105 protein-coding genes, 2 tRNA genes, 2 pseudogenes and 1 riboswitch (1 of these 110 cut by a window edge) are annotated in these 114125 nt (G+C 60.2%); of the genes and pseudogenes, 59 read left to right on the forward strand and 50 right to left on the reverse strand.

The features are described from left to right. Together EM6_RS04390 and EM6_RS04395 are read right to left on the reverse strand one after the other, a co-directional pair. Positions 1 to 311 carry the 5' portion of a prolyl oligopeptidase family serine peptidase gene (locus EM6_RS04390; protein WP_126420501.1) on the reverse strand. 2005 nt of this gene lie to the left of the window's left edge, so 311 of the gene's 2316 nt are visible here — the first part of the coding sequence; its start codon is at positions 309 to 311; its stop codon lies off the left edge, out of view. Between the two features lie 24 nt (positions 312 to 335). Next, complete coding sequence (locus EM6_RS04395; RefSeq protein ID WP_172961133.1) at positions 336 to 878, reverse strand: hypothetical protein; 543 nt, start codon at positions 876 to 878, stop codon at positions 336 to 338. Between the two features lie 168 nt (positions 879 to 1046). On the opposite strand from EM6_RS04395, the gene EM6_RS04400 reads away from it, so the two are divergent. Next, the gene (locus EM6_RS04400; protein ID WP_126420505.1) at positions 1047 to 2564 is read left to right on the forward strand and encodes a tryptophan halogenase family protein; all 1518 of its coding nucleotides are present in this window, start codon (positions 1047 to 1049) and stop codon (positions 2562 to 2564) included. A 78-nt stretch (positions 2565 to 2642) separates the two neighbouring features. Here EM6_RS04400 and EM6_RS04405 read toward each other — a convergent pair whose 3' ends face one another. After that, positions 2643 to 5507 (reverse strand): TonB-dependent receptor, encoded by a 2865-nt coding sequence (locus EM6_RS04405; RefSeq protein WP_232037096.1) that lies wholly within the window; start codon positions 5505 to 5507, stop codon positions 2643 to 2645. Between the two features lie 416 nt (positions 5508 to 5923). On the opposite strand from EM6_RS04405, the gene EM6_RS04410 reads away from it, so the two are divergent. Both EM6_RS04410 and EM6_RS04415 read left to right on the forward strand, forming a co-directional pair. Further along, the gene (locus EM6_RS04410) at positions 5924 to 8299 is read left to right on the forward strand and encodes a glycoside hydrolase family 127 protein (RefSeq protein WP_126420507.1); all 2376 of its coding nucleotides are present in this window, start codon (positions 5924 to 5926) and stop codon (positions 8297 to 8299) included. Between the two features lie 8 nt (positions 8300 to 8307). Then, a complete protein-coding gene (locus tag EM6_RS04415; protein WP_126420509.1) occupies positions 8308 to 10122 on the forward strand; it encodes an Svx/AvrXca family virulence/avirulence protein in 1815 nt (604 codons plus the stop codon). A 79-nt stretch (positions 10123 to 10201) separates the two neighbouring features. Here the strand turns inward: EM6_RS04415 and EM6_RS04420 are convergent, their stop codons facing one another. Then, positions 10202 to 10978 (reverse strand): response regulator, encoded by a 777-nt coding sequence (locus EM6_RS04420; RefSeq protein ID WP_126420510.1) that lies wholly within the window; start codon positions 10976 to 10978, stop codon positions 10202 to 10204. Positions 10979 to 11580: 602 nt separating this feature from the next. Between EM6_RS04420 and EM6_RS04425 the strand changes: the two genes are divergently transcribed. The 3 genes from EM6_RS04425 (at position 11581) to EM6_RS04435 (ending at position 15126) form a co-directional block, all read left to right on the forward strand. Continuing rightward, positions 11581 to 12939, forward strand: a complete 1359-nt coding sequence (locus tag EM6_RS04425; protein ID WP_126420512.1) for a globin-coupled sensor protein — start codon at positions 11581 to 11583, stop codon at positions 12937 to 12939. 138 nt (positions 12940 to 13077) lie between these two features. Continuing rightward, the gene (locus tag EM6_RS04430; RefSeq protein ID WP_126420514.1) at positions 13078 to 14085 is read left to right on the forward strand and encodes an AraC family transcriptional regulator; all 1008 of its coding nucleotides are present in this window, start codon (positions 13078 to 13080) and stop codon (positions 14083 to 14085) included. A 24-nt stretch (positions 14086 to 14109) separates the two neighbouring features. Then, complete coding sequence (locus tag EM6_RS04435) at positions 14110 to 15126, forward strand: helix-turn-helix domain-containing protein (protein WP_126420516.1); 1017 nt, start codon at positions 14110 to 14112, stop codon at positions 15124 to 15126. A gap of 83 nt (positions 15127 to 15209) precedes the next feature. On the opposite strand, the gene EM6_RS04440 is transcribed toward EM6_RS04435, so the two are convergent. Together EM6_RS04440 and EM6_RS04445 are read right to left on the reverse strand one after the other, a co-directional pair. Next, positions 15210 to 15539, reverse strand: coding sequence for a cell division protein ZapA (locus tag EM6_RS04440; protein ID WP_013479138.1), 330 nt, complete (start codon positions 15537 to 15539; stop codon positions 15210 to 15212). Continuing rightward, positions 15539 to 15838, reverse strand: coding sequence for a hypothetical protein (locus EM6_RS04445; RefSeq protein ID WP_126420518.1), 300 nt, complete (start codon positions 15836 to 15838; stop codon positions 15539 to 15541). The genes EM6_RS04440 and EM6_RS04445 overlap by 1 nt, the downstream gene beginning before the upstream one ends. Before the next feature lie 172 nt (positions 15839 to 16010). Here EM6_RS04445 and tkt point away from each other — a divergent pair, with 172 nt between their 5' ends. The 4 genes from tkt to EM6_RS04465 all read left to right on the forward strand — a co-directional run bounded on the left by tkt (position 16011) and on the right by EM6_RS04465 (position 20282). Then, positions 16011 to 18023, forward strand: a complete 2013-nt coding sequence (gene tkt, locus EM6_RS04450) for a transketolase (RefSeq protein ID WP_420000735.1) — start codon at positions 16011 to 16013, stop codon at positions 18021 to 18023. 258 nt (positions 18024 to 18281) lie between these two features. Then, positions 18282 to 18491, forward strand: a complete 210-nt coding sequence (locus tag EM6_RS04455) for a cold-shock protein (RefSeq protein ID WP_013479141.1) — start codon at positions 18282 to 18284, stop codon at positions 18489 to 18491. An 88-nt stretch (positions 18492 to 18579) separates the two neighbouring features. Then, positions 18580 to 19584 carry a class I SAM-dependent methyltransferase gene (locus tag EM6_RS04460; protein ID WP_126420520.1) on the forward strand — a complete coding sequence of 335 codons (1005 nt, stop codon included), beginning with the start codon at positions 18580 to 18582 and terminating at the stop codon, positions 19582 to 19584. After that, complete coding sequence (locus EM6_RS04465) at positions 19581 to 20282, forward strand: pseudouridine synthase (protein ID WP_126420522.1); 702 nt, start codon at positions 19581 to 19583, stop codon at positions 20280 to 20282. The genes EM6_RS04460 and EM6_RS04465 overlap by 4 nt, the downstream gene beginning before the upstream one ends. Positions 20283 to 20323: 41 nt before the next feature. Here the strand turns inward: EM6_RS04465 and EM6_RS04470 are convergent, their stop codons facing one another. Further along, positions 20324 to 20791, reverse strand: coding sequence for an EF-hand domain-containing protein (locus EM6_RS04470; RefSeq protein ID WP_126420524.1), 468 nt, complete (start codon positions 20789 to 20791; stop codon positions 20324 to 20326). Positions 20792 to 20964: 173 nt separating this feature from the next. Between EM6_RS04470 and EM6_RS04475 the strand changes: the two genes are divergently transcribed. The 7 genes from EM6_RS04475 to EM6_RS04505 all read left to right on the forward strand — a co-directional run bounded on the left by EM6_RS04475 (position 20965) and on the right by EM6_RS04505 (position 27941). Continuing rightward, entirely contained in the window at positions 20965 to 21690 is a 726-nt protein-coding gene (locus EM6_RS04475; RefSeq protein WP_126420526.1) for a response regulator, read from the forward strand. Between the two features lie 12 nt (positions 21691 to 21702). Next, positions 21703 to 23238, forward strand: a complete 1536-nt coding sequence (locus EM6_RS04480) for a HAMP domain-containing sensor histidine kinase (RefSeq protein WP_232037097.1) — start codon at positions 21703 to 21705, stop codon at positions 23236 to 23238. A gap of 180 nt (positions 23239 to 23418) precedes the next feature. Then, positions 23419 to 24441: a type I glyceraldehyde-3-phosphate dehydrogenase gene (gene gap, locus EM6_RS04485; RefSeq protein ID WP_126420528.1), complete on the forward strand. Its 1023-nt coding sequence runs from the start codon at positions 23419 to 23421 to the stop codon at positions 24439 to 24441. A gap of 54 nt (positions 24442 to 24495) precedes the next feature. Continuing rightward, a complete protein-coding gene (locus EM6_RS04490) occupies positions 24496 to 24795 on the forward strand; it encodes a hypothetical protein (protein ID WP_126420530.1) in 300 nt (99 codons plus the stop codon). A gap of 34 nt (positions 24796 to 24829) precedes the next feature. Beyond that, complete coding sequence (locus tag EM6_RS04495) at positions 24830 to 26023, forward strand: phosphoglycerate kinase (RefSeq protein ID WP_126420532.1); 1194 nt, start codon at positions 24830 to 24832, stop codon at positions 26021 to 26023. Between the two features lie 136 nt (positions 26024 to 26159). Then, a complete protein-coding gene (fba, locus tag EM6_RS04500) occupies positions 26160 to 27200 on the forward strand; it encodes a class II fructose-bisphosphate aldolase (protein WP_126420534.1) in 1041 nt (346 codons plus the stop codon). A 264-nt stretch (positions 27201 to 27464) separates the two neighbouring features. Then, a complete protein-coding gene (locus EM6_RS04505; protein WP_126420536.1) occupies positions 27465 to 27941 on the forward strand; it encodes an Hsp20 family protein in 477 nt (158 codons plus the stop codon). Positions 27942 to 28106: 165 nt separating this feature from the next. On the opposite strand, the gene EM6_RS04510 is transcribed toward EM6_RS04505, so the two are convergent. Continuing rightward, on the reverse strand, positions 28107 to 28838 hold the full coding sequence (locus EM6_RS04510) for a helix-turn-helix transcriptional regulator (protein WP_126420538.1): 732 nt from the start codon (positions 28836 to 28838) through the stop codon (positions 28107 to 28109). 193 nt (positions 28839 to 29031) lie between these two features. Further along, entirely contained in the window at positions 29032 to 30204 is a 1173-nt protein-coding gene (gene metC, locus EM6_RS04515) for a cystathionine beta-lyase (protein ID WP_126420540.1), read from the reverse strand. 242 nt (positions 30205 to 30446) lie between these two features. Between metC and EM6_RS04520 the strand changes: the two genes are divergently transcribed. Genes EM6_RS04520 through EM6_RS04535 form a run of 4 tightly spaced genes read left to right on the forward strand, consistent with a single transcriptional unit; the run spans position 30447 to position 34276 of the window. After that, on the forward strand, positions 30447 to 31475 hold the full coding sequence (locus tag EM6_RS04520; RefSeq protein WP_126420542.1) for a sulfate ABC transporter substrate-binding protein: 1029 nt from the start codon (positions 30447 to 30449) through the stop codon (positions 31473 to 31475). Between the two features lie 13 nt (positions 31476 to 31488). Beyond that, positions 31489 to 32382 (forward strand): sulfate ABC transporter permease subunit CysT, encoded by an 894-nt coding sequence (cysT, locus tag EM6_RS04525; RefSeq protein WP_126420544.1) that lies wholly within the window; start codon positions 31489 to 31491, stop codon positions 32380 to 32382. A gap of 2 nt (positions 32383 to 32384) precedes the next feature. Beyond that, on the forward strand, positions 32385 to 33230 hold the full coding sequence (gene cysW / locus EM6_RS04530) for a sulfate ABC transporter permease subunit CysW (RefSeq protein WP_126420546.1): 846 nt from the start codon (positions 32385 to 32387) through the stop codon (positions 33228 to 33230). A gap of 11 nt (positions 33231 to 33241) precedes the next feature. Then, positions 33242 to 34276, forward strand: a complete 1035-nt coding sequence (locus EM6_RS04535; protein WP_126420548.1) for a sulfate/molybdate ABC transporter ATP-binding protein — start codon at positions 33242 to 33244, stop codon at positions 34274 to 34276. 66 nt (positions 34277 to 34342) lie between these two features. Here EM6_RS04535 and EM6_RS04540 read toward each other — a convergent pair whose 3' ends face one another. After that, on the reverse strand, positions 34343 to 34996 hold the full coding sequence (locus EM6_RS04540) for a hypothetical protein (protein ID WP_126420550.1): 654 nt from the start codon (positions 34994 to 34996) through the stop codon (positions 34343 to 34345). A 177-nt stretch (positions 34997 to 35173) separates the two neighbouring features. Continuing rightward, positions 35174 to 35363: riboswitch (cobalamin riboswitch) on the forward strand. A gap of 122 nt (positions 35364 to 35485) precedes the next feature. Between EM6_RS04540 and EM6_RS04545 the strand changes: the two genes are divergently transcribed. The 3 genes from EM6_RS04545 (at position 35486) to EM6_RS04555 (ending at position 39567) form a co-directional block, all read left to right on the forward strand. Further along, positions 35486 to 37315, forward strand: a complete 1830-nt coding sequence (locus EM6_RS04545) for a TonB-dependent receptor plug domain-containing protein (RefSeq protein WP_172961134.1) — start codon at positions 35486 to 35488, stop codon at positions 37313 to 37315. Positions 37316 to 37387: 72 nt separating this feature from the next. Continuing rightward, positions 37388 to 39220, forward strand: coding sequence for an aminopeptidase P family protein (locus tag EM6_RS04550; protein WP_126420554.1), 1833 nt, complete (start codon positions 37388 to 37390; stop codon positions 39218 to 39220). A 92-nt stretch (positions 39221 to 39312) separates the two neighbouring features. After that, positions 39313 to 39567 carry a hypothetical protein gene (locus EM6_RS04555; protein ID WP_126420556.1) on the forward strand — a complete coding sequence of 85 codons (255 nt, stop codon included), beginning with the start codon at positions 39313 to 39315 and terminating at the stop codon, positions 39565 to 39567. A gap of 2 nt (positions 39568 to 39569) precedes the next feature. On the opposite strand, the gene ligA is transcribed toward EM6_RS04555, so the two are convergent. The 7 genes from ligA to EM6_RS04590 form a co-directional block, all read right to left on the reverse strand. Continuing rightward, positions 39570 to 41663, reverse strand: a complete 2094-nt coding sequence (gene ligA, locus EM6_RS04560; protein ID WP_126420558.1) for an NAD-dependent DNA ligase LigA — start codon at positions 41661 to 41663, stop codon at positions 39570 to 39572. A 46-nt stretch (positions 41664 to 41709) separates the two neighbouring features. Beyond that, a complete protein-coding gene (gene recN / locus EM6_RS04565) occupies positions 41710 to 43419 on the reverse strand; it encodes a DNA repair protein RecN (RefSeq protein WP_126420560.1) in 1710 nt (569 codons plus the stop codon). A 51-nt stretch (positions 43420 to 43470) separates the two neighbouring features. After that, positions 43471 to 44379, reverse strand: coding sequence for an outer membrane protein assembly factor BamD (locus EM6_RS04570; RefSeq protein WP_126420562.1), 909 nt, complete (start codon positions 44377 to 44379; stop codon positions 43471 to 43473). Between the two features lie 93 nt (positions 44380 to 44472). Then, positions 44473 to 45366 carry a UDP-3-O-acyl-N-acetylglucosamine deacetylase gene (gene lpxC, locus EM6_RS04575; RefSeq protein ID WP_126420564.1) on the reverse strand — a complete coding sequence of 298 codons (894 nt, stop codon included), beginning with the start codon at positions 45364 to 45366 and terminating at the stop codon, positions 44473 to 44475. A 205-nt stretch (positions 45367 to 45571) separates the two neighbouring features. Further along, positions 45572 to 47230, reverse strand: coding sequence for a cell division protein FtsZ (gene ftsZ / locus EM6_RS04580; RefSeq protein WP_126420566.1), 1659 nt, complete (start codon positions 47228 to 47230; stop codon positions 45572 to 45574). A gap of 420 nt (positions 47231 to 47650) precedes the next feature. Continuing rightward, positions 47651 to 49009, reverse strand: a complete 1359-nt coding sequence (ftsA, locus tag EM6_RS04585) for a cell division protein FtsA (protein ID WP_126420568.1) — start codon at positions 49007 to 49009, stop codon at positions 47651 to 47653. A 12-nt stretch (positions 49010 to 49021) separates the two neighbouring features. Next, positions 49022 to 49906, reverse strand: a complete 885-nt coding sequence (locus tag EM6_RS04590) for a cell division protein FtsQ/DivIB (RefSeq protein WP_126420570.1) — start codon at positions 49904 to 49906, stop codon at positions 49022 to 49024. Between the two features lie 434 nt (positions 49907 to 50340). Here EM6_RS04590 and EM6_RS04595 point away from each other — a divergent pair, with 434 nt between their 5' ends. After that, on the forward strand, positions 50341 to 50556 hold the full coding sequence (locus EM6_RS04595) for an AbrB/MazE/SpoVT family DNA-binding domain-containing protein (RefSeq protein ID WP_126420572.1): 216 nt from the start codon (positions 50341 to 50343) through the stop codon (positions 50554 to 50556). A 37-nt stretch (positions 50557 to 50593) separates the two neighbouring features. Here the strand turns inward: EM6_RS04595 and EM6_RS04600 are convergent, their stop codons facing one another. Next, a complete protein-coding gene (locus tag EM6_RS04600) occupies positions 50594 to 52204 on the reverse strand; it encodes an AAA family ATPase (RefSeq protein WP_126420574.1) in 1611 nt (536 codons plus the stop codon). Between the two features lie 352 nt (positions 52205 to 52556). On the opposite strand from EM6_RS04600, the gene EM6_RS04605 reads away from it, so the two are divergent. After that, positions 52557 to 52772 (forward strand): hypothetical protein, encoded by a 216-nt coding sequence (locus EM6_RS04605; RefSeq protein WP_126420577.1) that lies wholly within the window; start codon positions 52557 to 52559, stop codon positions 52770 to 52772. Here the strand turns inward: EM6_RS04605 and EM6_RS04610 are convergent. Then, positions 52767 to 52843, reverse strand: a tRNA-Arg gene (locus EM6_RS04610). The two genes, EM6_RS04605 and EM6_RS04610, sit on opposite strands and share 6 nt — an antisense overlap. A 324-nt stretch (positions 52844 to 53167) precedes the next feature. Here EM6_RS04610 and EM6_RS04615 point away from each other — a divergent pair. Continuing rightward, a complete protein-coding gene (locus tag EM6_RS04615; protein ID WP_126420579.1) occupies positions 53168 to 55603 on the forward strand; it encodes a helicase-related protein in 2436 nt (811 codons plus the stop codon). On the opposite strand, the gene EM6_RS04620 is transcribed toward EM6_RS04615, so the two are convergent. Further along, a complete protein-coding gene (locus EM6_RS04620) occupies positions 55604 to 56680 on the reverse strand; it encodes a calcium:proton antiporter (RefSeq protein WP_126420581.1) in 1077 nt (358 codons plus the stop codon). It lies immediately after the preceding gene. A gap of 101 nt (positions 56681 to 56781) precedes the next feature. Here EM6_RS04620 and EM6_RS04625 point away from each other — a divergent pair, with 101 nt between their 5' ends. The 8 genes from EM6_RS04625 to rpmB all read left to right on the forward strand — a co-directional run bounded on the left by EM6_RS04625 (position 56782) and on the right by rpmB (position 61527). Next, positions 56782 to 57063, forward strand: coding sequence for an RNA-binding S4 domain-containing protein (locus EM6_RS04625; RefSeq protein ID WP_126420583.1), 282 nt, complete (start codon positions 56782 to 56784; stop codon positions 57061 to 57063). Between the two features lie 177 nt (positions 57064 to 57240). Next, complete coding sequence (gene fdxA, locus EM6_RS04630; RefSeq protein ID WP_013478606.1) at positions 57241 to 57582, forward strand: ferredoxin FdxA; 342 nt, start codon at positions 57241 to 57243, stop codon at positions 57580 to 57582. 97 nt (positions 57583 to 57679) lie between these two features. Beyond that, positions 57680 to 58012, forward strand: a complete 333-nt coding sequence (locus EM6_RS04635) for an ArsR/SmtB family transcription factor (RefSeq protein WP_126420585.1) — start codon at positions 57680 to 57682, stop codon at positions 58010 to 58012. Between the two features lie 16 nt (positions 58013 to 58028). Next, a complete protein-coding gene (locus tag EM6_RS04640; protein WP_232037098.1) occupies positions 58029 to 58733 on the forward strand; it encodes an aquaporin in 705 nt (234 codons plus the stop codon). Then, positions 58730 to 59155 (forward strand): arsenate reductase (glutaredoxin), encoded by a 426-nt coding sequence (arsC, locus tag EM6_RS04645; RefSeq protein WP_126420589.1) that lies wholly within the window; start codon positions 58730 to 58732, stop codon positions 59153 to 59155. The genes EM6_RS04640 and arsC overlap by 4 nt, the downstream gene beginning before the upstream one ends. 19 nt (positions 59156 to 59174) lie before the next feature. Further along, positions 59175 to 59867 (forward strand): trimeric intracellular cation channel family protein, encoded by a 693-nt coding sequence (locus tag EM6_RS04650; protein WP_126420591.1) that lies wholly within the window; start codon positions 59175 to 59177, stop codon positions 59865 to 59867. Positions 59868 to 60516: 649 nt separating this feature from the next. Further along, positions 60517 to 61026, forward strand: a complete 510-nt coding sequence (locus tag EM6_RS04655) for a CarD family transcriptional regulator (protein WP_126420593.1) — start codon at positions 60517 to 60519, stop codon at positions 61024 to 61026. 204 nt (positions 61027 to 61230) lie between these two features. Continuing rightward, positions 61231 to 61527, forward strand: coding sequence for a 50S ribosomal protein L28 (gene rpmB, locus EM6_RS04660; protein WP_013478599.1), 297 nt, complete (start codon positions 61231 to 61233; stop codon positions 61525 to 61527). A gap of 830 nt (positions 61528 to 62357) precedes the next feature. Here the strand turns inward: rpmB and EM6_RS04665 are convergent. From EM6_RS04665 to EM6_RS04690, 6 genes are all read right to left on the reverse strand, one after another. Next, positions 62358 to 63335 (reverse strand): helix-turn-helix transcriptional regulator, encoded by a 978-nt coding sequence (locus tag EM6_RS04665; protein ID WP_126420595.1) that lies wholly within the window; start codon positions 63333 to 63335, stop codon positions 62358 to 62360. Further along, complete coding sequence (locus EM6_RS04670; RefSeq protein WP_126420598.1) at positions 63335 to 64282, reverse strand: esterase-like activity of phytase family protein; 948 nt, start codon at positions 64280 to 64282, stop codon at positions 63335 to 63337. Before EM6_RS04670 ends, EM6_RS04665 begins: the two co-directional genes overlap by 1 nt. 47 nt (positions 64283 to 64329) lie before the next feature. After that, positions 64330 to 66192 carry a cobaltochelatase subunit CobT gene (gene cobT / locus EM6_RS04675; RefSeq protein WP_126420600.1) on the reverse strand — a complete coding sequence of 621 codons (1863 nt, stop codon included), beginning with the start codon at positions 66190 to 66192 and terminating at the stop codon, positions 64330 to 64332. Positions 66193 to 66349: 157 nt separating this feature from the next. Next, positions 66350 to 67357: a cobaltochelatase subunit CobS gene (gene cobS / locus EM6_RS04680; RefSeq protein ID WP_126420602.1), complete on the reverse strand. Its 1008-nt coding sequence runs from the start codon at positions 67355 to 67357 to the stop codon at positions 66350 to 66352. Positions 67358 to 67465: 108 nt separating this feature from the next. Continuing rightward, positions 67466 to 67915, reverse strand: coding sequence for a GFA family protein (locus EM6_RS04685; RefSeq protein WP_126420604.1), 450 nt, complete (start codon positions 67913 to 67915; stop codon positions 67466 to 67468). A gap of 156 nt (positions 67916 to 68071) precedes the next feature. After that, positions 68072 to 68740, reverse strand: coding sequence for a J domain-containing protein (locus EM6_RS04690; RefSeq protein ID WP_126420606.1), 669 nt, complete (start codon positions 68738 to 68740; stop codon positions 68072 to 68074). 87 nt (positions 68741 to 68827) lie between these two features. Here EM6_RS04690 and EM6_RS04695 point away from each other — a divergent pair, with 87 nt between their 5' ends. Further along, positions 68828 to 69100, forward strand: coding sequence for a BolA family protein (locus tag EM6_RS04695; RefSeq protein WP_126420608.1), 273 nt, complete (start codon positions 68828 to 68830; stop codon positions 69098 to 69100). Between the two features lie 9 nt (positions 69101 to 69109). Here EM6_RS04695 and EM6_RS04700 read toward each other — a convergent pair whose 3' ends face one another. The 4 genes from EM6_RS04700 to EM6_RS04715 all read right to left on the reverse strand — a co-directional run bounded on the left by EM6_RS04700 (position 69110) and on the right by EM6_RS04715 (position 74090). Beyond that, positions 69110 to 69700, reverse strand: coding sequence for an alpha/beta hydrolase (locus tag EM6_RS04700; protein ID WP_197723591.1), 591 nt, complete (start codon positions 69698 to 69700; stop codon positions 69110 to 69112). A 63-nt stretch (positions 69701 to 69763) separates the two neighbouring features. Next, positions 69764 to 70552, reverse strand: a complete 789-nt coding sequence (locus EM6_RS04705; protein WP_126420610.1) for a site-2 protease family protein — start codon at positions 70550 to 70552, stop codon at positions 69764 to 69766. 74 nt (positions 70553 to 70626) lie between these two features. Then, on the reverse strand, positions 70627 to 72849 hold the full coding sequence (locus EM6_RS04710) for a 3-hydroxyacyl-CoA dehydrogenase NAD-binding domain-containing protein (RefSeq protein WP_126420612.1): 2223 nt from the start codon (positions 72847 to 72849) through the stop codon (positions 70627 to 70629). 23 nt (positions 72850 to 72872) lie between these two features. Then, positions 72873 to 74090 (reverse strand): acetyl-CoA C-acetyltransferase, encoded by a 1218-nt coding sequence (locus EM6_RS04715; protein ID WP_126420613.1) that lies wholly within the window; start codon positions 74088 to 74090, stop codon positions 72873 to 72875. 301 nt (positions 74091 to 74391) lie between these two features. On the opposite strand from EM6_RS04715, the gene EM6_RS04720 reads away from it, so the two are divergent. Genes EM6_RS04720 through EM6_RS04730 form a run of 3 tightly spaced genes read left to right on the forward strand, consistent with a single transcriptional unit; the run spans position 74392 to position 76859 of the window. Then, positions 74392 to 75258 carry an SMP-30/gluconolactonase/LRE family protein gene (locus EM6_RS04720; RefSeq protein WP_126420615.1) on the forward strand — a complete coding sequence of 289 codons (867 nt, stop codon included), beginning with the start codon at positions 74392 to 74394 and terminating at the stop codon, positions 75256 to 75258. 57 nt (positions 75259 to 75315) lie between these two features. Beyond that, positions 75316 to 76224: a 2-dehydro-3-deoxygalactonokinase gene (locus EM6_RS04725; protein WP_126420617.1), complete on the forward strand. Its 909-nt coding sequence runs from the start codon at positions 75316 to 75318 to the stop codon at positions 76222 to 76224. Next, a complete protein-coding gene (locus tag EM6_RS04730; protein ID WP_126420619.1) occupies positions 76221 to 76859 on the forward strand; it encodes a 2-dehydro-3-deoxy-6-phosphogalactonate aldolase in 639 nt (212 codons plus the stop codon). The genes EM6_RS04725 and EM6_RS04730 overlap by 4 nt, the downstream gene beginning before the upstream one ends. A 38-nt stretch (positions 76860 to 76897) precedes the next feature. Here the strand turns inward: EM6_RS04730 and EM6_RS04735 are convergent, their stop codons facing one another. Continuing rightward, entirely contained in the window at positions 76898 to 77287 is a 390-nt protein-coding gene (locus tag EM6_RS04735) for a winged helix-turn-helix transcriptional regulator (RefSeq protein WP_232037099.1), read from the reverse strand. Positions 77288 to 77472: 185 nt separating this feature from the next. Here EM6_RS04735 and EM6_RS04740 point away from each other — a divergent pair, with 185 nt between their 5' ends. Then, positions 77473 to 78321 (forward strand): SDR family oxidoreductase, encoded by an 849-nt coding sequence (locus EM6_RS04740; RefSeq protein ID WP_126420621.1) that lies wholly within the window; start codon positions 77473 to 77475, stop codon positions 78319 to 78321. 175 nt (positions 78322 to 78496) lie between these two features. Beyond that, positions 78497 to 79009, forward strand: coding sequence for a GNAT family N-acetyltransferase (locus tag EM6_RS04745; RefSeq protein WP_126420623.1), 513 nt, complete (start codon positions 78497 to 78499; stop codon positions 79007 to 79009). Here the strand turns inward: EM6_RS04745 and EM6_RS04750 are convergent. From EM6_RS04750 to EM6_RS04765, 4 genes are all read right to left on the reverse strand, one after another. Beyond that, positions 78993 to 79451, reverse strand: coding sequence for an NUDIX domain-containing protein (locus tag EM6_RS04750; protein ID WP_126420625.1), 459 nt, complete (start codon positions 79449 to 79451; stop codon positions 78993 to 78995). The two genes, EM6_RS04745 and EM6_RS04750, sit on opposite strands and share 17 nt — an antisense overlap. Further along, positions 79451 to 80470 carry a hypothetical protein gene (locus EM6_RS04755; RefSeq protein ID WP_126420626.1) on the reverse strand — a complete coding sequence of 340 codons (1020 nt, stop codon included), beginning with the start codon at positions 80468 to 80470 and terminating at the stop codon, positions 79451 to 79453. The genes EM6_RS04750 and EM6_RS04755 overlap by 1 nt, the downstream gene beginning before the upstream one ends. A gap of 87 nt (positions 80471 to 80557) precedes the next feature. Continuing rightward, positions 80558 to 80881 carry a 2Fe-2S iron-sulfur cluster-binding protein gene (locus tag EM6_RS04760; protein ID WP_126420629.1) on the reverse strand — a complete coding sequence of 108 codons (324 nt, stop codon included), beginning with the start codon at positions 80879 to 80881 and terminating at the stop codon, positions 80558 to 80560. Between the two features lie 64 nt (positions 80882 to 80945). Next, complete coding sequence (locus EM6_RS04765; protein ID WP_126420631.1) at positions 80946 to 81299, reverse strand: Hpt domain-containing protein; 354 nt, start codon at positions 81297 to 81299, stop codon at positions 80946 to 80948. Positions 81300 to 81937: 638 nt separating this feature from the next. On the opposite strand from EM6_RS04765, the gene EM6_RS04770 reads away from it, so the two are divergent. The 4 genes and pseudogenes from EM6_RS04770 to EM6_RS17735 form a co-directional block, all read left to right on the forward strand. Continuing rightward, entirely contained in the window at positions 81938 to 82318 is a 381-nt protein-coding gene (locus EM6_RS04770) for a hypothetical protein (protein ID WP_126420633.1), read from the forward strand. A gap of 2 nt (positions 82319 to 82320) precedes the next feature. After that, positions 82321 to 82836, forward strand: a complete 516-nt coding sequence (locus EM6_RS04775) for an RNA polymerase sigma factor (RefSeq protein ID WP_126420635.1) — start codon at positions 82321 to 82323, stop codon at positions 82834 to 82836. After that, positions 82833 to 83117, forward strand: a complete 285-nt coding sequence (locus tag EM6_RS04780) for a hypothetical protein (protein WP_126420637.1) — start codon at positions 82833 to 82835, stop codon at positions 83115 to 83117. Before EM6_RS04775 ends, EM6_RS04780 begins: the two co-directional genes overlap by 4 nt. Positions 83118 to 83141: 24 nt before the next feature. After that, positions 83142 to 83438: pseudogene (locus EM6_RS17735) on the forward strand (transposase); the annotation flags it as partial. A gap of 106 nt (positions 83439 to 83544) precedes the next feature. Here the strand turns inward: EM6_RS17735 and EM6_RS04790 are convergent. Together EM6_RS04790 and EM6_RS04795 are read right to left on the reverse strand one after the other, a co-directional pair. Next, a complete protein-coding gene (locus EM6_RS04790; protein WP_126420639.1) occupies positions 83545 to 84999 on the reverse strand; it encodes a M20/M25/M40 family metallo-hydrolase in 1455 nt (484 codons plus the stop codon). A gap of 2 nt (positions 85000 to 85001) precedes the next feature. Continuing rightward, a complete protein-coding gene (locus EM6_RS04795) occupies positions 85002 to 85805 on the reverse strand; it encodes a competence/damage-inducible protein A (protein ID WP_126420641.1) in 804 nt (267 codons plus the stop codon). Between the two features lie 151 nt (positions 85806 to 85956). Between EM6_RS04795 and sfsA the strand changes: the two genes are divergently transcribed. Then, positions 85957 to 86661, forward strand: a complete 705-nt coding sequence (sfsA, locus tag EM6_RS04800; RefSeq protein WP_126420643.1) for a DNA/RNA nuclease SfsA — start codon at positions 85957 to 85959, stop codon at positions 86659 to 86661. On the opposite strand, the gene EM6_RS04805 is transcribed toward sfsA, so the two are convergent. Both EM6_RS04805 and EM6_RS04810 read right to left on the reverse strand, forming a co-directional pair. After that, positions 86658 to 88292, reverse strand: a complete 1635-nt coding sequence (locus EM6_RS04805; RefSeq protein ID WP_126420645.1) for a phosphatidylglycerol lysyltransferase domain-containing protein — start codon at positions 88290 to 88292, stop codon at positions 86658 to 86660. The genes sfsA and EM6_RS04805 overlap by 4 nt on opposite strands. A 61-nt stretch (positions 88293 to 88353) precedes the next feature. Then, the gene (locus EM6_RS04810) at positions 88354 to 89097 is read right to left on the reverse strand and encodes an SPOR domain-containing protein (protein WP_126420647.1); all 744 of its coding nucleotides are present in this window, start codon (positions 89095 to 89097) and stop codon (positions 88354 to 88356) included. Between the two features lie 57 nt (positions 89098 to 89154). On the opposite strand from EM6_RS04810, the gene panC reads away from it, so the two are divergent. Then, positions 89155 to 90015: a pantoate--beta-alanine ligase gene (gene panC / locus EM6_RS04815; protein ID WP_126420649.1), complete on the forward strand. Its 861-nt coding sequence runs from the start codon at positions 89155 to 89157 to the stop codon at positions 90013 to 90015. 4 nt (positions 90016 to 90019) lie between these two features. Here the strand turns inward: panC and EM6_RS04820 are convergent, their stop codons facing one another. Together EM6_RS04820 and EM6_RS04825 are read right to left on the reverse strand one after the other, a co-directional pair. Beyond that, positions 90020 to 91168, reverse strand: coding sequence for an FkbM family methyltransferase (locus EM6_RS04820; protein WP_126420652.1), 1149 nt, complete (start codon positions 91166 to 91168; stop codon positions 90020 to 90022). A 74-nt stretch (positions 91169 to 91242) separates the two neighbouring features. Next, on the reverse strand, positions 91243 to 91641 hold the full coding sequence (locus EM6_RS04825) for a DUF1489 domain-containing protein (RefSeq protein WP_126420654.1): 399 nt from the start codon (positions 91639 to 91641) through the stop codon (positions 91243 to 91245). Between the two features lie 145 nt (positions 91642 to 91786). On the opposite strand from EM6_RS04825, the gene EM6_RS04830 reads away from it, so the two are divergent. The 6 genes from EM6_RS04830 (at position 91787) to EM6_RS04855 (ending at position 97231) form a co-directional block, all read left to right on the forward strand. Continuing rightward, on the forward strand, positions 91787 to 93724 hold the full coding sequence (locus tag EM6_RS04830; RefSeq protein ID WP_126420656.1) for a patatin-like phospholipase family protein: 1938 nt from the start codon (positions 91787 to 91789) through the stop codon (positions 93722 to 93724). A gap of 179 nt (positions 93725 to 93903) precedes the next feature. Beyond that, complete coding sequence (xth, locus tag EM6_RS04835; RefSeq protein WP_126420658.1) at positions 93904 to 94695, forward strand: exodeoxyribonuclease III; 792 nt, start codon at positions 93904 to 93906, stop codon at positions 94693 to 94695. A 74-nt stretch (positions 94696 to 94769) separates the two neighbouring features. Further along, positions 94770 to 95360, forward strand: a complete 591-nt coding sequence (locus tag EM6_RS04840) for a hypothetical protein (protein ID WP_126420660.1) — start codon at positions 94770 to 94772, stop codon at positions 95358 to 95360. 94 nt (positions 95361 to 95454) lie between these two features. Next, a complete protein-coding gene (locus tag EM6_RS04845) occupies positions 95455 to 96174 on the forward strand; it encodes a hypothetical protein (protein ID WP_126420662.1) in 720 nt (239 codons plus the stop codon). A 12-nt stretch (positions 96175 to 96186) separates the two neighbouring features. Continuing rightward, positions 96187 to 96873: an NnrU family protein gene (locus tag EM6_RS04850; RefSeq protein WP_126420664.1), complete on the forward strand. Its 687-nt coding sequence runs from the start codon at positions 96187 to 96189 to the stop codon at positions 96871 to 96873. Positions 96874 to 97045: 172 nt separating this feature from the next. Next, positions 97046 to 97231 carry a hypothetical protein gene (locus EM6_RS04855; protein ID WP_126420665.1) on the forward strand — a complete coding sequence of 62 codons (186 nt, stop codon included), beginning with the start codon at positions 97046 to 97048 and terminating at the stop codon, positions 97229 to 97231. Between the two features lie 143 nt (positions 97232 to 97374). On the opposite strand, the gene EM6_RS04860 is transcribed toward EM6_RS04855, so the two are convergent. Further along, positions 97375 to 98331, reverse strand: coding sequence for a Gfo/Idh/MocA family protein (locus tag EM6_RS04860; RefSeq protein WP_126420667.1), 957 nt, complete (start codon positions 98329 to 98331; stop codon positions 97375 to 97377). A gap of 172 nt (positions 98332 to 98503) precedes the next feature. Between EM6_RS04860 and EM6_RS04865 the strand changes: the two genes are divergently transcribed. After that, the gene (locus tag EM6_RS04865) at positions 98504 to 99403 is read left to right on the forward strand and encodes a cobalamin biosynthesis protein CbiG (RefSeq protein WP_126420669.1); all 900 of its coding nucleotides are present in this window, start codon (positions 98504 to 98506) and stop codon (positions 99401 to 99403) included. Positions 99404 to 99415: 12 nt separating this feature from the next. Here the strand turns inward: EM6_RS04865 and EM6_RS04870 are convergent, their stop codons facing one another. The 6 genes from EM6_RS04870 to glmU all read right to left on the reverse strand — a co-directional run bounded on the left by EM6_RS04870 (position 99416) and on the right by glmU (position 107242). Further along, entirely contained in the window at positions 99416 to 100786 is a 1371-nt protein-coding gene (locus EM6_RS04870) for an MATE family efflux transporter (protein ID WP_126420671.1), read from the reverse strand. Positions 100787 to 100919: 133 nt separating this feature from the next. After that, positions 100920 to 102293 (reverse strand): class II 3-deoxy-7-phosphoheptulonate synthase, encoded by a 1374-nt coding sequence (locus EM6_RS04875; protein WP_126420673.1) that lies wholly within the window; start codon positions 102291 to 102293, stop codon positions 100920 to 100922. A gap of 114 nt (positions 102294 to 102407) precedes the next feature. Then, positions 102408 to 103688: an O-antigen ligase family protein gene (locus EM6_RS04880; RefSeq protein WP_126420675.1), complete on the reverse strand. Its 1281-nt coding sequence runs from the start codon at positions 103686 to 103688 to the stop codon at positions 102408 to 102410. Positions 103689 to 103793: 105 nt separating this feature from the next. Beyond that, a complete protein-coding gene (gene gor / locus EM6_RS04885; RefSeq protein WP_126420677.1) occupies positions 103794 to 105170 on the reverse strand; it encodes a glutathione-disulfide reductase in 1377 nt (458 codons plus the stop codon). Positions 105171 to 105181: 11 nt separating this feature from the next. Then, entirely contained in the window at positions 105182 to 105874 is a 693-nt protein-coding gene (gene rpiA, locus EM6_RS04890) for a ribose-5-phosphate isomerase RpiA (RefSeq protein WP_126420679.1), read from the reverse strand. 3 nt (positions 105875 to 105877) lie between these two features. Then, positions 105878 to 107242: a bifunctional UDP-N-acetylglucosamine diphosphorylase/glucosamine-1-phosphate N-acetyltransferase GlmU gene (glmU, locus tag EM6_RS04895; protein ID WP_126420681.1), complete on the reverse strand. Its 1365-nt coding sequence runs from the start codon at positions 107240 to 107242 to the stop codon at positions 105878 to 105880. Between the two features lie 91 nt (positions 107243 to 107333). Here glmU and EM6_RS04900 point away from each other — a divergent pair, with 91 nt between their 5' ends. Further along, positions 107334 to 108020: an HAD-IA family hydrolase gene (locus EM6_RS04900; RefSeq protein ID WP_126420683.1), complete on the forward strand. Its 687-nt coding sequence runs from the start codon at positions 107334 to 107336 to the stop codon at positions 108018 to 108020. A 55-nt stretch (positions 108021 to 108075) separates the two neighbouring features. Then, positions 108076 to 108150: transfer RNA gene (locus EM6_RS04905), tRNA-Val, on the forward strand. A gap of 288 nt (positions 108151 to 108438) precedes the next feature. Here the strand turns inward: EM6_RS04905 and EM6_RS04910 are convergent. Continuing rightward, entirely contained in the window at positions 108439 to 108888 is a 450-nt protein-coding gene (locus EM6_RS04910; RefSeq protein ID WP_126420685.1) for a hypothetical protein, read from the reverse strand. A gap of 222 nt (positions 108889 to 109110) precedes the next feature. After that, positions 109111 to 110955, reverse strand: coding sequence for a monovalent cation:proton antiporter-2 (CPA2) family protein (locus EM6_RS04915; protein ID WP_126420687.1), 1845 nt, complete (start codon positions 110953 to 110955; stop codon positions 109111 to 109113). Between the two features lie 129 nt (positions 110956 to 111084). Between EM6_RS04915 and EM6_RS04920 the strand changes: the two genes are divergently transcribed. From EM6_RS04920 to EM6_RS04930, 3 genes and pseudogenes are all read left to right on the forward strand, one after another. After that, positions 111085 to 111900 (forward strand): N-formylglutamate amidohydrolase, encoded by an 816-nt coding sequence (locus EM6_RS04920; RefSeq protein WP_126420689.1) that lies wholly within the window; start codon positions 111085 to 111087, stop codon positions 111898 to 111900. Between the two features lie 34 nt (positions 111901 to 111934). Continuing rightward, positions 111935 to 112840 (forward strand): bifunctional methylenetetrahydrofolate dehydrogenase/methenyltetrahydrofolate cyclohydrolase FolD, encoded by a 906-nt coding sequence (gene folD / locus EM6_RS04925; RefSeq protein ID WP_126420691.1) that lies wholly within the window; start codon positions 111935 to 111937, stop codon positions 112838 to 112840. Between the two features lie 3 nt (positions 112841 to 112843). Further along, positions 112844 to 114072, forward strand: a pseudogene (locus EM6_RS04930) (NAD(P)/FAD-dependent oxidoreductase). The last annotated feature ends 53 nt before the right edge of the window (positions 114073 to 114125 follow it).

Consider the following 114125-nt stretch of genomic DNA (forward strand, 5'->3'; position numbering starts at 1 on the left):
ACCCCCGACGTTTTCAAATCCACACGCCAGATGCGCCCGGCCCCTTTTGCGCCGGTGCGATAAATCACGCCCTGACCGTCGGCCGTAAATTTGGCGCGCAGATCGAGGTCCGTGATCAGCGCGCGGACATTGGCCGCTGAAAACCGCTCCGCCTGAACGCGCACACGGGTGGGGACACCAAAGACCTCACTGACGGCAGTTGGACCTGAAGGGGTGGGCACCGTCTGAGCAGGGGCCGCAACCGGCGAGGCAAGAGCGCAAAGCGCCGCAACCGACGCAACGGCGGTCAGGCGCGAAGAACGCAAAGACATGAGTAATTCCTTAGACCATAAAAGTCATTCGACGATCGAAACGGTAACGGTTAGTTCGCCGGCATTATCGGCAAAGATATCGTCGTTCAGACCAAACTGCAGCTTTTCAGCGTTGGCAGGCACGGTGACCTCGAAGGCCTCACCTACAGCGAACGGGCGTGCGATCAGATGGCCCTTAGAATCGGTAAACACGCCGATTAGCTCATTCAGGTGGACGGGATAGGCAGAGGGATCAATGAACCGCGCCGGGAAGATGGACCCCGAACCGCCTACCTGATCGGTGGCAATAAAGGAGTCCTGACCGGCTGGGCCGAATTGCGGGCCACCGGGAATGGTCGACGTGCCGCCTTCGGCTTTAATCCTGAGGGTTTGCCCGGGGGCAAATTTAAGCCCCTTTGCTTCGACCGGCTTCGTACCGTCATTGCGACCGAAGGGGATGTTTGGATTTGCCTTCTGGCTCCAGGGCATTGACGTACCCGGCACCTTAACAGTGACCGGCTCAGCCGCCTCAGCGACCGGACATCCGAGAAGTGCGAAACCCGTGATCAGACCTGCCAACCGCTTCATTATTACCCGTTCCCCTTCCTTACCCGTAAGACGGCCAAGCAAATGCCAACGAGAGGAGGCCATGAAATATCACGAAAGTCAAATACGTTATACGATATACAGAACGATTGACAACGATGTATTCGGAGGCTCATAGTAGGCAGGTTCGATTGCGTCGGAAATAAACCCATGAACGTCAAAGGCATATACAGGCTGGTTATTGTGGGCGGCGGAACAGCCGGCTGGATGGCCGCGGCGGCGTTGCGTCGCAGTTTTCCCGCCCTGCCCTATACGGTGACGCTGATCGAGTCGGACGAAATCGGAACGGTTGGCGTGGGCGAAGCCACGATCCCGCCCATGATCCAGTTCAATGACATGTTGGGCCTTGACGAAAACGCCTTCATGAAGGCAGTCAACGGCACATTCAAACTGGGCATTCGCTTCAAGGACTGGTCGGCCCCCGGCAGTGACTATTTCCACCCGTTTGGCGTCTATGGCGTCGATATGGGTGGGCTGAACTTCAACCACTACTGGATGCGCTATCATAAGGCCGGAGGCTCTGCGGATTTTGGCTTCTTCAATCCTCAGACTCTGGCGGCGCGCGCCAACCGCTTCGGGCGCATGAAGGAGATCAATCCCAACGTCCCGGCGGTTAACTACGCCTTCCACTTCGACGCTTCGCTCTATGCGCGCTATCTGCGTGATGTCTGCGTGCAACGGGGGGTGGTACGCAAAGAAGGCCGCATTACCGAGGTGCAGCAAAACCCGGACAATGGCGATGTCACCGCCGTTGTTCTGGCCAGCGGTGAGCGTATTGAGGGCGACCTGTTTATCGACTGCTCGGGCTTTCGCGGCCTGTTGATCGAGCAGACACTCAAAAGCGGTTATGAAGACTGGTCCAAATGGCTGCCGTGTAACCGAGCCGTGGCCGTTCCGTGCGATAAGGTCGATCCGCTGACGCCTTATACCACATCCACGGCGCGCGAAGCCGGCTGGCAGTGGCGCATCCCCCTGCAACATCGCACCGGCAACGGCTATGTCTTCTGCGACAGCTATCTGAGCGAAGAGACGGCCTCGGACCTGCTCATGCAGCGCCTTGATGGCAAGGCACAGGCAGAGCCCCGCGTGATCCGCTTCCAGACAGGCCACCGAAAGCAGATGTGGAACCGCAACGTTATCGCCATGGGACTGGCCTCAGGCTTTCTTGAGCCGCTGGAATCGACCTCCATCTGGCTGGTTCAGGAAGCCATCGCGACACTCCAGCTTTATTTCCCCAGAGGCGGCATCACCGATACGGCCCGCGCCTCTTTCAATCGGGCCATGCTGGACGCCTATACCAATGTGAAGGACTTCCTGATCGCTCACTATAAGGTCACAACGCGCGAAGACACGCCCTTCTGGGCCTATTGCAAGCATATGGACATTCCCGACAGCCTGCAATTTCGCCTCGATAGCTTCCGCGAACACAATCAGCCGCTTGTCCGCCCGCAGGACCTGTTCAAGGAGGCAAGCTGGTTTGCCGTGCTCGCCGGGCAGGGCCTGATGCCGAAGTCCTATCACCCCGGCGCCGATCTGATGCCCGAGGACGAATTCCGCTGGCGGATGCAGAAGGTCCGCGAAGGCACAACGGGTCTGGTCAATATGATGCCGGGCCACGAAGCCTATATTGCAAAGACCTGCGCATCCCCTCACTTCATCAGCGCGTAAAGCTGTTAACCCCAACTGTCGCTCAAAAGAAAACCCCCGCTGGAAACAGCGGGGGTTTTGTTACGCGAGACTTTGAGATCAGTAGCGGAAACGTGCACTAAGTTGGACAGTGCGGGCCGGCACCCGTACGCCCTGAGGCAGAAGCTTATCCGCACCATAGAAAACCTGGGTCTTGTCTTCGGTCAGGTTTGTCCCTTCAAGCGACAGCGTCATGAACTTGACGGGAGTCCAGTTTAGAGCCGCGTCCAGGCGCTCAGTGGGTTCGATATACTGGCTATAGCCTTTCAGGGCATAGCCATCCAGGTATCCGCGATAGCGATCCCGATGGTTATAGGTCACGCGCGCACTCAGCTTTGGCGTTTCATAATAAGCCGTCAGGTTGTAGGTGTACTTCGAGTTATTGGGCGCATCATAGAGCCCCGGGATTGTTGCCAGATCGGTGGGGGTTATCTCTTCGCCATTGTAGTACCTGTAACGAATCTCAGCTTTTTGATTGTAGGTCATATTCGCTTCGGCACCAAAGTCGCTCCACGGCTTTGGCAGGAAGTCGAAGAAGCTGCGCGCTGTGAGTTCGATTCCCCGATATTCACCGGGGCCACCGTTATCCGGGCTATCAATGTAGTAGATGCCGGGGAATTGAGCGTCATCAATGTAGCGCGGACTACGGTTGCGCCATACGGTGAAGTTATCAGGCTTCTTAACATATGTAGCCGCCGACAAGAGCCCACCGCGCCCAAAGTAATATTCCAGTGAAGCGTCGTAGCTGGTCTCTTTATTGACATTTAGCTCGGGATTGCCACCCCATCCGCATTTGCAGCTCCCGGTATCATACATGACAAACGGGCTCGTATCCTGAAAATTCGGCCTCTGAATATTAACGGTGTAGGCCAAACGCAGCTGAAGCTTGGGCGTGAAATGGATGACCGCATTCGCATTGGGCATCACATCGGTCCCCCCCTTATTGGGGAAGGTATAGGGTTGTGGCTCGCCATTCACATACCGAACGGCCGAACCTTCCCCTGCATAGGTTACCGAGCGAACACCGATTAGGCCATCGATAGGCGCGCCCCAAGCGTTAAAGCCATAAGCGAGCTGAGCATAGATGGCGGCGGTTTTTTCGTTTGAATTAAAAGAACTAGACAGCTGTTCCGTTGAAACGATCTCGTCGTTCCAGTCACCGGACCCACCAAAGGCAGAGCGCTTGGATACATCTGCCGCATAGGCGCGAATAGCAGCATAATTATCGACAAGGCCCTTGCGGGAGATGCGATACCAGGTGGGTGATGCGAACCCATCAATATCAGCAGTGACAGCTTCATAGGCGGACCCGCCAGGGAAGCTCAGCAAAGACACGTGCTTGTCCACCCGCGTACCGTAGTCATAGCCAAAGCGAGCAAAGCGGTAACCGTAGGCGCGCTCAACATCGCGATCGGATTTGCGCACGCCGGCTTTGAACTCGCGGAAGAACTTGTCATCGCTCAGGCGGTAGGTGAAATCAGCTTGCCATACGAACTCCGAGCTTTTTTCAAAGCCCTTTCCATCCTCAAGCTCAAACATCTGATAGTTATTGATGTCCGCCGTGTTGATCTTCTGGCCGTTGACATCAAAATATTCAACCCAAGGCCCTGTTCCCGGCACCTTGTCCGAAGCCATATCAATGGTGAGGTATTTCAGATTTTTGAATCGCTGAGACTGGGTGATCCACTGGTTGTTAAAGCTGTTTTCGTCTTTGTAAACAACGAAGTCGATACGAGCACGTTCGTTGTGCCAGTGAGTCTCAAAGTTGATCCGCTGATTATCAGCGACATTGCTATCAAACCGGCTCGTTGGCCCGACATTCAGACCATCGCCTGCACCGGTAAGCGTATCCGTAAGCCTCATGCTGCGGATCGTTTTGCCATCGGGCTGGAAGGTCAGGTTAGAAATCACGCCCGTCGGATTGTCCTTAATGCGCGTGTTCAACGCACTGTACATATTGCTGCCGCGCGATTTAAATGATGACGCTTCGAGCACAAAATCCAGGTTTTCGTTCACCCGCCACTGGTACGAGAAATTGACCGACGGCCGCCGTACCTTGCCCGCTTCCACGCCATACTGCGCTCGATATATAGAAACCAGAGTGCCAGGCTCCCCAGCGGGGTTTGCCGCAACAACCGCTGCCCCCAGATTTTCCGGCTTCAACATGCTGGTCCACCAACGGAAATCCATTGGGGTTTCACTTTGAACATACTGTTCGTTGTAGTTGTTTTCCTGGTAGGACAGGTTCAGCAGGAAACCCATTTCACCGTAGGGAGTGTCGAAGCGCTTAGCCACCAGAGCACTGGCGTAAGGGCTTTCCGTGCTTCCGATGCTGGAATAGACGTTACGAACGCTGCCAGCGACGGTCCAGCCCTTTTTAAGGTCCAAAGGCCGACGCAATTCAACGTTAACTGTACCGGCGATCCCACCTTCCACCTGATCTGCTGTGCGGGTCTTGTAAACCTGAACGGATTTCAACAATTCAGCCGGAATATCATTTAGCGATGCGGCCCGGCCAACGCCCTGGTTGTTTGGGCTGCCGTTGAGGGTTGTCTGAACATCGCTCTGCCCCCGGATCATCAGGCTCTCGCCTTCGCCGCGCGCGCGGGTAATCTGGACACCCGTCACATGGGCCAAGGCTTCGACCACATTGTTATCGGGTAACTTGCCCACATCTTCGGCTTCAATCGATTCAACGATCTGCTTGGCCTTGCGCTTTTTCTCTGTAGCCGATTGCAAGCTCTTGCGCAGGCCCTTCACGATAATGACGGTTTCCTTGTCATCCTCCGCCTGGGGCGTAGCCGCTTTCTCTGAGGTGGTCTGCGCCAGAGCTGGCGTGCAGTACATAACCACGGCCAGCCCGGTCGCGGCCAGCATCCACTTTTTTGTGTTGAACGGGTGCATTTTCTTAAATCCTAACCACACGACGCGGTCCCCTGACAGCGCGTCTCGGTAGAGAGAATTGGGCACGAAAAATCACATCCGTCAAAAATATTTTATACGATATACCTTCGTTCGATGACGATTTTATAAAAACAGACAATTCCTGTGCCTTTTCGGCCACAACTCCTCCCTTGGGTCAACTCGAAGACAAGCCGCATCAAGCGGACATTTTATTATTACAAAACATATATTTGAGATTTCAGCTTTCGGTCCAAAGGATGTGAAATCAAATCCGCGGCTCCGTACTTGCCGTCCAAAGTCTTGCCTTATGTCTGATTATTCGGTATTTTGTATACCATATACCCGAACGAGCTGGTCCGGCAGATACCGCTTCACAGCTCTCATATTCAACGCTCGCGGCATTTGGAAGTGAAACCACCTGCCCCCAGGACGCAGACATGACCTTAAAGATCGCCTTTACCCGTCGCGACACGCTTACAAGCACAGCGGCCTTGTTTGCGGGCACATCCTTGTCCGGCCCGGTGGCGGCCAGCGGCACACACGACAGGGTGACGTCCTTACCCTTGACCGATGTCCGACTGCTGCCCTCCCCTTTTAAAACAGCGGTAGACGTCAATGAAGCTTATCTGCTGAGCGTCAATCCCGACCGACTTTTGCATAATTATCGCAAATTTGCAGGCCTGACGCCCAAGGGAGAGCTTTACGGCGGGTGGGAGCGCGACACCATAGCCGGCCACAGCCTCGGGCATTACCTCTCAGCCATCTCCCTTATGCACGCGCAGACAGGCAATGCCGCACTGAAGCTTCGTGCCGCCTATATTATTGACGAATTGGCCGTCGTTCAGGGCGCGCACGGCGACGGCTATGTCGCGGGGTTCACCCGCAAGCGCAAGGACGGCAGCGTTGTTGATGGCAAGGAGATATTTCCGGAACTCATGGCCGGCGACATTCGCTCCGCCGGCTTTGATCTGAACGGCTGCTGGGTGCCTCTCTATAACTGGCACAAGCTCTATGGTGGGCTGTTCGACGCTCAGACCTTCTGCGGACATGACAAGGCGCTGACGGTGGCGGTCGGGCTTGGGGGCTACATAGACAAGGTCTTCCGGGCGCTGAACGATGATCAGGTGCAGACCGTGCTTAACTGTGAATTTGGCGGTTTGAACGACTCGTTCGCCGAACTTTACCGGCGCACGAAGAACCCGCGCTGGCTGGCCCTGGCTCAGCGCCTTCACCATAGGCGCATCATCGATCCGCTCACCGCCGGTGAAGACAAACTGGCCAATAACCACGCCAATACGCAGGTGCCCAAGCTGCTGGGCGAAGCGACCCTCTTCGAGGTTACTGGCAATGAAGACAACCGCAAGGCGGCCAGCTTTTTCTGGGAACGGGTCGTCAATCACCACTCCTATGTGATCGGCGGCAATGCCGATCGGGAGTACTTTTTCGAACCCGATACCATCTCAAAGCACATAACCGAAGCGACCTGCGAGCATTGCAACACTTACAACATGCTCAAGCTGACGCGCCATCTTTACGGCTGGGAGCCGGATGCGCGCTATTTCGACTATTTTGAACGCGCGCACTTCAACCATGTGCTGGCCCAACAGAATCCGAAGACGGGCATGTTCAGCTACATGACGCCTCTGTTCACAGGTGCGGCGCGCGGTTTTTCTGATCCGGTCGATAACTGGACCTGCTGCCACGGTTCAGGGATGGAAAGCCACGCCAAACACGGTGAGTCTATATTCTGGCAATCAAGCGATACCCTCTTCGTCAATCTTTACATCCCCGCCACCGCCCGCTGGGCCGCCAAGGGTGCGCAAATTCGACTCGACACCGGCTATCCTTATGACGGGAACATCGTTTTCAGCCTTCCGAGCCTTCGCCGACCGACGAGGTTCAAACTGGCCCTGCGTGTCCCTGGTTGGGCGAAAAGTGCCGATCTGACCCTCAATGGCAAAGCGGTTCGCTCTGCAAAGGAGGGCGGTTATCTGGTCGTTGATCGCGTCTGGGCAGCGGGGGATACGGTCAGGCTGCGCCTGCCGCTGGACTTACGGTTCGAGGCGACCCGCGACGATGAAAAGGTGGTGGCCGTGCTGCGTGGGCCGCTGGTGCTGGCGGCCGATCTGGGCAGTGTCGAAGAGGAATACAAGGCGGTGGAGCCCGCTCTGGTGGGTGACGACCTGCTGGCGAGCTTTAAGCCCGTCGCCCTCGAAAACGCACAGTTTCGCACCGAGGGTATTGGCCGCCCCGCAGACATGACGTTTGTACCCTTTTATGCTCAGTATGAGCGTCGCAGCGGTGTCTATTTCAAACGCTTTACTGAGGCGCAATGGAAGGTGGAAGAGGCGGCTTTTGTCACCGAACAGGAACGCCAGCGTGACTTGGCCGCCCGCTCTGTAGACGTCATGCACCTCGGCGAAATGCAGCCGGAACGCGACCACAATCTCGAGTCGGACGTCTCATGGCCTGGCACCTATCGCGGGCGCAATGGACGCGATGCGCGGCAAGGCGGATTCATGCAGTTCACAATGAAGGTGCGCAAAACACCGGGCATAGATGCCGGTCCGCTGCAATTGCAAGCGACCTACTGGGGGAGCGACAAGCGCGCTTTCGACGTCCTGATCGACGGGCAAAAAGCGGTGAGCGTCGCTCACACAGAGGCCCCCCGACCCGGGGCGTTCTTTGACGAAGCCTACGACATTCCCGAAACCCTCACCAAGGGCAAGGAGACCGTCACTGTTCGTCTTCAGCCCACAAATGGCCGTTCGACCGGAATGATTTTCGGCCTTCGCCTGTTCACAGCCCGATAGAGATTCCCATGCGCGCCTTGATATCTGCAACCGCTCTGCTGGCCGTTTCTGCCATTGTCTCCGTTGCCGAAGCCAAAGACACTTGCGTCTCTGGTTCCTTCGCCGTTGTCTCCGGCACGCCTGAGGAAGCGCCTGTACAGTATGAGACCGAGCATTACGCCTTCAGATGGAAAGAGGGCGCGGTCAACAAGACGGATGCCGTGTCCGCCGGAGAGACGCTCGAATATATCTGGAAGTTCTATATGGACGGAACGAAGTTTGCCGTCCCGTACTGTGACACAGACAAAAAGCACAAGGCCAATATTAACCTCGATCCGAGCTTTGCGCTGTCCGGTGGGCCTACCGGAGAGCGCGATATGGGCATGTGGATCCATCCACTGTCTCTGAAAGACAACTGGGGCCTCGCTCACGAATTTGCCCACGGGCTTCAGGGATCATCCCGCGGCTTCCGGGATTCTGTCTATTCGGGCTGGTTGTGGGAAAACCATGCCAACTGGATGACGCATCAGCTCCCCATCTTCCGGGATAACGTCCATTGCTCCGAGATGCTGGTTAACTTCCCCCACCTCTATTACGGATCGACCCGCGATCGCTACTGTAGCTGGCAGTTTCTTGAATACCTGAAGAATGAGTTCGGTTATGAAGCCGTCAATCGCCTCTGGTCCGACTCGCTGAAGCCTGGTCAGGCAGGATACGAACTGGAAGACCCTTTCATCGTATTGATGCGTACTCAGGGCTGGAGCCTTAGCCAACTGAATGATGTGTTTGGCAACTGGGCGCTGCATAATGTCAACTGGGACTACATCAATCCGGACGGCAGCGATCAAGGCCAAATCTATCGTAAGGCCTACGGTTCCTACGACCAGCGCGACGGCCAACGCTTCCTGCGAGTGACCCAGCTTGACGCCATCGATACGCAGAAGCGGCAATTTGCGGTGCCTTTCGATTGGGCACCACAGCGCTGGGGCTATAACATTGTCAGGTTGTTCCCCGATAGCGGCGCAAAGTCAGTAACGGTTACGTTTCGGGGTGTGGTGCAGACAAAGCCGGCAAACCCGCTTCCCGGCCTTGAAAATGAACCTTCGACCCTGGCTGATCCGGGGTCAAACTGGCGTTGGGGGGTAGTTGCTATCGGCCAGAATGGCCAATCGAGGATTAGCCCCATTGTCGATGGGGCCGATGGTGACATGATCTTCCCCGTCAAGCCGACAGATAAGGCTTTATATCTCGTCGTAATGGGAGCCCCCGATATCTATCAGAAGATTCAATGGGACCAGCCCTGGCACTCCATTTACCGCTATCCCTGGATGGCAAGCTTTGAAGGGGCCATGCCAGAGGGATTTGAGCCAGGCGCTCCGACACCTACTGCCAAAGGACACCGACACCCGAATGGCGGCGGTTGGGTGGCAGATGGCGCGCAGGTCGCCGCGAGTGCCTATGTGGGTCCGCAGGCACGTGTATTAAGTGGCAAGGTGCTGGATCAGGCACGCATCGAAGACCATGCCGTAGTGAATGGAGGCGAGGTATCTGGTGAAGCCATCGTCGGCGCGCTTAGCCTTATCTCGAATGGCGTTAAGGTCACCGACAAGGCCGTCGTTCGAACCAGCTTTATGGGCATCGGACAGTTTGAACCGGGGGCGGTGATCAAGGGAACGGCAAAGCTATATGGCGACGTCGAACTCCGGGGAGGCCCCACCCTTACACACGGTGCCTATAGCGGGTTCGTGGAAGCCGACAGCCAGCAGTCCCCTCAAAAAGGTGGAACTCTCGACGAGATTCCCCAAGAGATAACCCAAAAAAGCGAGTTTAAGTGGCGCCCCTAGATCATTATGATTTCTGGTAGAAATATAATGACCTAGCCACCTTTAAGACGGCCCGACAATGGGAGGTGGATGCCACATCCTATATCTCGACAATCCGGTCATCGCTAAGCGCCCTTTTCAATTCACTGACGAGGACCTCTTTCGTAAACGGCTTTGTCAATGCCGTTACGGCGCCCCGCGAAATAGCTTTCTCAAGGTTCTCTGGATTTTGAGCATAACCGGTCATCGCGATGATAGGCACATTGGGCCAGGTGGCCGCAATGACCTTGATCCCCGTCATTCCACCCACCCCCGGCATGATCAGATCAATGAGTATGGCGTCAACGCGTGTAATCTCCAGCCTAACCAGTGCGTCTTCCACAGACGTACTCTCAGCCACATAGAACCCCTCCTCTTCGAGGTAGCTTCGATAGATGATCCGGGTATAGGCGTCGTCATCGATCACAAGAATCCGTTTGGTTGGACCTTTACGCCGGCGAATGCGCTCCGCTTCTGCACAAATCTGATGTATATCATTGAGGTCAAACGGTTTGGGGAGCAGGAAATCGACGTGGGCGCGTCGCGCCTTATTCAACGCCTGACTTCCTGCCAGAGGCATATCTCGTCTGCCCGCGGTCATGATCGCTAAGGGGGTGTCACCCGCCGCGCTTCGGTATAGGTCAAGATGGTCGAGTGTGTTCTCCTCTCCGATAAAGACGTCGAGGACAAGAAGGGCATACCCGCGAGTACCTAGCTTGTGCAGCGCATCGTCGCGCGTATGGCTAAAATCCGCCTTGAAACCGTTTTTCTCAAAAAGGCCCGCAATAATAAGCGCTTGAGTCTTTGAATCCTCAAGGATCAAAACGGTATTCGGCATATCAAGATCACGCTCCGTAACGCTATGTAACGAAGCGTAAAGCCGATTGATGAGACGTTGCAAGGCGCAAATGCCAGTGGCGTTTCCTTTCGCGCGGCAGTCAAACGCAATGAGCCAAATTCCATTAGCGAAATTTCACTTGTTATTATGACACCGCCTCAACCTATTCAGGTTCAGGGTCTCAGTCTTTGACGCATCAACTTTATTCCCACCCTATGACGGCTCTAGAGCGCGCGGAGAATTTTTCATTCCGTCTCATTTTTAAACCATATTTTCCCTTACGACACTCAAAGAAGGGCGAATCCGGAGTTAAAGAAATTTTACCATCTCGGTTTTGAAATTAAAAAATTTCTAATTTAAATATATTTAAAATGCGAGATGCAACATATTGAAATTATATTTGGTATTTTACAGTTAATAATGTGGTCGTTTGATTTTATATGATTAATAATGTAATTCTACCGGTTAAAAATATTCAACCACCCGCACTCGGTTGAGGTTTACGTTGGGGAAATCCCGGTAAGGACGGATCGGCATTTATCGGCAGATTCTCTCCCAAGCGACCTGTGCGGGTAAGTTACCGCGTCATAGCAGGACCCCTTATGACTCACTCTGTGAACACTCAACGCCTGAACTTTCATGGTCTGGATAGCAATAGCCGAAATACGCTACGGGCGAACAAGGCGTTTATTCTGGCCGAACTGCCTTCAGGTCTTGATGCTTTCTACGATCATGTTTCACGGTTTGAGGAAACGGCACGATTCTTCAAAAACCGCCAACACATGATGCACGCCAAGGCGATGCAAATTAAACACTGGGAGCTCATAACAAATGGAGATTTCGGTGCGGAGTACCTCACCTCTGTGACAAAAATCGGTGAGGTGCACAACCGGATTGGCTTAGAGCCCCACTGGTATATCGGCGCCTATAACTTCCTCCTCTGCACATTAATTGATGCCGTTACACGTAAGCATTCGCGGGGCATGCCCTTGTTCTTGGGCGGCACGCAACGCGCCGGGAGTGCGCTTCAATTGCAGAAGGCATTGATAAAGGCGGTTATGCTGGACACGGATTACGCCATCTCGGTTTACCTTGATGCCGGCAAACGAGAGCGATCAGAAACGCTCGCCGCACTGGCAAACACTTTTGAAGCTTCTGTCGGCGGAATTGTTACCAATGTTGGCGAAAGCGCCTCCGGCCTGAGCGGCACCGCGGCCGAGCTATCTGAGCGCTCCCAGCAGGTTTTACGGCAGTCGGCTTCGGTAAGCGCCGTTTCGGAACGCGCATCGAATGACGTGCAAACCGTTGCCGCTGCGTCAGAGGAACTGGTTGCCTCAATTAGCGAAATTTCCCGTCAGGTCAGTGATGCGGCGGTCATCGCTTCACAGGCCATGGCGGATGCGGCCGCAACAGCCACACAGATTGAAACTCTATCACGTGCCGCCGACAGTATCGGCGAGATTGTTGAGATCATCAGTGGAATCGCTAGCCAAACCAATCTTCTCGCGCTCAACGCGACCATTGAAGCTGCAAGAGCTGGTGAGGCAGGAAAGGGGTTCGCCGTTGTTGCGACAGAGGTGAAGTCGCTCGCGAGCGAAACCGCGCGCGCCACTCAGTCGATCGAGCGACAGATATCGGAAATTCAGACCTCAACATCCCAGTCTGTAAGCGCCATACGAAATATTACGGTTGTTATCGATCAGCTCAATCAGGTTGCTTCGGCCATTGCGTCCTCCGTGGCTCAGCAACGGGCAGCCACAGACGAGATCTCCAACAATATCCTGCGCGTTTCGAATGGCACCCAGGAGGTCGCCATGAACATTAGTGTTGTGAATCAGGCAGCCACTAACACGTCCGAGGCCTCAGACTATGTGTTCAGGTCCGCAACAGATCTGGCACAACAGGCGAGCAAGCTTCGGACTGAGGTTGAGTTATTCCTTAAACAGGCTCGATCCGCCTAAAATGAACGAAGGTCCCCTCTTACATTTTTCTAAATAAAAACGGACGGCGGGGACCTTGAATTCGCCACTGCAGACACCATTTGCGCGCAACTGAAATCAACAGATTAAGAAAATTACGACTTTCGGGGGACGTGTATTTTGTCGAACACCAGCGATTGCTCAGATACTATTTTACCGCATTCACTTATGTCGCGATACTTCGGCGGTAATATTCTGGTTGAGCAGGTGGAGATGCCTGACGATGACAATACCCTTGTAAAGGATGTCGTCAGTTTCGGGAGTTGCGTGCTCGTCGAAGAACAGTTGCCCGCCATGATCTACAGGCGATCACGGCGCCAAGCTGAGTTTTCGCCTCTGGATCACTACGTCCTGGTGTTTAACCATAGCGTCAACGCAACATTGAAATGCCCGGTTGCGGACGGCGTGTACAAAGCGATCGAAACAGGCCCGCACTCCGTTCACCTTCTTTCACTATCCCATCCCTACTGGGCAACGTCTTCAGGCGGCGCGCGATCCGTACTGTATATTCGCAGAGATTTCTTTACCGCTTCGAACGGCTCTCTAGACAGTCTTTTAGGGCACCCGATCCGCTCTCCGTATCGCGATCTACTTTTTGATGTTCTCAAATCACTCATGGACGCCTCCAGAGTCCCGAGCACATCAGACCTAAAGCACTTCTTCTTTTTAATCAGAGACATCTTGTCAGCGTATGCGGAAGAAAATCGATATATGGGCGACAACAAGCCGTTGAGCCCCATATCCGTCAAGGCCAACATACGTGATTATCTGGTCAAGAATATATCGGATAGTCATCTGAGTTTCGGGACGTTGGTTTCCGAATTCAACTTGTCGAAAACAACTCTATACCGCCTGTTTGACCCGGAGGGCGGCGTTACTAAATACATCAATCAATTGCGCGGTGTTATGGCAGCGCGCCGGATCCGAGACATGAGCCATCACGCCCACCTTCATGCAGAGGCACGAAAAATAGGGCTACGTGACTCGAAGCAATTCTTGGAGGCAGGAAACAGATACTGCGAATCCCTGCTCGTTGAACACGCATCTTTTCAACCAGATCGTAAAGACATACAAGAAATTACGTTTCACTCTCTGATTGAGAAGTCTCTAGACTTTCCGATCATTTAGTCAAATGATTGGGAATTACTTAAAATGACGAGAAAGTACACGGACAAGGCGGTGAGACCGGTTATCGTCGTGAAAGGCGCAAGTACCCCGGTGTCCCCTGCCGGGAAAATGAGCCGTGACACATCTAACACCTTTACAGAACATGTCCCTCATCTGGCCGAAGCCCAGGATCGAACCTTCACGCTTACAGCGTGGGAGATTGGCGACCTTGTGTTCTGCCGCGGACAAAATCTCGGCGGGAAGTTCCAGCGTCACGTAAAGAGTCAAACGACAGATCACTATTACCTCTATATGCCCCTACCGCCACAGGATCTCCTTCAATCCCGCGCTGAAGCGGCAAGGGAAAATTCGGCCGATGTAACGCCCGGCACGGTGTCTCTGCACAGCCTCAATCACCCGATGGTTCATGAAACGGCGACTTCTGATGTCATAATCGTCTACATCCCTCGCCAGCGCTTTGGCGGGATAGCGGGGCAAATGGATGGGTTCGTCGATGGCGAGATCGCCGCCGCCGGATCTGCCCTGTCGGCTTATCTCGGCATGATCGACCGTATCCTACCTATTCTGACAATGTCGGCCAGCCATCATATGGCTACCGCTCTTGTCAACCTGGTTAGCCGAGTCGTTGGGGAGAAAATTGCCCAAGGTTCCTTCGCACGGTTCTCTAACCTCGCGCTCAAACAGCGTGCCTACCAATTCATAGAAGACAATCTCTCGAACCCTGCCTTAGGGCCAGACCACATTGCCAGACAGATGGGACTGTCTCGAGCGGCTCTTTATCGATTGTTCGATTTAGAGGCGGGTGTCTCGGCAACGATTGAAGACCATAGGGTAAAGGCGGCCGTGAGGTTGATCCAGGACGGTCGAAAGGAGCTTTCCATCGCTGAGATTGCCAAGCACGTCGGCTACAAGAACGTAACCTCGTTTTCACGCGCTTTTTCGCGCAGGATGGGGATTACGGCCTGCACATTGAAGAAAAAATACGACGATGAAACCGAGGTTTCCGAGTCATTCGGGCCTAAGGACACATCGCACCAATAGAGACAGGCCCCACTACCCGCCTCGCCGGCACGGGCGGCCTCAATGGTCGCGTTGAGCGGAATGATTTTAGAAATCATTCCGCCCTAAACTTCACCGACCAGCTTTTCCAGCCGTTCGGCGGCGTCGGAAATCGCAAAGGCCGCCTTGCGTTCGATCTCGAAGGCCCCGGCGGACATGCGCGCCTGCGCCGACTGCGCTTCTTCCAATTGGGCGCGCAGTTCTTCCATCTCATCGACCAGCAGCAGCGACGCCATCAGGAACAGGCGCACCTCACCGATCGCCCCGACATCGGAGACCACCATTTCCACGTGGTCGTTAAAGACGCGCGCCAGTTCCTGCACGCGCGCTTCCTGACCGTCGGCACAACCGACCGTATAGGGCTTGTTATTGACCTTAACCGTAACCTCAGCCATCAGGCGGCCTGCTCATTGAGAAGTTGACGGATATCCTTGGCGGCGACGCCCAGCGCCTCAAAAGCCTCCGAAGCCGCGGCTTCCAGCGCCTTTTCACGGGCCTTCAGCGCGCCGATTTCGTCCTGAAGACGACGAGCCTCTGCGGGAAACGAATCGCCGTTGTGATCGGCGCTGCGACCTTGCAAATCGCGGATACGGGTTTCGAGCGCATTGAGCGCGCTGTCCAGACGCTCGACCGCCGCTGTCAGGCTGGCGCCCGCGACCGGAGAAAGCTGAGCCGTGTTCTGAGCATTTTCCATGGGTTGACTGTACTTCCTAAAGGGCTGCTTCACAAGTCATGCAGCCTGAAAGGCGAAAATTAGCCCCGTACACCCCTGCGGTGCCAAATTCCTAAAACTCGAATATGGCCATTCTCCGGCATATGGGCTAAAGGACCGCGCAACCTCACCCCCCGTATTTGTTGAGATTGCCATGTCCCTGCCGCCGATCCCTGGTCTCCCCGCTGCCAAGCCATCTCCGACCGTGATGGCGGATGCGATTCGCGTCCTGTCGATGGAAGCGGTGCACCGCGCCAAGTCCGGCCACCAGGGGATGCCGATGGGCATGGCCGATGTGGCGACCGTGCTCTGGACGAAGTTCCTCAAATACGATCCAAAAAAGCCTGACTGGGCTGACCGCGACCGCTTTGTGCTGTCGGCGGGTCACGGCTCGATGCTGATCTATTCGCTGCTGCACCTGACGGGTTTCAAGTCGGTGTCGATGGACGACATCAAAAACTTCCGTCAGTGGGGCTCGACCACCGCCGGCCACCCGGAATACGGCCATACGGCGGGCGTTGAATGCACCACCGGTCCGCTGGGTCAGGGACTGGCGACCGCCGTGGGCATGGCCATGGCTGAACGCCACCTCAATGCGCGCTTTGGCGATGAGATCGTCGATCACCGCACCTGGGTTATCGCGGGTGACGGCTGCCTGATGGAAGGCGTGTCGCACGAAGCCATCTCGCTGGCCGGGCGCCTGAAACTCAACAAGCTGATCGTGCTGTGGGACGACAATAACGTCACCATCGACGGCGTGGCAACCATTGCCGAAACCGGCGACCAACTGGCGCGCTTCAAGGCGGCAGGCTGGGCCGTGAAGGCCGTCGATGGCCACGACCATGCGAAGATCGCCGCCGCCATGCGCTGGGCCACGCAGCAGTCGAAGCCGGTCCTCCTAGCCTATAAGACGCTGATTTCGAAGGGCGCAGGCCCGAAGGAAGGTGATCCGCACTCTCACGGCTACACCCTGTTTGATGACGGCATCGTGGCGGCGCGTGAGGCCATGGGCTGGACTGCCGAGGCCTTTAGCGTCCCGGCCGAGATCAAGAAGGCCTGGGAAGCCGCCGGTCGCAAGGCCGCGCGTCCGCGCAAGGCGTGGGAAGCGGCCCTCAAGGTGCATCCGAAACGCGACGCCTTTGAGCGCGCCATGACCGGCGACCTGCCCGCCAATGCGTTTGAGGCGCTGGACGCCCACATCGAAAAGCAACTGGAGTTGAAGGCGGGCGATGCCACACGCTCCGCGTCCGGGGCCGCTCTGGCGCAACTGGTGCCGCATATCGACGAAATGATCGGCGGCTCGGCCGACCTGACCGGTTCGAATAACACGCTGGTCAAGGGCATGACCGCCTTTGACGCCCCGACCTATGACGGTCGCTATGTGCACTATGGCATCCGCGAATTCGGCATGTCGGCGGCGCTGAACGGCATGGCGCTGCATGGCGGCATCATCCCCTATTCGGGCACCTTCTTTGTCTTCTCCGACTATTCGCGCCCGGCCATCCGTCTGGCAGCTCTGATGGGCATTCGCGTTATCAACGTCCTGACGCATGACTCGATCGGCGTCGGCGAAGACGGCCCGACGCACCAGCCGGTCGAACATCTGGCCAGTTTCCGCGCTATGCCGAACATCCTGACCTTCCGTCCGGCGGATATTGTCGAAGCGGCAGAATGCTGGAAGGCAGCCCTTCTTGAGCGTAAGTCGCCGTCGCTGATGGTGCTGTCGCGTCAGAAGGTCCCGGCGGTGCGCCATCAGGGCGGCAACCTGTCAGCCAAAGGCGCCTATGAGCTGAAAGCCGCTTCCAGCGAAGCCAAGGTGTCGATCTTCTCATCGGGCACCGAAGTCTCGGTCGCCGTGGCAGCCGCTGAGGCGCTCGAAGCGCAAGGCATCCCGACCCGCGTCGTTTCGACGCCGTGCTGGGCGCTGTTCGACCGTCAGCCCGCCAAATATCAGGCCGAAGTCATCGGCTCAGCGCCGGTCAATGTCGCCATCGAAGCGGCGGTGTCACTGGGCTGGGAACGCTTTATCGGTCAGGGCGGTATCTTCGTCGGCATGAACGGCTTCGGTGCCTCGGCCCCGCAGGACGTGCTGTACAAGCAGTTCGGCATCACCAAGGAGGCCGTGGTCGAGAAGGTGACGGCGAAACTGGCGGCCAAGGCGGGTTAATACCAGCTTTTCGAGCCCCTCTTTATCGGGCGCGGGCTTCGGTCCGCGCCTTTTGCGTAGGTCAAAAGGTCACAGAAACCGATTGCACAGGTCAAAGCCGCGTGATCGGCCCTTTGGTATTTGACGCGCCGTCCCTATACCTGTACGGTCTTACGCATCGACTTTTGAACTGCGACTTTCTACTGCGGCCCCGGCCGTATCTGCGAACTTCCTTTCATAGATCGACGACTACCACGCTGCCTTTGAAAGGAATTTATCATGAGCACAGGTACGGTTAAGTGGTTCAACGGAACCAAGGGTTATGGCTTCATTCAGCCGGACGACGGTGGCAACGACGTGTTCGTGCACATCTCGGCCGTTGAGCGTTCGGGCCTGCGCGGCCTCAACGAAGGCCAGAAGGTCACCTTCGAACTGGCCCGCGACAAGCGTTCGGGCAAGATGTCGGCTGAAAACCTTCAGGTCGCCTAAGCCTTTTTCAGCTTTTGCTGAATGAAAAAGCCGCTCCAACCGGGGCGGCTTTTTTGCATTTGTGCCGCGGCTGTGCCAAAAGCCCCCGATGCAAGACCCTGTACTCGATACCCTGTTCCGCCCGTTCGAGGATGGCCTGATCGACTGGCCCGCCTCCCCCGCCCTCTTCCTGCGCGCCCGCTATGGCGCGGCGTTGAGCGGTGTGGACCGCACGCGCCTGATCTGCGACCAAAGCTTTAAACCCGAACACGACCGGCTGAAACAGGCGGGCTTCACCCTGCGCACGGCAACAGACACGGCGCGCTATCCGCTGGTGATCGTTCTGCCGCCAAGGCAGCGCGAGGAATACCGCGCCCTTTTGGCTCGTGCCGTCGAAAGCGCCGAACCGGGCGGCATCGTGCTGGCCTGCGTCTCCAATCTCGAAGGGGCCAAGACGGTCGAAAACGACCTGAAAGCTCTGTGCGGTACGGTGGTCTCGCTGTCGAAGAACAAGTGCCGCGCCTTCTGGGCCACCACCGATGCGATCAACGTGGATCAGGTGGCGCAGTGGCGGACGCTCGATGCACCGCGCCCGATTCTGGATGGGCGTTTCCAAAGCCGCCCCGGCCTGTTCGCTTGGGACCGCATTGATGCGGGGTCCGAGCGGCTGGTGGCGCATTTGCCCGCCTTGAGCGGTCACGGGGCCGATCTGGGCGGCGGTTACGGCTATCTGAGCGATGAGGTGCTGCGCCGCCATCCGGAGGTGCGCCTCGACCTCTATGAGGCCGAGCAGCGGGCGGTTGAGTTGGCCGAACTCAATCTCAAAGCCTATGGCGAACGGGTTCGTTTCCGCTGGCACGACGTGACCAAGGGCATCGACGGCCCCTACGACTTTATCGTCTCCAATCCGCCCTTTCATGCCGGGCGCGCTGATCAGCCGGAACTGGGGCAGGCCTTTATCCGCAGCGCCTCCTCCGCGCTGAAACCCAGCGGCAGCCTGTATATGGTCGCCAACCGCCACCTGCCCTATGAGGCCGGGCTGAAAGCCGCCTTCAAGAGTGTCAGCCTGCTGCACGAAGACCGCGACTACAAGGTCTATCGGGGGATTAAATGAGGCTGATCAAACTTCTGGCCAATCTCGGCTACGGGTCGCGCAAAGAGGTGCAGAAATACATCCGCATGGGGATCGTCACCGACGCCGAAGGCAACGTCCTGAAAGACGACGCCAAAACCGCCCATGAGGATATCCGCTTCAATGAGCGCCCGCTCGATCCGGCGCATGGCGTGGTGCTGATGCTCAACAAGCCGACCGGCTATGTCTGTTCGCTAAAGGACACGGGCAAGCTGGTCTATGAACTGCTGCCGCACCGTTTCAGCGAGCGTAAGCCCGTCCTGTCCACCGTCGGACGGCTCGATTCGGAGACGTCGGGCCTGCTGCTGTTTACAGATGATGGTGACTATCTGCACCGCATCATCTCGCCCAAAAACCACATCGCCAAAATCTATGAGGTGACATTGGCCCGCCCGCTCGAAGGGCACGAAGCGGCGATTTTCGCTTCCGGTGAACTGATGCTGGAGTCGGAAAAGACACCGCTCAAGCCCGCCACCATGGAACAGACGGGCGAAAAGACTGCGCGCCTGACCCTCTATGAAGGGCGTTACCATCAGGTGCGCCGCATGTTCGCCGCTGTCGGCAACCACGTCGAAGCCCTGCACCGCGCCCAGATGGGTGATCTGACGCTGGGGGATCTGCGGCCGGGAAAATGGCGGCTTCTGACGGCCTCCGAACGCGACGGTCTGCTGCAAAGCTGAGAAGAGCGACCTAAGACAACCTCAGGGCGCTTTTTCGTCACCTACTTCTTTTGTGGCCCGCATGCGCCGGGATGAAACCTCAGGACGTCACCTTTGAGCCCCTTGCCGTCAGGACCGTGCGGCGGTTTGGGCAGGGCCAGACGTTCATCGGCGTCGATAAAACCGTTTTTATTGCTATCGGCAGCATCGAAATGCGCTTTCAGAGGGGCCGAAACCTCCGCCCACGACAACTTGCCATCATGGTCCGTGTCCAGCATCTCCAGTCGGGGCGGCCCCATCGGCGGACCTTTGGCATCGGGACCTTCCGTGCCAACGGGCGCGCAGTGCGGGGGCCGGAAAGCTTCAAACTCGGACTTGCTGATCTGACCATCCTTGTTGCTGTCCATCGCCTCAAAAACCGGCGGCGGAGGTGGTGGGGTCGCCTTGTCTTCAGCCCATACGGGCAGGCTTGCGACGATTAGGGCGCTGCCGACCACAAGGCCGGACAGGAACAGGCGATTACGTGTCATGGGGTGTCTCCCAACATCTGGAGGCCCCAGAATGCACGGGCGAAATGTCCTCAGAATTTCAGTGCTGGTTGAAATTTGACCAAAATGTGTCTTGGTGTGTCCGGCGCGACATTCTGCGACCCAGATGTCGCGTCATAAGTCACGCCTGTTCCCGATTACACGTAAGATATCTCATGACGCCCGACACCGCCACCAGCCCCCATCGCCCGCACATCCTCGTCGTCGATGACGATTTCGACCTCCGCGAACTGATTTCGGGCTTCCTCAGCCAGAACGGTTTCGAGGTCCACACCGCCGCCAGCGGGCGCGAGATGGACAAGGTGCTGCAACGCGGCGATATCGGTCTGGTCGTGCTCGACTACATGATGCCGGGCGAGGACGGCCTGTCGATCTGCAAGCGCCTGAACCAGAAGGGCGGACCGCCGGTGATCATGCTGTCGGCCAAGGGTGAGGAGATCGACCGCATAGTGGGCCTTGAACTGGGGGCCGATGACTATCTGGCCAAGCCCTTCCACCCGCGTGAGCTTCTGGCGCGTATCCGGGCGGTGATGCGGCGCGGCGACGGCCGTGGTCAAGGTGAAAAATCCCCGCTGACGACCTTTTTCGGCTGGACGCTCGACAATATCAAACGCACGCTGCAACGCCCCGACGGCGTGCAGGTGGCTTTGTCCAATGCTGAATTCGAGTTGCTGCGCGTGTTTCTGGAACGACCGGGCCGCGCCCTCACCCGCGATCAGATCCTCGATCACCTGCACGGACCCAACAGCGACAATTTCGACCGCGCGATTGATGTGCAGATTTCCCGCCTGCGCCGCAAGCTGAACGATGAGGCGAACGATGGTGAAGAAATCATCCGCACCATTCGCGGCATCGGCTATATGTTCCGCCCTCTAAAGTAAGCATACCCTGCCGTGCCCCTGCCCCCCCTGCCGCGATACTTGACCCGCCTGCCCATCTTTACGCAGGTCATGGGCCTGTGTGTCTTCGTGCTGATCATCTCTATCCTGATCAATATTGCGCTGGTGGTGCTGATGCCGCCGCCCAAACCCTCAGGCTACACGCTGAACGAGGCGGCCAGGGCGCTGAGCGAGGGGCAGGTCAAACTGCGCAATGGCCGTACGCTCAAAACCGAAACCCTCAGCACTCCACCCGCCTTTATCCGTGAAAAGCCGCCGCATCCTTTCGGTGAGAATAGCTTTGAACAACTGATGCGCCAGAGGCTGGCCCAATCCCTCAGGGTGCCCGAAAGCCGTGTCTTTATCGATGGTCGCCCGGACTTTCGCCGCAACCGTTTCGGCCCGGACCGCATGGTTTTTCGCCTGCCCGATCAGGGGCCGCGAGGTCCCGGTTTTCAGGGCGCGTTTGCCGAGCGCGACGGACGCCCGAATATGGGGCCTCTGTCTGCCCCGCCACCGGGTGAGACCCCGGACGGGGCCACCCTGCATCGGATGCGTGAGGCCTTTCTGATCAATAACCTGCCACCCGGATTCAATGAGCAGATCACCTTCCCCGCCTTCCGGGCGGCGCTTCAGTTGCCGGACGGGCACTACCGCAGCCTGATCCCACCGCGGCAGTTCCCGGAACCGTGGCAGGTCAGTCTGCTGCTGGGTTTTCTGCTGAGTGCCGCCCTGATTGCGCCCTTGGCCTGGCTATTGTCGCGCCGCCTGACCCAACCGATCGCAGCCCTGGCCGAAGGGGCTGCCAAGCTCGAATTCGACCGCGACGCCGAACCGCTGAAAGAAAGCGGGCCGGCGGAGGTGCGCCGGGCGACGCAGGTGCTGAACGCCATGCAGGTGCGTATCCGTCAGCACGTCGAAAGCCGCACTGCCGTCATTGCTGCCATCGCCCATGATCTGAAAACTCCGCTGGCGCGTCTGCGGTTGCGCATCGAAAGCCTGCCCGCTAAAGAGCGCGACAAGATCGCTCAGGACATCGCCCATATGGACAGCCTGATCCGCTCAGCTATGACCTTTGCTTCGGCGGACAAGATGGCGCAGAACGTGGTGCGGCTTGATCTGAGCGCTTTGGCCGAAAGTCTGGCCGAGGACATGGCCGATCTGCACAATGTGCAGATGGGGCCGATAGAACCGGGCCTGACCGTCATGGCCGACAGCATCGCCATGAAGCGCATCCTGTGCAACCTGTTCGAAAACGCCCACCGCTATGCGGGCGGTTCGCGTCTCAGCGTGCAGCGTGACGGCGATCAGGTGGTGGTCACCCTCAGTGACGATGGCCCCGGCGTGCCCGAAGAGGCGCTAGAGGCGGTGTTTGAGCCCTTCCACCGGCTGGAATCCTCGCGCAACCGCGACACCGGCGGGGCGGGACTGGGGCTCAGCGTCGCCCGCGCTCTGGCCGAGGCGCATCAGGGCGCCCTGACCTTGCGCAATCGCGTCACAGACGGTCGTGTCGAAGGGCTGGACGCCCACCTGATCCTGCCGCTGGCCTAAGAGGCATTACCCAAACACAGCCTGTTACCTTGCGAAACAAGGCGTGCACCGGGTAGCGCTACCACGTGCCGCATGATGGTATTTTGCACTTGACTTGGCGAGACTTAGGGACAAAACCAAGGTCGCAAAAACATGGATTTGCCGCCGGTTTCGACGGCCCTGAGCACAAGGGATGTGACAATGACTTTACGTGTGGCGATTAACGGATTTGGTCGTATTGGCCGTCTGGTTCTGCGTTCGATCATCGAGAACAACCGTACCGACATCGAAGTGGTGTCGATCAACGATCTCGGCCCGGTCGAAACCAACGCCCACCTGCTGCGTTACGACTCTGTGCATGGCAAGTTCCCGGCCGAAGTGAAGGTCGAAGGCGACAGCCTGATCATCACCGCCAATGGCAAGACCTATGCCCCGATCAAGGTGACGGCGATCAAGAACCCGGCCGAGCTGCCGCACGCGGCACTCAAGGTCGATATCGCCATGGAATGCACCGGTATCTTCACCTCTAAGGAAAAGGCCTCGGCCCACCTCGAAGCGGGCGCGAAGAAGGTCATCATCTCGGCCCCCGGCGACAATGCCGACAAGACCATTGTCTATGGCGTCAACCACGACACCCTGACCGCCGAAGACACGGTCATTTCCAACGCCTCGTGCACCACCAACTGCCTGTCGCCGGTGGCCAAGGTCCTGTCGGACCTGTGCGGCATCGAGCGCGGCTACATGACGACCATCCACTCCTATACGGGTGATCAGCCGACGCTCGACACCATGCACAAGGACCTGTATCGCGCTCGCGCCGCGGCGCTGAGCATGATCCCGACCTCGACCGGTGCTGCCAAGGCCGTGGGCCTCGTCCTGCCGCACCTGAAGGGAAAGCTCGACGGTTCGTCGATCCGCGTGCCGACCCCGAACGTCTCGGTGGTGGACCTGAAGATCGTGCCGTCGCGCCCCGTCACGGTCGAAGAAGTCAACGCCGCCATCATCGCCGCCGCCGACGGCCCGATGAAGGGCATTCTCGCCTATACCGACGAGCCGCTGGTGTCTTCAGACTTCAACCACAATCCGGCCTCCTCGACCTTCGCGCTCAAGCAGACGCAGGTCATCGACGGTCAGTTCGTGCGCATCCTGACCTGGTACGACAATGAGTGGGGCTTCTCGACCCGCATGTCGGACACCGCCGTCGCGCTGGGCAAGTTCCTGTAATAAGATACACCCCGCCGGAGCGATCCGGCGGGGTTTTTATTGCGAGGGAGCGGGATGAAAAAGAAGGTCGCATTAGGTTTATGGCTCACAGGAAGCCTCATATCTGGATTTATTCATTTTATGAGCTTGGCCGTTTTGGCGTTGAATTATTATGTGAATAGTATTGATTTTATATGGACCGCACCAGTAGTCCTTAGTTTTCTGATTGCCGCATACATAATCGCCAAAACTACTCCTAGACCATCTTTAAGAACCATTATTATTGATATTCTTAGCCTAACAGCCGTATTCGCATTCGGCTGGTTTTTAGGCAGCTTATTCTTAAACTGGACCTACCCCCCAAATTACAACTAGGCTGTTTCCTTAAAAGCCTAAGGACGATGAAGATATGACCTTTAAAACCCTTGATGATGTTTCCGACCTTCACGGCAAGACCGCGCTGGTGCGCGTCGATTTCAACGTGCCGGTCGAAGACGGTCGCATCACCGACGACACGCGCCTGAAGGTGGCCTTACCGACCATCGAAAAGCTGCAAAAATCAGGCGCGAAAGTCGCCCTTCTGGCGCACTTCGACCGCCCGAAGGGCAAGGTCGTGCCGGAAATGTCGCTGCGGTTCGTTGCTCCGGCCCTGTCGGCGCTGCTGGGGACCACCGTCGCCTTTGCCGATGACTGCGTGGGTGCAGACGCCGCCGATGTGCTGAAACTGTTGCCCGCCGGGGGCGTGGCCCTGCTCGAAAACGTGCGCTTCCACGCGGGCGAAGAAAAGAACGATCCCGACTTTGCGGCGCAACTGGCCGCACTTGGCGATATCTACGTCAATGACGCCTTCTCCGCCGCCCACCGCGCCCATGCTTCGACCGAAGGCGTTGCGAAACTTTTGCCCGCCTATGCCGGGGAGTCGATGCGCCGCGAACTGGACGCGCTGAACGCCGCGCTGGGCACACCCGTGCGCCCGACCATCGGCATTGTCGGCGGTTCCAAAGTGTCCACGAAGCTCGACCTGCTGAAAAATCTGGTGGGTAAGCTCGATGCGCTGGCCATCGGCGGCGGCATGGCCAACACCTTCCTCTATGCCCAGGGACACGAAGTCGGCGGTTCCCTCTGCGAAAAAGACCTGAAGGACACGGCCCTCGAAATCCTGAAAGAGGCCGAAACCAAAGGCTGCCGCATCCTGCTGCCGCTTGATGTCGTTGTGGCGCAGGACTTCAAGGCGCACGCGGCTAATCGCACGCTTGATCTGGGGTCGGAACTGAGCGCCGACGACAAGATTTTCGACGCGGGCCCCAAGACGGTGGCGCAACTGAAAGACGTCATCGCCAATTCCAAAACCCTGATCTGGAATGGCCCTCTGGGTGTGTTCGAACTGCCACCGTTTGACGCCGCGACCGTCGAAGCCGCGAAATTTGCGGCAGAACAAACGCAATCGGGTAAGCTGGTCGCTGTGGCCGGTGGCGGCGATACGGTTGCCGCGCTGAACCACGCCGGTGTGGTGCAGGACATGACCTTTGTGTCCACGGCGGGCGGCGCGTTTCTGGAATGGATGGAAGGCAAGGACTTGCCGGGCGTCTCCGCACTCGGTTAAATGAAAAGGCTATAGCTCTGGTGTCAGGGAGCCAGACCGACTAATATTTAAATGATTTTCAGACCTTGCGGCCTGAGACCGGAAACCGGCCAGTCCGCAGGGTCCTCACTGAGCATATGAAAGAGGGAAATTTATCATGGCTCGTATCAGTCTGCGCCAGCTTCTCGACCACGCGGCCGAGAACGATTACGGCGTACCGGCCTTCAATATCAACAATATGGAACAGGGGCTGGCCGTCATGGACGCCGCCCGCAAGGCCGAAAGCCCGGTCATTATTCAGGCGTCGCGCGGCGCGCGCAACTATGCGCACGACATCATGCTGACCAAGATGATCGACGCTCTGGTCGAAATCTATCCGGAACTGCCGATCGTCATGCACCAGGACCACGGCAATTCGCCGGCGACCTGCGCCACGGCCATTCAGAACGGCTTTACCTCAGTGATGATGGACGGCTCGCTGATGGCCGACGCCAAGACGCCCGCCGACTTTGAGTACAATGTCAATGTGACCAAGACCGTCGTCGATTTCGCCCATGCCTGCGGCGTATCGGTCGAAGGCGAACTGGGTGTGCTGGGTTCGCTGGAAACCGGCATGGGCGAAGCCGAAGACGGCCACGGGGCCGAAGGCGTGCTCGACCATTCACAACTGCTGACCGACCCGGATCAGGCCGTTGATTTTGTGGCCAAAACCAATGTCGATGCCCTGGCGATCGCGATGGGCACCTCGCACGGCGCCTACAAGTTCTCGCGCAAGCCCGATGGCGAAGTTCTGGCCATGCACGTCATCGCCGAAATCCACAAGCGCCTGCCCAATACCCACCTCGTCATGCACGGTTCGTCCTCGGTGCCGCAGGAGCTTCAGGACCTGATCAACGCCTATGGCGGGGAAATGCCGCAAACCTACGGCGTGCCGGTCGAAGAACTGCAAAAGGCCATCAAGATCGGCGTGCGCAAGATCAATATCGACACCGACTGCCGCATGGCCATCACCGGCACGATCCGCAAATACTTTATCGAAAACCCGGCGGGCTTCGATCCCCGCTCGTACCTGAAACCCGCCAAGGAAGCGATGCAGCAGGTCTGCTATGACCGCTTTGTGCAGTTCGGCACCGCAGGCAACGCCTCGAAGATCAAGGCCAAGCCTTTGTCGAGCATGGCGAAATACTATCTGGCGTAATAAAAACTATACCTCTCTGGCTTACCGGAGAAGAATACCAATCGAAAAAGCGCAGGCCCCACGCCTGCGCTTTTTTTGTTTATAAAATTTTGCGGCACCTCTTGAAGCCGTCTAAACCCTCACCAAATCCATAGACGTAAGACGCCGACACCGGGTCTTTCTGGACCGCTTCATCGCCCGTTTCGGGGATGCGCAAGCGTTCCAACCGACAACCGAAGACAGCTCTACGCCGCTGTCGATCTCGCTTTGGATAAGGAGACTTTCATGCGTACTCAAATCGACTTTTCCCCCCTGTACCGCAGCGCCGTTGGCTTTGACCGTCTGGTCAGCCTGCTCGATTCCGCCGCGCGCACCGATACTGCGCCGGGCTGGCCGCCGTACAATATCGAACGCATTGCCACCGGCACCGATGGGGATGGTGACGCCTACCGCATCGAAATCGCCGTCGCTGGCTTCCGCCCCGACCAACTGAATATCGAGGTCAAGGAAAACGTCCTGACCGTCACCGGCAAGAAGGACGCCGAAGACGGATCGCGCACCTTCCTGCATCGCGGTCTGGCCGAACGCAGCTTTGAGCGCCGCTTCCAACTTGCCGACCATATCCGCGTCACCGAAGCCGAACTGGCCAACGGGCTGCTGACCCTCAACCTGATGGTCGAAATCCCGGAAGCCAAGAAGCCGAAGCAGATTGCCATCAAGACCTCCGGCAACACCCCGCAGGCACTGGAAGCCGCAGAGTAAGCCTTGCGTATGCACTGAATGCCGCTTCGGTCGGCGCGTATCGGTGCCCCTTATCCCCGACCGAATGGGTCGCGTCTCTCGTATCTCTCTGATGAGGGATGCGACCCGCCCCTTCTCTCTCCCCCTCCGAAACTCCGCCGGAAGCGCCCCCTCGCTTCCGGTTTTTTATGCCGTCTCGGCCTGACGCGCCTCATAGGCCCGGTACATGGCGTCTTCCTGCTCGCGCCATTGTCTGAGCAGCGTCGTGCGCCGCGTCGGATAGCGCTCATCCGCAACGCTCAGATTACGAATACGGTCAGAGCGGAAATGCCGGAAATCCTGCCGCAATTCACACCAGCCGACCAGCAGCCGCGCCCGCTCATAAAAGCCCAGCGCCACAGGCCAGACGACACGCGCCGTCGTCGCCTCTTTCACGTCGCTGTAGTCCATAATCAGTTTGCGTTCGGACTTCAGCGCCTGACGGATCATTTTGAGGTAGCGGTCTTCAAACTCCGTCACCGCGGCATCCTTCCACGGCGGCGGCACCATCAGGCCGGTCGTTTGCAGACTGTCGCGCATATCGTCAGGCAGGACGGCATTGATCTTGGCCAGCGCATTGACCGCCGCCGCCGAAATGGCCTTGTCCGTGCGCCCGGCCACCCATTTGACCCCCAGCGCAATGGCCTCGATCTCATCGTGCGACAGCATCAGTGGCGGCAGCATGAAACCGGGGCGCAGCAGAAAGCCCACCCCGGCCTCGGCCTCGATATCGGCCCCCTGCGCGCGCAGGGCATCAACGTCCCGATAGAGGGTGCGCAGCGAGACGTTCAGCTCCTGCGCCAGACAGTCACCGGTTACCGGATAGCGGTGCCGGCGCAAAATCTGTAGCAAATTCAAAAGCCGGGCGGCGCGCGACATATCCCTTCCCCTGCGTCAGTCCACTTTTGACATAGCGCAAAGGCCGGAACAAATCAAAAACAAAATCTATAACACCGCCAAAGCGGAATGATCTCTGATCATTCCGCTTAAGCCGCCATTGAGGCGGCGGCCAAGGTGGCGGAGCCGCCGCCCGGCGAGGGGCTAAAAGACAAAAATCTGGATCATTATGTTTCTATAAAGAAACATAATGATCCAGAGCCTGTTCAATATCGGCGATCAGGTCGTCGGGGTCTTCGAGGCCGACATAAAGACGCACATAGCTGCCTTCCAGCGGCGCATGGTCTTCGGGCGTTAGTTTGTGACGGCCGATAAATTGCGGTTCACAATTGACGGCGAGGCTCTCATAGCCGCCCCACGAAAAGCCCAGCCCGAACAGTTTGAGCGCATTCAGAAAGCGCTGTGAGGCCGGTTCACCATCGCCTTTGAGCACCACCAGAAACAGGCCATTGGGCGCGCTGAAATCCCGGCGGAAGACGTCGCTTCCCGGATGGCTGTCCAGCCACGGATGGACCACGCGGATCACTTCGGGGCGGGTGGTGAGCCATTGCGCCACCTTCAGACCCGCCTCGCCTGACTGTTTGAGGCGCAGGTGCAGGGTGCGCAGACCGCGCAGGGCCAGATAGGATTCGTCGGCCGAGGTGAAGAAGCCCCACGCCTTGATGGCATCATAAATCGCCTTGGCCAGCGCCGGATCATTGACCGCTACCGACCCGATCAGCACATCGGAATGGCCGCCCACATATTTGGTCAGGGCCTGCATGGACATATCGACCCCGTGCGCCAGCGGCTTGAACAGCACACCCGCCCCATAGGTATTGTCGCAGAAGGTCAGGATGCCACGCGCCTTAGCGGCCTGCGCAATGGCCGGGATATCCTGAATTTCAAAGGTCAGCGACCCGGGGCTTTCGAGATAGATCAGCTTCGTCTTTTCGGTGGCGAGCGCCATCACTTCGTCTGGCGTTGCGGACGGCGCATACCAGGTGACATCGACGCCAAAGCGCGCCAGTTGCGTATCAAGAAACCGCCTGACCGGGCGATAGGCCGAATTGACCGCCAGCACATGATCGCCGGCCTTCAGCACCGCAAAGATGGGCAGGGTCTGCGCCGCCAGACCGCTGGGCAGGATAAAGGCCTCTTCCGCGCCCTCCAGTTCGGCCAGCAGTCGGCACAGTTCGCGCTGAGTCGAAAGGCCTTCGGTGCCATAGGTCGGCTTGATATCGTCGCGATACAACACCTCCGCGCTTTCCATCAGCACGGTCGATCCGCGCTCGACACCGGTATTGACGGCGCGGCGGCTGCGGGGCTTATCCAGAACCGGAGAGATGACGCGGGTGGTTTCACGCATGGGAAGAGCCTTTCGTATACGATGACTGCTCTGCCGCCGAATGGCGTCAGGCGCAAGTGAAGATTGACCGGATCGCAGATTAGAACGACTAATCCGACCCGGTAAAAATCGTCGCCTGACCAATTGTCATGGATTTGGCATATGCTGCGTCATGGGGTAGGCTGTGGCGTTATCAAAAGACGTGCGCAAAATTCCTACCAAATTGCATTCGTAACCGGCCTTTTCCGTACAGGAGACCGACCATGACCCGATCTGTTGCTCTTTCCCGCCGCTGGCTGCTCAAAGGCGCGGCAGCGGCTGGCCTTACGGGTTCGGCCCTGTCTCTGGCGGCTTGCGGTCAGAGCGGTGAGGCGTCGGCCAAGACCCTGCTCAACGTCTCCTACGACCCGACGCGCGAGCTTTATGTCGCCTATAACAAGCTGTTCGCCACCAAGGTGAAGACGCCGGTGACGGTCAATCAGAGCCACGGCGGCTCCGGCAAGCAGACGACCGCGGTCATCGAAGGGCTCGATGCCGATATTGTCTCTCTGGCGCTGGCCCACGACATCGACGCCATTGCCGCAAAAGGCCTGATCAGTGCCGACTGGGCCAAACGTCTGCCGCACAATTCGACCCCCTATTATTCGACCATCGTGTTTCTGGTGCGCAAGGGTAACCCCAAAGCTATCAAGGACTGGGGCGATCTGATCAAGCCGGGCATCGGCGTCATTACCCCCAACCCCAAGACCTCGGGCGGGGCGCGCTGGAACTATCTGGCGGCCTATGGCTGGGCCAAAACCAATGGTCAGGACCCTGCGGCCTATATCGAAGCACTTTATCGAAATGTGCCGGTGCTCGACACCGGGGCGCGCGGATCGACCACCACCTTTGTGCAGCGCGGTCAGGGCGATGTCCTGCTGGCCTGGGAAAACGAGGCCCTGCTGGCGCTGAAGGACAGCGAAGCCAAGGATTTCGAGATCGTCTATCCGTCCCTGTCGATCCGCGCCGAGCCGCCGGTCGCCGTGGTGGACAAGACTGTCGATAAGAAGGGCACGCGCGCACTGGCCGAAGCCTATGTGAAGGGCCTGTTCGACGACGACGCACAAAAGCTGGTCGCCGAAAACTTCTACCGCCCGGTCAGCGAAGCCGTCGCCGCGCAGTTCACGCAGACGTTCCCGCAACTGCGCCTGTTGTCAGTGGACAGCGACTTCGGCGGCTGGAAAAAGGCCCATGCCGATTTCTTTGCGGCGGGCGCGGCCTTCGATGCGCTGCAAGTCAAGCTGAACAAGTAAGCCCCAGGCCTTTATGACCATCAACGCCACCCCTACGCCGGGCGCTGTTCCGCTGGCCACCGAAGGCTACAAGCCGCCTAAGGCGACGCACAAGGCGCGCGTCCTGCCGGGCTTTAGCCTGTCGCTGGGCATCACCCTGACCTATCTGTCGCTGATCGTCGTCCTGCCGCTGGCCGCCCTTCTGGCGCGTCCGTGGGAACACGGGCTGGACGGCGTGTGGCAAACCATCAGCGACCCGCGCGTCCTGGCCAGCTTGCGCCTGACCTTCACCACCTCGCTTCTGGCGGCACTGGTCAATCTGTTTGCCGGGCTGATCGTGGCCTGGGTGCTGACGCGCTATGAGTTTCCGGGCAAGGGGCTGGTCGATGCGCTGGTCGATCTGCCGTTTGCCCTGCCCACCGCCGTGGCCGGCGTGTCGCTCTGTTCGATGTACGCCGCCAATGGCTGGGTCGGCAGCCTGTTCGCGCCCTTAGGTATCAAGATCGCCTATACGCCGCTTGGTATCTTCGTAGCGCTGGTCTTTGTCGGCCTGCCCTTCATCGTGCGCTCGGTGCAGCCCGTTCTGGCCGAGTTCGATGCCGAGGTCGAAGAGGCCGCCGCCACTCTGGGGGCCACGCCGCTGCAAACCACCTTGCGCGTCATCGTGCCCTCGCTGGCGCCGGCCCTGCTAACCGGCTTTTCGCTGGCCTTTGCGCGCGCCGTCGGCGAATACGGCTCGGTCATCTTTATCGCCGGCAATATGCCCTTTGTGTCGGAAATCACGCCGCTGTTGATCGTTATCAAGCTGGAAGAATTCGACTATGCCGGGGCGGCCGCCATTGCGGTGGCCATGCTGAGCCTCGCCTTCCTTAGCCTGCTGCTGGTCAATGCCCTGCAACTGCTTCTATCGCGCCGGGGACGCGCCTGACCATGAGAGCCCGCGCCCCCGAAAAACCAAAGACCCCCGCCGCCTTCCTGCTGATGGCGCTGGCCGCCGTGTGGATGGCGCTGGTTATCGTCCTGCCGCTGGTCAATGTGCTGGCCGAAGCCTTCAAACAAGGCGTTCAGCCCTACCTGTCGGCGATCGTACAGCCCGACGCCCTCAGCGCCATCCGTCTGACCCTGACGGTCGCCGCCATCGCCGTGCCGCTCAATGCCGTCTTCGGCATAGCGGCGGCGTGGTGCGTGACGCGCTTTGACTTTGCGGGTAAGGGGCTGTTGCTGTCGGTGCTCGACCTGCCCTTTACCATCTCGCCAGTCATTTCGGGCATGGTGTGGGTACTGTTGTTCGGCGCGCACGGCTGGTTCGCCAGCGTGCTCGAAGCCAGCAATATCAAAATCATCTACGCCCTGCCCGGCCTCGTTATCGCCACCGTGCTGGTCACCCTGCCCTTCGTAGCGCGTGAGTTGATCCCGCTGATGCAGGATCAGGGTACGGACGAAGAAATCGCTGCGGTGACGCTGGGGGCTTCAGGCTGGGATGTCTTCTTTCGCGTGACTCTGCCCAATATCAAATGGGCCCTGACCTATGGCGTGCTTCTGTGTACGGCGCGGGCCATGGGCGAATTCGGCGCGGTGTCGGTGGTGTCGGGCCATATCCGCGGCCTGACCAACACCCTGCCCCTGCACATCGAAGTGCTGTACAACGAATATGACAGTGTGGGGGCCTTCGGGGCCGCGACGCTGCTGGCCGGTCTGGCGCTCGTGACGCTGGTCCTGAAAACCCTGCTGGAATGGCGCTTCGGTGACGAACTGGCCGCCAACCGCCGCCACTGATTGAGCTTTATATGTCCTTAGTCGTCAAAAACATCACCAAACGCTTCAGCGACTTCGCCGCGCTCAACGACGTGTCGTTCGAAGCCCAGCCGGGCGAATTTCTGGCCCTGCTCGGTCCGTCGGGTTCGGGCAAGACGACGCTTTTGCGCCTGCTGGCCGGGCTCGACCGTCCGGATACGGGCCGTATCGACTTCGACGGCCTCGACTATCTGACGCTGTCGGCGCGCGACCGTCGCGTCGGCATGGTGTTTCAGTCCTACGCCCTGTTCCGCCACATGACCGTGGCGCAGAACATCGCCTTTGGCCTCAATGTGCGCCCCTCCAAAGACCGCCCGTCCAAGGCCGAGATTCAGGCCACGGTGCAGCGCCTTCTGAAACTGATCCAGCTCGAAGACCTCGGTAAGCGCTACCCCAGCCAGCTTTCGGGCGGTCAGCGGCAGCGTGTGGCGCTGGCGCGCGCTCTGGCCATCAATCCACGTATCCTGCTGCTCGATGAACCCTTCGGCGCGCTCGATGCGCTGGTGCGCAAAGATCTGCGCCGCTGGCTGCGCCGCATCCACGATGAAACGGGCGTCACCACCCTCTTCGTTACCCACGATCAGGAAGAGGCGCTCGACCTCGCCGACCGCGTGGTGGTGCTGAAAGACGGTCAGATCGAACAGATCGGCAAGCCGCTGGAGCTTTATCGCCACCCGCAATCGGCCTTTGTCTTCGATTTTCTCGGCACGTCCAATCAGGTGCCGGCCAGCCTGTCGGACGGGGTGGCCGACTTCGGCGGCTTCAGCGCCCCGGTCGTCAGCCCCAAGGCGCTCAGCGGCGCACAGACCGTGCGCTTTCGCCCTTTCGATACGCACCTGCACCGCGAGGGGCCGGGTTTTGAAGCGAAGGTGCTGTCCCTCCTGCCCGCCGGGGCCAATCTGCGTCTGGAGCTTCAAAGTCCAACGGGGCAGGTGTTTGAAACCCAGCACGCCCACGACTCAGAGGCCTCAGACCTGCGCCTGAACGACACGGTCTATCTGCGCCCGTCCAAGGTCTATGCGTTTTAGCGCTATCCCCTTAGAGGCGGTGCGAAAGACAGGGTAGGGTGAGATCGGCAAACCTTGCCGTAGAAGCTATCTGATCAGTTCGCTTTTCACCGTGACCGTGCCGTTGGCCGGGGTGAACGTCATCCGAAAATCGTGTTTGACGTCGCAAAGGGCCATTGACCAGATTTCGCTCCAGCCCCCTGTTTCCGGACGACCTTCGATCCGCGTGTCGTAGAGGAGTGGGAGTTGCTGACAATTGTCAGGCCCCTTCGCCCTACGCATCGCCTGCATGGCGTCAAAAGCCAGGCTTGAGGCCTTGAACTGTGCGTCAATCGAGGCAATGGTTTCGCCGTCTCTCAGGAAGTCCATATTGGGCAGCGTATTGCGGCGATCGTGCCACGCAAGAAAATTATGGCGATAGGTTTTCCCGCAACCTCTCACCACAACCTTTTCCTTGACCGCGATAAGTATGTCTTCCCCCGCGCCAGACATGGCTTCGTTAGTAAAAAAATCTATAGATGACCGGTTGTTAGGCAATACAAACGGCTCAAACCCGTCCGAAATATAGGTGACTTCAGAACAGTTGCCAAAGACCCACTCCCGCCGCACAGTGATGCCATCAAGGTTCAGATATTGCTCCAGCTTGGCCTTATATGCGGGCTGTCCGTATCTGCCGGTCAAAATCTCCGGCCGGTCGCCTAAGCCCGTAATAACAACTGCCGCTACCGCCAAACCCAGCATCTGTGCCACTCCCCTGCGCCATCAACCCGCAACACTATGACAGTAGCAGGGCGGGTCGATACCACAAAAACGGTAGGTTGCCTTTGGCGGAGCACAGCCTGTCAAACCGCGTCCTAAGCGCCACACTTGTCTTTATACACGCGCACCGCGCTTGACCTTCTCCCCCTGCTCCCCTACCCCCGACCCTGTGCAGACGGTGCCGCAGAGATGCGGCTTAAAAGGGAAGCAGGTGTAAGGCCTGCGCTGTCCCCGCAACTGTAAGCGTCGAGTGTTCCGCCATACGCCACTGGTTGTTTCTGAACCGGGAAGGCGGCGGAACACGCCTGAGACGTGAGCCAGGAGACCTGCCCCTGCTGTCGTCCTTCGCGTGGTCGGGGTGTGCCACAAGAGCGGATAAGCCTTTTTAACCGGAGGCCTTCCTCAGAGACGATTCGTGGTGCGCGCCGGTCCGTCCGGGGCGCTCGTCCTGTTGTGAATAGGCATAAGACCTTGAAAACTCTCCTTTGCGGCGTTGCGTTTGCCGCTCTCCTCACCTCGCCTGCGCTGGCCGAAGATGCCCCGCAGGAGGTGATCGTCACCCTCACCCGCGAACCGGTGGCCCTGTCCAAGGTGGGGCAGAGCGTCACCACGTTTGACGCCGCCGCCATAGAACGCAGTCAGTCGGTCTATCTGAAAGATCTGATCGCTCTCACCCCATCCGTCTCCATCGCTCAGACCGGCGGTCCCGGTCAGGCCGGCACGGCGCGCTTTCGCGGGGCCGAAAGCGACCGCAGCCTGTTCATCGTCGATGGCGTGAAGCTGGGCGACCCGTCGATGATCGGCGGCGGGCTGAACCTCGGCCTGCTGGCACTGAATGATGCCGAGCGCGTCGAAATCTTGCGCGGCCCGCTTTCGACCCTGTGGGGCTCTCAGGCCATCGGCGGGGTGGTGTCGGTGACGACCCGCGCGCCCCAGGCCCCATTTGAGGCGCAAGGCTCCCTCGAAGGCCTGGATGAATACGTCGTGGGCAAGGCCGGTATCGGCGGCAAGACGGGCCCACTGAGCTGGCGTCTGGCGGCGTCCTATATCGACGATGACGGGGTGTCGTCGCTGCGCGGCGGGGCGGAAAAGGACGGCTTTACGCAAAAGCACCTCAACGCCTACGTCCACTACGCCCTGAGCGACACTTCGGGCCTGCGCGCCCGTCTGGCCCGCACCGAAAGCGACTACGATTTCGACGGTTATAATGCGGCATTCCAACTGGCCGACACCCGCGACACCGGTTTTCAAAACGAAAATCTGGCCAGCCTCGGCTACTACACTCAGGCCTTTGACGGCGCGCTGAAGCAGACCTTCACCCTGAGCTACAGCACGACGAAGCGCTCGACCTCTGACCTCGCCAACGCCACCGCCTATCCGTTCGAAGGCCGTCAGACCAGCTTTGACTACACCGGGGCTCTGGCCCTGTCGGAGACGTCCAAACTGGTCTTCGGCGCGTCGAGCGAGCGCTCGAAAGCTATTGCCTCCGGCCTCAACAAGCGTGTCACCCTTAACGGCCTGTTCGCACAACTGCGTCAGGACGTGACGCCCGCCCTGACGGTGAACGCCAGCCTGCGCTATGATGACCATTCGGTCTTTGGCGGCAACACCATCGCTCAGGTCGCCGTGGCCTATGCCCTGTCGCCCTCTCTCGTCCTGCGCAGCAGCCTCGGTCAGGGCTTCAAAGCCCCCAGCCTCTATCAGCTCTATGACGGCTGGTCAGGTAATCTCAAGCTCAAGCCTGAGGAAGCAACCAATCTCGATGTCGGCGTCGATTATTATGGCACGAACGACAGCCGCATCGGTGTCTCGCTGTTCGGGCGCAAGACCGACAACCAGATCGACTATGACATGTCGTCCTTCCGCTATGGCAATATCGCCCGCACCAAGGCCTATGGCATCGAGTTGGAAGGCGAGACAAGGCTGACCCAAAGCGTTCGTTTGTCGGGCAATTACAGCCACATCATCGCCCGCGACGACGCCCGTTCGAGCTCTACCTTCCGCAACGATCTGGGCCGTGCGCCGCGTCATCTGGCCAATGCCAGCGTCGAATGGCAGGCGACGGAGGCGCTCGAACTGGGGGCCTCTGTCCGCTATGCGGGCAAGTCGTTCGAGAACATCTACAATACCCGGCGACTGGACGCCTACACCCTGCTCGACCTGCGCGCCAGCTATGCGCTGAACGACACGGTGGCGCTCTTCGGGCGCATCGAAAACGCCAAGGACGAAGACTATGAAACCGCCGCCAACTATGGCTCGGTCGGTCGCCGCCTATGGCTGGGCGTACGCGCCAAGTATTGAGACCGATGATAGGATTTGAAACCAAATCCTTACGGTCTATATAGGGGGCCTCCATCGACCGAGGCCCCCACCATGACCGCCGATACCGCCCATGCCTTTCAGACCTACAGCGTCACCACCCATCCGTCGCAGGGCGTGACCCACGTCGCCGCGCTGCGGGCGCAGTTTGCCGGTCTCGGTATCGACGGCTTTATTATCCCGCACGAAGACGAGCACCAGAACGAATATCTACCCGACGCCAATGAGCGTCTGGCCTGGGTATCGGGTTTTACCGGCTCCGCCGGTGCAGCCCTGATCCTCAAAGAGCAAGCCATCCTGTTTGCCGATGGCCGCTACACCCTGCAATCGCGCGAACAGACCGATCCCTCGGTGTTCGCGGTCGTTGATTTCACTGCCACCGCCATCGCCGAACAGATCGCCGCTCAGCCGCGCGGCCGCGTCATCGGCTATGATCCGCGCCTGCACAGCCCGGCGGCCCTGAAGGCGCTGCAACTGGCGGCCACCAGCGTCGGCGTCACGTTGAAAGCCGTGGATAAAAACCCCATCGACCTCGCCTGGGGGGCGGCGCGCCCGGCTCAGCCGATGACACCGGTGGTGCCACAACCGCTGCAATTTGCAGGCGTCACGTCGGGTGACAAGCGCGCCAAGCTGGCCGAAAGCCTGCGTCAGAAGGGCGTGGCCGCCGCTCTGATCACCGCACCGTCGTCTATCGCGTGGCTGTTCAATGTGCGCGGCGGCGACGTCATCCGTTCGCCCCTGCCGCTGGCGCAGGCCCTGCTCAAGGCCGACGGCACGGCAGAACTGTTCCTCGAACCGGCCAAGGTCACGGACGGTTTGGACGAATGGCTGGGCAATGAGGTGGCGCTGAAGACGCCCACGGACATCCCGGCGGCGCTGACGGCCCTGTCCGGTCAGGGCGTGCTGGTCGATCCCAACTGGTCCTCGGCCTGGTGGGTGCAGGCCATCGAAGGCGCCGGGGCCACCTCCGTTCCGGGCGACGACCCATGCCTTGTCCCGCGCGCCTGCAAAAACGCCGCAGAAATCGCCGGGACCACCGAAGCCCATATCCGCGACGGGGCCATCCTCAGCGAATTTCTCTACTGGGTGGCCACCGAGGCGCAAGCGACCCTGCCGTCCGAAATCGAAGTGGCGCAAAAGCTGGAGTCCCTTCGCATCGCGTCGGGTTTGGTCAAAGACCTCAGCTTCGACACCATTTCCGGCTTTGGCCCGCATGGGGCCCTGCCGCATTACCGCGTCACCGAACAGAGCAATATCCGCATCGCACCCGGCAATCTGCTGCTGGTCGATTCCGGGGGGCAGTACGTCGATGGCACCACCGATGTCACCCGCACCATGGCCATCGGCACGCCGAGCGCCGAACACAAACGCATGTTCACCCTGGTGCTTAAGGGGCACATTGCGCTGGCCACCATCCGCTTCCCGGCCGGCACGACCGGCACGCATCTTGATGTGCTCGCGCGGCAGTTCCTGTGGAACGCCGGGTTCGACTACGACCACGGCACGGGCCACGGCGTCGGTGTTTATCTGGGGGTACACGAAGGCCCGCAGCGCATCGCCAAGGCGCTCAATGCCTATGCTCTGCAACCCGGCATGATCGTCTCCAACGAGCCGGGCTTCTATAAGGCCGGTGACTTCGGCATCCGTATCGAGAACCTGCAATACGTCACCGAAGCGGCCCCCATCGCCGGGGGTGAACGCCCGATGCTGGGCTTCAAGAACCTGACCTGGGCACCGATTGATCGCAGCCTGATTGAGGTGTCGCAGCTCAGCGAGGCCGAGCGCCGCTATATGGACGATTACCATGCGGAGGTGCTGCGCCTGCTGTCGCCGCGCGTAAAACCGGAGGTGGCAGACTGGCTCAAAACCGTCTGCGCGCCCTTATAAAGGCTTTATATCCGGCAAAATCAGAACGACCTGCGCCCTTATCCGGCCGGTCGTAAGGTGTCCCCGTAGCCATTAGTCTGCGGAGGGACACCATGCCTGCCAGCACCGTTTTTCAACCCGCCACCGACACCTTCGGTAAATTCACCGTTTCGCATAGCCCGGCACGCGCCCTGTCGCCCGAAGCCGAAGCGCGCAAGGCCGCCCGCAGGCATTTCCTGATCGGGACGGGCTTTGTTGCCGGACTAATCGCTCTGTTCGGGATGGTATCGCTGGCCGACCGCACCCTGTTCCCCGAACCGCAACTGACGGCGCAGGAACAGGCCTATTTCGCGACCGCGATGGATTGATCTTATACCCCCCCGATAAAGGTCAGCCATTCGTCTTCGGTCATCACCTGAACGCCCAGTTCAGCCGCTTTTTTGAGCTTTGACCCCGCGCCCGGCCCGGCCACCACAATGTGCGTCTTGGCCGAAACCGAGCCCGCCACCTTGGCCCCGAGACGTTCAGCCTGCGCCTTGGCTTCGTCGCGCGTCATCTTCTCCAGCGTACCGGTAAACACCACCGTCTTGCCCGACACCGCCGAATCCCCGGCCACGGCCTCGGCATCCTGTACGCTAAGTTGCGCCACAAAGCGCTGATAGATGCCGACATTGTGGTCGTTCGAGAAGAACTCGATCAGCGCGGCCACCAGAGACGGCCCGACCTGATCCATATTGTCGAGCGCCGCCTTCACCTCTTCATCCCCCGCCGCCAGCGCCATCATGGCGTCGCGGAAGGCGCTTTCCGAATGGTAGGCGCGCGCCAGCAGACGCGCGGTGGTTTCCCCCACCCCCTTGACCCCCAGCGCCGCGATAAAGCGGTCCAGCGGCAACTGGCGGCGGTCTTCGATGGCCTTGAACAGGTTGCGCGCCGAGGTCTCCCCCATGCCTTCGCGGTTACGCAACGGCGTCAGGGACGTCTTGTCCCGCGCCTCCAGCGTGAAGATGTCCGCCGGTTCGCGGATCAGCCCTTCTTCGCTGAACTTCTGAAGCTGCTTTTCGCCCAAGCCCTCGATATCGAGCACCTTACGGCTGACGACGTATTTCAGATATTCGACGCGCTGATGCGGGCAGGCGTGTTCGCCGGTGCAGCGGCGCGCCACCCCTTCCTCGCCCTTGAGGTTCACCTCGCGCACCACGGCGGTCTTCAGCGGACAGGGGCAGACCGTCGGAAACGCATAGGCTTCCGTCCCGTCCGGACGCTCAGACAGCTCGACGCCGACAATCTGCGGTATGACATCGCCCGCGCGCTGCACACGGACCAGATCTCCGATACGGATATCCTTGCGCGCGATCTCATCGGCATTGTGCAGCGTTACGTTTGACACCACGACGCCGCCGACATTGACCGGCTCCAGCCGCGCCACAGGGGTCAGGGTGCCGATGCGCCCGACCTGAATGTCGATGGCCTTCAGATGGGTCAGGGCCTGTTCCGCCGGAAACTTGTGCGCAATGGCCCAGCGCGGCGAGCGCGAGACGAAACCGAGCCGGCGCTGGTAGTCCAGCCGATCAACCTTATAGACCACGCCGTCGATATCGTAACCGAGGCCCGACCGGTCGCGCTGAATCGCCTCATAAATCTCCAGCAAACCGTCGCTGTTTTCGGTCGTGGCCGAGCGCGGATTGACCTGAAACCCCCATTCGCGGAACTTGGCCAGCGCTTCGGTCTGCGTCGTGACAAAGCCCGGATCGCTGACCTCCCCCCAGGTGTAGGCGAAGAAACGCAGAGGCCGCGAGGCGGTAATGGTGGCATCCAGTTGCCGCAGCGCGCCGGACGCCGCATTGCGCGGATTGGCAAAGACCTTAGCGCCCTCTTCTACGGCTCTGGCGTTCATGGCGGCGAACTCGGCCAGCGGATAATAGACCTCGCCACGGATTTCGATGCGTTCGGGATGGCCCGCCCCGCTCAGCACGTGCGGCACGTCCTTGATGGTGCGGACGTTTTCAGTGATGTCTTCGCCTGTGCGCCCGTCGCCGCGCGTCGCCGCCCGCACCAGCTTGCCGTTCACATAGAGGAGCGAACAGGACAGGCCGTCGATCTTGGGCTCCGCCGCGAAGGCCAGCGCCTCTTCCGGCGGCAGGCGCAGGAAGCGACGGATGCTCTTCTCAAAATCGGCCACGTCTTCCGGCGCAAAGGCATTGTCGAGCGACAGCATAGGCACGCCGTGCTGAACCGGGGCGAATTTGCTCGAAATCTCGGCCCCTACCTGTTCGGTCGGGCTATCGACCGTATGCAGGTCCGGATACTGCGCCTCCAGCGCGCGCAGTTCCTGCTCCAGCGCGTCGTATTCGGCATCGCTGAGTTCGGGCGCTTCCTGATTATAGTAGAGATCGCGGTGATGCTTGATCTCGGCAGAAAGCTGGGCGTGGCGCGCCTGCGCCGTGTCGGGTGCGTGTGTGGTCATGTCTTGTCTTTATCCCTCCCCTGAGATCAGGGGGGAGGCTATGCCTTTACCCCTTCACCAGCGCGATCGCGGCGGCGCGGGCTTCGGGGGTGATTTCGGCGCCCGACAACATGCGGGCCAGTTCTTCCAGCGTCTCATCCTTACTCAGTTCGACGACGCGCGAGCGCATCCCCTCACCGGCATCGGCCTTGGAAACCTTCAAATGCTGATCGCCGCGTGCAGCCACCTGCGGCGAGTGGGTGACGACGATCACCTGAGAGCGCTGGGCCAGCTTACGCAGGCGCAGCCCCACGGCATCGGCCACGGCACCACCCACGCCCTGATCGACCTCGTCAAAGATCATCACCGGACCGGCCGCGTCTTCGCCGCCGCGCGTGGACAGAGCCGCCTTGAGCGCCAGGGCAAAGCGCGCGAGTTCGCCACCCGACGCAATGGCCGCCATCCCCCCCCAGTCGGCACCGGGATTGGTGCGAACCTCGAACGTAATCACATCGCCGCCCGCAGCACCGTACTTTTCAGGCTCCAGCGGGCGGATCGCCACGCGGAAGGCCGCCTTGTCGAGCTTAAGCGGCACCAGTTCGGCCATGACGGCGGCGCTCAGCGCCTCACCCGCCGCCAGACGCTTCTGCCGCAGGGTTTCGACCGCCGCATAGAAGGCCTGCTCCGCCGCGGCAATCGCCGCCGCCAGCTTTTTCAGCTCGGCATCGGCGTCTTCGATACGCCCCAGAGACTGGGCGATCTCGGCGCGTTTTTTGGGCAGGTCCTCGACCAGAATATTCAGCTTACGCGCCATGGCCCGCAGAGCGAACAGACGCTCCTCAACGCGGTCCAGCTTGCCCGGCTCCACGTCCAGCGCATCGGCCGCCGCGTCCATCAGGGCCAGCGCCTCATCGGCGGCAATCAGGGTGCGGTCGAGCGCTTCGGCGGCATCGGAAAGCGCCTTGAGTACCGCATGGCCCTCCCCTGCCCCGGCCTGCTGTGCGCGCGTGCGGGCGTGATCGAGGGCGCGGAAGGCCTTGGACAGGCGCTGCGACAACTGATCGCCGCCGACCGTGGTGCGCGCCTCATTGATGTCTTCCAGCGCCCGCTCAGAAGCCCCCAGAAGCGCCCGGTCAGACGCCAGTTGCGCCTCCTCATCCGGCAGCGGGTTGAGGCGGTCCAGTTCCTGAAGCCGCAGGGTCAGTTCTTCGATTTCGGCCGTCGCATTGTCGGATTGCCGCTTGAGGTCGCGGTACTGATCGCGCAGGGCCTTAAGCGTGCGGAAAGCCGCCGCCGTGGCCGCCAGCGCCCCCTCACACCCGCCATAGGCATCGAGCATGGCTCCGTGCGTGCGCGGATCGAGCAGGCCGACCGTCTCATGCTGACCATGCACTTCCAGCAGGCCGTCACCCAGCGCCTTGAGCACGCTGACCGAGACCGACTGATCATTGACGAAGGCCTTGGAGCGCCCGTCACGGCTGACCACCCGGCGCAGCAGCAAGGGCTCACCGGGCTCTACGGCCAGCCCCTTGTCTTCGAGAAATTCATAAAGCGGGTGCCCGGCGGCCAGATCGAACTCAGCCGTGACCGAGGCCTGCGGCGCACCGGCACGGATCAACCCCGCATCGCCGCGCGCACCGGTGGCCAGACCCAGACTGTCGAGAATGATGGATTTGCCGGCCCCGGTTTCACCGGTGAGTACCGAAAGGCCCTGCCGGATATCGAGATCCAGCCGATCAACGAGCACAACGTCTTGAATAGACAGGCGTGTGAGCATGGAAACCCTGACGAAAAAGCCGTGAGTCGGCTCACGGCTGTTTCTCTCAGATTACATCGGGTTGATGCGGCTTAGCCAGCTCTTTTTCTCTTTTTGTTCTTTTTTCGCCGGTTTGGTTTTTTCGGCAACCGGCAGCGGCTTGATGTCCATCGGTTGCCCGCGTTCCTGCATCAGCTTGTAGGCCGCGTTGTACCAGCGGTCGCCCGCATAGTTATAACCCAGAACCGCCGCATTGCGGTTGGCTTCGTCGGTAACGCCCATCATCAGATTGGCTTCGACAAGGCGATAGAGGGCTTCAGGCGTGTGCGAGGTCGTCTGATAGCGGGTGATAACCGTCTTGAAGCGGCCAATGGCGGCCAGAGGCTGGTTTTGCGCCAGATAGAAACGGCCGATTTCCATTTCCTTGCCCGCCAACTGGTCATAGACCATGTCGAGCTTGACCTGGGCGTCGCGCGCATATTCAGTACCCGGATAGCGCTGCACGATTTCACGCAGATAGGCTTGCGCCGTTTCGGTATAGGCCTGATCCCGGCCCACATCGACGATCTGCTCGAAATAGTTGATGGCCCGCATATAGTAGGCATAGGGGGTCAGGGGCGAGCCCGGATAGAGCTTGATGAACCGTTCCGCCGCCGCCGTCGATTCGTTATAATCGTTGGCCTGATAGTGGGCGTAGATTTCCATGATGATCGAGCGGCGCGACCATTCCGAATAAGGGTGCTGACGCTCCACCTCTTCGAAATAATCCACCGCTTCGTTCCAGCTCTTTTCATCCAGACGCTGCATACCGGTATTGTAGAGCGCCTCGACCGGGCGCTCCTCATACACGAGGCGCGTGCGTTGCTTGGGCTTACCGGCGCAGGCCGTGAGGGCCACAGCCGCCAGCGCCGTCAGCAGCAGAAGCTTTGCCGAGGTCTTGCCGAAGGAGGGAGAAGCGGTCGAAGTCGTATAGGCCGGCACGATAAATCCTCATCAGGCCGGTCAGTCGCCCGGCAGTCTTAACGCTTTATGGAGGATAGCTCTACAACGGCGCGCCACAAACGCCAACAGGTTTTAACCAACCTGCTGGAGCACGGGGGCGCGGGTCACGATCCGGTAGGCATCCGGTTGCGACAGTAGGGCACGGACCGCGGCATTATTAAGGCCGTGGCCAGCACGGATTCCTTCAAACCTGCCAAGAATGGGCATACCGAGCACGTAAAGGTCACCAATGGCGTCCAGCGCCTTGTGACGGACGAATTCGTCGGCAAAGCGCAGGCCTTCGGCATTCAGCACACGGTCGCCATCAATGACGATGGCATTGTCCATCGAGCCGCCACGCGCCAGACCGGCCGCACGCAGGGCTTCGACACCTTCGATAAAGCCGAAGGTGCGAGCCGCCGCCAGTTCGGTGCGGAAGCTGTCTTCGGTGACGACCATTTCGATTTCCTGATGGCCGATGACGGCGCTGGGGAAGTCGATTTCGAAGTGCATTTCGAAGCGGTCAGCCGGATAGAAGGCCGCGCGCTTGTCGCCTTCGACGACCACGACCGGCTTGAGGATTTCGATGACCTGCTGCGGCTGCGCCTGACGGCGGAACCCGGCCTGATCCAGCAGTTGCACGAAAGGCTGCGCCGAACCGTCCATGATCGGCACTTCCGGACCATCCAGTTCGATCAGGGCATTATCGACGCCAAGCGCCGAGAGAGCGGCCATCAGGTGCTCAATGGTCGAAACGGATACGCCCGCCGCATTGGTTATGACGGTGCCCAGACGGGTCTGCGTAACCAGATCAGCGCGTGCCGGCACGCGGTTGTCGCGGTCACAGATGTCGGTACGCACAAACACAATGCCCGTACCGGCGGACGCCGGACGCACGGACAGGCGCACACGTTGACCAGTGTGCAGGCCGACGCCCGCACAGATAGCAGGAACGGCAATCGTATGTTCGTGGTGGTCAGGCGACATGGAACGCATAAACCTAAAAATGAACGCGCGGAAAGGTTTCCGCTCACGTCAGTTTATACGCCCCGACACCCCCTCGCCTCAACTAAACATGGATTACGGTTTGTAACGCCATGATTAACGGGGTTTAGCGCGATCATAACGCTTTCATACCAAAAGAAAAAGCCCCCGGCGAACCGGGGGCTTTCATCAGGCATTACTGTCCTTGTCAGTTCGCGAGGCGGCGAAGAAAGGACGGGATTTCAAGATCATCCTCCGCTTCCATGCCCGGCAGCACGTCCGACTTCGCGGCGGCCTGAGGGGCCGCTTGCGGGGCGGGCGCAGTCGCATAGGGCGACGGGGCCGGCGCCGAAGGCTGACGGTATTCCGGGGTCTGTGTCACCGGCGCATCACTGCGCTTGGGGAACAGGCCACGCCACAGGCCACCCCGGTCGTCTTCGCGCGGCGACTGTACGGCGGCACGTGCCGGCTCAGGGGCGCGCGTGGTGCCGTAACCGGCCACCGGACGCTGGGGAATTTCGCGTTGCACCGACTGAGGTGCCGACTGAACCGCCGGGATATCGAACTCGTCTTCGACCGACGGATCGACGATTTTCGCAATGATGCGCGGCTCAGGCTGAGCCACAGGGGCCGGAGCCGGTTGCGGCGCAGGCGTTGCGGCAACGGGTTCCGGACGCACTTCCGGCTGATAGGCCGGTTGCACGGGGGTTTCAGCCACAGGCGCGGGCTGAACCGGAGCCGGTTGCGGCGCAGGCGCTGCCGTAGCCTGACTTAGCGGGGCCTGAACGGCAACCGTCTGAACCGGCTGAGCCTGCCCCGGACGGCCGGGGGTGATGTAGATGGACTGACGCGGCGGCGTCGAAGCCGTGGCCTGCGGCACCGGCGGTTGTTGCTGCGCTGCGGCGGAGTCCATGCCGGTGGCGACAACCGACACGCGCAGCTTGCCTTCCAGAGACGGATCGAAGGCCGCGCCGAAGATGATGTTGGCGTCAGGATCGACTTCCGACGAAATGGCATTGGCCGCTTCATCGACTTCGAGCAGGGTCATATCGAGGCCGCCGGTGACATTGACCAACACCGCCTTGGCACCCTTGAGCGAGGTTTCGTCGAGCAGCGGGTTCTGGATGGCGTTTTGCGCCGCCTGAAGCGCGCGGTCATCGCCGGTCGCTTCGCCCGTACCCATCATGGCCTTGCCCATTTCGGACATGACCGAGCGCACATCGGCGAAGTCAAGATTGATCAGGCCCGGCAGAACCATCAGGTCGGTGATGGAGCGCACGCCCGAATGCAGCACCTGATCGGCCATGCCGAAGGCTTCGGCAAAGGTGGTGCGCTCATTGGCGATACGGAACAGGTTCTGGTTCGGGATAACGATCAGCGTATCGACATAGCGTTGCAGCTCGGCGATGCCCGCATCGGCCAGACGCATACGGTGGCGGCCTTCGAACATGAAGGGCTTGGTCACCACGCCGACGGTCAGGATGCCGCGTTCACGCGCCGTCTTGGCGATAATCGGCGCGGCGCCCGTACCGGTGCCGCCGCCCATACCGGCAGTGATGAAGACCATATGCGCACCTTCGAGGTGCTCACCGATCTCATGCGCCGACTCTTCGGCAGCGGTCATACCAACTTCCGGATGGGCACCCGCGCCCAGACCTTGCGTCAGAGAAACGCCCAACTGCACGCGACGGTCGGTCTTGGCAAACTGGAGCTGTTGCGCGTCGGTATTGGCGACGACAAACTCAACCCCTTCGAGGCCCGCCTCGATCATGTTGTTGACGGCGTTGCCGCCCGCGCCACCGACGCCGAAAACGACGATGCGGGGCTTCAATTCCGTGGCGCGCGGCGCCGAGAGATGTATAGCCATGTGATCAGACCAACCTTCCGTGACCCTGTCCGGGCGACCTTTGTTCCCGTCCAATTATCGACCCGGCGCTCTTGTCAAAAAGCGCTCACAAGCGTCGATCATGAGACATCGAATATGCTTAATGAATAGTTACCCGATAACTTGAGTCGCAGCGATTTGAAGGTCTTTTTGCGATAAATTTTAACAAAAGTTACCGCTTGATAAATTTCCGGCCCGCCACCCGAATCAACCGGCAGGGCATCAAGCGAAAATGGCCAAAATTACGGCCACTTATGCACAGAAGATTAATCCGGAATCAGGAATCCTTACCCGCACATTAACGCTCACACCATGCAGCCGCATACCGCCCAAACGCAAACGGGACGCCCGAAAGCGCCCCGCCAAAACTGTGGATTTTTTTGTGTGTAAACAGGCAACCGGTTACAGATTCTGCTTGAGCCACTCCACCACGCGGCTCACCAGATGGCCCTTGGCGGCGCTGGGGGCGTCCTTGGGCGACAGGCGCGCCGTCATGATCTTGCGCGCCGGGACCACGTCGCGCGGGCCATAAAGCGTGCGCAGGATCACCCCGGCACAGGCGGCAAAGGCCGGCCCGGCGGCCGCATCAGCCAGGTGCGGTACACGCTTGGGCTTGCCCAGACGCACAGGACGATCAAACACGCGGATGGCCAGTTCCCGCACACCCGCCAACTGCGACGCGCCGCCCGTCAGGACGATACCCGCACCGGGGTCGATCGGAACGCCAGAGGCTTTCAGCTTTTCACGCAGCAGCTCAAAGGTTTCTTCGACACGCGGGGCGATAATGCCTTTGAGGATCGAGCGCGGCACCGAAATCGGCGGGGCCCCGGCATCGTCACCGCGCGGCGGCGCTTCGACCATTTCGCGGTCTTCGTTGGACGAGGCGATGGCCGAGCCGTGCAGCGTCTTGACGCGCTCCGCGCCGACAAGCGTGGTGGACAGGCCGCGCGCGATGTCGGCCGTGACGTGGCTACCGCCGACATTCAGGCAATCGACGTGTACCAACGCGCCGCCATAGAAGACGGCTGCCGTGGTGCACGAGGCCCCCATGTCGATGCAGATGCAGCCCAGTTCCTTCTCGTCTTCCTCCAGCGCCGCGACGGCCGCCGCCAGAGGCGCGGAGACAATCGCCTGCACCTCAAGGTGCGCCATGCCGACGCACTGCATGATATTGTTAAAGACGTTTTCGTCGATGGTGACGACCAGCAGTTCAAGGCCAAGTGTACGACCCGTCAGGTTGCGCGGATCGCGCACACCGCTGTGGCCATCGACGGCCCAGCTTACCGGCAGCAGGTGGATGGGGCGACGATTGGGGAAGCGCACCTGCGCCAGACCCGACGCGATGGCGCGGTTGAGGTCATCATCCGAGATCGGCTTCACACCGACCGACACCTGAGCGAAGACGCGATGCGACGCGGTCTGCGCCCCCGGCACAGAAACGCGAACCCCCTGTACCGAGACATTGGCCATGGCCTCAGCGCGCTCAACCGCCTGAGCGATGGCGGTGGCGGCAGCTTCCATGTCAATAATATTGCCGGCACGCACGCCGCGCGACTGCACAAAGCCGACACCGGCCACACGGATGGAATGGTCGGCGCTGCGCACGCCGTCCGGCTTCATGATGAAACAGCCGATCTTCGAAGCCCCCAGATCCAGAGACGCGACGACGCCCGGCGTCACGGCCATCACGGCGGATTGACGCGAGGCGGCTTCGACGTGACGTCCTTCTTTGGCCAGTTTGCGATCTTCTAGACGCGACATGGACGGAGAACCTTAGGCTGCGGGGGCGGTTTCAAAGGGTTTGACGACGAGGGCATTGGGATCGGTCAGGTCGATGACTGCGAGCCCCTGATCGAGGATGCGCTGTTGGCTGATCAGGCCGTCGAGACGGTTGAGGGCCTCGTCCTGGTTCAGCGCCGGCAACTTGATAATCGTGTTGTTTTTCAGTCGGATATCCCAACGGCGCGTGTTAACACGCTGAAACGCCCACACCCGCGACATCAGCTCTGGCCGCGCCTGCATCAGGCGCAAAATGTCGGCACTGGTGGCATTGGCCTGCTCCCCGACCACCAGAGGCAGATCGAGGAAGTTGCCGGAATGCGCTTCGGGGATGACCTCGCCCGTATCGTCGATGACGTAGGTCTTATTCTGATACTGCCACACCGCCAGACGCGGGCGCTCCACAACGCTGATGATCAACTGATCCGGCAACTGACGGCGCACCACGGCCGATTTGACCCAGCCGACGGATTCCACATCAGCCTTGACCTTGTTGAGGTCCATCAGGGCCAGAGGCTGACCGCGCTGAAACTGCATCGCCTTGCGGATGTCTTCGCGGGCCACATCGGACACGCCTTGCAGGCGCACATTCTGAAGATTGATGCCGATGGACGCGATGCGCGCGTCAGTAAAATTCACCACGCCTGTACGCAGGGCTTCGGCACGCCCGCCGGTCAGCAGGAACACGGCCATCAGACCGGCCGCGCCCAGAAAGCCCAGCCACGCGGTCAACTCGTTGGGCATAGCCACACCACCGAGCAGGGCAAATTTTCCGGCTTCGACCTTGCGCCCGCCACGGCCACGCGGAGCCGCCTGACGGGGTGACGCTTTCGAAACCGGGGCCGCCTGACGGCGCCCGCCTCTGACGACGGCTGGCATATTCTGTCCTCGTGATCGTCCGCCCAAACAGGGCCGGTGGCGCTTCAGCCACCTAACAACGCGGGCGCGCCCTGCGGTTCTTTGAACCGGTACGGCAGTGCCCTAAAATCAGGAGGCTGAGAGGGTCAATAGACCGCAACAACCTTAATGATCCGCTAACGAACACCCTCTCAGGCAGGTTTTCGTTAGGCATACCAGACCGCAATCTCACCTCTCTTTATATTGCATCTCATGCGCATCACGTATTGTGCAGCGCAGCAAGTGCTTTAATGCCCGCGCCACTTTCAACTCAGGTCAGACGGTCATCAGGGCGCGGACCCACTACAGCCACCAGATAACCACAGCGGCGAGCGCGACGGCGCTCATGAGGTTTTTAATGTTTCGGTCAAAGCGCGTGGCGAGGCGGCACCAGTCCTTTAGATGGGAGAGCCCCTGTGACGGAAAAAACGACTCCGACCGACTTTATCAAGCCGTGGCGGGCTCAGTTCAGTCGCTTACCAGACGGGGGCCTTTTGTTTTATCTTCCGAACGAGGTTGCAGACGCAATCGGCTGGGATGAAGGTGACCTACTCGACGCTGACGTGGACAAAAATGGCCAGATAATCGTCAGAAAGATTGATACGGCTGCCGGGGCTGAAACGCAGAGCTAAAGTGCCAAAGCAATCTAAATTATTGCATCGCCCATAACTAAGCGTCGATATCTGCCTTCAGAGTGCTGAACAGGTTCTGTAGTGCCGAAAGTGCTTCATCGTCATCCATAAGCAACTTCCTGACGGCGCTCTCGTATTGCGATCTCCCTTGGAAGCCTAGACTGGTCGCAATCCTGTCCAGGGCAGGAGTCTCCCGAACAGGATAACGAGCGATCACTGCGGTGAGATCGGCGGCTTCGCATGCTTCCGTCAAACGCTTAACCTCTGCAGCAACCATTGCAGGAATATCGATGGTGACGGTAAGAACTTCCGCGTGAGCAATATCTGCCCGCTTCGGGAGCTTGCTCATAAGATCTTGCCGGATAGATGCTTCAACCACCCGCTCACTAAGCCTTTGAATGTGCGGCCGGATCGCAGTTATAGCAGTAAAACTCGCCTGATTTAGGGATTGCGTGACGTCGGCACCAGTGAGGGTTTGCTGCCGCGCAGCTAGACGCCGCAGGACCTCGTCGTGGTAGTATATTGACTCGACTGCGTAGACAGGAACTGCATACACGCCCTTCTCTTTCAGTTCAGCGATGTTCATTGGTGTTCGCCGATCATTGTCTACAATACCGAAGGCATGCAGCCAGTGGAGGTTTTGGGCATCACGGATGCTAGAGACAGAATGCTCGACGTCGCGACAACTCGTTTTCGCGATTACAGATACCTGTGGGAAAAGTAGACTGTAGAGCGGCTTATCCAAGCTCTGTTCTGTCCCTTCAACGAACAGAAGCTTCCGGCGGCTGCCAAGGACATCCTGTTTCAACTGTTCGTCAATTTCTGTGTCTGTCGTAACGAGATCGGCGTCCCAGTTGGTTACTTGAGAGTTTTGGTACGTGCAGCCTCTTACGAGCAGTGTACGGGCGCCAGGATTGTCGAGCGGGAGCATGACGTCGTGAGTAGATACAACGAATGCACAGTCGTCACGTCGCGAAAATAAGTTGGTTAGAAGAGGCGAAATAATGGACCGGTGAAGGTGTCTCTCCGGCTCATCTATAAAAAGGATCGTCTCCGGCTTGGAGGTGAGTACATTGGCTGCAATGAGAAGGGCATTCCGCTCGCCATCAGACAGTTCTGCGATGCTGTATTCCGGGCCACCGTTCCTGCTGGCCATGACTTGTTCGGATTCTCGAACTCTGATCTCAATAGGAATATTAGATAATTTCAGTAGTTCATTAATTACCTTTATAGGGGCATCATGCTTTGCTAATTGACGAGCTAGGTCGATGTTGTTGGCATCAACTGCATCCGCAATGCCTCTGGCGCGCACATTCTCCGCGTCAATTAGATCGTAGATGGCAACGCTTGCACGTTCAGCAGAATAACTATCCATCCAGCGGGATTGAGGGTTGGTGTCTGAGTTTGAGATGTGGTTTTCTGTGTTCTTCTTGTCATTAGCAGACATGGTCATCGCGTTTGACGGAAACCAAGTCTGCCGGTGCGCAGAAACCCGGCGCGCTCTTCCATGATGGGCAGTGTAGAAGCGTTGCAAGAGACTTGATTTTCCGGTCCCATTCGCCCCCAACACAAAGACTACCTCTCCGAGAGCAACATTGAAGCTGATGGGCTCTCCAGCGGAAAGGGGAACACTTAATGCAAATGACATTCGTAGGCCTCCGGCCGAATCAGGACACTCAATCCAAAGCTGTGATACTTCGACCCGATTTAATATGAAACAAGCTACGGAATTGTTTTTTCGTGAAGCGTGGTATCGCAACTGGATATTCCACCATAATGATCGCCTTTGGCGTTACAGCATTCCGGATAGTATTTGCAGAGCCATCGATGAAAAGGATCACAAAATGCGCAAGGCCCGCTCTTGCAAGACTCGAGAGCACGATAGTCTCATGACCGCTTTTTCCTTTGCATCAAGGTCGCTGACGTCTCTTTAGGGCCAATAGCAGAAAATAGAACCTGCTTCTTAGCCTTGAGGTATCCACACGGGGAGAGGGGACCTGTTGGATGATTCCCGCATCCCAAAACTCGTTGTTGCCTCGCTAACGCGCGAAAGGTGTCGCTATCTTGCGCGTTTTTGGTGTTCGGAAAGCGAAAAAAAAACGCAAAAACATACATCTTGGATTGCGAAAAATGCGCCATTCGCCAAAGAGCTGCGAAAAATCGGTGTTTTAACGCTAAACTTTCGGCGTCTTAATGCTAACGCACAAAAATGGTGACCCCTGCAGGACTCGAACCTGCGACCTCTGCTTTAGGAAAGCCTTGCTCTATCCGGCTGAGCTAAGGGGCCACGCGCGTCGGGTTTAGCACGCAGCCCGCGCCTTTGAGAAGCCGTTTCAAACCCTGCCCGGCCTAAAAACCTGTGTGAGAACGCAACCGACTCGACTCACGGCGCGACTCAGCGCAAGTAGGGAATTAGATATGGTTAATGCGCCATCGGGCTACCATATCTGGTATAGAACAAATCAGGCATCGCGCGATGTCACTGATTCGGTCATGATTCGTTTTCATGACGTTCACGGCGTTTGACTCCAGCCGTTAACCTCTGAATTTACGCGCTTTCGACACCGTCTTGTGCCTTTCCAAGGCCACTTTAAGCGTTTAAAACGGCTGCGTGCCCGACCGTTCTCCCCCCATTACCACCTATGCCGACCCAAACGCGGACTCGCGGCTGGTGGCCGTTTTAGGGCCGACCAATACCGGCAAGACTCATTATGCGCTGGAGCGGATGATGGCGCATGCCACCGGCATGATCGGCCTGCCGCTGCGGCTTCTGGCGCGGGAAGTCTACGACCGCGTGGTGAAGGAAAAGGGCGTTAATGCCGTCGCCCTGATCACTGGCGAAGAGAAGATCATCCCGCGCCTCCCCTCCTATTTTATCTGCACGGTCGAGGCCATGCCGCTGGAGCGGCGCGTCGATTTTCTGGCCGTCGATGAGATCCAGCTATGCGCCGATACCGAGCGCGGCCACGTCTTCACCGACCGGCTTTTGCACGCGCGCGGGCGGTACGAGACGCTGTTTATGGGGGCAGCAACCTTTGCGCCCCTGTTCCGTTCGCTGTTTCCCCACGCTGAGGTGCAGTTCCGCGAGCGCCTGTCGCAACTGAGCTATGCGGGGTCGAAGAAGCTGACCCGCCTGCCCAAGCGCACGGCCATCGTCGCCTTTTCCACCGAACAGGTCTATGCCATTGCCGAACTGATCCGGCGTCAGCGAGGCGGAGCGGCCGTGGTGATGGGCAGCCTGAGCCCCAAGACACGTAACGCCCAGGTCGATCTGTTCCAGCGCGGCGAGGTCGATTTTCTGGTCGCCACCGACGCCATCGGCATGGGGCTGAACATGGATATCGACCATGTGGCCTTTGCGGGCCTCAGCAAATTCGATGGTCGCCGCACCCGCCCCCTGACCGCACAGGAGGCCGCGCAGATCGCCGGGCGCGCCGGACGCAACCGCCGCGAAGGCACATTCGGGGTGACGGGCGATTGTGATGAGATGGACGACGACCTGATCGCGGCCATTGAAAACCACCGTTTTCTCAGCCTGACGGCGGCGCAATGGCGCAATCACGAACTGGATTTTTCCTCGCTAGACAACCTGCTGCGCAGCCTGACGCGGCCCTCGCCGGCCCCGGCACTGCAACTGGCCCGCGAAGCGCTGGATGAGAAGGTGCTGCGCCATCTGAGCGCCGAAGAGGACATCGCGCAAAAGGTGCGCAATCCGGTCAGCCTGCGTATTCTGTGGGAGGTGTGTCAGCTTCCTGATTTCCGCAAGGTATCGCTGGACGAACACCTCAAGACGGTCGGTTTCCTCTTCTGGTCGCGCCACCGCCCTGACGGGTTTGTGCCGCACGACTGGTTCGATGAGCAGTTGAGCCACCTCGACCGCATGGATGGCGATATCGACACCCTGTCGGGGCGGTTGTCGGGGGTACGCACCCTGTCCTACATCGCCAATCGCACCGGCTGGCTGAAGGCGGCGGAGCATTGGCGCGAAGCGACGCGCGATTTGGAGGCACGTCTGTCTGACCGGCTGCACGAGGCCCTGATGCAGCGCTTTGTCGATCAGCGCACCAGTGCGCTGTTGAAGGCGCTCAATGCCTTTGAGGCACCCAAGCCGGAGATTATGGACAATGGCGACGTCTTCCTCGAAGGCCAGTGCGTGGGGCAGCTTAAAGGGCTGAACTTCGTGCAGGCGGCCGGTGAAAGCCTGATCGAGGACAAGACGATCCGTCAGGCGGCGCATCGCGCGGTGACGCCCCTGATCCGCGACCGGCTGCACGCCCTGGCACAGGCCCCGTCCAAAACCCTGCGCCTGAAAGGCAAGCAGGTTCTGTGGCAGGGCGAAACGGTCGGTCATATCGCCCCGTCAGATTACTTCAACCCGGTCATCCGTCTGGCGTGTCAGTCCGATCAGGCGGCGCTGGAAGACCGCGCGCGCAAACGGCTGACCGATTTTGTGCGGCAGCAGGCTCTGCATCAGTTGAAACCTCTGCACCGGGTCTATGAAGCCGCCCACAATGAAGCGACCCCCGCCGCCGTGCGTGCCGTGGCGTGGCAGATCTATGAAAACGGCGGCGTGACCTTGCGTGGGGAAGACAAGCTGACGGCGGATGAGCGCAAATTGCTGAAAGGGCTGGGCATACACGGCAATCGCTTCGTCTGGCGTTTGCCGAAGCTGTCGCCACCGTTGATGCAGGCTTTTGGCGGAGCGAAAGATCATCCGCAGCGTGCCCTCAGCCTCAAGGGGCTGGTGGCCATTGCCGGGCATAAACCTGTCCGACTCAAGACGCTGGATGCGCTGGACAAGGCCCTGAGCGAAGGCGTGTGGCACAAGGGGGTCATCTATCTCAAGCCCGGCGCGACCGAGGGGCTTAGTGATAAACTGATGGCCGCGCTGGGCTTTGCCAAGGCCGGGACGCATCGCTTCGGCGAAGGGGATGCGGCTGCGGATTATCAGGGATGGCGCAGCAAATCCGGCACGCCCAAAAAAGCCAAAGAACAGGCGCCCTTCGTCAATCCCTATTCACCCTTTGCGGTGCTGCGCGGCGGTTGATCACAGCCCCAGAAACGACAGCATGATAAAGGCGCAGAACAGCACGAAGTGCGTGGTGCCCTCAATGGCGTTGGTCTGACCGTCATTGAGGTTGATTGCCGCCACCAATAGTGTCAGAGCCGTCATGATGCTTTGGGTCGGGGTCAGGGCCATGTGGATCTTCTGATCGTTGAATAGCGAGATCAGTTCGATCACGGGCACGGTCAGGACCACGGTCGAGAGCGAGGCCCCCAGCGCGATATTGATGACCGGCTGCATGCGGTTGGCCAGCGCGGCGCGCAGGGCCGTCAGGATTTCAGGACTGGCCGAAATGGCCGCCACCACCAGCGCCGGAAAGACCGGCGGGATGCCCGTGCCTTCGAGGCCTGTGCCCAGTGTCTTCGACATGACCTCGGCCAATACACCAATCAGCACCAGACCCGCAACGAGGATGGCCGCCGAATAGGCCGTCTTGCCACCGTGCGTATGGTGTTCATCGCCTGTCCCAGCATAGGTGTAGCTGAAGAAATAGCTGTGCTTGGTGGTCTGAAGGCGCAGGAACATGGCGTAGAGGAAGACCATGATGCCGATGGAAAACACCGAATAGGCCTTCCAGTGCGCCACCGGGATAAATTCGGGCACCAGCATGGAGACGCCCATACCCGTCATGATCATGACGATATAGGTCTTGCCCGACGCATCATTATAGGGCTGCTCACCGTGTTTCAGGCCGCCCAGAATGGCGGCCACGCCGATAATGCCGTTGATGTCGAGCATAACTGCCGAATAGATGGTGTCACGCGCCAAAGTCGGGTTGTGCGAATGGCCCAGCATGATGGCGAGAATGACCACCTCAACCAATACGGCCGACAGGGTAAGGATCATGGTGCCATAGGGTTCGCCGACCTTTTCGGCCAGCACCTCGGCGTGGTGCGCCACGCGCAGCGACACCAGAATGATCACCCCGATCAGGGCGATAGACGCGATCAGGGCCACGCTCTGACCGGAGCCGACAAGGCTGTGTTCCAGCGGAATGGCAATCGCCGCCACGATCAGCGCGATCAGCAGATTACCTTCTGACTTCAACAGGCCTGTCAAAACGAATCCCCTAGTGTCGAGCGCAAAACAATCGATTGCTGACCTGCGGCATCGGCGCAAAATATGCAATGCTTTTTGCAATCGCAGGGTTAGAATGCGACATGGAATCCGCTTCTGAAACCTGCCGTATTGATGTCTGGCTATGGCGCGCCCGCTTTTTCAAGACGCGCGCCCTGTCGGCGAAGTTCGCCGAAAGCGGCCTTTTGCGGCTGGAACGTTTCGGTCAGACCTCACGCATCCAGAAGGCCGGCCACACAGTGCGCATCGGCGACCGGCTGACCTTCGCCATCGGGGCGCGGCTGGTTGATGTGCGTGTGCTCGACATGGGGGAACGCCGCGGCCCGGCCAGCGAGGCGCAGGGCCTCTTTGAGCCCTGCGAATAGGTTTCACTCTCAGGCGCAACGCATAGGCTTAAGCCAAAGCCCTTGGGCGGTTTAGTAAAAATCGCGGTTGGGGTGCGGCTAAAGCCTTGACAGTGCGCGCCGCAAAAGTCATGACCCCCAAACACTGTACAGCCCCTGTTTTGTGGCACCTGTCCCCACTAAAGGCACCTGAGTTCCATGACCTATATCGTCACCGATCCCTGCGTTAAGTGCAAGTTTATGGACTGCGTCGAAGTCTGTCCGGTGGACTGCTTCTATGAGGGTGAAAACTTCCTGGTTATCAATCCGGATGAGTGCATCGACTGCGGCGTCTGTGAGCCCGAATGCCCCGTGGACGCCATCAAGCCGGATACCGAGGATGAGCCGGACGGCAAGTGGCTGGAGGTCAACTCCAAATACGCCCGCGTCTGGCCAAACATCTCGGTCAAGGGCACGCCGCCCGCTGACCGCGAGGATTTTGAACGCGAAACCGGCAAGTTCGAGAAATACTTCTCCGAAAAGCCTGGCGACGGTAAATAATAAAGACAAAGAGCGCCGCATCGGGCGCTCTTTTTGTATCTGAGGCAGCACCACCATCCCTATTGACTCCTTCAAATATATCAAATAATCATGATATATGGATAAAAAACAAGCTCTCGATGCCCTTGCGGCACTCAGTCAGGAAACACGCCTTGATGTCTTCCGTCTGCTCGTGCAGGTGGGACAACGGGGCCTGCCCGCGGGTGATATCGGTAACCGTCTGGGGGTACGTCAGAACACCATGTCCGCCAATCTGGCCATATTGACTCAGGCCGGCCTGATCCACAGCGTGCGTGAGGGACGCAGCATTCGCTACTTCGCCGATATGGATGGCGTCAGCGGGCTTTTGGGATTTCTGATGGAAAACTGTTGCGGCGGCGCGCCTGAACTGTGTCAGCCCGTGATCGCCAAACTCACCTGCGCGTGCTGAGGGGCAGTGCATGGAGATGGCTTTACGCAAATTAGCCGCTGAGGCACTGGGCACCGCCTGGCTACTGGCGATTGTCGTCGGGTCGGGCATCATGGGGCAGACCCTGTCAGGCGGTAACACCGCTCTGGCGCTAATGGCGAATGCGGTGGCGACGGGGGCAGGCCTGATCATACTGATCACCTTGTTCGGGCCCCTGTCTGGCGCGCACTTCAACCCGCTGGTGACTCTGACCTTTATGATGCGCGGCGACATCAAACCGGCTCTGGCGGCAGCCTATATGGTCGCGCAATTCGCCGGAGCGGTCATCGGCGTCGGGATCGCTCACGCCATGTTCGGCGAGGCCCTGATGCAGTCGGCGACCCGACTGCGCGACGGTTCCGGCCTTATGCTGTCTGAAGCCGTAGCCACTTTTGGCCTGATCGGGGTCATTCTCGGCTGCCTGCGCTTTAGGCCCGATTTTACACCCCCCGCCATAGGCCTTTACATCACCTCAGCCTACTGGTTCACAAGCTCTACCTCATTTGCCAACCCCGCCGTGACGGTGGCGCGCAGCCTGACCGACAGCTTCGCGGGCATCGCCCTCGCCTCCGTGCCCGGTTTTATCGCGGCTCAAAGCGCAGGCGCCGCTATGGCCATCCTCGTTTTTGGCTGGTTGCTAAAGTCGTCCCCGCCCCAGATCTCCAAAAAGAGCAAAACCACCCCAGAGAGGATGGCCTCATGACCGTCACCATCTATCACAATCCCGACTGCGGCACGTCGCGGAACGTCCTCGCCGTCATTGAAGCGGCGGGCTATACACCTCACGTCATTCCCTATCTCAGCGTCGGCTGGCAGCGCGAACCGTTGCTGACCCTGTTTGCTGAGGCCGGCCTGACGCCGCGTCAGGCCCTGCGCGAACACAAGTCACCGGCGGCCGAACTGGGTCTTCTGGACCCCGGCGTCAGCGATGAAGCGTTGATTGAGGCCATGCTGATCCACCCCATACTGGTCAACCGCCCCTTTGTGGTTACGCCCAAGGGAACGCGGCTGTGCCGCCCCTCGGAGGTCGTACTCGATCTGCTGGAACGCTGGCCAGCCGGTCCTTTCCGCAAAGAAGATGGCGCATTGATGATTGACGCGAGTGGGAATCGCATCGTCGGGTAAAATACAGTAAGCAAGGCGCATGACCGTCCCCGACCCTGCCGTTAGCGCCCTCAACACCGCCCTCTTCTGGCTGGACTACGCCGCCGTGGCCCTGTTCGGGGCCTCTGGCGCCATAGCCGCGGCGCGCGGGCGGCAGGACATCATCACCTTCACCTTTTTCGCCGCCATTACGGGCGTCGGCGGCGGAACGCTGCGGGACCTCCTGATCGGGGCGCCGGTGTTCTGGGTACAGAGGCCGGACTACATCCTGATCTGCGCGCTGGCCGGGTTGGCTGTGTGGATACTGGCACCGCGCAATGCCTCACCGCGTCCGGATGGCAAGCCCGGAAAGCGGATGCTGGCCATGCTGTGGCTGGACGCCATGGGGCTGGCGGCCTATGCGGTGGTGGGGGCGGCCAAGGCGCTAAACCTCGGCGTCGCGCCTGTGTCCGCTGTGGTCATGGGCGTGCTGACGGCGACCTTTGGCGGGATTATCCGCGACGTGCTGGCCGGAGAGCCCAACCTGTTGCTGCGCCGGGAAATCTATATCACCGCCGCGCTTTTGGGGGCGTCGGTGTTTGTTACCCTGACCCTGTTTGGCCTGTCCTTCTGGCTGGCGGGCCTTAGCGGATTCGCCGCTGCCCTGGCGTTACGTGGGGCGGCGATTCACTGGTCGCTGAGCCTGCCCGCCTTCGGCCCGCGCGATCACGACAGCCGTAACAAATCTTCATAATTGTTGCCGCCTGCGACGCGATGACTCTGCACCACCGCCTCTACCCCTATACTTTCATCCACAAGCTTTTTTAACACGCCCCCTCCCCGCTTGGAAATTTGCCACGTCCAAAATCCTGATAAAACAGGAAATATCATCATTTAAAATTAAACACAGGTCCATTTTGATTGAAAATGATGCGCAAATTCGCTGCTTCAGGAAGTGTACGCACGGATGACCTCCGGATTTACTACACCCGTCCATTTGCAAGGTGCAGATACACTTGGTGCCTGACCTCAACCCTGAGCCACGCATCACGGCGACGCTTTCCTGACAGCCGGACTTTATTTTTGTGTAATTTTGTGATAGGCATGGCTTCACTGATGCAAAGGCGCGCGTCGCGTTCCACCGGCATCTCCCTATATTCACCTAAAATGCCGCCTGCGCTCTCCCGCACATCCGGCATCTTCGACAAAGGTCGGATGACAGGCTTGTCTTAGTCCATTCATACATAGCAGCGATGCCCCTAAGCCAATCAAGGGACGTCGTTGTTTTATTGCGTCTGCGTCTTCCGGCCTCCTCCCTGATCGCCGGTCAGTCGCATGCGTCGTGTGAACGGATTAGCTCAGTGCCTGACCTTCGGCCTCATTCAAACAGAAAGAGGACCGCAATGACGACTGTTGCAGCAGAACTCGAATTCAATACGGGCGACAAGGTTGTGTATCCGGCGCATGGCGTCGGCACCGTGGCCGCCGTCGAGAGCCAGGAAGTGGCCGGCTATCAGCTCGAAGTCTATGTCGTCACCTTCGACCACGAGAAGATGACCCTGCGCGTCCCGACCAAGAAGGCCAAGACGGCCGGTCTGCGCCACCTCGCCCCCGCCGCCGTCATGTCGCAGGCTCTGGTTACGCTAAAAGGCCGCGCCCGTGTGAAGCGCACCATGTGGTCGCGTCGCGCGCAGGAATACGAAGCCAAGATCAATTCAGGCGACCTCGTTTCGATCGCCGAAGTGGTGCGCGACCTGCACCGCGCCGAGAATCAGCCGGAGCAGTCCTATTCCGAGCGTCAGCTTTACGAATCGGCTCTGGACCGCATGGCCCGTGAAGTCGCCGCCATCGAAAAGATCGACCGCGACGCCGCCGTGGCCCTGCTCAACAAGTCGCTGATCAAGGCGGCCTGATATTGGTCAAAAGCTAAAGAAAACCCCGGAGAACCTCTCCGGGGTTTTTGCGTTTTGAAGACCTCGCCTTGCACACACAGGAATCCCTCCCGGTACGGGGTTTTTCCGCTTGACGCTGTGGCTGGCTTTGCCTATAGAACGCGCCTCTTGCGCTGCCGTCAAAAGGCCGCGCCCTGTCTATTGTTTCTAACGAAGGTGGATATCATGTCGCGTCGTTGCGAACTCACCGGTGTCGGCCCGATGGTCGGCCACTCCGTGAGCCACTCAAACATCAAGACGAAGCGTCGCTTCCTGCCCTCGCTTCGTGAAACCGCGCTTCAATCCGAAGCTCTGGGTCAATCCTTCCGTCTGAAGATCTCCAACGCCGCCCTGCGCACGCTGGACTTCAAGGGCGGCCTGGACGCTTTCCTCGTCAAGGCTGACGATACCGAACTGTCTCTGCGCGCCCGTCGCCTGAAGAAGCAGATCAAGGCGAAGCTGGCTGAGAAGGCCGCGGCCTAATCTTTTCGGTTCTAACCGAACACATAAAAAACCCCGAAGCTCCGGCTTTGGGGTTTTTTGTTGCCTGAAAATGCGCGGCATGAAGATACTAACGACCGAAGATGCTGACCGCATCCGGCCGTCGAAAAAGCAAGACCGTCTCATATGTATCAGCGACATGAGACGGTCTCGAATGGAATACCAAGAGTCATTTTCAATGACTCTTGGTATGACTGATTTCTGAAATCGCGCAGTCGAAGCGACATATGCCCGGCACAAAGGCCCTTACACAAGGAGCCCTTTATGCCTGACCTGCACAGTCTTAACATCTTCACTCACGTCCTGAGCGCCAGCGCCGCCCTGCTGACCGGACTATTCATTCTGGGTCGCCGCAAAGGTGATCGCCTGCATCGACTCAGCGGCCGCCTGATGCTGGGGCTGACGGGCCTGTCGGTTGCCGCCGCCCTGATTGGGGCGTTCCTGTTTCGTGGCAAGCTGGATCTGATAGGCGTGAGTGTGCTGGTCGCGTATCAGCTATGGAGCGGGCCACGCGCCCTGCGCTTGCGGGATCGGGGCTGTACGTGGCCGGACATGGTTCCCGCGCTCGCCCTGCTGGGAGGAGGCATTGGCCTGTTCTGGTACATTCGTCACGGTGGGGCCGTGCATTGGTCCCCCGCCCTCGTCAACGGGGCGATGGGAGGTATGATCTTTTATGGCGGTTGGGATGTAGGGCGCGCCCTCCTGCCTCAAAGCTGGCGTCGATGGTTGAACCCAGCTGAGCACGCTTTCAAAATGACAGGACTAACCGGCGCCCTGCTGTCGGTTGCCGCGGGCACACTGCTGGGCAATACCTATTGGCCGCTGGGCGTATCCGCCGTGTTCAGCATCGTCTCACTGGTCTTAGCCTTCAGGGCAGCACGGAAGGCACTGGGCGTTACGCCTTCCGAGGCCTTGAACGCGCGATTGAAGGCCGACAGCGAATTGTAACCGACGCTAAGCGCCAGTTCGAGAATAGTACCCTCCTCCTTTGCCCGCGCCTTGAACGATTCGATGCGCCAGCGGTTGAGGTATCGGCTGAAATGCTCCTCACCTTCGCCGGCGTGAATAACCCGGCGCAGGTGATGTTCGGCCACGCCGAGCCGCTGCGCCAGCCGCGACAGGGTGAGGTTGGGGTCGGCATAGGTTTCGGCCATTTCGGTGCGCACCCGTTGCAGAAGGCGTGTTTCGGCCACGTTCAGGACTGAGCGCTCCGGCGTCAGGGTGCGTTTGAGTTCGCCGCCAAAAGCCGCCGTCGCCAGACACAGACAGAGCGTGAGAAAGGCACCCACAGTGGCCGCCGGAGCAGACCTGCCCAGAATCGAGGCCACGGCAACACCGGCACCCAGCAAAGTCCCAATGGCCAGAAGGGCATAGCTGGCGCGACGCCGCGCGTTGAGCAGGTCGCCGGGCAAGCGCCGCCACAGGCGTACAGGCAGTTCGAAAAAGAGATAGAGACTGACGACATCCCAGACAGGTTGCAGGGCTGAAAAGACATGTCCGATACCTGACAATCCCACCAGCAACACCAGAAGCGCCGCATCAATCTTCAGGGGGCGCGGCGTCAGCCCGAGACCCAAACCCACAGCGCGGTTGAACACCAGAGGTCCGGTCGCGATGATCGCTACCAAGGGCTTCAGCGCTTCCGGAAAAGCGGCGTGCAGAAAATAGAGCGCCCCCAGACACAGGGCGGCTGCCATCTCGCGGCGTCCCGGCAAGGCAGTTTGCCGCCAGACCAGAACAGCCAGCATAATCTGGGCGGAAGCGGTTGCCGGGGCGATCAACGTAAGCATCAGGGCCGGTAATCGAACATCAGCAGGTGGGTCGGGTCATAGTCCCCGATAGGATCGCTGATCAGATAAAGCCGGTAGCCATCGCGCGTTTTGACCGCCGACACACCCTCATAATTGTCGATAGGCAGGGGCGGTTCGATTCGCAGAATCGTATCGATCACCTTGAGGCGATTTCCCTCCAGCCGCACAACACGCAAGACATTACGCGCCCCCACCACGGGCAGATAGAAGCGATAGAGCGCCAGCATCTCATCCGGCCGGGCCGGGTCGAGCGGGGCCAGAGACACCAGCTTGTACGTGAAACCCGGCGTGGTCGGCCCGGTGAGCGTCTCGCATCGGTAGGTATCGAGTGCGCACCTCCAGAAACCACCCACCTCGGCCCCCAGAATTAGCGACGCTTCGCCCTTTGCAGACAGGTGCAGCGTGACGGCCTCAAGCCCTTCATTCGACGGCAGGGCGGGCAGGCCGGTCAGCGGCAGACGCTCCCCCCGCCCGCCCAGATCGGGGCCATAGCGCATCACCCGCGCATCGCCTTCAAACGAGACATAGACCGTGCCATCGCGCGGATCGACGGCCATATCTTCGGCATCCGACAGCGACTTGTTGCCAAAGGGCTTGCCGTCGGCCCCGCGCAACATCTCCACGCTCAGCGGGCCCTCTGTGCCGCGCACCGGCAGGGTAAAGCGCGCGCGGCTGCCGTAATCGCCGATACCGTCGATCATCACCCCGTCCTTACCCGGTGTGACGACCAGATCGGACAGGCCGGTCAGCCAGGACGTGCCCTCCCCCTTCACCAAAAAGCCGCCGACATAACGGGCCTTTTGCGCTGGCGCGTCGTTGACCGCCGGTAAGGAGGTGAAGGTGACCCGCGTACCGCTCACATAGGGGACGGGACCGGCCACAGCCGTGGTGGTTAGCAAGGCAGAGAGCCACAATACCAATCGCATGAGACCTCCGTTTGGCCACCCGCTCCCCCAAGGCAGGAGCGGTCGTATCACCGCCGTGCGGCGGTTTTTTCATCGAACAGCTCAGCCAGCTTTTCGATCAGGGCCCCGCCCAGTTGCTCGACATCAATCAGTGTCATGGCCCGGCGGTAATAGCGCGTCACGTCGTGGCCAATGCCGATGGCCGCCAGCTCGACGCGCCCGGCCCCTTCGATGTCGGCGATGACCTTACGCAGGTGGTTTTCGAGATAGTGGCCCGAATTGACGCTGAGGGTCGAATCATCGACCGGCGCGCCATCGGATATGACCATCAGAATGCGACGCGACTCCGGACGCCCCAAGAGGCGCGTATAGGCCCATTGCAGTGCCTCCCCGTCGATATTCTCTTTCAACAGGCCCTCGCGCATCATCAGGCCGAGATTCTTGTTGGCGCGCCGCCAGGGATTATCCGCCGCCTTATAGATGATGTGTCTGAGGTCGTTGAGGCGACCCGGCGCCGCCGGCTTGCCTTCGCGCACCCACTGTTCGCGCGACTGCCCGCCCTTCCAGGCCTTGGTGGTAAAGCCCAGAATCTCGACCTTCACGCCGCAGCGTTCCAGCGTGCGCGCCAGCACGTCGGCGCAGATGGCCGCGACCATGATCGGCCGCCCGCGCATCGAACCGGAATTATCGAGCAGCAGCGTCACCACCGTGTCGCGGAACTCGGTGTCCTTCTCCTGCTTGAACGACAAAGGGGCACTGGGGTCGATAATCACCCGCGTCAGGCGCGACGCATCAAGCACGCCCTCTTCGAGGTCGAAATTCCACGAACGGCTTTGCTGCGCCATCAGGCGGCGTTGCAGACGGTTGGCCAGCCGCGCCACCACGTTCGACAGATTGGCCAGTTGCTGATTGAGAAAGCCGCGCAGCCGCTCCAGTTCTTCGGGGTCGCACAGGTCTTCGGCGTTGATCACCTCATCATAGGCCTTGGTGAAGACCTCATAGTCCTTGCGCTCGCCCCCCGCAGGGGGGGGCTGCATCTGGCTGGCCTCGGCGGCCTCGCCATCGACCACCTCATCGGCAGACCCCTCAGCCAGAGACTGAGGATCGCCCGACATCTGGGTGAAGTCCTCGTCTCCGGTCTGGGACTGATCATCACCGCCGGTGGGTTCTTCTTCCTGTTGTGGCTGCGAATCGTCCTGATCCTCGGCATCCTCTTCGGCCTCAGCCGACGGGTCATTGCCTTCGGACGGCTCGTCCTCGCCTTCGTCGTTCTTTTCTTCTTCCTTGGCGTCCTGGGAATCGTCGGTGAGGTCCAGCGCCCGCAACACTTCACGCGCCTTTTGCGTAAAGGCCTTCTGATCACCGATCAGGTCCGCCAGTTCGTTCAAACCCTGCCCCGTCTTCTGTTCGATCTCGTCGCGCAGAAGATTGACCACCCGTTGCGCCTCATTTGGCACAGGATCACCGGTGAGGATTTCGCGCGCGATCAGTCCCAGAATGTCGGCCAGATTGAGTTCGGACCTTTCTTCCTTACGCCCCAAACCGCTGCGATCCAGATCGGACTGAAGCGCCGCGCGCAGGTTTTTGCGAACCCCGCCCATGGCATTGGCCCCGATGGCTTCAAGCCGTGCCTCTTCCAGCACATCAAAAGCCTCAGCCCCCGCCGTATCGACAGGCCGGGCACGAACATGGATACCCGCGTCGTGGTGCGCGACCTTTAGCGCCAGGCGGTCGGCCTGACCGCGGACAGTGGCCGACAGGCGAGCATTCAGATCGCGTGGCGGATTGGGCAGGACCAGCTTGCGGCCATCCAGACGCGGTCCATCCGGCCCGAAGACGACTTCGAGGTCGGGGTCTTCCGCCAGGGCGCGCGTAGAATGGATCAGCGCCTTGCGAAACGGATCGGACAGAACGGTAACGGGCTTGGCCATCGAACCTTTTTGCTTCCTAGCACTCCCCCTGATTTCAGAGGGAGGTGGCGTGTAAGCGCCGGAGGGGGTTAAAACGAAGTAATTAATCCCACCACCGCTTCGCGGTCCCCCTCCCCTGAAACGAAGTTCGGCGAACGCCAAATCAGGGGAGGAACTTTTATATCACCTTCACCTTGAGGGCGCTTTCCTTCACATCCGCGCCAAAGCTGCGCTGATAGAACTCCGCCAGTGTCGGGCGCTCCAGCTCATCACACTTGTTGAGGAAGGTCAGGCGGAAAGCCACCTCCGGGTCATTGCCGAAGATCAGCGTATTCTGCGCCCAGGTGATGACGGTCCGCGGCGACATGACGGTCGAGATATCGCCATTAGCAAAGGCCGAGCGCGTCAGGTCGGCGACGCGCACCATGGCGTCGATCAGGGCGCGACGTTCGGGCGTATTGAATTCCGGCAGCTTGGCCAGCACGATCTCCACCTCGGCCTCGTGGCTGAGATAGTTGAGCGTGGTGACAATCGACCAGCGGTCCATCTGACCCTGATTGATCTGCTGCGTGCCGTGATAAAGCCCGGTGGTGTCACCCAGACCGATGGTATTGGTGGTGGCAAATAAACGAAAGAAGCTGTTGGGGCGGATGACCTTGTTCTGATCCAGCAGAGTCAGGCGGCCCTGCGCCTCCAGAACGCGCTGGATGACGAACATCACATCCGGACGCCCGGCGTCGTATTCGTCGAAGACCAGCGCCACAGGCCGTTGCAGCGACCACGGCAGGATGCCTTGCTTGAACTCGGTGACCTGCTGACCGTCCTTGAGCACGATGGCGTCCTTGCCGATCAGGTCGATCCGCGACACATGGCTGTCGAGATTGACGCGCACCAACGGCCAGTTCAGCCGCGCGGCGATCTGCTCGATATGGGTGGACTTACCCGTGCCGTGGAAGCCCTGCACCATGACGCGGCGGTCATAGGCAAAGCCGGCGCAGATGGCGATGGTCGTTTGCGGGTCGAAGCGATAGGACGGGTCGATTTCCGGCACATGCTCATCGCGCGTCGAAAAGGCCGGGACCAGCATGTCGGAATCGACGCCGAACACCTCACGCAGCGATACCTTCTTGTCCGGCACAAGGCCCAGAAGCGGATCGGTCAGGGTATCGGAGGTGAGTACGGGCATGGCAAAAAACGCTTTCGGACGGACGAACGGATGCGTTTTTCAGCTAAGACCTATGCCCTCAAGACTCAACCCTAAAACACGCCGGAGACGGATTTTTTTGAAGGCTGTTCAGTCATGGTCCGGGTGCTGATAGCTGATCAGCTTATCCAGAAACGGTGCGGCCTCGATGTCTTCCAACGTGGTGCGCTCCGGCAGGGCGTGCAGGCCATTGACCCACGGCAGACGGCCTTCGGTGCCGAACTGAATGACCGGAGCGATGTCAGCGGGATCATCAAAGGCGGCGATGTACAGCGCCACACCGTCCGGCGCTTCGTAGGTCAGCGGCGTCCCGCAGTCGGGGCAAAAACCGCGCTGAACGAGGTTTGAACTTTGGAAGCGTTTGGGCTCGGCCTTGCTCCATGTGAGCGTCGCCTCCCGCACGCTGACCAGCGGCGCGAAGACATTGCCATAGGCCTTTTGGCACATGCGGCAATGACAGATGGAGGCATGGCCCAGCTCGCCTTCAACGCGGAAACGCACGGCCCCGCACTGACACCCACCGGTTCTGACCTCGACCATAATCCCCTCCCTAACCCTCTTGCCGCAAGGGCGAGGGATTTAGCCTTGCATAACCCAAAAGCCTTCAATTTGGATAAGATGGCAGGAGGCTAACGCAGCCCGTATATGAATACGGGCAAGTGACGCCGGCGCAGCAGATCGCCAAATTCAAGGCTTTTAAGCCAGGCCCATTTTTTTGAGAACTTTATAGGCCTTGATCACGCGCTGGAGCTTGTCTTCTGCCGAACGATCGCCGCCATTATTGTCCGGGTGGCAGCGCTTGAGCAGTTCGGTATAGGCGGCGCGCACCTTTTCCGGCTCGGCCCCGACCTCAAGGTCAAGATCGGCATAGGCCCCGCGTTCGATCTTACCGAACTGACGCTGGATCGGCGCGTCCTCGCCGGGCTTGCGCGGTGCGGCACCGGCACCAAACACGGAGTGCGGGTCGTACATGCCCGCGCCCTTGGTCCGGCCGGCGCTGAAGGCCGCCGCTTCGCGCGACGCGGCCGAAGCGCGGAAGGCCCAGGTCGGGCGGCCTCCGGTCATGGTCGCTTCGCGGTGCGCCTTGGCCTCGCCTTCGGACATGCCGGCAAAGAAGTTCCAGTTCTTGTTATACTCGCCCGCGTGCGCCTGACAGAAGTTATAGTATTCGTTCATCATTTCGCGCGACTTCGGGGCCTTGGCCGTGGCCGCACGATGGCATTCCGGCCATTCGCAGCGCACCTGGCCCGGCTTCAGCGACAGCACATCGTCTTCCGGACGCTTGCCATTCACCTCGCCCTCCTTGGGCGGGCGAATACGCATGTCCAGACCAAACTTCGGCTTGTACTTGAACCCTTCGCTCATGATTTCGAACGCGACCCTTTGAACTTTACGCAAACCGACCATATAGGTCGGAGTCGGGCCTCTATAAAGCCCTTATGAGGTTAAATTATGGGTAAAACACGCGAGACCATCGAGACCAAACTGACGGCGGCCTTCGCCCCGCTTCGTCTGGAGGTGACGGACGATAGCGATAAGCATAAAGGGCATTCGGGCGCGCGTGAAGGGGGCGAAAGTCACTTTTCCGTCCTGATCGTCTCTGAGGCGTTTCGCGGACAGAGCCGCGTCGCCCGTCAGCGCGCCGTCAATGCGGCCCTGCGTGAGGAACTGAGCGGCCCGGTCCACGCCCTGTCGATGCAGACCCTGACACCGGAAGAGGCTTAATCCAGAAACCTAACTCAGCGCGGCCACCAGAAAATCGCGCCCCAGACGCGAGCCCGGCGCATTGATACTGTGGCCCAGCCCCTTGAGAATGTGGGCGTCGGCGCTCAGGCCCGCGGCGGTCAGGCGCTCAGCCGCCTGAAGGGTTTCGGCAAAGGGGATCACCTCGTCCTGATCGCCGTGTACCAGCCGGATTGGCGTGGGCGCAGGCGTCCACGGCACAGGCGACGACAGGCGACCGGAATAGGCGACCACCGCCGCCACGGGCCAGCGTCCGCTGACCACGGCATCAAGCGCCATGATCGACCCTTGCGAAAAGCCAACCAGCGCCACCTGCGCCGGATCGTCTATGCCGCGTTCGGCCATGACGGCATGCAGGGTCGCATCGAAGGCCTCACGCGCCTCGACAATCCGCTGCGCGCGGTTTTCCGCAGTCACTCTTTTGACCGAAAACCACTGCCGGCCACTGGCCTGTGCATACATATCGAACGGATCAGGTCCGTCAGGCGCGGCGAACGCCGTATCCGGCAAGGCCTCAGCCCAGTGTCGCCCCAGACCGATCATGTCCGCACCGCACGAACCCACGCCGTGCAAAAAGATCACCAGATGTTTCAACGCTTTTTACCAGAATGAGACCGCTCGACAGATAAGGGGGCGGCCTTTCACCTAAATTCCCTTTGTCCAGAACCGAAAACTCTCCATGGCGGCATCGAGATCGGAAGTATCGACGCCAGCGGCGTTCATAATGACATAAGTCAAAGGCGCGAACACCAAAAGGGCCAGTAAAATTATGATCAGTAGCACCACCAAAGCGAACGTAGGACGATTCACCAAGCTGATGATGCGATGGTGCCACCTGCCTGTTAAATAAGGCTCAAGGGCCAGAAAGCCATCCAGACCGGGGATGGGCAAAATGTTAATGAAGAATGCCGCCAGATTAAAAAAAGCCAGCAGTCCAACAGGCCCTTTCAGAAACGCCGTGAAGGCACCGCCTAAATTCAAGGCCATGTAAACGATGAAAAGACTAACAGCGAAAGCCAAAGTCGTTGCGGGCCCAGCGAGCGCAATTTTCGTCTGCGAACGCGAGTTTCTCAGAGCATCCAGATCAATCCTGACCGCAGCACCCGGCAAGGGAATGCCACCCAAAATCAAAGTAACCATAGGAAGCAAAAAACTCAGCCGCCACGAGATGTATCTAACCGGATCGAGAGTGAGATAACCTCGAATTTTTGTTAGGTAGTCTCCTTCACGATAGGCTGAAATAGCATGGGCATACTCATGCAAACACACACCGATGATCCAGCCGGTAACGATGAAAGCAAATGTCAGAGGCCCCGCTAAATAAAAAACGATGGCACCGGACTCCAATGCGAAGAATAGGGGCAAAATTAGGAGCCCTACCGCAAAAACACCCCATGCTATGAGCAAAAGCCAAAATCGGTAATGAATATTCATGCCCCCATCCCCCAAAAAATAAGGTGGGCAGAAACCTGCCCACCTCAATTGTCTATTGCGCTGAATATCTAAATTCAAGCCGCCTTCGCCGCATCTGTCTTCCCAAACCGGCCATAGAAGGTCTCGCTCTTCTCCGCCATGTCGCGCAACAATTGCGGCGGGGCAAAGCGGTCACCATACTTGGCCGTCAGTTCGTCCAGTTCCTCGACAAACTTCGCCGTCCCGATGGCGTCGATCAGAGAGACGATCCCGCCCGACCATGGCGCAAAGCCCCAGCCGAGGATCGAACCAACATCGGCTTCGCGTGGATCGCTGATGACGCCCTCTTCGAAGCAGCGCGCCGCCGTCACCGCCTGAATATACAGCAGGCGCTTGCGGATATCTTCGGCCAGTTCCGGCGTCGAGTCGGTGATGGTGGGCGCGAACTTGTCCGACAGGCCCGGCCACAGGCTCTTGTTACCGCCCGCTTCCGGACAGTCGTAGAAGCCCTTGCCGTTCTTGCGCCCCAGACGCCCGTCGGCGACCATCTGCGCCACCTCCTTTTCGCCGGGGATGGGCACATAGGCATCGCCCATGGCCTTGGCGGTTTCGGAGGTGATCTTGACCAGAAGGTCAAGCGCCACATCGTCCATCATCTCCAGAGGCCCGCGCGGCATCCCCGTGGCGCGACCGACATTGTCGATCAGGGCCGGGGCATAGCCTTCGGCCCACAGGTGCAGGCCTTCGGCGGTGAACGGGATGAAGCAGCGGTTGGCGTAGAAGAAGCGCGCGTCATTGACGACGATCGGCGTCTTACGGATCTTCAGCACGTAGTCGATGGCCTTGGCCAGAGTCTCGTCCGAGGTCTCTTTACCTCGGATGATTTCGACCAGCATCATCTTGTCCACCGGCGAGAAGAAGTGGATGCCGATGAATTTCGACGCATCGACCGACGCCTTGGCCAACAGCGAAATGGGGATGGTCGAGGTATTGGTGCCAAAGATCGCCGTTTCGGCCTTATCGCCCGTATAGAGCTGGGCTTCGGCGTCCTTGGTGACCTTTTCCTTCAGTTCGGTGTTTTCAAACACCGCTTCGACGACCAGATCGGAACCGGCAATCTGCGTGTAGTCCGGTGTCGGCACGATCAGGTCGAGCAGGGCCTGCGCCTTTTCCGGGGTCATCTTGCCGCGTGATACGGCCTTTTTGACCAGACCTTCGCAATGCGCCTTCCCTTTATCGGCGGCCGCCTGATCCCGATCAATCAGGATGACGCGGATACCGGCCTGCGCCGAGACATAGGCAATCCCCGCCCCCATCATGCCGGCGCCGAGAACGGCCACCTGCTTGGGATCAGTCTTTTCCACGCCCGCCGGGCGGCCGGAGCCCTTGCCCAGTTGCTGCATGGAGAAGAAGAAGGTGCGGATCATCGCCTTGGCCTGCGGGGTTTGCAGGGTGTTGACGAAATAGCGGCTTTCGACCTTGATGGCGCTATCGAACGGCAGTTGCAGGCCTTCATAGACGGCGCGCATCAGGTTCACCACGGCGGGATAGTTGCCATAGGACTGCTTGCGCAGCAGGGCATTGGCCATGATGAATATTTGCGCGCCGGCCGGATGGTAGGGGCCGCCGCCGGGCAGCTTGTAGTCCTTCTTATCCCACAGGGCGACCGGATCGCCCTTGGTTTTGATCCAGTTTTTGGCCGCCTCGACCTCCTGACCGACCGGCACCACCTCGTGTACGATACCGGCAGACAGGGCGTCCTTCGGCTTGAAACTCTTGCCTTCCGACATGGCCATCAGCGCCGCCTGTGCCCCGATCAGGCGCGTCAGGCGTTGCGAGCCGCCGCCGCCGGGGAAAAGACCGATCTTGATTTCCGGCAGGCCCACCTGCGTCTTGGGGCCGTCATTCAGCACGCGGTAGTGACAGGCGAGCGCCAGTTCCAGACCGCCGCCCAGCGCCAGCCCGTTAAGCGCCACCGCCACCGGCTTGCCGCAGGTTTCAAGCTGGCGATAGACGCGGTTCATCTCAAAGGCGGCGGCGAAGCCGGCCTTCAGCGCGCCTTCGGGATCGTTGGGGTCTGACTTGGCTTCCCACGCCCCGCCCAGCATTTCTTCAAGGTCAGCCCCGGCGCAGAAGCCGGTTGTTTTACCGGACGTGATCACCACGCCCTTGACCTCGGCGTCGGTCTTGGCGCGCTCGGCAATGGCCAGAAGATCAGCCAGGGCCTGCTTGGTAAAGGTGTTCATCGTCTTGCCCGGCACGTCGAAGGTGCAGAGCAGGATTCCATCGGCGTCGAGTTCGGTTTTGAAGCATTCCATTGTGTTTTCTCCCTCGACTGTTCTTAAATCCGCTCGATGACCGTGGCCGTGGCCATGCCACCGCCGACGCACAGCGTGACCAGTGCCGTCCCCTTGCCCGTGCGCTCAAGCTCGTCGAGCACGGTGCCGAGGATCATGGCGCCCGTGGCCCCCAGCGGGTGGCCCATGGCGATGGCGCCGCCGCAGACATTGATCTTGTCATGCGGGATATCGAGCGCCTGCATGTAGCGCAGCACGACCGAGGCAAAGGCTTCGTTCAGTTCGTAAAGGTCGATGTCCGACACACTCATGCCGAGCTTTTTCAGCACCTTTTCCGTGGCAAAGGACGGCCCGGTCAGCATGATCGACGGCTCGGAACCGATGGAGGCCATGCCCTTGATGCGGGCGCGCGGCTTGAGCCCCGACAGGGCAGCGGCTTCGGCCGAACCGATCAGCACGGCGGCCGCACCATCGACGATGGCTGACGAATTGCCCGGCGTATGCACGTGGTTGACGCGCTCGATTTCGGGATAGCGCTGATTGATCACCGCATCGAAGGCCATTTCGCCCATCATGGCGAAGGACGGGTTGAGGCCGCCCAGCGTTTGCATGTCGGTATTGGGGCGGATGGTTTCGTCGTGATCAAGGCGGGTAACGCCCATCTGATCCTTGACCGGCAGGATAGACTTTTTGAAGCGCCCTTCGGCCCAGGATTGCGCCGAACGCTTATGCGATTCGACGGCGTAGGTATCGACGTCGCTGCGGGAAAAACCCCACTTGGTGGCGATCATGTCGGCGGACACGCCCTGCGGCACGAAATAGGTCGGGAAGGCGGCATTGACGTCGATGGCCCACGCCCCGCCGTCCGAGCCCATGGGCACCCGGCTCATGGCTTCGACGCCGCCGCCGATGGCCATGGTGGCTTCGCCGGAAATGACCTTACCGGCCGCGATATTGATGGCCTCAAGGCCCGAGGCGCAGAAGCGATTGACCTGAATGCCGCCGGTCGTTTCCGCATAGCCCGCCGCCAGCACCGCCGCACGGGCGATATCGCCGCCCTGCTCACCGACCGGAGTGACGCAGCCAAAGGCCACATCATCGACCAGCGCCGTATCGAGGCCGTTGCGGTCCTTGAGACCCTTCAGCACCTGCCGCGACAGGTCCAGCGCCGTGATTTCGTGCAGGCTGCCGTCCTTCTTGCCTTTGCCGCGAGGCGTGCGCACCGCGTCGTAAATATAGGCGCCTGGGCTTAAGCTGGCCATTGCCATCCTCCTGAGGTTTGGTTTTTTTGGTCGCGCATCTTGTCTGAAAACCGCTTTACATTTTTCAGGATGCGCTCGTGGGTGCTTACTTGCGCCCGCTTTACGCGAACGTCAAGATAGACGTAAGGTAACATTCGCGAGACTTTTTCGTAGCTCCCTGATTTAAATAGGAATTATTCCGCCTCTGATCCGCCTTCTGACCAAAGAGCGCAGACGGCTTATTTATCATACAAACTTGACGACTTGCGCGACCTTCTATAGTCCGACAAAAGAAAGGCCTGATAAAAACCGGAGGACGCCCATGACCGATACGATTATCCGCCGCTCAAAGCCGGGGGCCGCTCTGGGCGAGGGCCTGTTGTGGTCGCGCCGCGACGGGTGCGTCTATTGGGTGGATATTTTGGGCAATCGCCTGCACGCCTTCTATCTGGCCGACGGGTCGGAAAAGACCTGGTACTTTCCCGATCATATCGGCTGGGTCATCGAGCGCGAAAAGGGTGGTTTTATCGCGGGCCTGATGAGCGGCTTTCACGAACTGAGCCTTGAGCCCTTTATCCTCAAGCACATCGCCAACCCCTTCCCGCATGAGCCGGGCAATCGTCTCAATGATGCCAAGGCCGACGATCAGGGCCGCATTTGGGCCGGGTCGATGCACAAGCCGCAGGAAAAGAAGTCCGGTGCCCTGTATCGTCTGAATACCGACCTCAGCCACATCGAGGTGGATGGGCCTTATCAGGTGGCCAATGGCCCGACCTTCTCGCCCGATCATGCCAAAATCTATCACACCGACTCAGGCGAAAACGACGTGTTCGTCTTCGACATCGTGGACGGCGAAGCGGTCAACAAGCGCCTATTTGTGCACTTCCCCGACGACTGGGGCTCGCCCGACGGCATGACCACCGACGCGCAGGGCGGCATCTGGATCGCCCACTGGGGCGGCGGCAAGATCAGCCGCTTCACGCCGGACGGCGCGCTCGATTTTTCGATCGCCCTGCCTGCCAAACAGATCACCAATGTCTGCTTCGCCGGTGCGGCGCTGGACCGCGTCTTCGTCACCTCCGCCGCCGTCGATCAGCCCGATGATCGTGAAGCGGGGACTTTGTTTGAAATCCCAAGTGAACTGTTGCGGGGTCATACCGGCCTTGAACCGCAAAAGTTCAAGGGGTAGGAACACCCAGCCGCCACCTCCCTTCGCCACGCAGGGGAGGAGATTTCAGGAAAACCCATGACCACACCTTCGCTGATCGCCGCCGACTGGGGCACCACCAATTTCCGCCTGTTCCTTTATGATGAGGCCGGTCAGGTCATCGCCCGCCACGCCGCCAATATTGGCCTGAAAAACCTCGGCGTGCTGAGCTTTGAACAGGCGCTCCTCAGCGTGCTGAAAGGCGATTTCGCCGGTCTGGAGCATCTGCCCTTCCTGCTGTCCGGTATGGTGGGGTCGCGTCAGGGCTGGGTCGAAGCCCCCTACGCCGCCTGCCCGGCCAGCCTGCAAACTCTGGCCGACGGTCTCGTCAAGGCCCCGTCCGATCTGGACGTCGCCATCGTCCCCGGCCTGTTCGCCGAAAGCCCCGGCACGGGCCTGCTCAACGTCATGCGCGGCGAAGAAACCCAGATTTTCGGCATCCTTCAGTCCGATCCGTCTGACGGCTTCTTCGTCCTGCCCGGCACCCATTCCAAGTGGGCGCTGGTGCGTGGCGGCAAGGTCGAATCCTTCTCGACCCACATGACCGGTGAAATGTTCCAGGTGCTGAAGGCCCATTCGATCCTTGGCCTTTTGATGGAAAACAGCACCGACAACGAAGAGGTGTTCCTGAAAGGCGTTGAGCGCGGCATGTATAACCGCGCCTTCCTGTCGGTGATCTTCTCGGTGCGCACCGAAGCCCTGTTCAATCACATCGCGCCGGAGCATCTGGCGACGTATTTGTCGGGCTTACTGATCGGCGCGGAAATCGTCGCTGAGCTGGAGCGCCACGGCAAGAGCCCGGTGCGTCTGGTCGGCGAAGGCGCACTGGTCGATCTTTATGAAAAAGCGCTGGCCTTCGCCGGCTTTACCGATGTGACCCGCTTCGACGGCAATGCCGCCTCTGAATCAGGTCTTTGGGCGATTCACAAGCTCCGGAGTTCCAAATGACCCTTACCCAACGCTGGCAGGACACGCTGGCCACCCTGCCGCTGGTCGCCATCCTGCGCGGCCTCGGTCCCGATGAAGCGCTGGACGTCGGCGACGCCCTGATCAGCGCCGGTTTCAAGGTGGTCGAGGTGCCGCTCAACTCGCCGCAGCCCTTCGTCTCCATCGAAAAGCTGGCCGCGCATCTGGGCGACAAGGCCATTGTTGGCGCGGGTACGGTGCTCAAGCTGGATGACGTGCAAAAGCTGTACGATGTCGGCGGACAGATCTGCATTTCGCCGAACACCAACCCGGAAGTCATCCGCTTTGCCAAGGCACTGGGCCTGATCTCCTTCCCGGCCTTCTTCACCCCGACCGAAGCCTTTGCGGCCATCGACGCCGGGGCCGACGCGCTTAAGCTATTTCCCGCCGAACTGGCCGGTCCCAAGGGCCTCAAAGCCGTCAAGGCCGTCCTGCCGCGCACCTTACCCGTCTTCCCGGTCGGTGGCGTTGAGCCCGGCAATATGAAGGAGTTTGTGGCGGCCGGTGCCACCGGCTTTGGCATCGGCTCCAGCGTCTATAAGCCCGGCGACACGCCGGAAATCGTCCACGCCAAGGCCACCGCCTTCGTGGACGCCTGGAACGCCTTAAAGGCCTAAGCCTTTCACCCCTCTTCTTTTCAAAGGAGAGGGGTTTTTCATGCGGCGTCGAAGGTCTGACGCGCCTCGGCAATGCGCGGATGGTTGTCCACGGCCCACGCCACCAGCGCCCTGAGGGCAGGCATCAGCGACTCGCCCAGCGGCGTCAGGCGATATTCGACACTGGGCGGCACGGTGGCAAAGACGTGGCGGCTGATATAGCCGTCGCGTTGCAGGTCACGCAGGGTCTGGGTCAGCATTCTTTGTGAAATATCCGGCACGGCGCGCTTCAGTTCTCCGAAGCGGTGCGGCTTGGTCGAGAGCACCAGAAGCATCAGGCTCGACCACTTGCCACCGATATGATCCATCACATCGCGCACCGGACAGGTCGAAATATCGAACCCGGCATTGAGAATGGCCTCGGTAATCGACGGTTCTTCCGCGCTCACTATTCTGAGGGGTTGCGCAGCCGAGTCCAAAAACCGGTTCCCACTTTTTGGGCTGCGCGCCAATGGTTCCCTTTTCATCCCTATCTCCCGAAATAGTGCCGTCTTTACAGGGGTACAAAACTTCCTATTTTGCACATGATCTCATTTTGAGACTAATGTGATATATATAAAGAAAGGACCACCTCATGTCCACCATACTCGTCACGGGCGCTTCGGGCCAACTGGGTCAGCTTGTGCTGAAGGCGCTGGAGAACAGCCCGCACACGGTTATCGCTGCTTCGCGCGACCCGTCGAAACTGAACACGTCTTTTGCCACCCGCACCGCCGATTTTGACCAGCCCGATACCCTCGTTGAGGCCTTCACAGGCGTGGACCGCGTACTGATCATCTCGACCGACGCCCTCGCCGTGCCGGGTCAGCGCCTGAAACAACACAGCGCCGCCATCGAAGCCGCCAGGGCCGCCGGCGTGCAGCATCTTGTCTATACCTCGCTGCCCAATGCCGAACCCGGCAACAAGATCAGCTTCGCCCCCGACCATTACGGCACCGAACAGGCGATCAAGGCCTCCGGCATCGCCCATACGATCCTGCGCAACAACTGGTACATCGAAAACCTGATGATGAGCCTGCCGCACGCGCTGGAAAGCGGTCAGTTCTACACCTCCGCCCCCGAAGGCCGCGTGGCCTATGTGGCGCGCGAGGATGCAGCCCGCGCCGCCGCCGCGGCCCTGAGCGACGCCCCCGGCGGTACCTTCACCGTCACCGGCCCCGAAGCCCTGACCTATGGCGAGGTCGTGGCCCTGGCCAATGACATCACCGGTAAGTCGGTGAACCTGATCCCGCTCACCGATGACCAATTCGGCGGCGGGCTGAAGGCGGCGGGCCTGCCTGACTTCGTGGCCGATATGCTGACCTCAGCCGAAGCCGCCATCCGCGCCGGGCAGCTCGACGGGGTGACGGATACGGTGCAGACGCTGACCGGTCAGACTCCGAAGACGGTGCGTGAGGTGCTGACGGCGCTCCTCAAAGGGTGATCGCCAAAGCGCATTCCGAAACGGAGTTCGGCGAAGCCAAAAGTGTGCAACGGTTTTCGGAATCAAATGCGCGACAAAACAAAACGTTAGAGCGGAATTTCAATTCAACTTGAACGAAATTCCGCTCTAAACGGCGGAGTAGCCTCCGCCGTCCCCACCGTCTATAAACGCCCCCATGTTGATTCAACCCGTTCAAAGCGCCGACCTGAGCGACCTGTCCAGACTGGGGCGCGAGACCTTTACCCACACCTTCGGGCACCTCTATCCCGCCGAAGATCTCGCGGCCTATCTCGACAAAGCCTACGCGCCGCAGGTACTGGGCGAGGAGACGCAAGGGAAGGATCAGTTCTGGCGACTGGTGCGCGATAACCGGGGCCGCGCTATCGCCTATATTCAGGCCGGTCCTGTCGGCCTGCCCCACCCCGAAGCCGATCCGCAAACGCAAGGGGAGATCAAACGTCTCTACGTCCATCAGGAGGCGCAGGGCTCAGGCCTCGGCAAGCGGTTGCTGGAGCTGGGGCTGGCCTTTCTCAAGGCCCGCTATGGCGATGCGCCGCAATGGATCGGCGTATGGAGTGAGAATTATCGCGCCCAGACACTCTATGAAGGCTACGGATTTACCCGCGTAGGCGAATACGGTTTCAAGGTCGGTGGCACCACCGACCGTGAGTTCATCCTGCGTCGATAAGATGGTTGCGCAGCGCCTGTAGCAGGACCGCAGCGTAACCCTCTTTTTCCAGCGCCAGCAGGGCCTCAAGGGGCGTCAGCCACTCGGTGTCGTGGTCCATCTCGACCTTGATTTCAGGCCGCTCCGCTACGATATCGGCCAGATAGATGCGCGCGTGATTGGCATAGGGCTTGCCGTCCGTATTGATGAAATACTGCAAGACCTCACCGACAAAGGCCCCGACGGCGACCTCAAACCCCGCCTCTTCGCGGCATTCGCGGACGACCGCCTCTTCGGGTGTTTCGTCGCCTTCAATGCCACCGCCGGGCAGGTCCAGCTTGCCGTCCTGCCGCATCAGGGCCAGACGTCCGTCACGTACGATCAGCGCGTAGGCGGCGCTGCGGGCCAGATAGGTCAGGCCCGCTACCTTCGTCCCGTAGGCATTGAGCGCGGGCAGCGGCATTACTTGTCGTCTTCGCCGCGCAGTGCCTTCCACGCATCGCCGCGACCGGCCACCACATCTTCATAGGTCACCGCCGGGTAGCCAAAGCCCATGGTCTTGGACTCGCGCCACGCATCGAGCAGCACATCGCGCAGGTCCGAAGCCCCCTGCCCCAGACGCCCGACCATGAAGCCCTTGCCGCGCGCATCGCCCTCATTGAAACCGCCCGCCTTATAAAGCTCATACAGTGGCGTCACGTATTTCCAGTTGCGCTCCAGCTTGGCATCGAAGCAGCGCTCGGCCGCAAGGGTGCAGGGCTCGCTGGCCGACATGGCGGCGCGCACGTCTTCATTATTGATATTGGCGCTGACAAAGGCGCTTTCCAGCGGACCGTGGATCGGCTCCAGCGTGAAGTTCTGCGGATTGGGGTATTCCTTGCCCCAGCCGTTATAATGGATCGACAGGTGCAGGGGCTGGGACGAGTCGCCGACATAGTGCGAAAGGATACCGATATCGCGCAGCGTCAGGGCCTCACGCCGGCGGATCGCCTCTTTCAGCCACGCCTTACGCTTGGGGTCACTTTCGTGCGCCTCCATATAGGTCATGCCGCGCCAGTAGGCGAAATCCTTGACCACCTGTTGCCAGGCATCGACCAGCGCGTAGTTGAGGTAGCCCGACTTCCACGGCATCACGTTCTTCGACCGCAGCAGGGCGTCGAAGTCCGAGCGCGACTGCGGCACCTCCTGAAGACGCACGCCCGCCAAAGTCTTGCCTTCGTCATCCAGATCGATGAAGTGCGCAGAATCGCGCTCGAAATCGTGCACTTTTCCCGCGCCCTTCCAGGCGTCGGGTTCGTTGGAATAGAAGCCGATATCGCCCACACCCTGAGCGCTGCGCACAAACTCCGGCATATAGGCCGGAAGCGCGCGCGCCGCCTCTTCGCCGACGATGCGGTGGCCGGTCGGGCCCCAGGCAAGGGCGGAACTGGCCGAAAGCAGGGCCACGCCGGTGATCAGCAGCGAACGAAGGGTCTTACGCATGGGGGCGAACCTTTGAGAACGGGTCATTTACCCTGTTCGCATAGCCGATTTGCCCCGCCAATGCCAGCATAGCTTAGCCGACCAGCGTTATCCCTCCGGCGCCAGCGTGACCTCAAGGCCATTGAGATCGTCGCGCATCAGGATCTGGCACGACAGGCGCGAATTGCGCTTCACGAGGAAGGCTTCGTCCAGCTTTTCCTCTTCCTCATCCGACTTTTCGATCAGCTTGGGCAGCCAGTCCGCGCCGACATAGACGTGGCAGGTGGCGCATTCCAGCGCACCGCCGCATTCGGCCTTGATGGGCAGGCCGTTGTCGCGGATGATCTCCATGATGCGCCAGCCATCAATCGCCGGCAGGGTGTGCTGCACGCCGTCACGGTCCGTGCACAGGATATGGAGTTCATCGCTCATTGTGGGGGCCTTTTCAGGGTTTTGTGGCGCATTTAACGGCCACAACCTGCCCCGACAAGCGATTTCAGCTCTTGAGACGGTTTAGCTCCAGTCCATGCAGATAGGCGGCCACATCCATCAGGGCGGCATCAAGCGCATCGCGGACCTTTTCCAGACGCCCCTGCGCCCCGCCCTCATCACCGCGCTCGGCCACTTCGGCGGCCGCCGAGAGCGCATTGGCTCCGATCCCGGCCGCTGCCCCTTTCAGCGTATGGGCGGCGTCGCGCCAGCCGGGATGGCCGACATCGAGCAGCGGCGCCCACAGGTCGGCCTGCTGCTGAAACAAACGCAGCACCTCCTCGATCACGGTCGCATCGTTCAGTGTGTAGGCCTCAAGGTGGGCGAAATCGACCGCGCCGGACAGGTCACGAAACGCCATGACATCCTCTCATTTTGCTGGGATGCGCCACACAGTGAGGCGTTTTGCGGCGGCTGACAAGCCATCAGAACGGCGCATTTACAGGAGAACGGGCACAGAAAAAGGCTCCAGTCTCTCTCCCCGGAGCCTTTATACCCCAACGGTCAGAAGGGCTGTGCCCGCCGCCCGATGCGATAAGGGCAGCTTAGGCCGAAGCGTATAAAGGGGCGATAGGGAGACGCCGGCAAAAGCACGAAGGCCCCGTAGAGAGACCAGGGCCTTCGGGCCGCAGTGTGACCGTTGCAGGTGGATCTGGATCAACGACCTTTTGCGGCCCTCTCAGGATACGCCCGCGCGCATAAACAATCGATACGCGGGGGATTTGGCTTCTACCAAAAGTCATTGAAAATGACCCTTGGTATTCCTTTCGAGAATGTCTCATGTCGCTGATACATATGAGACATTCTCGTGTCTTCAACGGCCGGATGCGGTCGGCATCTTCGGCCGTTGGTATTACGCTGTGGGAAAATCTTGACCGGCCTGCATCCATCCGCCCCAGCGGCGGACATTAAGAGACAAGACGGGGTATCAGCGCGTAGAGTCATGTACCGCCCAGCCTTACCCTGTCTCATGGCAACTCACGCAACCGGAGACAAACGATGGAAATCCTTTTTACGCAATACTGGTGGCTGCTTTTCCCCTTTTTCGGCATGGGTATGGGCATTTACGCCATGTACATGAACCATAAGGCCCGGAAAGACCGCATCGGTCTGATCCGTCAGTACCTCGAACAGGGCAAGGAGCCACCGGCGGCCCTGCTCGAAGGCTTAAACGGCGACGACAGGATGGATAAGTCTGGACAGACGGCCAATAGCGGACTGGTGTCCATGGTCTGTATCTTCTCGGCCTTCGCCCTGGCCTTTGGCTATGTCGGCTGGAAGCAGGGCAGCGACGTCTATTTCGCGCTGGGGCTGGGGTTTGCCCCGGCAGCTCTGGTTTCGCTCATCATCCTGATCGCCAAGTCGATACGGAAGGACTAAGCGTGACGGACCGCCGCCACGTACAGGCCCGCAAGGGATCAGAGGCAGCCTTCGCCGTTCTGGTGTCAGAGCATCAGCAGGCGGTGCGGCAGTTTCTGCGACGGCTGGCGGCCAATCCAGCCGACGCCGATGATCTGGCGCAGGAGGCCTTCGTCACCGCCTGGGAGCGGATTGACCGCCTGCAATCCGGCGTGTCATTTCGCACCTTTGTCTGCGGCATCGCGTGGAAAAAGGCCCAGAACGACCGCCGCCGGATCCGGCGTTCCGAAACGCGCGACGGGGCGTGGCTGTCGCTGCGTAGCGAAGCGGAAACGCCCACGCACGAAACACGCCTCAGCCTCGACAAGGCCATGCAATCCCTGCCGCTCGATATGCGGGCCGTCATTTCGCTATGCGTAGCCGAAGACTACAGCCACGCCGAAGCCGCCCGGATTCTGGGACTTCCCCTCGGCACAGTAAAATCGCATATTCAGCGTGGGCGTGCCCGACTGTGTGAACTTCTGGGAGTAGAGCCATGAACGATCCATTGCGTCTGATGTTCGCCCCCACAAACGTGCCCGCCCGCGATCTGGCTTTCGAACTGCGCGTTCTCGAAGCCGTCGAGCGCCGTCGTTTCCGCCGACAGATGGCCCTCTATGTTTTGGTGGCACTGGTCATACTCATGGGCAGCGTTTTCCTGACGCCGCTACTGGGGCCTGTATTGACCCTGCCGGCCCTGCCCGTCTTTTTGTCGGTCATTGGCGTCCTGCCGGGCCTTTTCCTTGCAGGCCGGCAGATTCTGGCCATTCAACGGGTCTAACCCGACTTAGGTGTGTCGATTAGGGTAGCCGAGGCGGCTCTGCGGCCGAACCTCAGGACAGTCACTGAGAAGACCCAGGATCAACTGGATCTTCAGGCCTGCCACCGTGTTCGCTCGCGGTTGGTGTCGCGGCGTACGGGCGAGGCCTTTGAACGTGGTCGCGACTTCGGGGCCTGGCTGGGCCTGGTACCAAAGCAATTCAGCACGGGCGGTCGTTCAATTCTTGGACGCATCTCAAAGCGCGGAAGCCGATATCTGCGAACGCTGTTCGTACAGGCCGCCAAGATCCTCCTGATGAGGCCGCAAAATTGGTCAAAGTACAGCTTTTAAGTCCGTTGCGTCTACCGATTGCGCCATGCCCGCAAACTGGTCGGCCCTTATCGCAAGGGGCGGAAAACTGTAACCGGTTTTCCGCCCTGCTTTTACGTTACTTACCGTTGGTCGGCTGGAAGGTAACGCTGGTATTGGCGATCATCCACACCGTTGCGGCCCAGGCGGCGACATTTTGGCTCATCTTCTTCGGGTCGATGCGGTCCAGTGTATCGTCTGCTGTGTGGTGGACATCGAAATAGTCCGTGCCATCCTGTTGCAGGTCGAAGATCGGCACACCCTTCGCGTTCAGCGGACTGGTGTCCGGGCCGCCGCCCGTTGCCGGATCACGCTCGATGAAAATGCCCAGAGGGTAGAGAATTTTGCCCAAGGTCTTGTTGAAATCGGGGGCGTCACTTTTGGGCAGGGCCAGTGAATAGATCACGTCCGCCCCGAAATCGGACTCGGCGGCGGCGATGTGCTTGTCCTTATCCGACGATTTAGCGTAGGCCACCGCCCCGGACAGCCCCAGATCCCCCGGCTGCGAGACCTCTTCGGAGCCCCAGAAAACCACGCGCACCGTGCGTTCCGGACGCAGCTTGTGGTCAATCATCAGCTTTGCTGTAGCCATGGTGATCGCCACACCAGCGCCGTCATCAATAGCCCCGGTGCCGAGGTCCCAGCTATCGAGGTGACCGCCTATGGTGATAATCTCTTCCGGACGCTTGGAACCCTTGATCTCAGCGATGACGTTTTGTGACTGACCGCCGGTACGAACCGTGGGTGTTGAAAGCATTTTAAGGCGCAGCGGACCGGCTTCCCCCGCGCGTTGTAACTTCAGCAGACGCTCGAACTGTTCGGCATCCGGCGGCGACATGGCCAGAGCCGGCAGGCCGTCTAAACCGGTAAAGCGTGTGGCACCGGTGTGGGCGAAGCGATGATCCTCGGTGCCCAGCGAACGCATGACATACCCGACGGCACCGCGCTTCTTGGCCTCTTCCGGCCCACTGCGGCGCACCGAACCGGAATTGACGCCGTAGCCCTGCCCCGTCTGAGTGCGCACAGTGGGTTGCAGAATGACGACGATCTTGCCGGTCAGGTCTGCCTTGGAGTCGATAAATTCAGCGTAGGTTTCAAACAGGGCCGCCTCGCCCTCTACCCCCTCGGCTGGCGTCGCGCCAGAACCACCCAGCGCCGTCACCACCATCTTCTGCGCGAAGGGACCGGTGATTTCGAGGCTTTCGGCCCCGCGTTGCCAGATGACCAGCGGGAAGGTTTCGATGCGGACATTCTCAAAGCCCATTTTTTTCAGCTCGGCCGCCGACCATTCGGCCGCCTTGCGCTCGGACTCCGAGCCTGCCGGACGCGCGCCGAAGCGCGTCGTCAATTGCGCGACGAACTCATAGGCACCGTTTGATTGCAGCGCGGCGTCACGCAGGCGCGCAGCGGTGACTTCGGACGCTTCGGCCACCGCTGCCGCCGGGGCCACAGACTTGGCCTTCGGCTTGGCGAGGGCCGGGGTGGTCCCGCAAGCCAGCGCGGCGGTGACGAGAAGAAGGGCCTTGAGGTTCATGATCAATCCTGAGTAACGAGTTCTTCAAAACGGGCGTCGGGGAAGCGTTCGCGGGCCTTTTCGACCACGGCGGGCAGGCCGTCGAGCAAGGCCTGAAACGCCTCATCGAGGGCCTCGCGATTGCGCCCCCGGATGACGAGTTGCGTGCCGAACTCATCGGGGAAGATGCCGAAGGGATAGGAGCCCAGCGACAGATCGGGATAGTGTTTGTCGAGCGCGCTGAGAATGTCCGCGGCGAGGCTTTCGGGCACGTAGGTCGCCTTGACGGTGCGCGCCTGAACCTGTTCGCCCTGACGCAGGCGCGGGGCCACATCATTGAGCATACCGACCATGATGCGCGGCACCCCGGCCATGACGAAGACGTTTTCGATCTGGAAGCCCGGCGCACCCGACACCGGATTAAGGATCAGCGACGCCCCTTGCGGAATGCGCGCCATGCGGCGGCTGTTGGCATTGAGCAGGCGCGCGTCGCCGCCATAGCGATCGAGCAATATCTTCAATGCGTCCTCACGCTCGGCAATCGTCACGCCAAAGGCCTGCGCCACGCAGTCGGCGGTGATATCATCGTGCGTCGGCCCGATGCCGCCGGTGGTAAAGACGTAATCCACGGCGCTACGCAGTTCGTTGAGCGTCCGCACAATCTGCGCCGCATCGTCGTGGATTATGCGCACCTCAATCAGATCGATGCCCAATGCGCCCAGGAATTTGGCCAGCGTATTGACATTGGTGTCCTGTGTGCGGCCCGACAGGATTTCATCGCCGATAATGATAACAGCGGCGGTGGGATTTTCTGTACTGACCGTCATGAGGCAGGCTCCTTATCACGACCCTGAACATTAGAGCGATGTGCGGAAAAGTGTGAGCGGTTTTCCGCAAAAACATCGCGACAAAACAAAAATTTAGAGCGAAATGTCGATCCCTCTTAAAGTCCTTTCGCTCTAGCCCCCGGAACCGCTCATGCCATTCGCGCACAGACTTACTCAAGGCCGTCTGGTAACGAGATACAAACGATTCTTCGCCGATGTCGAACTGGATACGGGTGCAACCGTCGTAAGCCATTGTCCCAATCCCGGCAAGATGCTGGGGCTACTGAGACCGGGCACACCTGCGCTTTTGACCGAAATAAGTGACCCTACGAAAAAGCTGCGCTGGCGGCTGGAGGCCCTGCGCGAAGGCGATACCTGGGTCGGGGTGAATACGCAGTGGCCCAACCGCCTGATCGGCGACCTGATAAGGGATCAGCAGGTGCCGGAGCTGCGCGGCTATGCCAGCCAGCGTCCGGAGGTCCGCTACGGGCACAATTCGCGCATAGACTGGCTGTTGCAAGGACACACTCAGCAGGCAGAGGCGTGGGTCGAGATCAAGAACGTCCACTATAGCCGCGTTCCCGGTCTGGCGGAATTTCCCGACAGCGTGACCGAACGCGGCGCAAAACATCTCATGGAACTGATCGGGCGCGTAGAGGCCGGCGCGCGCGCCGTGGTGGTCTTTTGCGTACAACGCGACGATGTGTTTCGGTTTGATGTGGCGCGTGACCTCGATCCGGTCTTCGGCCGGGCCTATGCGGCCGCGCGTGAGGCCGGGGTCGCATTTCTGGCCCACGCCTTTCGCGTCACCCCCGACGGCATTACCCACAGCCACGCGCTGAAGATAGAGGGTTAGGCCTCTTTGGCCTTATCGACGCGCCCACCCAGTTGCACAACGGCCAGAAGCGCCGGCATCAGCGCCGCTTCGTTACCGGAAACCGCGAAGTAGATCGGCTTCCAGACCGGCTTGAACTTTTCCTTATAGGCGCGAAGACCGTCGAAATTGTACATCTCACCGCCATAGGCGTAGATCAGGGCCGCGATCTTGTTCCACATGGGGCTTAAGGGACGCGCCTCCAGCCCGCCCAGCGGGGCCATGCCGAGGCTGAACCACTGATAGCCTTCGTCGCGGGCGTAAAAGATCAGCCGCAGGAACAAATATTCCATGATATTGGGCGGGGCCTCCGGTGCGTAGCGCATCAGGTCGAGGCTGAGCGAGGTCCGGCCTTCGGCGGCCCACAGATTGGCAAAGGCCATGATTTCACCGCCGATGCGGATGACGGCGATCGGCGTCAGGCGAATATAGTCCGGATCAAAATAGCCCAGAGAATAGCCCTTCTCCTTGCCCTTCTTTTCTTCCAGCCAGGCGGCAGAAATGGCTTTCAGGCGCGGCAGATGGGTCTCCACCGCTTCGGGATGCAGCACTTCGAACTGGGCTTCGGCCTGTTCAAACTTGCGCCACACCTGCCGGAAGCCGTAGCCTTTTTTCCCGGCCAGATCGAAGCTTTGCACGGGCACCAGCGCCTCTTCGCCGATCTTGAAGGGCCTGAGCCCCAGATCAATGGCCAAAGGCAGGAACTCCGCCGTTACGCGGTAGATGGACAGCTTGGCATTGGCCAGTGCCGCCATTTCCTTCAACCGCCAGCCCAGCTTTTCCACCTCTTCCGGCGGGCCGACGGGGGCGGACAGGACCACCCAGTTGCGACCCGCGACACCATACATGGCAAAGGCCGTGCGCGCCTCATTCCACAGGATATGCTTGTCGCCGGTGAGCGCCAGCCAGGCCTGCGGGTCCCGCGCCAGCGAAACCACCCCGCGCAGATCTTCCATATCCTCATCATCAGGCAGGTCCGGCGTGGCGCGCGCCAGCCCGAACAGGCGATAAAGGGCAAACAAGGCCACCGTAATGGCGATGACCACCAGACCGCGCAGGAAGCGCGAGACGCTGGCCTCATAGGCGAAGCGCTGCCACAGCTCATGGGCATAGGGGGTGCGCTCATAGAAGTAGAAGCCCACTGTGGCCACAAGGATCAGCACAGTCGCCGTCACCAGCAGCCAGATCGGCTTCAGCGTTAGCGTCATCAGGCGTGAGCGGCGGTTAAAGGCGCGCTTGCACGGCAAGAGCAGCAGAGCGCAGACCACCATCACCTCGGCTACGCCGAAGGCCAGTTCGCGCGTCATCGACAGGATGGCCCCTGCGACCAGCAGACCCAGCGCCATGTACCAGGCCGAATCCAGCCGCTCCCACAGGCCGCGCGCCGCAAACAGCAGCAACACCCCGGTGGCGACACCGGCAACGTGCGACAGTTCCACCACCTCAAGCGGCAGCCACTGACGCACAAACGGCATGGCTTCGGGATCAATAGGCGACAGCACCGAAGCCAGCAGGAAGGTGCCGGCCAGCATCATCAATACCGCCATGATCTTGGGCACGGCGACGATGGCCATGTCGAGCACAAGGGCTTTGATGTCTTTGTGATGCTTCATACCCCTCACCTTACACGGCGCGGGGATTCGCTAAAATCGTTTTCGCGGCTTAATACCGTTGTTACCCCGCCTTACGGCACCAGGCGTCCTGAATAGCCAACTGGTTACACAAACGCTCGGCCTGTTCAGGCGAATGTACGGGCCCGATGCGCAAGCGCACCAACGCCTGACCATTGGCCGCGGTGACCGGTTGCAGGATCGGCTTGAAATTATCAAGACCCGGATGTCTGGCGCGCAGGTCGCGCCACGCCGCTTCGGCAACGGCGCGCGAGCTGAATGAGCCCACCTGAACGCTGCGGACCATTTGCTCGATACCGTTATCGGCGGGCTTGGCCGTGGTTTTAAGCACCGGGGCTTTCGCAACCTTTTCAGGCACCGCCTTTACCGGCGGTTCTGTCGGGGTCTGGGTCTCTGTCTGGGCCAGCACGGTTGCAGAGGCAGAAACGCCCGTCTCCAGCGGCGTATCGGCGTCCGGACGCTCCATATCGAGCGGATTGACCACGCGGATCAGGCTGCCGGTAGCCTCCTTGGGTATGGCGGCCAGCAGGCCATCCTTGCCCGTCGTCAGTTCCTTGGCCGTTTCAAAAGCCAGTTGAATCGGTTCGTCACGCGTGGCTGAGGAGGAAGCCTCCGAAGCGGATGACGCTTGGTCACCCTTTCCTTCGATGTCGATTTCCGCTAAACGCGCGGCCATCCGCTGGAAATCCTTGCCGTCGCCCCTGGGCATATCGCACCCCGACAGCCCGGCCGCCACGCAGGCGACGGTCAGCAGAGCCAGTCTCGAAACGGAAAAGAGAGAGCGCATAGCCTCATCCTCTCACAAGCCGTTTAAATCGTCGTTAGTAATTTTGGTTAATGCCCCATGTCCGCTTCCGCTGCTTCCCCCCTGCCCCGCGTCCGCGACCTGAGCGCCCTGCGCGCCGCGGTTTCCGGCTTTCGCCACAAGGGGCTGCGTATCGGCTTTGTGCCGACCATGGGCGCGTTGCACGACGGGCATCTGGCGCTGGTGCGGCACGCCAAAACCTTAAGCGACGTGGTGGTGGTTTCGGTCTTCGTAAACCCTAAACAGTTTGCGCCGCATGAGGATTTCGACCGTTATCCGCGCACCGAGGACAAGGACGCGCAGCTTCTGGAAAGCGTCGGCGCGGACCTGCTCTATCTGCCGAGCGTTCATCTGATGTACCCCGCCGTCTTTGCCTCCAGCGTCCACGTCGAAGGCCCGGCGCGCGAACTGGAAGGCACCTTCCGCCCGCAGTTTTTCGACGGCGTGGCCACGGTGGTCATGAAGCTTTTCAATCAGGTGCAACCCGACGTCGCCATCTTTGGCGAAAAGGATTACCAGCAGCTTCAGGTCGTAAAGACCTTTGTGCGCGATCTCGACCTGCCGGTGAATGTCGTCGGGATGCCGACCGTACGCGAAGCCGACGGTCTGGCCCTGTCGTCGCGCAACGCCTATCTCAGCCCTGAGGAACGCCAGACGGCGGCGCGCCTGATCGTCGAACTGAACGCCGTGGCTGAAGCCGTGCGTTCGGGCGGCGACCGCGAAAAGGCGCTCAACACGGCGAAGGCCAACCTTCTGGCCGTCGGTTTTGGTCCGGTGGACTATGTGGAGCTGCGCGACGCCGATACGCTGGCTATGGCCGACGCGCAGACGCCGAACCTGCGCCTTCTGGCGGCGGCGTGGCTCGGCAAAACCCGCCTGATTGACAATATCGCGGTTTAAGGGGTTAGCCGGCGTACAGCAGCGTGTCCCAGATCATGCCGGAATAGTGCCTGAGTTCAAAGCGATAGTCGGGCCGCATCTCCCGGATCAGAGCGCTCAGGCGCAGGAGATCATCGGATCGGTGGTAGGCGCTGATGGCCAGTTTCGGCCGGTAGGTCTCAATCGTCCGGCGCATCCCTTCGAGGGCCGGACCTTCGGCGCCTTCGATGTCCAGCTTGACGAAGGTGACCTCCCCCAGATTCAGCGCATCAAGAGCGACCACCGGCACCTCAATGCCGCCGTCGGCGTCGATACGGCTACCCATCGCCCCGGTGGCTGAAAACCGCACCGTGTCAGCCTGACTCCACAGGCCGGCGGCGTGACAGGTCACATGCGGCGTCGCGGCAAAGGCCTCACTCAGGGCCGCAAAATTTTCAGGATCCAGCTCAAAGGCGTGCACCTGCCGACATGGCCCGCCCAGATGCCCGAAGAAGGCGCGCACCGTATCGCCATCATAGGATCCGCCATCGACCAGCACATCGTCGCGCGACGGCGGGCAAAGCGCATTGTCGAGATAAATCTGATCATGTGAGCGGAGAATGCCGTCCAGCGCCGCCGCATCCCAGGTCAGACGGTAGGCCAGAAGTGCCGACAGGGTGCGAAGGCTTTCGGCGTCCGTGAACAGCTCTTGCCCCAGACGATGGATGGCGGCGACCTCATCACGGTCCGAAAAGGCCTGAAGCGCCGTAAACATGGCATTGCCACTAAAGGTTTGCCCCAGCTTTGGCATGACCTCAAAATAGAACAGCAAGGGCCCCGGATGCGCGCCCCAGATCGCCTGAAAATGCTTGGCCGGCTTTTCCGAGCCCGCACAGATGACGCCGACCGCTTCGGGTGTCTTTGTCAGAAGCTGACTCAAAGCCGCGTCGCCAATCACCGGCAAGCCGTAAAGGCTTTGCCCGTCGCGCAGATTATCAACCACGGCGATGACATTCAGCCGCTCGCAGGCATAGCGGACAAAGCTCTGGGCCATCACTGAGCCCGCCCCCAGAAGCACCAGCGGCACGCGGTCATAATCGAGATCGGACCGTGCCCGGCTTAGGGCGTCAAGACGTGCCAGAAATCCAGCATCGCCAAAATCCACAGGCCCGTCCAACAGTTCGCGATAACGCATCGACGTCCCTCCGCCTGTGACCTTCTCCGAACGTCAACCCCCGGCGATTCGTCGCCAGCTTAGCACAGAGATCGTCACCACGCCCCGGCGTCGCGCAGGGCCGCGATGAGGTCCGCCGGTAGAGCCTCACCTCCCGCCCCCTGCGGCAGGTCGCGCGGTGAATCCTTGACCTCCAGATAGCGCCAGCCCTGAAACGGACGGCGCGGCTGCGGCTCGGTCAGGATATGTTCGGTCGAAACCGTGATCAGGCATTGCGGCAGGTCACCCTCAACCGTGTCGATGGCCACGATCGGCCGACGCACCAGAATGACGCCCTTGATCACCCAGTAGAGCGACCCGCCATCCAGCAGTTCTTCGGCGCGTTTGGGCGTCTGGCGCGTATGGATGGTGCGGGTCTTATGTCCCTGCTCCCAGCGTCGCAGGTCATCGACCGTATCGGCGCCCACGCACAGCTTGACCAGATTAACGCTCATAGGCTTCGCCTCATTATTGATCGCGCATTTGAGCCCAAAAACCGCTGCCCACTTTATGGAATGCGCTCAGCTTTTTAACCACATTGGCAACAGCGCCCGCCGGGGCTATCTATGGGTAAGAGACTCATAATTCAAGGCCACCCGCATGGCGGAAGACACCTCTCTCGAAGCCGCGCTAGCCCGACTGTTCAACACACCGACCGGGCTGAAGGCCGCCAGTTGGATTACCCTGACCGGCGGCACGCGGCTATTCAGCGCCGGTGACGAGTCCGATCACCTCTATCTGCTGCGCAGCGGACGCATGGGCGTGTTCCGCCACGACGACGACCATCAGGGGCTCCACCTGATCGGGGTGATCAAGCCGGGGGAGCCGGTGGGCGAAATGTCGCTGATTGCCGACACGCCGCACACCTCGACCGTCATTGCCCTGCGCGACTGCGAGCTGATGGTCCTGCCCAAGGCTGACTTCCTCAAGGCCATCGAAGCCGCGCCGGACGTGCTGCTGGCCCTGTCGAAGCAAATGATCGAACGCGCCCGCTCCGGCACCCCGCGCGAAGGCCGACGCCACAACACCCCGAATGTCTTCGCTTTTTTTGCGCTGAACGACATCATCGTCCGCCCGCTGGTCGAACGTATCGCCGAACAGGTACGCGCGCTGGGCTATCGCGTCGCCGTACTCGACAAGGATCACCACGGCACCGGCGCCGATATTTTCGCCGAAGCTGAGGCGCACAACGACTACGTGCTGCACGTCGCCGAAAAGCCGGAAAGCCACTGGCGGCTGCTCAGTTCACGTCAGGTCGATCACACCTTCTGGATCGCCGACGCCCGCCACCATTCGCAGCGCCCCCACAGCGACCCGGCGCGCCTGCCGGCCAGCACGCTGAACCTAGAGGACTCGCAACTGCTCGATCCGCTGGGGCTGCAACGCGCCCCCGATCTGATCCTCATTCAGGCGCAGGAGGCCGATGGGCGTAAGGTGATCGCCCATACGCGCGACTGGCTGGACGCCTTCAAACCGGCGCGCTGGTTCCACGTGGGTGAACACTCGCTGCCCGACGCGGCGCGCATCGCCCGCATCGTCACCGGCCATTCCATCGGCGTGGTGTTTTCCGGCGGCGGGGCGCGCGCCTTTTCGCACATCGGCGCGGTGCAGGCCCTGCGCGAAGCCCATATCCCCATCGACTTTATCTGCGGTTCGTCCATGGGGGCGATCATCGGTGGTTGCGTGGCGCTCGACTGGTCCGACGCCGAAATCGACGCCCATATCCGTGAAGCCTTTGTCGTCTCCTCGCCGCTGGATGACGTCACCTTCCCCTTTGTTGCCCTGACCGGCGGGCGCAAGGTCGATCAGCGGCTGGAGCAGCATTTTGGCGACGTGCTGATCGAAGACCTGCCCCTGCCCTTCTTCTGCCTGTCGTCCAATCTGACCTCCGGTACCATCAAGGTGCACAAGACCGGTCGCCTGCGTCAGGCCCTGCGCGCCTCTATTTCCCTGCCGGGCGTCATGCCGCCCGTGGTCGAAGACGATCAGGTGCTGGTCGATGGGGCGGTAATGCGCTCCTTCCCGGCCCTGATGATGCGCAATTCGCATCTGGGCACCGTCATCGGCGTCGATGTGACGCGCGCCAAGGGCATCGACCCCAAGAGCGTGCACGTCCCCAAAAGCCTGCCGACCTGGTTCCTCAAAGGCGACTGGCGCAAGGGGCCGCCGATTGTCTCGATACTGATGCGTTCGGCCACCATCACCACGGCGGCCGATCTGGAGCAAAGCCGTCTGGCCTGCGACCTTTTGATCATTCCCGAACCCGAAGGCGTCGAAATCCGCGAATGGCACGCCTATGATCTGGCCGTGGAATCCGGTTATCAGACCAGCGTGCAAAGTCTGGCGCAGCTTGAACAACCCGTGACGCAGCTCCGCAAACTGGGCATCAGCCTGCACCCCAACATCCCGGCCTTTACACCGGACGACAGCTTCCTCACCCCGCCACGCCCCGACAAGTTGAAATACACGCTAAAACCGCAGGGCGTGACCCTGCCGCGTTTCCTCAAGGGGCCGAAAAAACCGCAGCCCAAGCTGTAGCGGCGCGCGGCAAAGCGGGGTAGGAAGCGTTCAACAACTCATACCAAGAGTCATTGAAAATGACTGTTGGTATTCCATTCGAGAATTTCTCATGTTGCTGATACATATGGGAAATTCTCGTTTCTTCAACGGCCGGATGCGTTCAGCATCTTCGGCCGTTGGTATCATCAGGGTCCGGCATGAAAATCTTCACCTACAACGTCAATTCGGTCAATGCGCGCCTGCCCCTGATCCTGGAATGGTTTGAGGAGACGCAGCCCGATGTCTGCGCCCTTCAGGAACTGAAATGCCTCGATGAAAAATTCCCCTATGAGGCCTTTGAACGGCTGGGCTACAATGCCGCTGTGCACGGGCAAAAGACGTGGAACGGCGTGGCCCTGTTGTCCAAGCGACCCTTGATCGACGTGGTGCGCGGCCTGCCGGGCGAGCCGGAAGACGAGCAGTCGCGCTATATAGAAGCCGTGGTCGATGGCCCGGTGCCGGTGCGTGTCACCTCGATCTATCTGCCCAATGGCAACCCGATCGGCACTGATAAATATCCTTACAAACACCGCTGGTACAAGCGCTTGCAGGCGCGGGCCAAAGAGATACTGGCCTTTGAAGAGATCAGCCTTTTATCAGGTGATTTCAACACCATCCCGACAAAAGCCGACCTCTACCGGGAATCGGCGTGGCTGGATGACGCGCTTTATCAGCCGGAGACGCGCGCCGCCTATCAATCATTGAAAAACCTCGGCTATAGCGACGCCTGCGACCTGCGGCCGCCCGAAGGCAACCGCTACACCTTCTGGGACTATCAGGCCGGGGCGTGGCAAAAGAACGAGGGCATCCGCATCGACCACCACCTGTTGTCGCCGCAGGCCGCCGACCGCCTGAAAGGCTTTGAAATCCACAAAGACGCCCGCGGTCGCACCCATGACGATGCCAAACCGTCGGACCACGTCCCGGTGGGCGTGGAACTGGACGTTTAGCAGGCACTATACCTATTCTTAACCCGATACCGGTAAGGACTGATTAAATATATGATCGGTCATGTAACGGTGTGATGGAAGAAGCCTTCCGCGTCATCTTGTGGTTTACCTTTGCGGCCCTGCTCCTGACCCTCGTCGCGTCAGGGGCCCTGTGGTGGTATGAAAGTACCCGTCGCCTGACGCGCGGCCTGACCGCCGCCATCGGTAAGGCCCCGGACGCCATCATCTTCGATACCGGCACGAAAAAGGCCGCTGGCCTCGACTTCACGCACGGCGATCTGGCCATTCTGTGGGATCTGGGACGGCACGGTCTGGTCTTCACGTTTGATGAAATCGAAGGGGCCGAACTGATCGTCGATGAGCGCGTGGTCGCCCGCACGCAAAAGGGTGAACCGCGTCGCGTGCTCGAAGAAACCTATCCGGGGGCCTCGCGCGTCGTGTTGCGCCTGATCTTCAATGATCTGGAAACGCCGGAGTTTGAGGTCACCCTGTTCGGCGACCTGACGACTCATGCGGCCTACCCCAAAACGGCCAGCGAGGCGGTACAACTGGGCCGCAAATGGCTGTCACATATCGACGCGGTGATCAAACGCACGCCGCCCAAGCCGCAGCCGGTCCGCCCGACGGCGCCTGAACCTCAAATCGAACGCCCGGAGCACGATTAAATCCACACCTGTGGCGTGCGGGCTCTTAACGGCTGCGCCAATTCGTGGTTAATATGCCGCTATTGTTTGTATTTGGGGGTTGAACGCAAGCGCCGTGAACCAGTATCTGCCGACCATCATCATCCTGACGGCAGCCGCCCTGGCCATCCTGCTTATCCTTTACCGGATATGGGATTCGCGCGTCGAAGCGCCCAAAAAGCTTGAGGACGAAGTCGCCGAAGCGCTGAATGGTGCCAAGGCCGATGTGGCCTCCATCGAACCGGCGCGCAAGGCCGCCGCCGCCCTCTCCTATCTCGGCAATCGCTGCGTCATCGTGCGTGAGTTCGGAAAATTGCCGACGCGCCTCTACAGCATGGCCGAACTGATCGGTATCGAGGTCTTCGTCAATAACAAGGTCGCCGCCCGCATCATCCGCGGTGGCGCGCACAAGATGTTCGACGATATCGCACCACAGGTGGACCGCGTCACTATCCGCCTGATGTTCAACGACCCGTCCAAGCCCGATTTCGAACTGATCCTGTGGGATCCCAATGACGCGCTAACAGCGCGCGCCGAAGGGCCGAGGGCCGCCATGGAAACCGCGCGGCGCTGGTTCTACCATGTCGAAGCCATCATCCGTAAGCCTTTGGCCGAGATCGAAAAAGAACTTACGCCCCCCGCGCCGCCGCCTCCGCCGCCAGAACCCGCGCCCAAGGCACCGGTTCACGATCATCGCAACGATGACACGGACAATGACGACGCCCCACCGCCGGCGCCCAAACCGGCCCCCAAGGACGGCGACGTGCTCAATTCCCCCTTGATTCAGTACCTGTAAGGCGATCTTCTCATGTGGACCCTGGCTCTGGCCTGCGCCTTCTTCATCCTGATTCATATTCTGGTGTCCGGCTCCGATCTGCGGCAGCAGATGATCGGTGCCATCGGCACCCGCACCTACTTCATCCTGTTCAGCCTGTTGTCGATCATGGGCCTTTTCTGGATGATCGCCGCCTACTACGACTCGCGTGGCGACCCGGCCAACCTGCACCTGTGGTCGGCGCCGTTTGTCCTGAAAATTCTGGCCTTCGGGGTCAATTTCGTCAGCCTGATGCTGATTATCGTCGGGGCCCTGAGCCCCAGCCCTACGGCCCTGCGCTCGCTCAGCAAACTGCCTGACCATCCGGTCAGCGGCATTATCCGCATCAGCCGTCACCCGGTGCTGGCCGGTATCGGCCTGTTGTCGGCCACGCACCTGATCACCACCGGCACGCTGGCCGCCTGGGTCTTCTTCGGCACGCTTCTGGCGCTGAGCCTCCTGGGGGCCAACAGCATCGACCGCAAGCGCGAAGAAAAGTACGGCGAGTCCTATCAGGCGATAATGCGCGCGACCTCCATCCTGCCCTTCCTCGCCATCGCGCAGAAGCGGGTACGCTTTGAACCGTCGGAACTGGGCGTGTTGCGCGTCATGGTTGCCACCTCGGTCTTTACCTGTCTGGTGGTGCTGCATGAACTGCTGTTCTTGCGGCCAGCGCTTTGAGGTTTTTCGTGGCAAACTCTTTATTTTTCACCCTGTGCGCGAATGTTGACGGGTGACTTCCCGACTTCGGTGCAACGCCGCAAAAAAATCCTTAACGCCCCATTGATCTCATCACAAATGTTTGAATAACTGCGGATAGGATGCGGAACCGGGGTAAACGCGCGGGTATTTCATGAAACTGACGGCAGCGACAATCTTGCTGTTTCTGATCTCGGTGAGCCTCGTGTTCGCCAGTCTGATCGGCTATTTCCGCCCGTTCGAGGGCGAAGGCGTCGATTTCATGACCCAGTACAAATATGTGCTGATGGGGGCCGGCTATGCCGTGCTGGCCTTTGCCGTGATTTTCAAAAGCCGGTAAGATTTAGGCACGAAAAACACGAACACCGAGCGGCAACTCTGTTCGTGCCCAAAATACCTTCGATGTGCGGGCGTATTTACGGCATCAGGCGCTTGGCGCGAAACATCCCCACAAAGACGTTCGTGCTGTTCGTGGTATGAGTCCTAAGCCGCGTCCTTACCCGACACGGCGTCATCGATCGCCAACGCCAGACACAGGGCTTTCAGCGCCTCTTCGCCGGTCGCCAGAGGCGTGTCGCGCTGTCCCGCTACCGTATCGAGAAAACGGAATACGCTGGTCCCCAGCGGGTCACGCGCAATATCGGCCTGCGCAAAGTCGGGATTGAGGTCGAACGGCGTGCCGTTTTCAAACTTGCGGTTCAGCAGGTCGATGAACACCTCACCCGACGGATAGACCAGCCGCATGGTGCGTTCGCGCGCCTCGGCCATACGTGACGCCGCAAAGGTCGCCACGAACCCATCGTCGAACTTGACCTCGGCCGAGACCTCATCGGCGCCCACGGCCGTGTATCCGACCTCTTCACGAAAGCGCGCCGACACCTCGACGCCGCCAGCCTCTCCGGCGGCCAGGGTCAGCCCCAGATCGAGATCGTGGATCATCAGGTCAAGCACGACAGATACATCCAGATTGCGCGTCGAAACCGTGCCATTGCGCACGGCTTCCATGCGCAGCGGGCGTTCCGGCACCGCATAAAGCCCCATAGCCTCAAACACGGCGCGCTCCTGATGGCCACAGGCCAGCACCACGCCCTTTTCGGCCGCCATAGCGACCATGGCGTCACCGTCTTCGACCGTGATCGCCAGTGGCTTTTCGACATAGGTGTGCACCCCCGCTGCCAGCGCCCTCAGCGCCACCTGTGCGTGAGCAAAAGCCGGGACGGCCACCGTAATCACATCCAGTTCGGCCAGAAACGTCTCAAACTCATCGCCGCCAAAGGCCTTAACGCCCAGCTTTTCAGCCGCCGCTTCGGCGCGGGATTTATCGAGATCGTAAATACCCACAAAGCGTACACGACCGGCCGCTTCGGCCTCCTTGTACTTGTTGGCGTGATACCCCCCGAAAACGCCGGCACCGGCGACCCCTGCGCGTAGGACGGTCATGAGCGTCACACCTTACAAAGTCATAAAACCGCGCCCGTTGTACACAGGATTTCCCCCCTTGTGTAACCATAAAAGCGGTATTCGCGCCGACAATGCACAGTTTAGGGTTTGGCCACGCCGCCACCTTGGGCTAAAAGCGCCCGATTGTTTGCCCCCGTATCGGAGTAGCCCTATGGCGCGTCTTTTCGGAGCCTATGTGATCGTTGACTGGAGCGCCGCCGAGGGCAAGAAGACCGGCGAGTCTTCGGTATGGATCGGCGTGATGAAGCGCGATGTGCGTTTTCGCCTGTCCTACGAGGGGCATAATCCGGCCACGCGCGCCGAGGCCGTTGCGCTGCTGAAAACCCTTCTCGCCGATCTGCACAAGCGCGGCGATCGCGTTTTCGTGGGATTTGATTTTAATTTCGGCTTCCCGCGCGGCACGGCGGCGAAGCTCGGCCTCGAGGGCTGGGCCCAGATGTGGGACTTCGTCATCAAAAACGTCGTTGATAAGCCCGACAACACCAATAACCGCTTTGCCGTCGCCGCCAAGATGAACCGGCTGATGACCGATGAGGCCTATCCCTTCTGGGGCTGCCCCAAGAGCGCGGCGCAGAAGTGGCTTTCGACGCTGAAACCCGCCTCTTACGGCGACTTCCCTGAGTTTCGCCTGACCGAAGAGGCTGCACGCAAGCTCGGTAAATCATCACAGGCCAAGAGCGTGTGGCAGATGCACGGCGCAGGCGTGGTCGGCGGTCAGACCCTGCTGGGGATTCCGGCGGTGCGCGCGGTGAAGACGGCCCTTGACGGCAAGGCGGTCATCTGGCCGTTTGACACTGGCTTTGGCGCGCTGAACGAAGACACGCTGGACGGCGTGAACACCGTGCTGGCCGAAATCTATCCGTCCCTCTATCCCGGCGTTGCGGAACCCGGCGAAGTCAAGGACGCGGCCCAAGTGCGCCTGACGGCCACGGCTCTGGCTGAACTGGACGACAAGGACGCGCTGGCCTCCAAATTTGCCGCCCCGGCCCACCTCAGCGCCGACGAAGCCGCCATCGCGCTAGGTGAAGAAGGGTGGATTTTGGGAGTCTGATCGGGGCCGGGCTTATTCTGTGGGGACCGCGCGCATAGCGGTCAGGGCCTTTTTGTCCAGCCACATAAAACGCGCCTGCAGCAGGATGGCCGACACCCAACTGGCCAAGGCCGCCGCATAGATCAGGCCAGGCACCCCCTGCCCGACGTGCAGCGCCAGCCAATAGCCCACCGGCAGCATGACCAGCCCGTAGGCGATATAGTGCAGCACCGGTGCCACCACGACGTCCTGACGCGCGCGCAGGGCCTGCGCCGTCACCACCTGCACGCCATCGGGCACAAAGAACAGGCAGGACAGCAAGAGCGCGGCCTGCACCCCGCCGCGCAGGGCGTCGTCCGACGTATAGCCCGCCGCAATCCACTGCGACCCGATCAGCACCACCAGACAGACGCCCATCATGAACGCCGCCGCGGCCGAAAAACTGATGCGGCCCATACGCGCCAGACCGGGCATGTCCCCGGCCCCATAGGCGCGACCGACCAGCACCGAACAGCCGATAGCCAGCCCCATCGGCACCATGAAGACGATGGAGGCGAAATTGAGCACAATGGTCCAAACGGCGACCGCTTCTTGCGAAATGCGCCCGGCAAACAGGGTCATGCCGGCAAAGGCCGCCACCTCGATGAAGTAGGATGCCCCGGCGGCATAGCCGATCTGACGCTGTTCGCGCCCGCCTTGCGGGTCGGGCTTGTGTCGCTTCAACAGGCCATATTGCGCAATGCACGGCAGGGTCAGGACATAGACGATCAGCGCCACCATAACGCAGGCGCGTGCGATCAGGGTCGAAAGGGCCGCGCCCATCGCCCCGTCGCTGTCGATGCCCGGAAGGGTCACGACGCCCGGCACCAGCACCAGCAACAGCACGCCATTGATGACATTGCCCGCCCAGGTGAAGACAAGGCCCGGACGGGTCCGCCCCAGTCCTTCGAGAAACTCCGAACCCGCCACGGCGATCATGTAAAACGGCATGGACAGGGCAAAAACCAGCAGAGGGCCGGATGCGCCGTCGGCCATGTCCGGCTTGACGGCCAGATGCAGCAGACCCGGCCCGGCGAGGAACAGCACCACTGCCGCGAAAAGACCAAGGACGATGGCATAGACCATGCCGCGCTGAAACACCGGCCCGATGCGGTGCGGCTCATCGGCCCCGATAAAGTGCGCCGTCTTGACCTGAATCCCGACCAGCAGGCCGATGGAGGTGACGAGGAAGATCGAGGTCGGGGCCCAGGCCAGCGAATGATAGCCCAGTTCCGCCGCGCTGTAGTGCCCGACGATCAGCGTGTCCATAAGCCCCATCAGCATGAAGCCGAGACGCGACCCCACCACCGGCCACGACAGATGGATCAGTTCCTTGAAGGCGGCGGTGTAGAGGGCTCTGGTCATGCCCCCGCCTGTAGCCGGTTTCGCTTACTGCATCAACGCCGTGATCACGGCTCTGCTGACAGGGTGTGTCAGGTGGCGCGCACAAAAAAGGGCCGCCGAAGCGACCCTTTTCATAGTGCACGTAACGTCAGGCCTAAGCCGCCTTGGTCACCTTGTCTTTCAGGCCTTGCAGACGCTCAGCCACCAGGAAGCTCAGTTCCAGCGCCTGATCCGCATTGAGGCGCGGGTCGCAGTGCGTGTGGTAGCGGTGGCTCAGTTCGTCTTCGCTCAGAGCGTGCGCGCCGCCCAGACATTCGGTGACGTTCTGACCGGTCATCTCAAGGTGCAGGCCACCCGGATGGACGTTTTCCGACGCCGCGATGTCGATGAAGGAACGCACTTCCGACAGGATGCGGTCGAAGGGGCGCGTCTTGTAACCATTGGCCGCCTTGACGACATTGCCGTGCATGGGGTCGATCGACCACACCACCGGCACACCGTGTTCGCGCGACGCCTTCATCAGACGCGGCAGGCGCTCACCCACCTTGTCCGAACCAAAGCGCCCGATCAGGGTCAGACGCCCCGGAATGCCTTCCGGATTCAGCGCGTCGATCAGACGCTTCAGATCGTCGGGTTCCAGCGTCGGACCACACTTGACGCCGATGGGGTTCTTGATCCCCTGCATGAAGTGGACATGCGCGCCATCGAGCTGACGGGTGCGCTCACCGATCCACAGGAAGTGGGCCGAGGTGTCGTACCAGTCGCCAGAGGTCGAATCGACGCGCGTCAGAGCCTGCTCGTAATTGAGCAGCAGCGCTTCGTGCGAAGTGAAGAAATCGACCTGACGGATTTCCTGCGCCTTGTCCGAAGTGATCCCGATGGCCGACATGAAGTTCAGCGTTTCGGAAATCTTTTCGGCCAGTTCGCGGTAACGCTCACCCTGCGGCGAACCGGACACGAAGCCCAGAGTCCACTTGTGGATGTTGTAGAGGTCCGCATAGCCGCCATTGGCGAAGGCACGCAGCAGGTTCAGGGTCGAAGACGACTGATGGTAGGCCTTGACCAGACGCTGCGGGTCCGGAATGCGCGCTTCGGGCGTGAATTCCATCCCGTTGATATTGTCGCCGCGATAGCTGGGCAGGGTCACATCGCCGATGGTTTCCACAGGCGAGGAGCGCGGCTTGCCGAACTGACCCGCGATGCGGCCCAGCTTGACCACCGGCTTGCCGCCGGCAAAGGTCAGCACCACGGCCATCTGAAGGATCAGGCGGAAGGTGTCGCGGATATTGTCGGCCGAAAACTCCTTGAAGCTTTCGGCGCAGTCGCCGCCCTGCAACAGGAAGGCTTCGCCATTGGCGACCTTACCCAGCGCAGAGGTCAGGCGGCGAGCTTCACCGGCGAAGACCAGCGGCGGCAGCGTGGCGATTTCGGCCTCAGCGGCACGTAACGCCGCCGCATCGGGGTAATCGTCAGGGATGTGGAGCGCGGGGCGCGCGCGCCAGCTATGGGGAGACCAGGACTTGTTCATGGCCGCTATTTAAGCGGAGGGCGAAGCAAACTCAATATCCACAATCGTCGAAATCTGCCAAAACCGCTGAGAACACAGTAATTTATAGTATATTCCGCAACTACACCCTGTTTTTCAGACCTTTTGTGAGGCGGTACGCGCCATCAGATAGATGGCCGTCACCAGCGCCATCAGGGCCAGCCACCACTCCTGCCAGATGCCGAAGCTGAGCTGTGCAATGACAAAGACCGCTGACAGGGTGGCCAAAGCATAGGGCCGCGGATCGGTCTGTATCGGGGCACCGGCTGTGGACAATTCGCTCAATTCAACAAAGGCTTCGACAGGCGCTTCCGGGGCCCCGCGCCCGATGCGCAGGATCAGCAGCACCCACACGGCCGCCAGCAGGAACAGGCCGATATAGCCCAGTTCCAGCCCCACCTGAATCGACATGTTGTGCGGATGTAGCGGGATGGGCTTGCCGAAATGGCGGCTGGAATCGAAGCCCCAGCCCAGAAACGGCTTTTGCAGAATCTTCTGGACCGCGAACTCCCAGATATCGAGGCGCGCATCCCACGAGGCGGGCAGGAACTGACGCACATTGTCACCCCAGCCCAGACGCCGGATGGCGTCGATGATCAGCGGCGTGAACAGGATCTTGAAGCCCACCAACGTGGCCATGACCTTATAGATGCTGAAACCACCCACAACCGGAAAACGCCGGGCGACCCAGAACACCGTCACCGACACGATCAGGGCCAGCAAGGGCGCGCTTGCCCCCGTCACCAGCGGCGCCAGCACACAGGCCGCCAGCGCGATCAGTTTCAGGATACGGAAGCGATGCTCTCCGGCCAGCATGACGGGCCAGTACAGGAGTACAAAGGCGTAGGTGGCCAGCGACACCTTGACCATGGCGAGGTCCGGGCGGATGGGCTGATACAGCGCCGCCGAAACGGCCTGATAGACGCGCGCGCCGGACAAGGCATCAACAATAATCAGGCCACACAGCCCGATATAGGCATAGAGCAGACCGGTCATCAAACCGGACGCCGTTTTTGGCTTCATCGACCAAGCGGCGAGGATCAGAGCCCCGTACCACACAGGCTGAAGCATGACCTTCAGCCATTCCTGATCTTCCCAGGTCTTGTACTGACTGAAATCGGCCCCGCTATTAAGATCGTAAAGCAGGGTCGAACGCGACACCAGCCACAACAACAGGACCAGCAGCACCACACCGATCCAGCCGAAACGACCTGCATAGCGCCAGTACCCCAGCAGCAGCAGCCCGCCAAAGGTCGCCGTCAACGCGTAGCCCAGCGGTCCGGCATAGGTGAACAGCGCCAGAAAGACGAGCGTGATCCCCATGATCACACCCGTGTAGGAGGGCAATGGCAATTTTGAAGCTTTGGTCGGGGTCATGTGCACAATCTTTTCGCGAACGCCCCGCTCATAGGTCCGAATTGGTGCAGGAATAAGACAAAAATTGCTGCACCGCAATATTTATCCCCAGGCTTAGAGCCACGCTTACGCCATCCGCTTGTCCCTGAGCGTGACGAACTCTTCCGCTGCTGTTGGGTGGACGGCGCAGGTAGCGTCCCACTGGGCCTTGGTCAGGCCCGCCTTCACGGCGATACCGGCCATCTGGATGATTTCCGCCGAGTCCGGCCCGACCATGTGCGCGCCCAGCACCACATCGGTCTTGTGATCGACGATCAGCTTCATAAGCGTGCGGCTTTCGCCCGCCACAAAGCTCGTCTTCATGGGACGGAAACGCGCCGTATAGATATCGACGCGGATACCACGCGCCACGGCGTCCTGTTCGGTGAGGCCCACCGTACCTATCTGCGGCTGCGAAAACACCGCCGTGGGGATATTGGCGTAGTCATAGGCCGTCGGATTGTCTTTGAACGCCGTCTCGACAAAGGCCACGGCCTCACGGATGGCCACGGGCGTCAGGTTGCAGCGATTGGTGACGTCGCCCACCGCAAAGATATGCTCAACCGCGGTGCGCGAATAGGCATCGACCACCACGGCCCCGTCGCGGTCCAGCTCAACCCCAACCTCGGTCAGGCCCAGCCCGTCCGTATGCGGACGGCGGCCGGTGGCATAGAGCACCTGATCGACCGTCAGTTCGGTGTCATCGGTGAGGGTAATTTTTATACCCTTATCGGTTTTTTCCAGTTTTTTGGGGTCGGCGTGGCACATGACCTTGATGCCCTTCTTGCCGATCTCCTGCGTCAGGTGCTCGCGCACCTCCTGATCGAAGGCGCGCAGGATCTGATCGCCGCGATAGAGGATGTGCGTATCGACGCCAAAGCCGTTCATGACACCGGCAAACTCAACGGCGATATAGCCGCCGCCGACGATGGCGATGGACTTCGGCAGTTTATCCAGCAGGAACATGTCGTTGGAGCTGATGGCCAATTCATGCCCTTCGACCGCTTCCGGCACGAAGGGCTGACCCCCGACGGCGATCAAGATGGTTTTGGCGGTCACCTCATAGGGGGCGTCGCCATTGGTCGGCGTCAGGTGCAGCGTATGCGGCCCGGTGAGCTTCGCCCAGGCGGGGATCAGGTCCGCCCCGGCCTTGACCAGATTGGCGGCATAGATGTCCGACAGGCGCGACACCTCAGCCAGATTGGCATTGCGGAACTTGGTCCAGTCGAAGCGGCCCGTCTGCGCCTCCCAGCCAAAGCCGCGCGCATAGGCCACCTGCTCCGGCACTTCGGAGGCATAGACCATGAACTTTTTGGGGACGCAGCCGCGCACCACGCAGGTGCCGCCCGGCTTGTCGCCTTCGGCCACGCCGACCTTGAGGCCCAGTTGCGCGCTCAGCCGCGCCGCGCGCACCCCGCCAGAGCCGGCCCCCAGCACAAAAAGATCATAGTCGAATGTGGACATGTCGCGCTTTCTTACGGATGGAGGATATCGACGCCGCTATCGGTGCCGATCAGCGCAATGTCAGCCAGATCGAGGAACAGGCCGTGATCGACGACCCCCGTGGTGGCTTTCAGCGCGCTGGCCAGTCCGGAAGGATCAAGGATCGCCCCGCACGGCACGTCAAAGATAAGATTGCCGCCGTCGGTCACAAAGGGCTCACCGCCTTTTTTCCGTAAAACCGGCAATTTGGCGATGTCAAACTCGCTCAGCACGTCGCAGATGCGGTTGATCGTACCCTTATAGGCAAAGGGCTCGACCTCGATCGGCAAGGCAAAGGCCCCCAGCGTGGCCACGTGCTTGGCCGCATCGGCGATGACGATACAGCGGTCGGCCATTTCCCAGATCAGCTTTTCCCGCAAAAGCGCGCCGCCGCCGCCCTTGATCAGGGCCAGCCCGGCCCCAATTTCGTCCGCGCCATCGACGCAGACATCCAGCTTGCCCACATCGTTGATATCCCTGATCTCCAGCCCCAGAGACTGCGCCAGATGCGTCGTCTGGTTCGAGGTGGAAACGAGCGTCAGCTTCAGCCCGCCCTGCACGGCGTCGGCCACGGCCTTGACGAACCAGGCGGCCGTGGAGCCGGTCCCAAGCCCGACCTTCATGCCGTTTTCGATATGGTCAATGGCGGCCAGCCCGGCGGCCTGTTTCTGGGTATCGGCGGACATGACTTAACCTTTCTTTTGGGCGGCTTTTTCCGCCGCCTTGCGTTCACGGAAGGCCCTAGCCCATCCGGCCTTTTCGGTCTGGCGCGAACGCTCAAAGGCCAGCGCGTCAGCGGGCACATCCTCCGTAATCACCGAACCCGATCCGGTGATGGCCCCGGCCCCCACCGTCACCGGCGCAACCAGCGAGGCGTTAGAGCCGACAAAGGCCCCTTCGCCGATGATCGTGCGGTGCTTGAAATAGCCATCATAATTACAGAAGATGGTGCCCGCGCCGATATTGGCCTTCGCGCCGACCTCGCCGTCGCCCAGATAGCTGAGGTGATTGGCCTTGGCCCCCTCACCGATCCTGACGTTCTTCACCTCGACAAAATTGCCAATGTGCACATCCTTGCCGATATCGGCCCCCGGACGCAGGCGGGCATAGGGACCGATCAGCGCCCCTTCGGCAACGCTGGCCCCCTCAAGGTGCGAAAAGGCGCGGATCACCGCCCCTGAGGCAACGCTCACCCCTTCGGCAAAGACGACATTGGGCTCAACCACCACGCCCGGCGCGATGTGCGTGTCCCACGACAGGAAGACGGTCTCCGGCGCAGGCATGGTCACGCCGTTCAGCATCAGGGCCTTGCGGCGGCGCGATTGCCAGATGGCTTCGGCCGCCGCCAGTTCGACCTGAGAATTGACGCCCGTGACATCCTCTTCAGCTACGAAACAGACCTTGGGTTTCAACCCACGGCCCTTGGCGATGCCCACCACGTCGGTCAGGTAATATTCGCCCTTGGCATTGTCGTTACGCACTTCGTCCAGCAGGGCGAACAGGGTGGCGCGATCCGCCGCCAGCACGCCGGAATTGCAAGCGCGGATAGCCAGTTGTTCCGCCGTCGCCTCCTTGGCCTCGACAATGGCGCTGAGGTCGTCCGTTCCTTCGATGACCAGACGGCCATAGGCCCCCGGATCGGCGGCCTCAAAACCCAGAACCGCCAGATCGGCGGTCTTGGCCAGATCGAACACGGTCTTGAGCGTCTGCGTGTCGATCAGCGGGCAATCGGCATAGGAGACCACGACCTGACCATCGAAATCGCTGAGCGCCGCCTTGGCCGCCAACACCGCATGACCCGTCCCCAGCGGCGGGTCCTGCACCACCACGCTGTCGGCCCCCAGACGCTGACGCGCGCTGTCGCCGACCTGCGGCGAATGGGCCCCGACCACGACAATGATGCGCTCACAGTTCAGCCCTTCGGCCGCATCGATGGCCAGGTCCATCATGGCCCGACCGGCCACCCGGTGCAGCACCTTGGGCAGCGTCGATTTCATGCGCGTGCCCTGTCCAGCCGCCAGAATGATGGCGGCGCGTTTGCGGTTTTGGCTCATTGTCGTGATTCACCTGTTGCCGTTTGGCCCGATTTAGACCAAAGCACCGGCGAATTGAACGTGAAAAACACCCGCCGGAGCGATTTTGCCCATGACGACCCTTCCTGACCTCAGCGGATACGGTATCGCCTTCGATCTCGATGGCACGCTGGTGGAAACCGCGCCGGACATTATCGGCACGCTGAACGCCATTCTGGCCGAATACGACGTGCCGCCCTTCCCTTACGAAGCGGCGCGCAGTCTGGTCGGGCGCGGGGCGCGCTCATTAATCCAGCGCGGCTTTGCGGCAGCCAATGTGCCGCTCAGCGAAGAGGCCGAACTGCCCATGGTCGGGCGCTTTCTCGACCTCTATCGCGACCGCATTGATCAGGAAAGCCACGCCTTTCCGGGGCTTGAGGCCGCTCTGGATCAACTGAGCGCCGCGGGCGCGACGCTCGCCGTCTGTACCAACAAGCCGACGGCCCTGTCGGAACTGCTGCTGACCCGGCTCGGCCTGATCGGGCGCTTCGGCTCGGTGCGCGGGGCGGATAGTGTGCCGCTCAAAAAGCCTGATGCCGACCACCTGAAGGCCTGCGCCGACGATCTGAACCTGCCGCTGGAAAAAATGCTGTTGATCGGCGATTCCGAAACCGACTATCTGACGGCGCAAAACGCGGGCGTCCCCTGCGTACTGGTGAGCTTCGGCTATTGCGATACGCCGATGGAGGCGATGTCACCCGCCGCCCTGATCGACCATTTCGACGAACTGCCCACAGCCATCGCCTCTATCCTGCGATAAAAGCTCTTGTCAGGGCGGCGCGCAGCGACTAATAAGCGCGCTCCCTGCTTTGGATGGACGCGTAGCTCAGCGGGAGAGCATTCGCTTCACACGCGAAGGGTCACAGGTTCAATCCCTGTCGCGTCCACCATTTCTCCTCAGTCATCGACATAAATGCTCTCAAACTGTTGCCTCATAACGGCTTTGATCATTCGTGCGTCATCGTCTCCCCACGGTCTCATGACGATTGTGCGGAGGGAGTGTTACGATTCGATGGTCTGCTAAGCCAGAATCTCTCAACAGAATCAGCAGCTAATGGCTTACAGCCTGTTACGATTCCCTGTTACGATTCTGTGCGTTCACCATCGGTTTGGCATCGACTTACTGACCCTCCACAAAACGATCAGTCCTCGGACGATAATCAAGGCTCAGGACAGGGTTACTTCTGAACATACTTATGGAAAATCTCGCCGCCCTTGGTGACGGAGTAATGGTAAGGCTTGCCGCAGCCGGCGCGTGATTTACCGAGGGTGCCGTCCCGGTTCGGGTAATATTCTTGCTTATGTACAAAATCGACGAACATGATGTCGGTATAGTGTTTGCCACCATATGACTCCGACTGCTGGCCCCGCGTCAGCGCCCGCCAACACTCCGGGTTATTGCCGGTCTTGGCAAAATCTTCGTAGACCTTACTCAAAGCGGGTATCCAATCGGCGGGCAGCTTAGCCCAATGCGGATCAGTGTCATCATAGAAATTGTCGTGGATGATCCGGCGCTTTGTCTCGGCATCCACTTGCTGCTGCGTTTGCGCGACGACGGGCGACGACATAAGCAGGATCGCGCCCGATACCATCGCCATCGACGCCAAAACGCGGTTCCATACCTTCATCGTTCATCCCCCTGTTGTTATTAACGCTGAAACTATGGCTGATCGAGTGCCGGGTCAATGACCTGACCGGTTATCTCGATCCGTCCAGCGCAACGTCAGGACGCGTCGATAAAAACACGAGATATCGACATGAGAAGCGTGCCTCCCTCACTGCGCGAACTATTAAGTTTTACTGAGCAGTTGTAGGACAATTCGCCGTAAATCACCCTAATCCGGACAAGCCTAAGCCGTCTTGGTCGCTTCGGCGCTGTCGGACTCGTCGTCGGTCAGGATGCGTTCCAGTTCCTTCTGGCTAAGGCGCGTGAAGTTGACCAAATCAGGCTCAGAATCGAAAAACGCGAAGGATTTTCGCAGGGTCACGATGTCGTGTTGTAAGAAGGCCTGCGCGCGGCGTTCGACCTGGGCCTTGGGCGCGCCCATGCTGATCAGGGCTTCGCGCGCTACCGCCATCGACGAGTCCAGCGTTTCGCGGTGGTAGTAGTCCACCCCCGCCCGGTCCAGTTCATAGGCGTGGCGGCGGTTGCGCGCCCGCGCGAACACCTTGAGATGCGGGAAGTTTTCCTTGGCCAGTTGCACGATCTTCACCGCGCCTTCGGCATCGTCGATGGCCACAATCAGCATCCGCGCCTGATCGGCACCGGCGCTGCGCAGCACATCCAGCCGCGTCGCGTCGCCGAAATAGGCCCGATTGATACCAAAGCGTTGCAGAAGCTCGATCTGGTCCGGGTTGTTCTCCAGAATGGTCACGGTCACGCCCTGCGAGCGCAGGAAGCGCCCGATGATCTGACCGAAGCGGCCAAACCCGGCGATGATGACGCTGTTGCGTTCCTCAATGGCGTCCGGTGCGCGTTCGGGCAGGAGCGAGAGGAAGCGCGGCACGACATAGCGCGTAAACAGCTCAAGGCAGATCGGGGTGATGCCGATGGAGATAGCCACCACCAGCGTCAGGAAGCGGCGCAGATCGGGCGTCAGAAGCCCTAACTGCCCCGACAACTGAAACAGCACAAAGGCGAACTCCCCGCCCTGCGCCAGGGACAGGGCCAGCCCAGATCCGGCGATATTGTCCATACCAAACCGCCGCGCCAGAGCGTATAGAATCAAGCCCTTAATGGCCATCAGCCCGACGACCGCCAGCATAAGCTGCACCGGCTGGGTCAGCAGACGATCGACGTCCATCCCCATGCCGACCGAGATGAAAAACAGGCCGAGCAAGAGCCCCTTGAACGGCTGAATGTCGGTTTCAATCGTCGTCTTATAGGGGGAGTTGGCCAGAACGACGCCGCCCAGAAACGCACCCAGTGCCGGGGATACGCCGACCAGTTGCATCAGCAGCGTCACCCCAACGACCAGCGCCAGAGAGGTGGCCGTAAACACTTCGCGCAGATTGGTCCGCGCGATACGGGGCAGGAAATAGCGCGACAGAAGCTGCCCGCCGGCAATGACCATGGCGATGGTGGACAGGCCCGCCAGCGCCTGCGCCCACACCGGCAGGTGTTCCACCAGACTGGCCCCATGCGCCGCCGGAGCCTGCCCGCCGCCTACCGCCAGAAGCGGAATGATGATCAGGATGGGGATGACGGCAATGTCCTGAAACAGCAGGACGGAGAAGGTGGTTTCGCCGACCTGGGTCTGTATCAGGTGCTTTTCTTCCAGCATCTGAAGCACCAGCGCCGTGGACGACATGGACAGCGCCATGCCGATGGCCAGCGCCGTCTGCCAGCTCAGATTGAGGCCGAACTTGCCGAGCACCAGAATCGTCCCCATCAGGGCCAGAGACGATAAAACGACCTGAAGCCCGCCCATGCCGACAATGGTGCGCCGCAGCCGCCACAGAAGCGCGGGCTCAAGCTCAAGGCCGATAAGGAACATCATCATCACCACGCCGAATTCGGCAAAGTGCATGGTCGAGGTAACGCGGTCGATAAAGCCCAGACCTGACGGCCCGATCAGGATACCGGCGATGAGATAGCCCAGCACCGCCCCCAGCTTGAATCGCGCCGCCAGCGGCACGACCAGACAGGCCGCCGCCAGAAACACAAATACATTCAGCAGTAATCCCGTATCCACATGCCGTCTCCGCAATCGTCGTCAGAAGATAGGGGCGTTCGGGGGGCTTTCACAATAGCTTGACTGGCAAAAAGCCTTCCCAGGGCCGCTGCGGTTGACAGTCTGTCGCCGGTCGTCTCAACTGTGATCATGAGTGACCTTTCGTCTCCGGACCTCTTCACCCTGACCGAACGCGGCGGACCGCTGGTTATTGCTGCGCCGCATGTCGGGACGTACCTGCCGCCGGACATTGCGGCCCGACTCAATCCGGTGGGTTTGTCGGTGATGGAGACGGACTTCCACGTCCATCGCCTGTACGATTTTGCGGCTGAGCTTGAGGCGACGACCCTGTTTGCCACCCATTCGCGCTACGTGGTCGATCTCAACCGCGATCCGCACTCTTCGCCCCTCTATCCGGGGATGTTTGAAACCGGCCTGTGCCCGTTGAGCGATTTCGACCGCAATCCCATCTATCTCGAAGGGCAGGAACCGAGCCTTGCCGAGACCGAACAGCGGCGTTTTCAGTACTGGTTTCCCTATCACGCCCGACTTGAAGAGGTGCTGGAGGCGACGCGCCAGCGCCACGGCTTTGCGCTGCTGATCGACGCCCATTCGATCCGCCCGTCGATCCCGCTGCTGTTTGACGGCGCGCTGCCCGATCTCAGCTTCGGCTCCGATAGCGGGCGCACCCTGCCGCCCGTGGTGATCAAGGCTCTGCGAGGCTGGATGCAGCGCACGACCGACTGGACCAGCGTGCTGGATGGGCGTTTCAAGGGCGGCTTCACCACGCGCGGTCACGGGCGACCCGAAGACCACATCTACGCCCTGCAAATCGAGATCGTGCAAAGCTGCTATCTCGACATGAACGACCCCACCCGTTTCGACCCGCAACGCGCCCGGCCTTTGTCGCAAACGCTGAAACCGCTGCTGGAGACCTTGATTTCGGCGGCGAAACAGGCCAAGTGAGCCGCGAAATTTCCAAGCTTCTCCGGAGAGCCTCATGAGCGCGCGCGGCAATATTATCGACGGCTTCGGCTACGCCAAGGGTCTGCGCGAACGCATCGCCGGGCGCGTGGCGACGCTTAAGGCCGAACACGGCCTGACGCCCTGTCTGGTGGTGGTGATCGTCGGCGAAGACCCGGCTAGCCAGATCTATGTCAAGAACAAAGGCGAGACGACGAAGGCCGTCGGCATGGAAAGCCGCACCATCGTCCTGCCAGCGGACACGACCGAGGCCGATCTGCTGAAACTGATCGGCGAACTGAATGCTGATACCGGCGTCAACGGCATACTGGTGCAACTGCCCCTGCCCGCGCATATGTCGTCACTAAAGGTCATCGACGCCATCGACCCGCTGAAGGATGTCGATGGCTTTCATGTGCAGAATGCCGGGCGTCTGGCCGTGGGCCTCGACGCCATTGTCCCCTGCACGCCGCTGGGCTCGCTAATGCTGCTGAAGGACGCGCTCAAGACGCACGGTGACGGCAATCTGTCGGGCCTCAATGCCGTGATCGTCGGGCGCTCCAACATCGTGGGCAAGCCGATGGCGCAGCTTCTGCTCAATGAAAACTGCACCGTGACGATCGCCCATTCGCGCACCACCAACCTGCCGGAGTTGTGCCGCACCGCCGATGTGCTGGTCGCCGCCGTCGGGCGTCCGAAATTCATCCAAGGCGACTGGGTGAAGGACGGGGCCTATGTGATCGACGTCGGCATCAACCGCATCGAGGTCGAGGGCAAAAGCAAGATCGTCGGCGATGTCGATTTCGACGCCGCCCTGCCGCGCGCTACGGCCATCACGCCGGTGCCCAAGGGCGTCGGTCCGATGACCATTGCCTGCCTGCTTAACAACACCTTACAAGCGGCCTGCGTGCAGCACGGCCTGCCCGTCCCCGGCGACCTGTAAAACATGAGCGCGGGTGTCGTCATCATCGGAGCAGGTCACGCCGGCGGATCGGCGGCGGCCTTCCTGCGCCAGTACGGCTACGAAGGTCCGATCACCCTGATCGGGGACGAACCGCACCTGCCCTACCAGCGCCCCCCCTGTCGAAGGCCTGGCTGAAGGGCGAGGCGTCGGGCGACGACCTCTATCTGCGGCCGCAGGACTTCTATGACGACGCGAATATCGCCGCCTGGCTTGAGCGCCGCGTCGAGGCCATCGATACGGCAGGCAAGACCGTCACCATCGACGGCCAACCCATCGGCTATGAGCACCTGATCATCGCCACCGGTTCAAAGGCGCGACCTTTCGGCTGTCCCGGTGCCGAGGCTACGCCTTATCATCTGCTGCGCACCATTGCCGACGCCGAATGGCTCAAGCCGCACCTGAGGGCCGGCCAACGCATCGGCCTGATCGGCGCGGGCTATGTGGGGCTGGAAGTCGCCGCCTCCGCGCGCAAGCTGGGCAGCACGGTGACGGTGTTTGAGCGCGAAAGCCGCATTCTAGCGCGCGTCGCCTCGCCCGTTCTGTCGGAAGCCTTTACGCGCATCCACCGCGATAACGGCGTCAATCTGATCACCGGAGCCGAGGTGGTGCGTGTGAGTGCCGACGGTGATTTGCGCCGCGTGCATATTGCCGATGGCGCGGTGCATGAATTCGATGTGCTGCTGGTGGGCATAGGCGCCCTGCCCGCCGATGATCTGGCGCAGGCCGCCGGTATCACGTGTGCAAACGGCATCGTCGTCGATCCCGAAGCCCGTACCTCGGCCGCGAATGTGTTTGCCATCGGCGACGTGACCTCGCGCGAGGTCAGGCCGTGGTACGAGGGCCGCTATCGGCTGGAAAGCGTGCCGAGCGCGCTGGAGCAGGCCAAGCAGGCCGCCGCCGCCATTACCGGCTTCAAGGCCCCGCCGCCCGAAGTGCCGTGGTTCTGGTCCGATCAGTACGACTATAAGCTCCAGATTGCGGGCCTGACGCGCGCCGATGCCAAACTGATCACGCGCGGTGATCCGGCAACAGGGGTCTTCAGCGTGTTTCATCTGAACGCCGATCAGCAGGTCATCTGCGTCGAAAGCGTCAATCGCCCGGCGGATTTTATGGCGGGCAAGCAATTGATTCATAAGGCTATGGTGGTGGAAGATAGCGTCATCGCCGATGCCGACGCCTCACTGAAACCCTATTTGCAGCCTGCTCGCTAAAACCTGCTGCATTGCGGCAATTTGCGCATGACAGGGGGTGGCGTTTCGGTCTA

Origin of the sequence: Asticcacaulis excentricus, from assembly GCF_003966695.1 — a bacterium.
Lineage (GTDB): Bacteria > Pseudomonadota > Alphaproteobacteria > Caulobacterales > Caulobacteraceae > Asticcacaulis > Asticcacaulis excentricus_A.

Bases quoted from the DNA above. Each gene is read 5' to 3' on its own strand.
- EM6_RS04640 (WP_232037098.1), top strand. From the start codon at position 58,029: ATGGCTTTACGCAAATTAGCCGCTGAGGCACTGGGCACCGCCTGGCTA.
- EM6_RS04690 (WP_126420606.1), bottom strand. From the start codon at position 68,740: ATGAGCGAAGGGTTCAAGTACAAGCCGAAGTTTGGTCTGGACATGCGT.
- fba (WP_126420534.1), top strand. From the start codon at position 26,160: ATGGCTCGTATCAGTCTGCGCCAGCTTCTCGACCACGCGGCCGAGAAC.
- EM6_RS04635 (WP_126420585.1), top strand. From the start codon at position 57,680: ATGGATAAAAAACAAGCTCTCGATGCCCTTGCGGCACTCAGTCAGGAA.
- glmU (WP_126420681.1), bottom strand. From the start codon at position 107,242: ATGAGCCAAAACCGCAAACGCGCCGCCATCATTCTGGCGGCTGGACAG.
- EM6_RS04510 (WP_126420538.1), bottom strand. From the start codon at position 28,838: ATGTCGCGCGCCGCCCGGCTTTTGAATTTGCTACAGATTTTGCGCCGG.
- EM6_RS04820 (WP_126420652.1), bottom strand. From the start codon at position 91,168: ATGCGTTATCGCGAACTGTTGGACGGGCCTGTGGATTTTGGCGATGCT.
- EM6_RS04520 (WP_126420542.1), top strand. From the start codon at position 30,447: ATGACCCGATCTGTTGCTCTTTCCCGCCGCTGGCTGCTCAAAGGCGCG.
- cysT (WP_126420544.1), top strand. From the start codon at position 31,489: ATGACCATCAACGCCACCCCTACGCCGGGCGCTGTTCCGCTGGCCACC.
- gap (WP_126420528.1), top strand. From the start codon at position 23,419: ATGACTTTACGTGTGGCGATTAACGGATTTGGTCGTATTGGCCGTCTG.
- EM6_RS04440 (WP_013479138.1), bottom strand. From the start codon at position 15,539: ATGGCTGAGGTTACGGTTAAGGTCAATAACAAGCCCTATACGGTCGGT.
- EM6_RS04555 (WP_126420556.1), top strand. From the start codon at position 39,313: ATGCCTGCCAGCACCGTTTTTCAACCCGCCACCGACACCTTCGGTAAA.
- EM6_RS04685 (WP_126420604.1), bottom strand. From the start codon at position 67,915: ATGGTCGAGGTCAGAACCGGTGGGTGTCAGTGCGGGGCCGTGCGTTTC.
- EM6_RS04720 (WP_126420615.1), top strand. From the start codon at position 74,392: ATGACCGATACGATTATCCGCCGCTCAAAGCCGGGGGCCGCTCTGGGC.
- EM6_RS04850 (WP_126420664.1), top strand. From the start codon at position 96,187: ATGTGGACCCTGGCTCTGGCCTGCGCCTTCTTCATCCTGATTCATATT.
- EM6_RS04455 (WP_013479141.1), top strand. From the start codon at position 18,282: ATGAGCACAGGTACGGTTAAGTGGTTCAACGGAACCAAGGGTTATGGC.
- EM6_RS04465 (WP_126420522.1), top strand. From the start codon at position 19,581: ATGAGGCTGATCAAACTTCTGGCCAATCTCGGCTACGGGTCGCGCAAA.
- EM6_RS04770 (WP_126420633.1), top strand. From the start codon at position 81,938: ATGGAAATCCTTTTTACGCAATACTGGTGGCTGCTTTTCCCCTTTTTC.
- cobS (WP_126420602.1), bottom strand. From the start codon at position 67,357: ATGCCCGTACTCACCTCCGATACCCTGACCGATCCGCTTCTGGGCCTT.
- EM6_RS04825 (WP_126420654.1), bottom strand. From the start codon at position 91,641: ATGAGCGTTAATCTGGTCAAGCTGTGCGTGGGCGCCGATACGGTCGAT.
- EM6_RS04395 (WP_172961133.1), bottom strand. From the start codon at position 878: ATGAAGCGGTTGGCAGGTCTGATCACGGGTTTCGCACTTCTCGGATGT.
- cysW (WP_126420546.1), top strand. From the start codon at position 32,385: ATGAGAGCCCGCGCCCCCGAAAAACCAAAGACCCCCGCCGCCTTCCTG.
- EM6_RS04490 (WP_126420530.1), top strand. From the start codon at position 24,496: ATGAAAAAGAAGGTCGCATTAGGTTTATGGCTCACAGGAAGCCTCATA.
- EM6_RS04625 (WP_126420583.1), top strand. From the start codon at position 56,782: ATGGAATCCGCTTCTGAAACCTGCCGTATTGATGTCTGGCTATGGCGC.
- rpiA (WP_126420679.1), bottom strand. From the start codon at position 105,874: ATGTCCGCCGATACCCAGAAACAGGCCGCCGGGCTGGCCGCCATTGAC.
- EM6_RS04650 (WP_126420591.1), top strand. From the start codon at position 59,175: ATGACCGTCCCCGACCCTGCCGTTAGCGCCCTCAACACCGCCCTCTTC.
- EM6_RS04475 (WP_126420526.1), top strand. From the start codon at position 20,965: ATGACGCCCGACACCGCCACCAGCCCCCATCGCCCGCACATCCTCGTC.
- EM6_RS04715 (WP_126420613.1), bottom strand. From the start codon at position 74,090: ATGGCCAGCTTAAGCCCAGGCGCCTATATTTACGACGCGGTGCGCACG.
- EM6_RS04550 (WP_126420554.1), top strand. From the start codon at position 37,388: ATGACCGCCGATACCGCCCATGCCTTTCAGACCTACAGCGTCACCACC.
- EM6_RS04745 (WP_126420623.1), top strand. From the start codon at position 78,497: ATGTTGATTCAACCCGTTCAAAGCGCCGACCTGAGCGACCTGTCCAGA.
- EM6_RS04855 (WP_126420665.1), top strand. From the start codon at position 97,046: ATGAAACTGACGGCAGCGACAATCTTGCTGTTTCTGATCTCGGTGAGC.
- EM6_RS04725 (WP_126420617.1), top strand. From the start codon at position 75,316: ATGACCACACCTTCGCTGATCGCCGCCGACTGGGGCACCACCAATTTC.
- EM6_RS04540 (WP_126420550.1), bottom strand. From the start codon at position 34,996: ATGCTGGGTTTGGCGGTAGCGGCAGTTGTTATTACGGGCTTAGGCGAC.
- rpmB (WP_013478599.1), top strand. From the start codon at position 61,231: ATGTCGCGTCGTTGCGAACTCACCGGTGTCGGCCCGATGGTCGGCCAC.
- EM6_RS04860 (WP_126420667.1), bottom strand. From the start codon at position 98,331: ATGACCGTCCTACGCGCAGGGGTCGCCGGTGCCGGCGTTTTCGGGGGG.
- EM6_RS04870 (WP_126420671.1), bottom strand. From the start codon at position 100,786: ATGACCAGAGCCCTCTACACCGCCGCCTTCAAGGAACTGATCCATCTG.
- EM6_RS04425 (WP_126420512.1), top strand. From the start codon at position 11,581: ATGACTCACTCTGTGAACACTCAACGCCTGAACTTTCATGGTCTGGAT.
- EM6_RS04400 (WP_126420505.1), top strand. From the start codon at position 1,047: ATGAACGTCAAAGGCATATACAGGCTGGTTATTGTGGGCGGCGGAACA.
- EM6_RS04865 (WP_126420669.1), top strand. From the start codon at position 98,504: ATGGCGCGTCTTTTCGGAGCCTATGTGATCGTTGACTGGAGCGCCGCC.
- cobT (WP_126420600.1), bottom strand. From the start codon at position 66,192: ATGGCCAAGCCCGTTACCGTTCTGTCCGATCCGTTTCGCAAGGCGCTG.
- EM6_RS04795 (WP_126420641.1), bottom strand. From the start codon at position 85,805: ATGACGGTCAGTACAGAAAATCCCACCGCCGCTGTTATCATTATCGGC.
- EM6_RS04420 (WP_126420510.1), bottom strand. From the start codon at position 10,978: ATGCCGAATACCGTTTTGATCCTTGAGGATTCAAAGACTCAAGCGCTT.
- EM6_RS04765 (WP_126420631.1), bottom strand. From the start codon at position 81,299: ATGGCGTTTCGTGACCTGTCCGGCGCGGTCGATTTCGCCCACCTTGAG.
- folD (WP_126420691.1), top strand. From the start codon at position 111,935: ATGAGCGCGCGCGGCAATATTATCGACGGCTTCGGCTACGCCAAGGGT.
- EM6_RS04710 (WP_126420612.1), bottom strand. From the start codon at position 72,849: ATGGAATGCTTCAAAACCGAACTCGACGCCGATGGAATCCTGCTCTGC.
- EM6_RS04410 (WP_126420507.1), top strand. From the start codon at position 5,924: ATGACCTTAAAGATCGCCTTTACCCGTCGCGACACGCTTACAAGCACA.
- EM6_RS04840 (WP_126420660.1), top strand. From the start codon at position 94,770: ATGGAAGAAGCCTTCCGCGTCATCTTGTGGTTTACCTTTGCGGCCCTG.
- EM6_RS04755 (WP_126420626.1), bottom strand. From the start codon at position 80,470: ATGCGTAAGACCCTTCGTTCGCTGCTGATCACCGGCGTGGCCCTGCTT.
- EM6_RS04590 (WP_126420570.1), bottom strand. From the start codon at position 49,906: ATGCCAGCCGTCGTCAGAGGCGGGCGCCGTCAGGCGGCCCCGGTTTCG.
- EM6_RS04910 (WP_126420685.1), bottom strand. From the start codon at position 108,888: ATGAAGGTATGGAACCGCGTTTTGGCGTCGATGGCGATGGTATCGGGC.
- EM6_RS04740 (WP_126420621.1), top strand. From the start codon at position 77,473: ATGTCCACCATACTCGTCACGGGCGCTTCGGGCCAACTGGGTCAGCTT.
- metC (WP_126420540.1), bottom strand. From the start codon at position 30,204: ATGCGTGAAACCACCCGCGTCATCTCTCCGGTTCTGGATAAGCCCCGC.
- fdxA (WP_013478606.1), top strand. From the start codon at position 57,241: ATGACCTATATCGTCACCGATCCCTGCGTTAAGTGCAAGTTTATGGAC.
- EM6_RS04880 (WP_126420675.1), bottom strand. From the start codon at position 103,688: ATGACCCCGACCAAAGCTTCAAAATTGCCATTGCCCTCCTACACGGGT.
- lpxC (WP_126420564.1), bottom strand. From the start codon at position 45,366: ATGTCGCCTGACCACCACGAACATACGATTGCCGTTCCTGCTATCTGT.
- EM6_RS04600 (WP_126420574.1), bottom strand. From the start codon at position 52,204: ATGTCATTTGCATTAAGTGTTCCCCTTTCCGCTGGAGAGCCCATCAGC.
- EM6_RS04760 (WP_126420629.1), bottom strand. From the start codon at position 80,881: ATGAGCGATGAACTCCATATCCTGTGCACGGACCGTGACGGCGTGCAG.
- EM6_RS04920 (WP_126420689.1), top strand. From the start codon at position 111,085: ATGAGTGACCTTTCGTCTCCGGACCTCTTCACCCTGACCGAACGCGGC.
- EM6_RS04655 (WP_126420593.1), top strand. From the start codon at position 60,517: ATGACGACTGTTGCAGCAGAACTCGAATTCAATACGGGCGACAAGGTT.
- EM6_RS04750 (WP_126420625.1), bottom strand. From the start codon at position 79,451: ATGCCGCTGCCCGCGCTCAATGCCTACGGGACGAAGGTAGCGGGCCTG.
- EM6_RS04695 (WP_126420608.1), top strand. From the start codon at position 68,828: ATGGGTAAAACACGCGAGACCATCGAGACCAAACTGACGGCGGCCTTC.
- EM6_RS04505 (WP_126420536.1), top strand. From the start codon at position 27,465: ATGCGTACTCAAATCGACTTTTCCCCCCTGTACCGCAGCGCCGTTGGC.
- xth (WP_126420658.1), top strand. From the start codon at position 93,904: ATGAAAATCTTCACCTACAACGTCAATTCGGTCAATGCGCGCCTGCCC.
- EM6_RS04460 (WP_126420520.1), top strand. From the start codon at position 18,580: ATGCAAGACCCTGTACTCGATACCCTGTTCCGCCCGTTCGAGGATGGC.
- EM6_RS04805 (WP_126420645.1), bottom strand. From the start codon at position 88,292: ATGAAGCATCACAAAGACATCAAAGCCCTTGTGCTCGACATGGCCATC.
- EM6_RS04705 (WP_126420610.1), bottom strand. From the start codon at position 70,552: ATGAATATTCATTACCGATTTTGGCTTTTGCTCATAGCATGGGGTGTT.
- EM6_RS04670 (WP_126420598.1), bottom strand. From the start codon at position 64,282: ATGCGATTGGTATTGTGGCTCTCTGCCTTGCTAACCACCACGGCTGTG.
- EM6_RS04415 (WP_126420509.1), top strand. From the start codon at position 8,308: ATGCGCGCCTTGATATCTGCAACCGCTCTGCTGGCCGTTTCTGCCATT.
- EM6_RS04535 (WP_126420548.1), top strand. From the start codon at position 33,242: ATGTCCTTAGTCGTCAAAAACATCACCAAACGCTTCAGCGACTTCGCC.
- EM6_RS04900 (WP_126420683.1), top strand. From the start codon at position 107,334: ATGACGACCCTTCCTGACCTCAGCGGATACGGTATCGCCTTCGATCTC.
- EM6_RS04830 (WP_126420656.1), top strand. From the start codon at position 91,787: ATGGCGGAAGACACCTCTCTCGAAGCCGCGCTAGCCCGACTGTTCAAC.
- tkt (WP_420000735.1), top strand. From the start codon at position 16,011: ATGTCCCTGCCGCCGATCCCTGGTCTCCCCGCTGCCAAGCCATCTCCG.
- EM6_RS04790 (WP_126420639.1), bottom strand. From the start codon at position 84,999: ATGAACCTCAAGGCCCTTCTTCTCGTCACCGCCGCGCTGGCTTGCGGG.
- EM6_RS04780 (WP_126420637.1), top strand. From the start codon at position 82,833: ATGAACGATCCATTGCGTCTGATGTTCGCCCCCACAAACGTGCCCGCC.
- ftsA (WP_126420568.1), bottom strand. From the start codon at position 49,009: ATGTCGCGTCTAGAAGATCGCAAACTGGCCAAAGAAGGACGTCACGTC.
- recN (WP_126420560.1), bottom strand. From the start codon at position 43,419: ATGCTCACACGCCTGTCTATTCAAGACGTTGTGCTCGTTGATCGGCTG.
- EM6_RS04445 (WP_126420518.1), bottom strand. From the start codon at position 15,838: ATGGAAAATGCTCAGAACACGGCTCAGCTTTCTCCGGTCGCGGGCGCC.
- EM6_RS04470 (WP_126420524.1), bottom strand. From the start codon at position 20,791: ATGACACGTAATCGCCTGTTCCTGTCCGGCCTTGTGGTCGGCAGCGCC.
- arsC (WP_126420589.1), top strand. From the start codon at position 58,730: ATGACCGTCACCATCTATCACAATCCCGACTGCGGCACGTCGCGGAAC.
- EM6_RS04665 (WP_126420595.1), bottom strand. From the start codon at position 63,335: ATGCTTACGTTGATCGCCCCGGCAACCGCTTCCGCCCAGATTATGCTG.
- gor (WP_126420677.1), bottom strand. From the start codon at position 105,170: ATGTCCACATTCGACTATGATCTTTTTGTGCTGGGGGCCGGCTCTGGC.
- panC (WP_126420649.1), top strand. From the start codon at position 89,155: ATGTCCGCTTCCGCTGCTTCCCCCCTGCCCCGCGTCCGCGACCTGAGC.
- ligA (WP_126420558.1), bottom strand. From the start codon at position 41,663: ATGACCACACACGCACCCGACACGGCGCAGGCGCGCCACGCCCAGCTT.
- EM6_RS04810 (WP_126420647.1), bottom strand. From the start codon at position 89,097: ATGCGCTCTCTCTTTTCCGTTTCGAGACTGGCTCTGCTGACCGTCGCC.
- ftsZ (WP_126420566.1), bottom strand. From the start codon at position 47,230: ATGGCTATACATCTCTCGGCGCCGCGCGCCACGGAATTGAAGCCCCGC.
- EM6_RS04730 (WP_126420619.1), top strand. From the start codon at position 76,221: ATGACCCTTACCCAACGCTGGCAGGACACGCTGGCCACCCTGCCGCTG.
- sfsA (WP_126420643.1), top strand. From the start codon at position 85,957: ATGCCATTCGCGCACAGACTTACTCAAGGCCGTCTGGTAACGAGATAC.
- EM6_RS04435 (WP_126420516.1), top strand. From the start codon at position 14,110: ATGACGAGAAAGTACACGGACAAGGCGGTGAGACCGGTTATCGTCGTG.
- EM6_RS04875 (WP_126420673.1), bottom strand. From the start codon at position 102,293: ATGAACAAGTCCTGGTCTCCCCATAGCTGGCGCGCGCGCCCCGCGCTC.
- EM6_RS04495 (WP_126420532.1), top strand. From the start codon at position 24,830: ATGACCTTTAAAACCCTTGATGATGTTTCCGACCTTCACGGCAAGACC.